Source organism: Natronoarchaeum philippinense, assembly GCF_900215575.1.
Taxonomy (GTDB): Archaea; Halobacteriota; Halobacteria; order Halobacteriales; family Natronoarchaeaceae; genus Natronoarchaeum; species Natronoarchaeum philippinense.
Genome location: NZ_OBEJ01000003.1, coordinates 338,502 through 453,297, shown reverse-complemented (window position 1 = coordinate 453,297; position 114,796 = coordinate 338,502). Strand labels below are relative to the sequence as shown.

104 protein-coding genes and 1 tRNA gene (2 of these 105 only partly in view) are annotated in these 114,796 nt (G+C 66.1%); 71 read left to right on the top strand and 34 right to left on the bottom strand.

Translation table 11 applies throughout. The annotated features are described in order from the left end of the window. Nucleotides 1-1,242, top strand: the 3' portion of a protein-coding gene (locus CRO01_RS12970; RefSeq protein ID WP_097009565.1) for a methyl-accepting chemotaxis protein. The gene continues 276 nt to the left of window position 1, outside the view; 1,242 of the gene's 1,518 nt are visible here — the last part of the coding sequence; its start codon lies beyond the left edge, outside the window; its stop codon occupies nt 1,240-1,242. A gap of 404 nt (nt 1,243-1,646) precedes the next feature. Here the strand turns inward: CRO01_RS12970 and CRO01_RS12965 are convergent, their stop codons facing one another. Next, complete coding sequence (locus CRO01_RS12965) at nt 1,647-2,735, bottom strand: aminopeptidase (protein ID WP_097009564.1); 1,089 nt, start codon at nt 2,733-2,735, stop codon at nt 1,647-1,649. Nucleotides 2,736-2,856: 121 nt separating this feature from the next. Here CRO01_RS12965 and CRO01_RS12960 point away from each other — a divergent pair, with 121 nt between their 5' ends. Continuing rightward, nucleotides 2,857-3,201, top strand: a complete 345-nt coding sequence (locus tag CRO01_RS12960; protein ID WP_375097343.1) for a CHY zinc finger protein — start codon at nt 2,857-2,859, stop codon at nt 3,199-3,201. Here CRO01_RS12960 and CRO01_RS17035 read toward each other — a convergent pair whose 3' ends face one another. Beyond that, a complete protein-coding gene (locus tag CRO01_RS17035; protein ID WP_259370018.1) occupies nt 3,202-3,324 on the bottom strand; it encodes a DUF7859 family protein in 123 nt (40 codons plus the stop codon). A 123-nt stretch (nt 3,325-3,447) separates the two neighbouring features. On the opposite strand from CRO01_RS17035, the gene CRO01_RS12955 reads away from it, so the two are divergent. After that, nucleotides 3,448-4,206: an ArsR/SmtB family transcription factor gene (locus CRO01_RS12955; protein ID WP_097009563.1), complete on the top strand. Its 759-nt coding sequence runs from the start codon at nt 3,448-3,450 to the stop codon at nt 4,204-4,206. Between the two features lie 273 nt (nt 4,207-4,479). Here CRO01_RS12955 and CRO01_RS12950 read toward each other — a convergent pair whose 3' ends face one another. Beyond that, nucleotides 4,480-4,989 (bottom strand): metallophosphoesterase, encoded by a 510-nt coding sequence (locus CRO01_RS12950; protein ID WP_097009562.1) that lies wholly within the window; start codon nt 4,987-4,989, stop codon nt 4,480-4,482. A gap of 134 nt (nt 4,990-5,123) precedes the next feature. On the opposite strand from CRO01_RS12950, the gene CRO01_RS12945 reads away from it, so the two are divergent. Together CRO01_RS12945 and alaS are read left to right on the top strand one after the other, a co-directional pair. Next, entirely contained in the window at nt 5,124-5,726 is a 603-nt protein-coding gene (locus tag CRO01_RS12945; protein ID WP_097009561.1) for a hypothetical protein, read from the top strand. Nucleotides 5,727-5,792: 66 nt separating this feature from the next. Continuing rightward, complete coding sequence (alaS, locus tag CRO01_RS12940; RefSeq protein ID WP_097009560.1) at nt 5,793-8,570, top strand: alanine--tRNA ligase; 2,778 nt, start codon at nt 5,793-5,795, stop codon at nt 8,568-8,570. Nucleotides 8,571-8,639: 69 nt separating this feature from the next. Here the strand turns inward: alaS and CRO01_RS12935 are convergent, their stop codons facing one another. From CRO01_RS12935 to CRO01_RS12925, 3 genes are all read right to left on the bottom strand, one after another. After that, a complete protein-coding gene (locus CRO01_RS12935) occupies nt 8,640-10,505 on the bottom strand; it encodes a S9 family peptidase (protein WP_097009559.1) in 1,866 nt (621 codons plus the stop codon). 156 nt (nt 10,506-10,661) lie between these two features. Continuing rightward, complete coding sequence (locus CRO01_RS12930) at nt 10,662-12,176, bottom strand: carboxypeptidase M32 (protein WP_097009558.1); 1,515 nt, start codon at nt 12,174-12,176, stop codon at nt 10,662-10,664. Nucleotides 12,177-12,261: 85 nt separating this feature from the next. After that, the gene (locus CRO01_RS12925; protein ID WP_097009557.1) at nt 12,262-13,359 is read right to left on the bottom strand and encodes a M20 family metallopeptidase; all 1,098 of its coding nucleotides are present in this window, start codon (nt 13,357-13,359) and stop codon (nt 12,262-12,264) included. A gap of 203 nt (nt 13,360-13,562) precedes the next feature. On the opposite strand from CRO01_RS12925, the gene CRO01_RS12920 reads away from it, so the two are divergent. The 4 genes from CRO01_RS12920 to CRO01_RS12905 all read left to right on the top strand — a co-directional run bounded on the left by CRO01_RS12920 (nt 13,563) and on the right by CRO01_RS12905 (nt 18,403). Then, entirely contained in the window at nt 13,563-14,678 is a 1,116-nt protein-coding gene (locus CRO01_RS12920) for a GNAT family N-acetyltransferase (RefSeq protein ID WP_097009556.1), read from the top strand. Nucleotides 14,679-14,802: 124 nt separating this feature from the next. Next, nucleotides 14,803-15,858 (top strand): class I SAM-dependent methyltransferase, encoded by a 1,056-nt coding sequence (locus CRO01_RS12915; RefSeq protein ID WP_097009555.1) that lies wholly within the window; start codon nt 14,803-14,805, stop codon nt 15,856-15,858. A 120-nt stretch (nt 15,859-15,978) separates the two neighbouring features. Continuing rightward, a complete protein-coding gene (locus CRO01_RS12910; protein ID WP_097009554.1) occupies nt 15,979-16,347 on the top strand; it encodes a hypothetical protein in 369 nt (122 codons plus the stop codon). Between the two features lie 181 nt (nt 16,348-16,528). Further along, complete coding sequence (locus CRO01_RS12905) at nt 16,529-18,403, top strand: PINc/VapC family ATPase (RefSeq protein WP_097009553.1); 1,875 nt, start codon at nt 16,529-16,531, stop codon at nt 18,401-18,403. Between the two features lie 21 nt (nt 18,404-18,424). Here the strand turns inward: CRO01_RS12905 and CRO01_RS12900 are convergent, their stop codons facing one another. Further along, the gene (locus CRO01_RS12900; protein WP_097009552.1) at nt 18,425-18,742 is read right to left on the bottom strand and encodes a hypothetical protein; all 318 of its coding nucleotides are present in this window, start codon (nt 18,740-18,742) and stop codon (nt 18,425-18,427) included. Between the two features lie 105 nt (nt 18,743-18,847). Between CRO01_RS12900 and CRO01_RS12895 the strand changes: the two genes are divergently transcribed. After that, entirely contained in the window at nt 18,848-19,771 is a 924-nt protein-coding gene (locus tag CRO01_RS12895; protein ID WP_097009551.1) for a cobalamin-binding protein, read from the top strand. Nucleotides 19,772-19,780: 9 nt separating this feature from the next. On the opposite strand, the gene CRO01_RS16700 is transcribed toward CRO01_RS12895, so the two are convergent. Continuing rightward, on the bottom strand, nt 19,781-19,939 hold the full coding sequence (locus tag CRO01_RS16700; protein WP_179747484.1) for an HVO_A0556 family zinc finger protein: 159 nt from the start codon (nt 19,937-19,939) through the stop codon (nt 19,781-19,783). Between the two features lie 368 nt (nt 19,940-20,307). Here CRO01_RS16700 and CRO01_RS12890 point away from each other — a divergent pair, with 368 nt between their 5' ends. Continuing rightward, complete coding sequence (locus CRO01_RS12890; protein WP_097009550.1) at nt 20,308-20,856, top strand: peptidylprolyl isomerase; 549 nt, start codon at nt 20,308-20,310, stop codon at nt 20,854-20,856. 66 nt (nt 20,857-20,922) lie between these two features. On the opposite strand, the gene CRO01_RS12885 is transcribed toward CRO01_RS12890, so the two are convergent. Beyond that, entirely contained in the window at nt 20,923-22,065 is a 1,143-nt protein-coding gene (locus CRO01_RS12885; RefSeq protein WP_097009549.1) for an ABC transporter substrate-binding protein, read from the bottom strand. 364 nt (nt 22,066-22,429) lie between these two features. On the opposite strand from CRO01_RS12885, the gene CRO01_RS12880 reads away from it, so the two are divergent. The 4 genes from CRO01_RS12880 to CRO01_RS12865 all read left to right on the top strand — a co-directional run bounded on the left by CRO01_RS12880 (nt 22,430) and on the right by CRO01_RS12865 (nt 29,508). Then, the gene (locus CRO01_RS12880) at nt 22,430-24,241 is read left to right on the top strand and encodes a nitrite/sulfite reductase (protein ID WP_097009548.1); all 1,812 of its coding nucleotides are present in this window, start codon (nt 22,430-22,432) and stop codon (nt 24,239-24,241) included. Nucleotides 24,242-24,436: 195 nt separating this feature from the next. Then, nucleotides 24,437-27,022, top strand: a complete 2,586-nt coding sequence (locus CRO01_RS12875; RefSeq protein WP_245838549.1) for a DUF2309 domain-containing protein — start codon at nt 24,437-24,439, stop codon at nt 27,020-27,022. Nucleotides 27,023-27,223: 201 nt separating this feature from the next. Then, on the top strand, nt 27,224-28,624 hold the full coding sequence (locus CRO01_RS12870) for a proton-conducting transporter transmembrane domain-containing protein (protein ID WP_245838548.1): 1,401 nt from the start codon (nt 27,224-27,226) through the stop codon (nt 28,622-28,624). A gap of 167 nt (nt 28,625-28,791) precedes the next feature. Next, nucleotides 28,792-29,508, top strand: coding sequence for a hypothetical protein (locus CRO01_RS12865; protein ID WP_097009546.1), 717 nt, complete (start codon nt 28,792-28,794; stop codon nt 29,506-29,508). Nucleotides 29,509-29,760: 252 nt separating this feature from the next. On the opposite strand, the gene cynS is transcribed toward CRO01_RS12865, so the two are convergent. Continuing rightward, complete coding sequence (gene cynS / locus CRO01_RS12860) at nt 29,761-30,225, bottom strand: cyanase (RefSeq protein ID WP_097009545.1); 465 nt, start codon at nt 30,223-30,225, stop codon at nt 29,761-29,763. 424 nt (nt 30,226-30,649) lie between these two features. Between cynS and CRO01_RS12855 the strand changes: the two genes are divergently transcribed. From CRO01_RS12855 to CRO01_RS12845, 3 genes are all read left to right on the top strand, one after another. Beyond that, nucleotides 30,650-31,489 carry a formate/nitrite transporter family protein gene (locus CRO01_RS12855; RefSeq protein ID WP_143824959.1) on the top strand — a complete coding sequence of 280 codons (840 nt, stop codon included), beginning with the start codon at nt 30,650-30,652 and terminating at the stop codon, nt 31,487-31,489. Nucleotides 31,490-31,547: 58 nt separating this feature from the next. Beyond that, complete coding sequence (locus CRO01_RS12850) at nt 31,548-31,892, top strand: ferredoxin (RefSeq protein ID WP_097009543.1); 345 nt, start codon at nt 31,548-31,550, stop codon at nt 31,890-31,892. A 47-nt stretch (nt 31,893-31,939) separates the two neighbouring features. Then, nucleotides 31,940-32,024 (top strand) — tRNA-Leu (locus CRO01_RS12845). A gap of 319 nt (nt 32,025-32,343) precedes the next feature. On the opposite strand, the gene CRO01_RS12840 is transcribed toward CRO01_RS12845, so the two are convergent. After that, complete coding sequence (locus CRO01_RS12840; protein WP_097009542.1) at nt 32,344-33,054, bottom strand: phosphoribosyltransferase family protein; 711 nt, start codon at nt 33,052-33,054, stop codon at nt 32,344-32,346. A 247-nt stretch (nt 33,055-33,301) separates the two neighbouring features. On the opposite strand from CRO01_RS12840, the gene CRO01_RS12835 reads away from it, so the two are divergent. Then, nucleotides 33,302-33,838: a YqaA family protein gene (locus tag CRO01_RS12835; RefSeq protein ID WP_245838552.1), complete on the top strand. Its 537-nt coding sequence runs from the start codon at nt 33,302-33,304 to the stop codon at nt 33,836-33,838. Nucleotides 33,839-33,943: 105 nt separating this feature from the next. Here CRO01_RS12835 and thrS read toward each other — a convergent pair whose 3' ends face one another. Together thrS and pyrE are read right to left on the bottom strand one after the other, a co-directional pair. After that, a complete protein-coding gene (gene thrS, locus CRO01_RS12830; protein WP_097009540.1) occupies nt 33,944-35,893 on the bottom strand; it encodes a threonine--tRNA ligase in 1,950 nt (649 codons plus the stop codon). Between the two features lie 315 nt (nt 35,894-36,208). Next, nucleotides 36,209-36,733, bottom strand: a complete 525-nt coding sequence (pyrE, locus tag CRO01_RS12825; RefSeq protein ID WP_097009539.1) for an orotate phosphoribosyltransferase — start codon at nt 36,731-36,733, stop codon at nt 36,209-36,211. Between the two features lie 410 nt (nt 36,734-37,143). Here pyrE and CRO01_RS12820 point away from each other — a divergent pair, with 410 nt between their 5' ends. The 4 genes from CRO01_RS12820 (at nt 37,144) to CRO01_RS12805 (ending at nt 39,029) form a co-directional block, all read left to right on the top strand. After that, nucleotides 37,144-37,602, top strand: a complete 459-nt coding sequence (locus CRO01_RS12820) for a DUF5810 domain-containing protein (protein WP_097009538.1) — start codon at nt 37,144-37,146, stop codon at nt 37,600-37,602. A 25-nt stretch (nt 37,603-37,627) separates the two neighbouring features. Further along, complete coding sequence (locus tag CRO01_RS12815) at nt 37,628-38,044, top strand: DUF5809 family protein (RefSeq protein WP_097009537.1); 417 nt, start codon at nt 37,628-37,630, stop codon at nt 38,042-38,044. Nucleotides 38,045-38,060: 16 nt separating this feature from the next. Then, on the top strand, nt 38,061-38,339 hold the full coding sequence (locus tag CRO01_RS12810) for a hypothetical protein (protein WP_097009536.1): 279 nt from the start codon (nt 38,061-38,063) through the stop codon (nt 38,337-38,339). A 129-nt stretch (nt 38,340-38,468) separates the two neighbouring features. Further along, on the top strand, nt 38,469-39,029 hold the full coding sequence (locus tag CRO01_RS12805; protein ID WP_097009535.1) for an NUDIX hydrolase: 561 nt from the start codon (nt 38,469-38,471) through the stop codon (nt 39,027-39,029). 7 nt (nt 39,030-39,036) lie between these two features. Here CRO01_RS12805 and CRO01_RS12800 read toward each other — a convergent pair whose 3' ends face one another. Then, nucleotides 39,037-41,088 (bottom strand): DEAD/DEAH box helicase, encoded by a 2,052-nt coding sequence (locus CRO01_RS12800; RefSeq protein ID WP_097009534.1) that lies wholly within the window; start codon nt 41,086-41,088, stop codon nt 39,037-39,039. A 195-nt stretch (nt 41,089-41,283) separates the two neighbouring features. Here CRO01_RS12800 and CRO01_RS12795 point away from each other — a divergent pair, with 195 nt between their 5' ends. The 3 genes from CRO01_RS12795 (at nt 41,284) to CRO01_RS12785 (ending at nt 43,704) form a co-directional block, all read left to right on the top strand. Beyond that, nucleotides 41,284-41,505, top strand: coding sequence for a hypothetical protein (locus CRO01_RS12795; protein WP_143824958.1), 222 nt, complete (start codon nt 41,284-41,286; stop codon nt 41,503-41,505). Between the two features lie 89 nt (nt 41,506-41,594). Then, entirely contained in the window at nt 41,595-43,121 is a 1,527-nt protein-coding gene (locus CRO01_RS12790) for an MATE family efflux transporter (RefSeq protein ID WP_245838547.1), read from the top strand. A 67-nt stretch (nt 43,122-43,188) separates the two neighbouring features. Then, nucleotides 43,189-43,704 (top strand): GNAT family N-acetyltransferase, encoded by a 516-nt coding sequence (locus CRO01_RS12785; protein WP_097009676.1) that lies wholly within the window; start codon nt 43,189-43,191, stop codon nt 43,702-43,704. Between the two features lie 118 nt (nt 43,705-43,822). On the opposite strand, the gene CRO01_RS12780 is transcribed toward CRO01_RS12785, so the two are convergent. After that, nucleotides 43,823-44,194, bottom strand: coding sequence for a rhodanese-like domain-containing protein (locus tag CRO01_RS12780; RefSeq protein ID WP_097009532.1), 372 nt, complete (start codon nt 44,192-44,194; stop codon nt 43,823-43,825). A gap of 153 nt (nt 44,195-44,347) precedes the next feature. Here CRO01_RS12780 and folP point away from each other — a divergent pair, with 153 nt between their 5' ends. After that, the gene (gene folP, locus CRO01_RS12775; RefSeq protein ID WP_097009531.1) at nt 44,348-46,792 is read left to right on the top strand and encodes a dihydropteroate synthase; all 2,445 of its coding nucleotides are present in this window, start codon (nt 44,348-44,350) and stop codon (nt 46,790-46,792) included. A 15-nt stretch (nt 46,793-46,807) separates the two neighbouring features. Here folP and CRO01_RS12770 read toward each other — a convergent pair whose 3' ends face one another. Continuing rightward, nucleotides 46,808-46,996: a DUF7511 domain-containing protein gene (locus CRO01_RS12770; RefSeq protein WP_097009530.1), complete on the bottom strand. Its 189-nt coding sequence runs from the start codon at nt 46,994-46,996 to the stop codon at nt 46,808-46,810. Nucleotides 46,997-47,371: 375 nt separating this feature from the next. Then, nucleotides 47,372-48,433 (bottom strand): glycosyltransferase family 4 protein, encoded by a 1,062-nt coding sequence (locus CRO01_RS12765; protein ID WP_097009529.1) that lies wholly within the window; start codon nt 48,431-48,433, stop codon nt 47,372-47,374. Between the two features lie 146 nt (nt 48,434-48,579). On the opposite strand from CRO01_RS12765, the gene CRO01_RS12760 reads away from it, so the two are divergent. Next, nucleotides 48,580-49,941, top strand: coding sequence for an APC family permease (locus tag CRO01_RS12760; protein ID WP_097009528.1), 1,362 nt, complete (start codon nt 48,580-48,582; stop codon nt 49,939-49,941). 45 nt (nt 49,942-49,986) lie between these two features. Beyond that, nucleotides 49,987-51,840 carry a S9 family peptidase gene (locus CRO01_RS12755; RefSeq protein ID WP_097009527.1) on the top strand — a complete coding sequence of 618 codons (1,854 nt, stop codon included), beginning with the start codon at nt 49,987-49,989 and terminating at the stop codon, nt 51,838-51,840. Nucleotides 51,841-51,920: 80 nt separating this feature from the next. Here CRO01_RS12755 and dgoD read toward each other — a convergent pair whose 3' ends face one another. Further along, the gene (dgoD, locus tag CRO01_RS12750; protein ID WP_097009526.1) at nt 51,921-53,072 is read right to left on the bottom strand and encodes a galactonate dehydratase; all 1,152 of its coding nucleotides are present in this window, start codon (nt 53,070-53,072) and stop codon (nt 51,921-51,923) included. Between the two features lie 102 nt (nt 53,073-53,174). Between dgoD and gfo6 the strand changes: the two genes are divergently transcribed. The 3 genes from gfo6 (at nt 53,175) to pepF (ending at nt 56,939) form a co-directional block, all read left to right on the top strand. Continuing rightward, complete coding sequence (gene gfo6 / locus CRO01_RS12745) at nt 53,175-54,248, top strand: D-xylose 1-dehydrogenase Gfo6 (RefSeq protein WP_097009525.1); 1,074 nt, start codon at nt 53,175-53,177, stop codon at nt 54,246-54,248. Then, complete coding sequence (gene truA, locus CRO01_RS12740; RefSeq protein ID WP_097009524.1) at nt 54,249-55,070, top strand: tRNA pseudouridine(38-40) synthase TruA; 822 nt, start codon at nt 54,249-54,251, stop codon at nt 55,068-55,070. A gap of 78 nt (nt 55,071-55,148) precedes the next feature. Next, a complete protein-coding gene (gene pepF, locus CRO01_RS12735; protein ID WP_097009523.1) occupies nt 55,149-56,939 on the top strand; it encodes an oligoendopeptidase F in 1,791 nt (596 codons plus the stop codon). Between the two features lie 15 nt (nt 56,940-56,954). Here the strand turns inward: pepF and CRO01_RS12730 are convergent, their stop codons facing one another. After that, the gene (locus CRO01_RS12730) at nt 56,955-58,022 is read right to left on the bottom strand and encodes a TrmB family transcriptional regulator (protein WP_097009522.1); all 1,068 of its coding nucleotides are present in this window, start codon (nt 58,020-58,022) and stop codon (nt 56,955-56,957) included. A gap of 176 nt (nt 58,023-58,198) precedes the next feature. Between CRO01_RS12730 and CRO01_RS12725 the strand changes: the two genes are divergently transcribed. Next, nucleotides 58,199-60,235 carry a glucan 1,4-alpha-glucosidase gene (locus CRO01_RS12725; protein ID WP_097009521.1) on the top strand — a complete coding sequence of 679 codons (2,037 nt, stop codon included), beginning with the start codon at nt 58,199-58,201 and terminating at the stop codon, nt 60,233-60,235. A 133-nt stretch (nt 60,236-60,368) separates the two neighbouring features. Here the strand turns inward: CRO01_RS12725 and CRO01_RS12720 are convergent, their stop codons facing one another. Then, nucleotides 60,369-61,511, bottom strand: a complete 1,143-nt coding sequence (locus tag CRO01_RS12720; protein WP_097009520.1) for an ABC transporter ATP-binding protein — start codon at nt 61,509-61,511, stop codon at nt 60,369-60,371. A 414-nt stretch (nt 61,512-61,925) separates the two neighbouring features. Between CRO01_RS12720 and CRO01_RS12715 the strand changes: the two genes are divergently transcribed. From CRO01_RS12715 to CRO01_RS12680, 8 genes are all read left to right on the top strand, one after another. Beyond that, nucleotides 61,926-63,155 (top strand): extracellular solute-binding protein, encoded by a 1,230-nt coding sequence (locus tag CRO01_RS12715; RefSeq protein ID WP_179747483.1) that lies wholly within the window; start codon nt 61,926-61,928, stop codon nt 63,153-63,155. A gap of 21 nt (nt 63,156-63,176) precedes the next feature. Then, nucleotides 63,177-64,142: a carbohydrate ABC transporter permease gene (locus CRO01_RS12710; protein WP_097009518.1), complete on the top strand. Its 966-nt coding sequence runs from the start codon at nt 63,177-63,179 to the stop codon at nt 64,140-64,142. Continuing rightward, nucleotides 64,139-65,041, top strand: a complete 903-nt coding sequence (locus CRO01_RS12705) for a sugar ABC transporter permease (protein ID WP_218839192.1) — start codon at nt 64,139-64,141, stop codon at nt 65,039-65,041. The genes CRO01_RS12710 and CRO01_RS12705 overlap by 4 nt, the downstream gene beginning before the upstream one ends. A 96-nt stretch (nt 65,042-65,137) precedes the next feature. Next, nucleotides 65,138-66,376 carry a proteasome-activating nucleotidase Pan2 gene (pan2, locus tag CRO01_RS12700; RefSeq protein ID WP_097009517.1) on the top strand — a complete coding sequence of 413 codons (1,239 nt, stop codon included), beginning with the start codon at nt 65,138-65,140 and terminating at the stop codon, nt 66,374-66,376. 111 nt (nt 66,377-66,487) lie between these two features. Further along, nucleotides 66,488-66,976, top strand: a complete 489-nt coding sequence (locus CRO01_RS12695; RefSeq protein WP_097009516.1) for a pyruvoyl-dependent arginine decarboxylase — start codon at nt 66,488-66,490, stop codon at nt 66,974-66,976. A gap of 68 nt (nt 66,977-67,044) precedes the next feature. Further along, nucleotides 67,045-68,460: a hypothetical protein gene (locus CRO01_RS12690; RefSeq protein WP_097009515.1), complete on the top strand. Its 1,416-nt coding sequence runs from the start codon at nt 67,045-67,047 to the stop codon at nt 68,458-68,460. Nucleotides 68,461-68,547: 87 nt separating this feature from the next. Further along, entirely contained in the window at nt 68,548-69,435 is an 888-nt protein-coding gene (secF, locus tag CRO01_RS12685) for a protein translocase subunit SecF (RefSeq protein WP_097009514.1), read from the top strand. Further along, complete coding sequence (locus CRO01_RS12680) at nt 69,432-71,012, top strand: preprotein translocase subunit SecD (protein WP_097009513.1); 1,581 nt, start codon at nt 69,432-69,434, stop codon at nt 71,010-71,012. Before secF ends, CRO01_RS12680 begins: the two co-directional genes overlap by 4 nt. 36 nt (nt 71,013-71,048) lie before the next feature. Here the strand turns inward: CRO01_RS12680 and rnhB are convergent, their stop codons facing one another. Then, nucleotides 71,049-71,696: a ribonuclease HII gene (gene rnhB, locus CRO01_RS12675; RefSeq protein WP_097009512.1), complete on the bottom strand. Its 648-nt coding sequence runs from the start codon at nt 71,694-71,696 to the stop codon at nt 71,049-71,051. 313 nt (nt 71,697-72,009) lie between these two features. Here rnhB and CRO01_RS12670 point away from each other — a divergent pair, with 313 nt between their 5' ends. The 9 genes from CRO01_RS12670 (at nt 72,010) to CRO01_RS12630 (ending at nt 80,357) form a co-directional block, all read left to right on the top strand. Next, nucleotides 72,010-72,702 (top strand): V-type ATP synthase subunit D, encoded by a 693-nt coding sequence (locus CRO01_RS12670; RefSeq protein ID WP_097009511.1) that lies wholly within the window; start codon nt 72,010-72,012, stop codon nt 72,700-72,702. Nucleotides 72,703-72,771: 69 nt separating this feature from the next. Further along, a complete protein-coding gene (locus CRO01_RS12665; protein ID WP_097009510.1) occupies nt 72,772-73,179 on the top strand; it encodes a DUF6276 family protein in 408 nt (135 codons plus the stop codon). A gap of 150 nt (nt 73,180-73,329) precedes the next feature. Then, entirely contained in the window at nt 73,330-75,375 is a 2,046-nt protein-coding gene (locus CRO01_RS12660; protein WP_097009509.1) for a bacterio-opsin activator domain-containing protein, read from the top strand. 75 nt (nt 75,376-75,450) lie between these two features. After that, complete coding sequence (locus tag CRO01_RS12655; RefSeq protein ID WP_097009508.1) at nt 75,451-76,194, top strand: bacteriorhodopsin; 744 nt, start codon at nt 75,451-75,453, stop codon at nt 76,192-76,194. 100 nt (nt 76,195-76,294) lie between these two features. Next, nucleotides 76,295-77,014: a lycopene cyclase domain-containing protein gene (locus CRO01_RS12650; RefSeq protein ID WP_097009507.1), complete on the top strand. Its 720-nt coding sequence runs from the start codon at nt 76,295-76,297 to the stop codon at nt 77,012-77,014. After that, entirely contained in the window at nt 77,011-78,111 is a 1,101-nt protein-coding gene (locus tag CRO01_RS12645) for a Brp/Blh family beta-carotene 15,15'-dioxygenase (protein WP_245838546.1), read from the top strand. The genes CRO01_RS12650 and CRO01_RS12645 overlap by 4 nt, the downstream gene beginning before the upstream one ends. 92 nt (nt 78,112-78,203) lie before the next feature. Continuing rightward, the gene (locus tag CRO01_RS12640; protein WP_097009506.1) at nt 78,204-78,521 is read left to right on the top strand and encodes a hypothetical protein; all 318 of its coding nucleotides are present in this window, start codon (nt 78,204-78,206) and stop codon (nt 78,519-78,521) included. A gap of 90 nt (nt 78,522-78,611) precedes the next feature. Beyond that, nucleotides 78,612-79,592: a transcriptional regulator gene (locus CRO01_RS12635; RefSeq protein WP_097009505.1), complete on the top strand. Its 981-nt coding sequence runs from the start codon at nt 78,612-78,614 to the stop codon at nt 79,590-79,592. A gap of 108 nt (nt 79,593-79,700) precedes the next feature. Continuing rightward, the gene (locus CRO01_RS12630) at nt 79,701-80,357 is read left to right on the top strand and encodes an HAD family hydrolase (protein ID WP_179747482.1); all 657 of its coding nucleotides are present in this window, start codon (nt 79,701-79,703) and stop codon (nt 80,355-80,357) included. Here the strand turns inward: CRO01_RS12630 and CRO01_RS12625 are convergent, their stop codons facing one another. Continuing rightward, a complete protein-coding gene (locus CRO01_RS12625) occupies nt 80,358-82,724 on the bottom strand; it encodes a DEAD/DEAH box helicase (RefSeq protein ID WP_097009504.1) in 2,367 nt (788 codons plus the stop codon). It lies immediately after the preceding gene. A gap of 210 nt (nt 82,725-82,934) precedes the next feature. On the opposite strand from CRO01_RS12625, the gene CRO01_RS12620 reads away from it, so the two are divergent. From CRO01_RS12620 to CRO01_RS12565, 12 genes are all read left to right on the top strand, one after another. Beyond that, nucleotides 82,935-83,492, top strand: coding sequence for a DoxX family protein (locus CRO01_RS12620; protein WP_097009503.1), 558 nt, complete (start codon nt 82,935-82,937; stop codon nt 83,490-83,492). Nucleotides 83,493-83,649: 157 nt separating this feature from the next. Continuing rightward, nucleotides 83,650-84,315, top strand: coding sequence for a helix-turn-helix domain-containing protein (locus CRO01_RS12615; protein ID WP_097009502.1), 666 nt, complete (start codon nt 83,650-83,652; stop codon nt 84,313-84,315). A gap of 119 nt (nt 84,316-84,434) precedes the next feature. After that, a complete protein-coding gene (locus CRO01_RS12610; RefSeq protein ID WP_097009501.1) occupies nt 84,435-84,785 on the top strand; it encodes a DUF7344 domain-containing protein in 351 nt (116 codons plus the stop codon). Between the two features lie 63 nt (nt 84,786-84,848). Next, nucleotides 84,849-85,799, top strand: a complete 951-nt coding sequence (lipA, locus tag CRO01_RS12605; RefSeq protein WP_097009500.1) for a lipoyl synthase — start codon at nt 84,849-84,851, stop codon at nt 85,797-85,799. A gap of 232 nt (nt 85,800-86,031) precedes the next feature. Beyond that, nucleotides 86,032-87,141 (top strand): pyruvate dehydrogenase (acetyl-transferring) E1 component subunit alpha, encoded by a 1,110-nt coding sequence (gene pdhA / locus CRO01_RS12600; RefSeq protein WP_097009499.1) that lies wholly within the window; start codon nt 86,032-86,034, stop codon nt 87,139-87,141. Nucleotides 87,142-87,143: 2 nt separating this feature from the next. Then, on the top strand, nt 87,144-88,169 hold the full coding sequence (locus tag CRO01_RS12595; RefSeq protein WP_097009498.1) for an alpha-ketoacid dehydrogenase subunit beta: 1,026 nt from the start codon (nt 87,144-87,146) through the stop codon (nt 88,167-88,169). Between the two features lies 1 nt (nt 88,170). Further along, nucleotides 88,171-89,769: a dihydrolipoamide acetyltransferase family protein gene (locus tag CRO01_RS12590; protein ID WP_097009497.1), complete on the top strand. Its 1,599-nt coding sequence runs from the start codon at nt 88,171-88,173 to the stop codon at nt 89,767-89,769. Nucleotides 89,770-89,809: 40 nt separating this feature from the next. Further along, nucleotides 89,810-91,243 carry a dihydrolipoyl dehydrogenase gene (lpdA, locus tag CRO01_RS12585; RefSeq protein ID WP_097009496.1) on the top strand — a complete coding sequence of 478 codons (1,434 nt, stop codon included), beginning with the start codon at nt 89,810-89,812 and terminating at the stop codon, nt 91,241-91,243. Between the two features lie 112 nt (nt 91,244-91,355). Then, nucleotides 91,356-91,535, top strand: coding sequence for a hypothetical protein (locus CRO01_RS12580; protein ID WP_097009495.1), 180 nt, complete (start codon nt 91,356-91,358; stop codon nt 91,533-91,535). Nucleotides 91,536-91,602: 67 nt separating this feature from the next. Continuing rightward, complete coding sequence (locus CRO01_RS12575) at nt 91,603-91,854, top strand: hypothetical protein (protein ID WP_143824957.1); 252 nt, start codon at nt 91,603-91,605, stop codon at nt 91,852-91,854. 59 nt (nt 91,855-91,913) lie between these two features. Then, entirely contained in the window at nt 91,914-92,717 is an 804-nt protein-coding gene (pheA, locus tag CRO01_RS12570; RefSeq protein ID WP_097009493.1) for a prephenate dehydratase, read from the top strand. A 102-nt stretch (nt 92,718-92,819) separates the two neighbouring features. After that, nucleotides 92,820-93,248 (top strand): Hsp20/alpha crystallin family protein, encoded by a 429-nt coding sequence (locus CRO01_RS12565; protein ID WP_097009492.1) that lies wholly within the window; start codon nt 92,820-92,822, stop codon nt 93,246-93,248. Between the two features lie 32 nt (nt 93,249-93,280). Here CRO01_RS12565 and CRO01_RS12560 read toward each other — a convergent pair whose 3' ends face one another. Next, on the bottom strand, nt 93,281-93,781 hold the full coding sequence (locus tag CRO01_RS12560; RefSeq protein ID WP_097009491.1) for a hypothetical protein: 501 nt from the start codon (nt 93,779-93,781) through the stop codon (nt 93,281-93,283). Nucleotides 93,782-93,871: 90 nt separating this feature from the next. Continuing rightward, nucleotides 93,872-96,520, bottom strand: a complete 2,649-nt coding sequence (leuS, locus tag CRO01_RS12555; protein ID WP_097009490.1) for a leucine--tRNA ligase — start codon at nt 96,518-96,520, stop codon at nt 93,872-93,874. A gap of 225 nt (nt 96,521-96,745) precedes the next feature. Between leuS and CRO01_RS12550 the strand changes: the two genes are divergently transcribed. Further along, nucleotides 96,746-98,227 (top strand): sugar porter family MFS transporter, encoded by a 1,482-nt coding sequence (locus tag CRO01_RS12550; RefSeq protein WP_097009489.1) that lies wholly within the window; start codon nt 96,746-96,748, stop codon nt 98,225-98,227. Between the two features lie 53 nt (nt 98,228-98,280). Then, nucleotides 98,281-98,493, top strand: coding sequence for a DUF7535 family protein (locus CRO01_RS12545; RefSeq protein ID WP_097009488.1), 213 nt, complete (start codon nt 98,281-98,283; stop codon nt 98,491-98,493). A 26-nt stretch (nt 98,494-98,519) separates the two neighbouring features. Here CRO01_RS12545 and CRO01_RS12540 read toward each other — a convergent pair whose 3' ends face one another. The 4 genes from CRO01_RS12540 to CRO01_RS12525 all read right to left on the bottom strand — a co-directional run bounded on the left by CRO01_RS12540 (nt 98,520) and on the right by CRO01_RS12525 (nt 102,692). Beyond that, nucleotides 98,520-99,509: an ornithine cyclodeaminase family protein gene (locus CRO01_RS12540; RefSeq protein ID WP_097009487.1), complete on the bottom strand. Its 990-nt coding sequence runs from the start codon at nt 99,507-99,509 to the stop codon at nt 98,520-98,522. Between the two features lie 255 nt (nt 99,510-99,764). After that, on the bottom strand, nt 99,765-101,444 hold the full coding sequence (thsA, locus tag CRO01_RS12535; protein ID WP_097009672.1) for a thermosome subunit alpha: 1,680 nt from the start codon (nt 101,442-101,444) through the stop codon (nt 99,765-99,767). Nucleotides 101,445-101,613: 169 nt separating this feature from the next. Beyond that, on the bottom strand, nt 101,614-102,087 hold the full coding sequence (locus CRO01_RS12530; protein WP_097009486.1) for a hypothetical protein: 474 nt from the start codon (nt 102,085-102,087) through the stop codon (nt 101,614-101,616). Nucleotides 102,088-102,143: 56 nt separating this feature from the next. Next, entirely contained in the window at nt 102,144-102,692 is a 549-nt protein-coding gene (locus CRO01_RS12525; RefSeq protein WP_097009485.1) for a KH domain-containing protein, read from the bottom strand. A 160-nt stretch (nt 102,693-102,852) separates the two neighbouring features. Between CRO01_RS12525 and CRO01_RS12520 the strand changes: the two genes are divergently transcribed. After that, complete coding sequence (locus CRO01_RS12520; protein ID WP_097009484.1) at nt 102,853-103,248, top strand: GNAT family N-acetyltransferase; 396 nt, start codon at nt 102,853-102,855, stop codon at nt 103,246-103,248. A 12-nt stretch (nt 103,249-103,260) separates the two neighbouring features. Here CRO01_RS12520 and CRO01_RS12515 read toward each other — a convergent pair whose 3' ends face one another. The 4 genes from CRO01_RS12515 to larB form a co-directional block, all read right to left on the bottom strand. Further along, entirely contained in the window at nt 103,261-104,640 is a 1,380-nt protein-coding gene (locus CRO01_RS12515; RefSeq protein WP_097009483.1) for a phosphoglucomutase/phosphomannomutase family protein, read from the bottom strand. A gap of 48 nt (nt 104,641-104,688) precedes the next feature. Next, the gene (locus CRO01_RS12510; protein ID WP_097009482.1) at nt 104,689-104,937 is read right to left on the bottom strand and encodes a GIY-YIG nuclease family protein; all 249 of its coding nucleotides are present in this window, start codon (nt 104,935-104,937) and stop codon (nt 104,689-104,691) included. 78 nt (nt 104,938-105,015) lie between these two features. After that, nucleotides 105,016-105,159, bottom strand: a complete 144-nt coding sequence (locus CRO01_RS17175; protein WP_449289590.1) for a DUF7563 family protein — start codon at nt 105,157-105,159, stop codon at nt 105,016-105,018. Between the two features lie 164 nt (nt 105,160-105,323). Then, the gene (gene larB / locus CRO01_RS12505) at nt 105,324-106,082 is read right to left on the bottom strand and encodes a nickel pincer cofactor biosynthesis protein LarB (protein WP_097009481.1); all 759 of its coding nucleotides are present in this window, start codon (nt 106,080-106,082) and stop codon (nt 105,324-105,326) included. Nucleotides 106,083-106,283: 201 nt separating this feature from the next. On the opposite strand from larB, the gene CRO01_RS12500 reads away from it, so the two are divergent. Next, the gene (locus CRO01_RS12500) at nt 106,284-106,451 is read left to right on the top strand and encodes a DUF1931 family protein (RefSeq protein ID WP_004267503.1); all 168 of its coding nucleotides are present in this window, start codon (nt 106,284-106,286) and stop codon (nt 106,449-106,451) included. A 126-nt stretch (nt 106,452-106,577) separates the two neighbouring features. Here CRO01_RS12500 and rpiA read toward each other — a convergent pair whose 3' ends face one another. After that, complete coding sequence (gene rpiA / locus CRO01_RS12495) at nt 106,578-107,264, bottom strand: ribose-5-phosphate isomerase RpiA (RefSeq protein WP_097009480.1); 687 nt, start codon at nt 107,262-107,264, stop codon at nt 106,578-106,580. A gap of 96 nt (nt 107,265-107,360) precedes the next feature. Here rpiA and glmM point away from each other — a divergent pair, with 96 nt between their 5' ends. Further along, nucleotides 107,361-108,674 (top strand): phosphoglucosamine mutase, encoded by a 1,314-nt coding sequence (gene glmM, locus CRO01_RS12490; RefSeq protein WP_097009479.1) that lies wholly within the window; start codon nt 107,361-107,363, stop codon nt 108,672-108,674. A 156-nt stretch (nt 108,675-108,830) separates the two neighbouring features. Here glmM and CRO01_RS12485 read toward each other — a convergent pair whose 3' ends face one another. After that, complete coding sequence (locus tag CRO01_RS12485) at nt 108,831-109,112, bottom strand: hypothetical protein (RefSeq protein WP_097009671.1); 282 nt, start codon at nt 109,110-109,112, stop codon at nt 108,831-108,833. Nucleotides 109,113-109,193: 81 nt separating this feature from the next. On the opposite strand from CRO01_RS12485, the gene CRO01_RS12480 reads away from it, so the two are divergent. From CRO01_RS12480 to CRO01_RS12465, 4 genes are all read left to right on the top strand, one after another. Further along, nucleotides 109,194-110,033: an HVO_0234 family beta-propeller protein gene (locus CRO01_RS12480; protein WP_097009478.1), complete on the top strand. Its 840-nt coding sequence runs from the start codon at nt 109,194-109,196 to the stop codon at nt 110,031-110,033. 53 nt (nt 110,034-110,086) lie between these two features. Further along, the gene (locus CRO01_RS12475; protein ID WP_097009477.1) at nt 110,087-110,941 is read left to right on the top strand and encodes a ribose-phosphate diphosphokinase; all 855 of its coding nucleotides are present in this window, start codon (nt 110,087-110,089) and stop codon (nt 110,939-110,941) included. Nucleotides 110,942-111,035: 94 nt separating this feature from the next. Then, nucleotides 111,036-111,566, top strand: a complete 531-nt coding sequence (locus tag CRO01_RS12470) for a heme NO-binding domain-containing protein (RefSeq protein WP_097009476.1) — start codon at nt 111,036-111,038, stop codon at nt 111,564-111,566. 376 nt (nt 111,567-111,942) lie between these two features. Beyond that, nucleotides 111,943-114,796: the 5' portion of a glucodextranase DOMON-like domain-containing protein gene (locus CRO01_RS12465; protein ID WP_097009475.1), read on the top strand. Its footprint extends 1,097 nt past the window's final position; 2,854 of the gene's 3,951 nt are visible here — the first part of the coding sequence; it begins with the start codon at nt 111,943-111,945; its stop codon lies off the right edge, out of view.

Genomic DNA, 114,796 nt, shown 5'->3' with positions numbered 1-114,796 from the left:
GAGAGTTGGAGCAATCCTGCCCTCGAATTGGCGGCGAGCGAGCTCAACGACAGCGTCCGCGAGTCGTCGACGCTGCGAGAGCAGGTCAGCGAACTCGAAGACGACCGTGCGACGCTGCGACGCCACGCACAGGAGCGCGACGCTCTTGCCGCGGACATTGAGCGGTGTGCCGAGCGCGTCGCTGCCGAGGACGATTTCACCGTTCGCGTCGACGAAGAGTGGTCCGACGATACGGCCCAGACGACCGCCGCGTCGGTGAACACCCTACTCGACGAGACCGCGACCACGCTGGCCGACATTCGCGGCTTCGCCGACGAGGTCGCCGCCTACAGCCACGAGGTGACCCTTTCGACCCAAGAAATCAGTGAGGGTGCCGACCGAGTTCAGGAGATGCTCGACGAGATCGCCGAGGAGTCGACCACTCAGGCCGCCGAACTCGAACGTGCCACCGACGAGGTCGGCGACCTCTCGGCGACCGTCAAGGAGATGTCCGTTTCGACGGCCGAGGTCGCCGACATCGCCGAGCGGACCGCGGAAGTCGGTCGCGAGGGCCGCGACGCCGCGACCGACGCGATCGAAGGCATGAGCCAGATCCAGTCCGAATCCGCCCAAACCGTCGAGGCGCTCGAACAACTCGAAGCCGAGGTTACCCAGATCGACGAGCTTATCGAGTCGATCCGAGAGGTCGCCGAGGAGACGAACCTGCTCGCACTGAACGCCAACATCGAAGCGTCACGCACCGGCGAGGAGGAGGGCTTCGCGGTCGTCGCTACCGAGATCAAGGAGCTGGCCGAGCGCTCCAAGGAAGCGGCCGACGAGGTCGAGGAACGCCTCGACAACATCCGGTCCCAGACCGAACAGACCGTCGGCGAGGCCGAGCAGACGAGCGAGTTGATCGCCCAGCAGACCGCCTCCGTCGAGGACGCGATCGACTCGCTGGAAGAGATCGCCCGGGTGGCAGCCCAGACCAACGCGGGCGTGCAGGCCATCAACGAGACGACCGAACAGCAGGCCGACTCGGTCGGCGAGGTACTCGAGACGGTCGCGGACGCGACCGAGGTCTCCTCGACGACGGCCGACGAAGCCGAGCGCGCGGCGACCACCGCCGAATCACAGTCTACCGCGCTCTCCCGAGTCAACGAGAGTATCGACCGACTCTCCGATCAGGCCGACGAACTCAGCGAGACGTTGGAGTCGGTCGACGTAGACGCCGAGCAGGCGACGCCGACAGACGCCGCCTGAGCAGCAGCCGTCTCGGCGTCGTCGAAAATCGTTACAATCGCTGGAATTGAATATCGGCGAGCGTCGGCGTCAGACCATAAGACTCCCTACATCTTCGATATTTCCCCGGCAGAACGGACAGCGATAGTTGGTCGAAAATCCGTCGCCCTGCGTGACCGTGCGCGCTTCGAGTTCGTGCATCGCAATGTGTCGCTCGCAGTCAGGACAGTCGACTTTGGGCATAGATACGGATTCACACAGACAATTAATAAATTGAATTGAAGTTTTCGGATAGAGTTGAGAGAAAATTATGATAGGGTGATCCGGGCACCGGGGCGCGGTTTCGATGGCACACGCCGTTCGTCTGCTCCGGGGTTCTGATTACCTGTTGCGGTTCGGAGCTAACGGAGTGATCGAGAATCGCGCTATTCCTCGAACCCGTCCTCGAACCGGAACGTCCCGTTACGCTGGACGACCTCGCCATCGACTTCGATCCGCGAATCCTCGCTCATATCCACGATCATGTCGACGTGGACGGCGCTCTCGTTCTGTTCGTTGCCCTCGCCGACGGTGTCCTCGTAGGCTCGGCCGACCGCCATGTGGACGGTGTCGCCCATCTTCTCGTCGAACAGCATGTTGTAGGTGAACTGGTCGATATCGCGGTTCATCCCGATGCCGAGCTCGCCGAGGCGTCGGGCGCCGTCGTCGGTGTCGAGAATCTCCGTAAGTACGTCCTCGTTCTTGCTCGCGGAGTGCTCGACGACCTCGCCGTTCTCGAAGTGCAGGTGGGCGTCGAGGACTTCGCGGCCCTGCTGGTAGACGGGCTTGTCGAACAGCACTTCGCCCTCGACGCTGTCGGGTTGGGGCGCGGTGAACACCTCGCCGCCGGGGACGTTGTGCTTGCAGGTGTCGTTGATCGTCGGGTTGTCGGCGACGCGCATCCGAACGTCGGTGGTGTCGCCGCTGACGATTCGGACTTCCTCGGCGCCGTCGAGGATTTCGACCATCTGAGCCTGGAACTCCTCCTGTGCGTCCCAGTCTTTGTTGACGGCGTCCCAAACGAAATTCTCGTACCCCTCGGTGCTCATCTCGGCGAGTTGGGCGTTCGCCGGCGCGGGATACTGGGTGAGCGTCCAGTTGTCGGTGAGTCGCTCGTCGAGGATGGGTCGGCGCGCCTGCTGGTAGGCTGCGTTTCGTTCCGGCGCCACGTCGCTGGTCTCGGTGACGTTCTCGTCGGCACGGACGTGGATGTGGGCGTCGGCTGCCTCGACGAGCGCCATCTCGTGGTCCGGTAGCTCGAACTCGCCGTCGTGAGAGCGCATGTAGGCGCGGTGTGCGCGGGCGCTTCCCGAGACAGAGACCGGGTTGGCGCCGACATCGCCCAGCGCCTCGTAGATGGCGACCAGCAGGTCCTCGGCGACGTCCGGTACTCTGACGATCACGTCGTCGCCCTCCTCCAGTTCGAGCGCTTCGTGGACGAGCAACGACGCGTGTTCGCGGATTCGTGGGTCCATACCACCTTGTGAATCCGGGCCGTGCAAAACCGTTTGGTTTTCCGAAGGTAGCGGGCCAGTCGTCCTCACGTCCGGCGTCCACGGCACAGCGGTTATGATGATCGCACGCGCAATGCTCGGTGTGCAGGTCCACGGTCACGAGGTCCGCGGCGAGGGCGTCGACGCCGAAACGCGGTGTGCCCACTACGACAGCGCGCTCGATGTCGTCGCAATCAAGTTCGACTGCTGTGGGACGTACTACCCCTGCTTTCGGTGTCACGACGCCGTCACCGAGCACGATGCCGACCGCTGGCCGGCAGCGCGCCGGGACGAGCCGGCCGTGCTCTGTGGGGCCTGCGGGGCCGAACTCACCGTCGAGACGTACGTCGGCGTCGACGCGTGTCCCGAGTGCGACGCGGCGTTCAATCCGGGCTGTGCCGACCACTATCAGCGCTACTTCGAGGCCGCCGAAGCGGACAGCCGGTGACTACCGACCGTTGTCCATTCCTTCTTTGAACGACAGCATCGTCCGACGCACGAGCAAGAACAGGAAGAAAAACAGGCCGACGAAGGCCGCGACGAGGACGACGAAGAACGGGTCGAGGTTCATGAGTCGAGATTCAGGCGGGTCGCTGAAATGCGTTTCGGCGGAGCGTCCGACGGGGGGCGATCGATGAGAGAACGCCGGTTCCAGCCCGGAAAGTTCATGCCCGACGATTGAGACGTGTATGGCATGGCCGACCTCCTGCCCTCCTCCCCCGACACCTCGGCCGCGGACGACGGCGATCCGAGAGTGGTCGGACTCGACAGCGACGAGGCCGACGACGTGCTGGCCGCCCTTTCCTCGGGCACCGCCCGCGAACTGCTCGGCGCGCTCCACGACGACCCCGGGACGCCCTCGGAACTCGCGGATCGGGTCGACACCTCGCTACAGAACACCCAGTACCACCTCGAAAAGCTCGAAGACGCCGACGTGATCCGCGTCATCGACACGGTCTACTCCGAGAAAGGCCGCGAGATGCGAGTGTACGCCCCGACCGACCAGCCGCTGGTCGTGTTCGCGGGCGACGAGGACAAAGAAACGGGGCTCCGAGCCGCGCTCTCCCGGCTGATCGGGGCGCTCGGCGCGGTTGCCGGTGCGAGCCTGCTCGTCCAGCACCTCGTCGCTAGCCCCGAGACCGGCAGCACCACCGACGGTGGAACCGGCGGCTCGACGGACGGGGGCGGCGACTTTACAACCAGCGGCAGCTCGACAGGTGGCGACGGCAGCGGCGACATCACAACTAGCGACGTGCAAGGCGACAGCGCCAGCGGGGCCGGCGCGGACGACGGCGGCGCCAGCGGCGGCATCGACGTGCCGCTGCTGGGTGACGGTCCGCTCGCTGATATCGTCGGCGCCGGGCTCCCACCGGGGGCGCTGTTTTTCGCCGGGGGTGCAGTTGTCGTGCTGGCGTGGTACACTGTCTGGTACGCCCGAATCTATCGGACCTGATCAGACGCCGTGCCCGCCGGCAGGTAACTAAAATCGCCGTTTGAGTCTACGGTGGCTCTTTTGATACGGGGACACGAGTCGTTGTTGCGTCCCTCACAGGACGCGGTCAGCGGCCGATGGCCCTCCATGCTGCCCGGCCCCCGACCGAATCCCACCTACTGTCCGGTTGCCCTCCGACGCCGGGCTCGCGCCGGCTCCTGACCCCGGCGCGACCCGAACGCTCGCGGCCGGTTCCTGCCGGCCGCGCTACGGCGTCCCGCTGACGACTCCCTCCTACGGCCGTATCGTGAACTCCTCGATGACGGTACCGTCCGGCTGCAGCAGCGTTCCGTCGAGCCCGTCGTCGACCGGCACCAGTTCCGCGTAGCCGGGTCGATTGCCCCGGGGCTGGGCGTGACTGCCGGGGTTGAGCAGCGTTAGCTCCTCGGCTTCGACGACGCCGGGGTCGTGCGTGTGGCCCGAGACGACCAGATCGGCGCCGTTCTGCCGGCCGAACAGCGAGAGCGCGGTCGGCCCGCCGTCCTGTCGGTGGGTGACCGCGATGCGAACGCTCTCGTACTCGACGGTGCGGGCGGTCGGCAACCGGTCCCGGACCGCCATGCTGTCGGCGTTGCCGTGGACCGGATACAGCCGGTCGGCGACCTCGTGAAAGGCATCGAGCGCGCTCGGCGACGTGAAATCGCCCGCGTGGATCACCGCGTCGGCCTCGCGGACGGCGTCGAGCGTCCGGCCGTCGAGGGCGTGGCCCTCGCGGCTGTGCGTATCGGAACAAACTACGAGCATAGCAGAGCCGAGGGGCGCCGCCCGGACCTGTCTTTCGGCTCTGTGTGGCAAGGACACTTGACGGGGCGTGCCAACTGGACAGGACGGCGAAGGGAAGGGGAAGGCCCATCACGAATGCTCTCGAACGTGCGCGCATGGCAGCGGACGGCGACGGGGAAAGCGGGCCCGGCGACGGGGAGAGCGGACCGCCTTCGGCCGACGAGACGGCGGTACTTGCGGCCTTCGTCGACGCCGCACCGATGACCGTCGGAGAGGTTGCCACGACGACGGGGCTCGACGCCGACGCCGCACGGAACGCGCTCGCCGCCCTCGTCGAGCGCGGCGCGCTCCATCGAAAGACCGTCAGCGGCGTCGATGTCGGCGAGCGCGACCGTCCGATGGACGACGAGCGCGAGGAGTACGACGTGGAACTGTGGTACCTGCCCGCCGACCGGCTGGCCGACGGTGATGTCGTCGTCACGCTGGACGACGACCGAGCGGTCGAGGACGCGCTGGACGAGTTGGACTTTCCCGGCGCCAGCGAGTTGATGCGCGACTGGCGTCGGGACGCCGTTCGGGCGGCCTTCGAGTATCTTCGAGAACGCGGGCCAGCCGACGCCGACGCGCTAGCTGAGGCGGTGTATCCTGCCCATTCAGCAGGCTACGCCGACGCCGACGCGTGGCTCGACTGCGTCGCCCCGCGACTGGCCGAACTACCGGGCGTCGAGCGCGACGGAGACGAGTTCCGGACGGCATAGCGCGCCCGCGCCGGCCGTTTCGCGGTTGCGGAACTGTTTTACTTGCTGCGCGACCACCAGATGGTAATGAGCGAACTCGAGGAGGAGTACCGCCTCGACTATTTCGAGGACAACGACTTCGTCCGAAAGCAGTGTTCGGAGTGTGGCGATCACTTCTGGACACGCGATCACGACCGGGAGACCTGCGGCGAGCCGCCCTGCGCGGAGTACTCGTTCATCGACGACCCCGGCTTCGACGAGGAGTACAGCTTAGAGGAGATGCGCGAAGCGTTCCTCTCTTTCTTCGAGGAGCACGATCACGAGCGCGTCGAGCCTTACCCAGTCGCCGCCAATCGCTGGCGCGACGACGTGTTGCTCACGCAGGCGTCGATCTACGACTTCCAGCCGCTGGTCACGTCGGGCGAGACGCCGCCGCCCGCCAACCCGCTGACGATCAGCCAGCCCTGCATCCGGATGCAGGACATCGACAACGTGGGCAAGACCGGCCGGCACACGATGGCCTTCGAGATGATGGCCCACCACGCCTTCAACGCCCGCGAGGATATCGAAGACCCCGAGCAGTACGCCTACGAGGGCGAAGTGTACTGGAAAGACCAAACGGTCCAGTACTGCGACGAGCTGTTCGAGTCGCTGGGCGCCGATCTAGAAGAGATCACCTACATCGAGGACCCGTGGGTCGGCGGCGGCAACGCCGGACCTGCGATCGAGGTTATCTACAAGGGCGCCGAACTCGCCACGCTCGTCTTCATGTCGATGGAACAGGACCCCGACGGCGAGTACGAGATGAAAGACGGGAACCGCTACTCGCCGATGGACACCTACATCGTCGACACCGGCTACGGGCTCGAACGCTGGACGTGGATGAGCCAAGGGACGCCGACGGTGTACGAGGCGGTCTACCCCGAAACGATCGAGTTCCTCAAGGACAACGCCGGAATCGAACTCACCGACGGTGAACAGGCGGTCGTCCATCAGGCCTCGAAACTCTCGGGCAAGATGGACATCGACGAGGCCGAAGACGTCGAGGCCGCCCGCGACGAGATCGCCGCCGAGGTCGGCGTCACGACCGAGGAGCTAGAGGAACTGGTCGAGCCCCTCGAAGACATCTACGCGATCGCTGACCACTGCCGGACGCTGGCGTACATGCTCGGCGACGGCATCGTCCCCTCGAACGTCGGGACGGGCTATCTCGCCCGGATGGTGCTTCGGCGCACCAAGCGGCTGGTCGACAACGTCGGCGTCGACGCACCGCTGGACGAACTCGTCGACATGCAGGCCGAGCGCTTGGAGTACGAGAACCGCGACACGATCCGCGATGTCGTCCGCACCGAGGTCGAGAAGTACCGCGAGACGCTCGATCGGGGCTCCCGCCGGGTCGAGCAGTTGGCCGAGGAGTACAGCGAGAAGGGCGAGCCGGTGCCCACCGACGAACTGATCGAACTGTACGACTCCCACGGCATCCAGCCCGACATGGTCGAGGAGATCGCCGCCGAACGGGGCGCCGACGTGGACGTACCCGACGACTTCTACAGTCTCGTCGCCCAGCGCCACGATCAGGAGACCGCCGGCGTCGCGGCCGACGAGATCGACGACCGGTTCGAAGATCTCCCCGAAACGGAGAAGCTCTACTACGACGACCAGCAGGGCGCGCAGTTCGAGGCCGTGGTGCTGGACGTGTTCGAGCGCGAGGAGGGCTACGACGTGGTGCTCGACCAGACGATGTTCTACCCCGAAGGCGGCGGCCAGCCCGCCGACCACGGGACGCTGTCGACCGAGGACGCCACCGTCGACGTCACCGACACGCAGATCGAGAACGGCGTCGTCCGCCACCGCACCGACGAGCCGCTCGACAAGGGTTCGATGGTCCGGGGGCAACTCGACGTGCAGCGACGCCGTCAACTAATGCGCAACCACACCGCGACGCACATCATCATCCACAGCGCCAAGCAGGTGCTCGGCGAGCACGTCCGACAGGCCGGCGCCCAAAAGGGCGTCGACAGTTCGAGAATCGACCTGCGCCACTACCGGCGCATCACCCGCGAGGACGTCAAGGAGATCGAGCGCGTCGCCAACGAGCTGGTGATGGAAAACGTCACCGTCACCCAAGAGTGGCCCCACCGCAACGAGGCCGAGGCCGAGCACGGCTTCGGCCTCTATCAGGGTGGCATCCCGCCGGGTGAACAGATCCGGCTGATCCACGTCGCCGACGACGTACAGGCCTGCGGTGGCACCCACGTCGACCGCACCGGCGACATCGGCGCCATCAAAGTCCAGACGACCGAGCGCGTCCAAGACGGCGTCGAGCGCATCGTGTTCTCGGCGGGCAACGCCGCCATCGAGGGGACCCAGCGCACCGAGGACGCGCTGTACGACGCCGCCGACGTGCTCGACGTGACGCCCCAAGAGGTCCCCGAAACCGCCGAGCGCTTCTTCGAGGAGTGGAAAGCGCGCGGCAAGCAGATCGAGGAGTTGCAGGAGGAACTGGCCGAAGTGCGCGCGGGTGGCGCCGGCGACGCCGAGGAGGTCGACCTCGACGGCGCGACCGCGGTGATTCAACGGCTCGACGGCGAGATGGACGAGCTCCGGGCGACGGCCAACGCCATCGTCGAGGAGGGCAACGTCGCGGTGATCGGCAGCGGGGCCGACTCCGCGCAGTTTGTCGTCGGTGTCCCCGAGGACGTCGGCGTCAACGCCGGACAGGTCGTCGGCGAACTCGCCGGCCGCGTCGGCGGCGGCGGCGGCGGTCCGCCGGACTTCGCGCAGGGCGGCGGTCCCGACGTGGACGCGCTGGACGACGCCCTCGACGCGGCGCCCGACGTGCTCCGGCAGGTCAAAAACGCCTGAGGATCGGCTTTTCGTTCCGGCGACGGGAGCTAGAAACGCGTTCGCGGACGCGAACCGCCCGTGTGACTCCTACAGTCGGCGATCGAGGAAGTCGGCCAAGATCTCGAACAGCCGGATCTTCTGGTCGATGTCCGAGGAGGCGTGGCCCTCCTCGCCGAGTTCGACGTACTCGAAGTCGGCGTCCTCGCCCTCGGTGTAGCCCGCGTCGACCAGCGCGTCCCGGAAGATCCGGGACTGCGATACCGGCACGCGTCGGTCGTTGACGCCGTGGAGCATCAGCAGCGGCGCCGAAACGTTCTCGACGTGGGTCACGGGGCTGCGCTCGCGGTACAGTTCGGGGTTGTCCTCGGGCGAGCCGATGTTCTTTTCCAAGAGTTCCGTCCGGAAGTGGGGCATCGTGTTCTCGTACATGTCCTGGAGGTCGGTCAGGCCGATCCAAGCGACGCCCGCGTCGTACAGCTCGGGGTACATCGTCATCTGGCAGTACGCCGAGTACCCGCCGTAGGAGCCGCCGAACACCGCGATGCGGTCCTCGTCGATCCATTCCTTCTCGCGCAGCAGCCGGGCACCCTCGGCGATGTCGGCCTGCTCGTCGCCGCCCCAGTCGTCGTACAGCAGTTCGACGAACTCCCGCCCGCGACCGGTCGATCCGCGATAGTTCACCTCCAGCACGCTGTACCCCTGACTGACGAGGAACTGGGTGTAAAGGTCGAAACTCCGGGTGTCTTGGCCGCGCGGGCCGCCGTGAGGCTTGACGATCGCCGGTGAGGGCCGCTCGCCAGAGTCGTACAGCAGCGCCTCGATCTCCAGCCCACCATCAGACTCAGTCTGACGAGCCGACGGCTGGAAGCCGTCGACGCCGTGCGACTCGAACGTGAAGAACTCGGCGTCGGCGAATGCGTCGGGATCGAGGTCGCCGTACTCCGCGTCCAGCAGTGTCTCGTACTCGTCGGTGTCGAGGTCGTAGGCCAGCAGTTCGGGCCGGCGGTCCGCGGTGGTGTGGGTCACGACGACGCGGTCGTCCGAGAGGGCGGCGTCGCCGCCCTGTCCGCCGGGAAACTGCGAGACTCCCTCTGGGAGGTCGAGTTCGCTGCTCGCACCGCTCTCGACGTCGTAGACGACCGGCGCGATCGCGGCGTCGCGCGTCCGGTGAGCCAAAAAGCGCTCCCCGTCGGGGAGGAAGGCGACCGGCTGTTCTTCGGCGTCGAGGTCGCCGTACCAAGTCACCTCGTCGGTCCGCAGGTCGTAGATGCCACACCGCGTGAGGTCCTCGGTGTTGTCTTGGACGAGCAGGCGGTCGCCCTCGGGGCCCCAGTCGGCCGGCGCCGACTCGGCGCCCGTCTCGCCGATCTCGAGGTTCCGGGGCTCGGAACCGTCCGCGTTCGCAACGTAGACGTCCATGTTCTCGTAGGCGTCGGTCTCGTTGGTGCCGTACGCGATCCGATCGCAGTCCGGCGAGAGGGTCCCGCCGTAGGCGGCGCGCTCGTAGTCGGTGAGCTTCGTGGTCTCGCCGGTCGGCAGGTCGTGCCGGTAGAGGTTCATCTGGCCGCCCGCCGAGGAACCGACCAGCAGCGTCTCGCCGTCCGCGCCGACGTCAGCGAGGCTCACTTGGCCGTCCATCTCGACGACGGCCTCGGCCGATCCGTCGCGGTCGATCGCGTGGACGTCGTTTTGCTCGTTGCCGTCGTCGTCGAGATGGAAGAACACGCGCTCGCCGTCGGCGCCCCACTCGACGTGCCAGCGGGCGTTCCGGGGTACTTCGCCGTCGCTGATCCGCGTTGACTCGCCGGTCTCGGCGTCGATCAGGTGGAGTTCGTTGCGCCCCGTGCCGTCGTAGTAGACCGCCACCTCGTCGCCGTCGGGGGACGCCGTCGGGTGGTGGAACGTGGGAAGGCTCGCGAGCTCTTCGAGCAGGTCGCCGTCGTCGTCGGCCATGGATGGCTCTGCACGCGGTCGGGAGATAAATGTAGGTGCGCCGGAAAGAATCGGTGCGATCCGGGTGCCGTTGTCCGGTTAGTTCGCGGCCCGGCGTCGGGCCGCCGCGGCGTTGTGCCGGCTAGCGTCGCACTGTCGCGGCGACGAGCGGCCGGCTCAGACGCCGTAGAGGTCGCCGTACTTCTCGGTGACGTAGTCGACGAAGTAGTCGGCGGTCAGCTCCTCGCCGGTCGCGCGCTCGATCAGGTCGTCGGTGGTGAACCGGCAGCCCTCGCTGTGGACCGTGTCGGTGAGCCACTCGTGGATCGGCTCGAACTCACCCGTTCGGACGAGTTCGTCGACATCGAGATCTTCTCGGATGGCGTCGTCGATCTGGGCGGCCAGCACGCTGCCGAGCGTGTACGTCGGGAAGTAGCCGAAGCTCCCGTGGCTCCAATGGATGTCCTGCAGACAGCCTTCTGCGTCGGTGTCGGGACGGATACCGAGATACTCCTCGTACTTGTCGTTCCAGACCTCGGGCACGTCCTCGACGTCGAGTTCGCCGCGGATCAGCGCCTGCTCGATCTCGAAGCGGACGATGATGTGCATGTGATAGGTCAGCTCGTCCGCTTCGACCCGGATCAGGTTGTCGTCGTACACCTGATTGGCGGCCTCGTAGGCTTGCTGGACGGAGACGCCCTCCAACTGCGGGAACCGCTCTTGCATCGCCGGCAGGAGGCGCTCCCAGAAGGCCCGAGTGCGGCCGACGTGGTTCTCCCAGAACCGCGACTGGGACTCGTGGACCGAGAGGTCACGCGACTCGCCCAGCGGCGTCCCGTAGTGGTCGTCGGGCAGGCCCTGGGTGTAGGTGGCGTGGCCGAACTCGTGGACCGTGCTGAGCAGCGCGCCCATCGGATCGGCTTCGTTGAACCGCGTCGTGACGCGGGCGTCGAACTGCGTCCCCGAGGAGAACGGATGAGGTGCGGTGTCGAGGCGGCCCCGATCCCAGTCGTAGCCCAGTTCGTCGAGCACGTCGCGGACGAACGCCTCTTGATCGCTTTCGGGGAACTCCCCGGAGAACGCGTCGGTCGCCAGTTCGGCGTCGGAGTCGGCGACGGCGTCGATCAGCGGGACCAGTTCGTTCTTGAGTTCGTCGAGCACTCGCTCGGCGGTGTCGAGATCGAGGTAGGGCTCGTACTCGGCGAACAGCACCGCGTAGGGATCGGCGTCGGGGTCGACGTGCTCGGCGTACTCGCGTTTCAGTTCGATCAGCTTCTCCAGCGTCGGCGCGAAGATCGAGAAGTCGTCTTCCTCGCGCGCTTGCTTCCACTTGGGGTGGGCCTCGGTGGTCGTCTTCGAGATCTCCTCGACGAGGTCGGTCGGGACGCTCGTCGCCCGGTCGTGCTCGCGGCGCACTTCGCGCACGACGGCCGCCCGATCGTCGTCGAGGTCGGCGTCCTCCAGTGCGTCGAGGTAGTCGCCGGTCTCGTCGTCAGTGAGCAGTTCGTGGCTCACCGCCGAGAGCGCCGAGAGCTGTTGGGAACGGGCGGGCGTGCCGCCTTCGGGCATCATCACTTCCTGATCCCAGTTGAGGACGCCGGCGGCGTTCTGGACGTTCGTCAGTCGCTGTACGGTGGCGAGAAACTCTTCGTAGGTCTCGTCGGCTGCTGCTTCGGTCGCGTCTGTCGCCATACGCCGGAGGTTGACGACGGTGACGTATCAATCCAACTGTAGCAGAAAATCATCGAGAATTGCCCGGCGAGCAGTTCGTCCGCAGTCATACCGCAGGCCACCGCTCGGCGACGCCGCGGTAGAGCTCGTAACACCGTTCCAAGACGGCCAGCGACACCGACTCGTCTTCGGTGTGCGCCTCGCCGGGTTCGGCGGGGCCACAGACCACGCAGGTCGTCCCAGCCTGTGAGAGCCAGCCGGCGTCAGTCGCGTGGGGCTTTGTCACCAGTTCGGGCGCGGCGTCCTGCGCTTCCGCGGCGGCGTCGAGCACGGTCTCGGCGAAGGCGTCGTCGCCACAGCGCATCGGCGGGAGGTCCTGCTCGATCTCGACGCCGACGCCGGAGATCGACTCGACGCGTTCGATCGGGGCGCGCTCGCCGGGGACGGTGCGCTCGTCGACGGTCACCTCGCAGGCGTCGGGGACGACGTTCCACGCGGTTCCGCCCTCGACCTCGGTGGCGACGAGGCTTCCAGATAGCTCCTCGCCGGCCACCTCGACGGTCGGCACGTCGAGCGCGCGCAGTTCGTCGACGGCGTCGCAGGCGCGATAGATCGCGTTCTCGCCCTCGCTCGGGTTGCTCGCGTGCGCGCTCTGTCCGCTCGCGCGGACCGTGCTTGCCCGGCGGCCCTTGTGTGCGACGGCGACATCGGTCACGCCCGGTGCGGAGTAGCCCGTCGATCCCTCGCCGACGACGGCGTACTCCGGACAGAATCCGGACTCGATTGCCGCCTGCGCGCCGACGCCGCCCTGTTCCTCGCCGGCGAAACTGGCGAAGACGAGTTCGCCCGACGGGTCGGCATCCCGAAACGCCAGCATGGCGGCGGCGACCGCGCCCTTCATGTCGGCGCTCCCGCGACCGTGCAGTCGGCCGTCCCGGCGTTCGACGACGTACTCGTCGGCGCCATCTAGGGTCTCGCTGGCGACCTGCGACTCGTCCGGTGGCACCACGTCGTGATGGCCGACGAGCGCCAGCGATCGGTCGCCCGATCCCCGTCGGGCGATCACGTTGCCGGCCTCGTCGATCCGGACCGACGCCGCCGTCTCCGCGTCGAGCCAGTCGGCGATCCGCTCGCCGGCCGCGGTCTCGTCGTCGTGGCTCGGGATCGAGACCAGTTCGGCCGCGAGCTCGTCGAGTTCGTTCACGGCCGGCCTTCGTCTTCCAGATGAAAAAGGCGCCGGGCGGCCGGCTCGAAGCCGCTTGGTCACCGATGGCTACGGATCGCTCGGGTAAGCTCGTGTTGCTTGCGAGACCATTATACGTACGTTCGGCTCGGCGCCGTGGTTACTACACCGACTTCTCGCTACTCCGGCCATTACTTTAGCGGGAACTGGGGTCAGGTGACACGATGAGTAGCGACTCGCTCGAGGCCACCTACGAGATACGCAGGTATCGCCCCGAGGATCGCGCCGGCGTGATCGCCCTCGACGACGCGGTGTGGGACCGCAACCGCGGGGGGCGCTGGTTCGACTGGAAATACGGGGCGAACCCCTACGTCGATCACGTCCCGCTGTTCGTCGCCGTCGAGGACGGGACCGTCGTCGGAGCGCGGCCGTTCATGGCGTTTCGGCTGCGAGCGGGCGAGACGACCGCGCTGGCCCTCCAGCCGGCCGACACCATGGTCCATCCGGATCACCGCCGCAAGGGGATCTTCACGCGCATGAACGAGCGAGCGATCGAGTTCTATCAGGACAACGACGCCGACCTCTTCTTTAATTTCCCCAACGAGGCGTCGCTTCCGGGCTATCTGAACCTCGGCTGGCGGCGAGTCGACGACAAGCGCACGTTCTATCGGGTTCAAAGCCCCGACACGTTCGTCCCGCAGTACGCCGAGGGGCGAGCGGCGACCCTGCTCGGCCAACTGGCAGCCCCGATCGTTCGGGGGTATCACGAGGTCAGGACGGAACTGGCACAGCCGCCGCCGGAGTTGGCCGTCGACCTGCGCCCGGGCGTCGACGCCGCCGCGCTGACCGATCTCTACCGGGCGAATCCGCCGACGAAGTTCCACGCCCGACGTGACGAGGAGTTCTACGAGTGGCGCTTTGGCAGCCCCGTCTGGTCACGGTCGACGTACGTCGCCGCGGAAAACGGCGAACCGGTCGTCGGAGCGGTCGCGCGGACGCGACAGACCAACGGCGGCGTCGAGATCGCTCAGATCGCCGAAATCGTTCCGATGGACGGCGGGCGGCGCTGGCGCGAGGCGCTAGCGGAGCTGCTCGGAGACGTGCTCGGCGACCACGCCGACGCCGATCTGGTCGCAGTCACCGGTTCGATCGTCCCCGACGACGTGCTGGCGGCCTACGGCTTCTCGCCGGACGATCGGCTGCCGCTCTCGAAGTTCAGCGACCACCGCTGTGCGCTGGTTACCCGACCGGTCGACGGCGAGTCGTGGTCGCTCGACGGACGCGAACTGACGCGAACTGTCAACTGGCTGTTGAGCTACGGCGAGCGCGACACGACCTGATCCTCGAAGGCACGAATTACTTGGCGATAGCGCCTCTGTGAGCGAATTCTTTGCCGAAGTAAGCACTCCACAGTCCGAAAATGGCTGACAATAACAAACACAGATAGCCCGGAGAATCGAACCGATGGAATCCCGACCGTCACAGACAGACCAGTCAACAGATCACGACGCCGTCGCCACCGAGCGACCAGCCGAGCCCGACCAACCGATCGGACCGACCGGAGACGGGACGGCAGACGCCGCGGCGGCGTCGACGCCGGCACAACCAGAGACGACGGCCGAAGTGAGCGACGGCTCCCTCTACGACACCGCACGTCGGTGCTATCGGCTCGCACTGCTGGCGGCGAGTCTTCCGATCGTTCTCGGGGAGTATTTCCGCCCGCAGACCGGCTCCGAGTACGGTGTCGGCCTCGGCGCGAAGTTCGTCCTCGCCGGTAAGATGCTGCGGAACAACCGTGCGATCCCGACCGGTTCGTCGTTCGTCGAGCATCTCGTGATGGCGACGAAAGTGCTCTCGACGCCCGCCGACGCCGAGGGTACGATCGTCGAATGCGGCTGTTACAAGGGCGGGAGCACCGCCAACCTCTCGTTGGTCGCCGGACTCGCCGACCGCCAGCTCGTCGCGTTCGACTGCTTCGAGGGGATGCCAGAGCCCGGCGACACCGACAGCGAGCACCTGCTGGTCGCCTCCGAGCGCGTTCACACCTACGAGGAGAACTCGTGGTCGGCGCCGCTGGAGGAAGCAGTCGAGAACATCGAAACGTACGGCGATCCGTCCGCAGTGACGATCCACGCGGGCTACTTCGGCGAGACGATGCCGGAGTTCGACCAGCCGGTCGCGCTTGCGTTCCTCGACGTTGGCCTGCGCTCCTCGGCCGAGACGGCGGTCGAGGAGCTGTGGCCGCTGCTGGACGACGACTGCTATCTCTTCACGCACGAGGCAAAGCACATGGAGATCGCGTCGCTCTTTTTCGAGAGCGAGTGGTGGAGCGAGCACCTCGATACCGAACCGCCGGGACTGGTCGGCGCGGGTAGCGGCCTCGGCCTCCACCCGGCGCCGAACGGCTTTTCGAGCCTGCTGGCCTACACGATCAAGAACCCCGACACCGGCGCGTTCGAGACCGTCGCCGAAACCGGCGAGGACAACACCGTCGACGCGTCGATCAGCAAGGACGCCTGACGGCGGCCCCAGTCGTTCGGAGGGCTGTACAGAGTGACCTCACAAACTCGCCCCGGGCTATTTGTAGCGTAGAAGACCATTGAAGGAAGTTTTTTGAGGGTATCTGAAGACAACCCGCATATGAACGTTCGAACGCCGCTGGTCGCGCTGGGCGACGGCGCCGCCGCGTTTCTGGCCATCGGAACAGCGGTGACTGTCGCCCTCGCCACCGACACCGGGTTCTCGGCAATCGTCGGCCTCCCCGCGGGACTGCTCGTCGGCATCGGCACGGGACTGTTCGCGTACGTCGCGCTCTCGCGCGGCGTCACGGCCCGGTTCCGGCGTCTGCTCGGGTCGATGGCGATCACGGGCTACGTCGTCGTCGGACTGCTGGCCGCGTGGAACCTCTCGGCGACGGTGCAGGCAGCGATCACCGTCCAAGAGGTCGGGCTGGTCGCCGCGGTGACCGTCGTCGTGGCCTACCTTACGCTGTTGGTGCCCGAGCGCTGAGCCCCCGACGGCCTCCGACGCGGCGGCTGGGCGCCGAGGCTGAGACCGACCGGACGCCGACGCTGCCGAACCCAAGCGGACGCCGACACCGTCGAAACCGAACGGACGCTGCCGTGGCATCCCGATCCCGACGGTCGAATCGTTGGACACCCTTTTCAACGTACGGTCCCCTACTGAGCGTATGAAGGTTGTTCCGGACACGAGCGTAGTAATCGACGGTCGCGTGTCCGACCGCGTCGAGAGCGGCGACTTCGCCGACGCGACGATCTCGGTCCCCGAGGCCGTCGTCGCCGAGCTAGAGGCCCAAGCCAACGACGGCCACGACAGCGGCTGGGACGGACTCGAAGAGCTCCAGCGGCTGGCCGGCCACGCCGACGACGGCGAGATCGATCTGGAGTACGTCGGCGAGCGCCCGGACGCGATCGAGCGCGGCCACGCCAGCGAGGGCGAGATCGACGCGCTGATCCGCGATCTGGCCGCCGACCTCGACGCCACGTTCGTCACTAGCGACATCGTCCAGAGCGAGGTCGCGGAAGCGAAAGGACTGGCAGTCGAGTACATCTCCCCCGAGACCGAGGAGGTCGGGACGCTGTCGGTCGAGGAGTATTTCGACGACCAGACGATGAGCGTCCACCTCAAGACCGAGGTCGCACCGAAGGCAAAGCGGGGCGCCATCGGCGACATGCACTACGAGACGATCGCCGAGGACGCCCTCGCCGAGAGCGAGATGAAAGAACTCGCCCAAGAGATCACAAACGCCGCCAAGGAGTCCCACGAGGGCTTTATCGAACTCTCCGAGCCGGGCATGACGATCGTGCAGTTCCGCGACTACCGGATCGCCATCGCCCAGCCGCCGTTTTCCGACGGCGTCGAGATCACCGCCGTCCGGCCGATCGTCCAGACCGATCTGGACGACTACGAGTTCGCCGACGAGCTCCGCGACCGGATGAAAGAGCGCCAGCGCGGCATCCTCATCTCGGGATCCCCCGGCGCCGGGAAGTCGACGTTCGCCCAAGCTGTCGCGCACTTCCTCGTCGACAGCGACTACTCCGTCAAGACGATGGAGAAGCCGCGTGACCTGCAGGTCGGGCCTGAAATTACTCAGTACACAGAGCTGGGCGGCGAGATGGCGATGACGGCCGACTCGCTGCTGATGGTCCGGCCCGACTACACCATCTACGACGAGGTGCGAAAGACCGACGACTTCGAGGTGTTCGCGGACATGCGGCTGGCCGGCGTCGGCATGATCGGCGTCGTCCACGCGACGCGCGCGATCGACGCCCTCCAGCGGCTGGTCGGCCGGGTCGAGCTCGGCATGATCCCACAGGTCGTCGACACCGTCGTCTACATCGAGGCCGGCGAGGTCCACACCGTCTACGACGTGGCGACCGAGGTGAAGGTCCCCCACGGCCTGATGGAAGAGGACCTCGCCCGCCCGGTAATCGTCATCAAGGACTTCGAGACGGGCGAACCCGCCTACGAGATCTACACGTTCAACCGGCAGGTCGTCACCGTCCCGCTGAACGACGAGGACGACGGCGACGAGGCCGGCGTCGACCGGATCGCCCGTCAAGAGATCGAACGCGAAATTCGGTCGATCGCTCGGGGCCACGTCGACGTGGAACTCAAGAGTCAAAACAGCGCCGTGGTGTACGTCGAGGACGACGACATCTCGACGGTCATCGGCAAAGGCGGCGGACGCATTCAGGACGTGGAGAACAGACTTGGGATCGACATCGACGTTCGCACCCACGACGAGAAGCCGCCGGGCGCCGGTTCGGGTAGCGGCGGTGCGGGCGGACAGTCCGGCGGCGGCGACGCCTCGGGCGGCCAGCCCGGCCAGATCGTCCAGCCCGAGATCACCTCCCAGCACGTGATCGTGCCCGTCGAGGGCCACGCCGGCGAGACCGTCGAAGTGCAGGCCGACGAGGAGTATCTCTTCACCGCGACGGTGAGCCGCGGCGGCGAGGTGCAGGTCTCGCGCGGCAGCGCCATCGCCGAGGAGTTAGAGCGTGCGATCGACCGCCGGCGACAGATCACCGTCGTCCCGTCCTGAAGCAGCCGACAGCGGCCGCGATTAGTTCTCTTCCGTGTCGGCGTCGCTGAGGCGCAGTTCCACGTCCTGCAGGAGCACCGTCACGGCCTCGGCGCGCTGATGCTCGGCGGCGTCGGAGTCCCGAGCGTCGGTGACGTGCTCGACGAGTTCCGCGTCCGGATCGCTATCGGACAGTTCGAGGACGCGGGCACAGACCGGCCCACTCAACTCGGGCACGAACGCGGCGACGCTGTCCCAGCAGTCGTCGGTGGTCGGCTCGCCGGGCGAGCGCTCGCGGGCGTCGGCCGCGAGGTCGTCGATCAGCGCCTCGTACTGCTCGCGGGTCTCCAGATCGGTCATACCGAGAGGTGGCGAGCACGTCGGATAAATGCCCGCGTCCACCGGTCGGCGTCCTGACGCCGCCGCGTGCGCGGATTTAACACCGCGCCGGCCCAGAGTCGAGGCATGAACGTCGTCACCCTGCTGCCCTCGGCGACCGAGATCGCCTACGCGCTGGGGATCGGGCCCGTCGGCGTCTCACACGAGTGTGACGTGCCGCCCGCGGCCGCGGCGAAGCCGTCGATCAACCGCTCGCGGATCGACGCCGGCGCGAGCAGCGCCGAGATCGACGCGCAGGTGCTCGACGCCGAGCGCGCCGGCGGCGTCTACGAGATCGACATCGCGGCGCTCGATCGGGTCGACCCCGACCTGATCGTCACGCAGGGGATCTGTGACGTCTGTGCGGTCGACTCGGTGCTCGTCGAGGACGCAGTCGATCGGATCGACGCCGACCCAGAGATCCTGACCACCGATCCCCACAGCGTCGGCGACGTGCTCGACGATATCGAACGGATCGGGCGAGCGACCGGCCGCGCGGAGCGAGCAGCCGACGTTGTCGCCGACCTCGAAGCCCGGATCGACGCCGTGCGCGAGCGAACCGCCGAGATTCCCGACGCCGAGCGGCCCGAAGTGGCGATCCTCGACTGGCTCGATCCGGTGATGGTCGCGGGCCACTGGATACCCGAACTCGTCGAGTGGGCCGGCGGCGAGTACGGCCTCGCAGAGCACGGCGCGCGCTCGCGGCCCCGCGAGTGGGCCGAGATCCGCGAGCACGACCCGGACGTGCTGGTCGCGGCACCCTGTGGCTTCGATCTGGACCAGACCCGCGAAAATCTCGACGACCTCACCGACCGTGCTGGCTGGTCGGACCTCCGAGCCGTCGAGACCGGCCGAGCGTTCGCGCTGGACGGCCACGAGTACGCCAACCGACCGGGGCCGCGGCTGGTCGAGACGTTGGAGTATCTGGCGGGGCTGTTCCACCCCGATCGGTTCGCGGCGCCGCCGGACGACGCCGCGGCGCCGCTACCGGAACTAGCCGAGATCCGGTAGGCGGCGTCGCTACCAGATCCGGACGATCGGCGTGTCGCAGTCGGGACAGACGAGCGCTTCGTCGCCCTTGTATCGGCCGCGTTCGAGCGTGCCCGTGCAGTCTTCGGTCCACGGGCACTCCTTGCCTTCGAGTTTCTGGAGGACGCTTCTGCGGTCGACGGTTGCCACGCTCAGTCACCCCCGGAGACGGCGGTCGGTTGCGGCGTCGGTACAGTGGTCGAGTCGCAGTGAGATCGTATCGACATGGTGCTGGCGGCGTCCGAGGAAACGGCGTGCCCCGGCGCAGTCGGTGAGACTACGGCCGGGAGTCGGATTGTTATACGGAGGGTGTTGCGCGAACGGTCCCGAACGGACAGGCTAGCGTCGGCTTTCAGGTCGACGCTACGTGCTGCCGGCGTCGGGCGACGGGGCGGCCTACGAGCGCAGTGGCCGCTGGCGGAGAGCGTAAGTCGGCCTTTCGGACCGAGAGCGGCCCCGCCCGCGGCGTCGCGGCGATACTGCAAGCCTTTTTCAGTACGACGGCCGTCGGTCGAGTTATGAGCGATCTGACTGCCACGCTGCACACGACCCACGGCGACATCGACGTCGAACTGTACGACGAGAAGGTGCCCACGACCGTCGAGAACTTCGTCAACCTCGCGGAGCACGACCCCGCCGCGAACGACGAGCCCGCGCCCGAGACGACGACGTGGGAAGACCCCCAGAGCGGCGAGGTCCGGGGCGACGCGCTGTACAACGACGTTCCGTTCCACCGCGTCATCGCCGACTTCATGATTCAGGGCGGCGATCCGACCGGCACCGGACGGGGCGGCCCCGGCTACGAGTTCGAAGACGAGTTCCACGACGACCTCTCTCACGACGGCCCCGGCGTGCTCTCGATGGCCAACAGCGGCCCGAACACGAACGGCTCGCAGTTTTTCATCACGCTGGACGCCCAGCCCCACCTCGACGGCCGCCACGCCGTCTTCGGCAAGGTCGTAGATGGGATGGACGTGGTCGAGGAGATCGGCGCGCTGCCGACCGACGCGCAGGACAACCCCAACGAGGAAGTCCTGCTGGAGTCCGTGACGGTCCACGACGAGTAAGCGTCGCTGCTCGATAACACACCGAGCGTTTCTTTAGAACTCGATACCCAGAGCGGCGCCGCTGCGCTAGAACTCGCCGTTCACAACATCAGCGACCGCTTGCCGGTCGAACAGCGGGTTCGAGGAGAATGAATCCAGCCCGTTCCACTCGCCGAACGTGTCTGGGTAGAACTGTTTGGCGGCTGCCTCTGTCTGGAACAGGTTGATGATCGGCCCTTGGTAGGAAGTACCGCCGCGGTAGAGGCGATCGTTCTGGACGGCCGAGAGTTTGCTGCCGGCGGGGTCGTTGTGCATCTGCTGGATACGCTGCTCGAACTCCTCGGTCGAGACGTGCGAGAAGCCGTAGGAAAACACGATGATGTCCGGATCGACATCGAGCAGTTGCTCGTAGTCCCACTTGGCGTAGCCGCCGTCGATGTGTTTGGCGAAGGCGTCGCGGATACCCAGCTCGTGGTACTGCTTCTTGCCGTTGCCCTCGGTGATCGGATAGGTGTAGAACGACCCGCCCTCGAAGTCGGAGTTGACCGAAACGAGACCGATCTCCGGGCGCTCCGATTCCGGCGGTAGCTCATCCTGAAGACCCGAGATGAACTCGTCATGGACGCTGGCGAGTTCGTCGTAGCGCTCGCGCTCGTCGAAGACGGTAGCGATCTTCTCGAATGCCTCGTACAGCGAGTAGTACTCGTAGTCGTGCCAGTCCTCGCCGCGGCGCCGAATCGAGTTACCGACGATGGGGCCGACTTGGGTCGCGATCTCCTCGAAGTCCTCGTCGGTCCACGTGTCGTCGAGAAGCTGGATGAAGTTGGGATCGAACAGGTGGACATCGCTGTCCATCTCGTAGAACAGCTCCTTGTCGATGCCGTTCTCGCCCATCAGTTGCGGGATGTCGTCGAACGACATGTCGAAGTCGGGGAGGTAGTCGTAGAACGCCAGCGGCCAGTTATCGGTGAAGATCAGCCCCTCCAGCCCGTCCAGTTGCCCCAGCGCGATCGCCATGTCGCCGTAGGTGCTGAAGTACGCCATCCAGGACTCGGGCACCGACTCGAACTCGACCTCGCCCATCGGCGCCATCATCACGGAGTACGATCCATCGCTCGACGAGCTATCGGTCTCGCCGATGCAACCAGCGGCCCCGGTCGCGAGGGCGGTTCCCGCCCCGATTTTTACGAACTGTCGTCGCGTCGTTGCTTCATACGATCGTCGAGTCATGTTTTTTAGGCCCTCCTAAACATATATAGGAGCAGCGATTTAGGCCGGCCGAAAAGGGAGCCAACTCACTCATCGATGGCACGCGGAGGAGATAGACCCGATTCGCACACCTCGTTCATGTCAATCGCGACCGGGTCGACGTTCGGTCACTACGACGCCGTCGACCCGCCGAGAGATTCCGCGGAGAAGTGCTCGAAGATCACTTAGGTCCTAGAACATTCGACGTTCCCTCGACGAACGCCGACATAACCAAATTTGTTAAAGAGCCACGCATATAAGTTGACAAGCAATACTATTTCTCGTGAAAATGCGGACGTTTGGTTGATCCATCCGCAGGACTCAATACAGACGACATACCCCAACCATGGCAAACAAAAAAGAGACGTGGAAAGACGGGATGTACGGCGACGAAGTACGCGAGAAGCTGCTGGAGTTCGCGGAGGAGGGCTGGGAGTCGATCCCCGAGGACGAGCGGGACATGTGGTTCTCCCGGTTCAAGTTCTGGGGCGTGTTCCACCAGCGCTCGGGCCAAGAGAGCTACTTCATGATGCGGCTGACGAACTGCGACGGCATACTCGAACCCGGCCAGCTCCGGGCGATCGGGGAGGTCGCCCGCGAGTACGCTGTCGGCCCGGCCGAAAACCCCGAGTTCGGCGACGCGTGGATCGACCTGACGACGCGCCAGTCGGTCCAGCTCCACTGGCTCAAGCTCGAAGACATCCCCGAGATTTGGGAAAAGCTGGAGTCGGTCGGCGTCACCACGCGGTCTGCGGGCGGGGATACGATGCGCAACATCTCTGGCTGTCCGGTCGCCGGCAAAGACGAGAACGAACTCGTCGAGACGCGGGCGCTGCTCGATCGGCTCCAAGAGGATCTGCGCGGCGACGACGCGCTGGCGAACATGCCTAGGAAGTTCAACATCAGCGTCACGGGCTGCTGTGAGGGCTGCGCGCAGGACTCGATCAACGACGTGGGACTCGAACCGGCCGAAAAGGAGATCGACGTCTCCGGCGGAGCCGGAGGCCCGTCAGACGAGTCTGACGGCGGCGACGCAGTGCGCGGGTTCAACGTCCGCGTCGGCGGCGGACTGGGCGGGCGCGAGCCGCGCGAGGCCCGCGAACTCGACATCTTCGTCACCCCGGACAACGCCTACGAGCTGGTGCGTGGCTTCGTCGAGCTGTACCACGCGCTCGGGAACCGCCAGAACCGCAACAAAAACCGGGCGCGCTTTTTCGTCGACGACTGGGGCACGACCAAGATCCGGAAAGTTCTCCAAGAGCACTACGTCGACTTCGAACTCCGGGAGGCCGGCGAGGACGTCCGCGAGGAGTACACCTACAACGCGGGGCGGCCGATTCAAGCGGGTAAGTCCGATCACGTCGGCGTCCACGATCAGCCCGACGGGCGCAACTACGTCGGCCTGAGCGTGCCGGTCGGCCGGATCACCGCCGACGAGGCGATCGAACTGGCCGACCTCGCCGACGAGTACGGCAGCGGCGAGGTCCGACTCACCCGCCGGCAGAACCCGATCGTCGTCGACGTTCCCGACGAGGCCCTCGACGACCTGCTCGCCGAGCCGCTGCTCGAAACCCACGCTCCCGAGCCGAGCCCGTTCCAGCGCGGCGGCGTCGCCTGCACGGGCACCGAGTTCTGCTCGCTCGCGCTGACCGAAACCAAGGCGCGGATGGCCCGGATGCTGCGCTGGCTCCGCGAGAACGTCGACCTGCAAGACGACGTTCGGACGATCAAGATCCACTACTCCGGCTGTACGGCCGACTGCGGGCAGGCGATGACCGCCGACATCGGCCTGCAGGGAATGCGCGCTCGGAAAGACGGCGAGATGGTCGAGGCGATGGACGTCGGCGTCGGCGGCGGCATCGGCGAGGAACCGACGTTTATCGACTGGGTCCGCCAGCGCGTCCCTGCCGACGAGGTGCCGGGACTGATCAAGAACCTCTCCGAAGCGTTCGCTGCCCACCGACAGGAGGGCCAGACGTTCCGTCAGTGGGTCGAAGCGACCGGCGAGGAAGCGCTGATCGAACTGGCCGAACCCGAGGAGGTCGACGGCTACGAAGACCCATGCCTGAACGACGCCAAACAGTCGTGGTACCCCTTCGCCGACGGCGAGAGCCCGGCGCCGACCGGCCCCGAGGGCGAGCCGTTGAACGCCGACTGACGCCGATCGCGGGGCGGCGTCCCGGAGCGACGCCGTTGCGGAGACTAGTTTTGGCATCCTGTCGTGTTCGTGTCGGCCAGCGGTGGCTGGCGTATGATCTCGCCCCAACAATTCACCAGTATTTTAGGTTCTGTGCCATATATTACTATGAATATACAGAGATTTTAACTGATACGAAAGATTCGTCCAGAGTGGATGGAAGACACTGACCGCTCAGAGTTCATGGATCCGAACTCGGTACGCGCGCGAGTCGACAACGCCGCCGAGAGCATCGGCCGGGTCTGGCCGCTGTACGCGGACGTGGCGGCCAATCCACTGGCCGGTTTCGAGGACCTCCCCTTCGAGGACGCCGTCGCCCAAGGCGAGGAGCTCTACGGCGGCCAAGGGTACCCGAGCGCCGAGTACTTTCGTCGCGCTTGGGAGCGCGGCGAGATCGATCCCACCGTACTGACCGAGCGACTGGACGACGCCGGTATCGACGCCGACCCCGAAACCGTGCTCGATCGGATGGACGAGGAGACGCCCGACGAGGGGCACAACTCGTCCGACGACCTGCTCGATCGACTGCTTTCGAAGTGGCTCGCCGCCTTCCTCGATCAAGGCGAGACGGCGTGGGCCATGCCGAATCGGGAACGGGGGTTCTACGAGGCCTGGCGCGAGTTGGCGCCGTACGACGACGAGATTCCGGCCGCGACCACGCCGGTCGGGGAGTTCTATCGCGATCGACTGACCGACCTACCCGACACCGCGATGGAGGCGCTGTACGTCGCCCTCGCGGACGTTCCCGAAGAGCGGTGGGAAGCCACATTCGAGCACCATCTGGCGGCGCTGCCGGGCTGGACCGGCCTGATCAAACAGCGCGAGGGCGACGACAACAACCCGTGGCAGGACGCCTACCCGATCACGCTGATCGACTACCTCGCCGCCCGCCTGATCCTCGCCAAACATCTCGGCGAGCCGATCGCGCCGCAGGGCGAGCGCCGTTCGGACGCCGTCGAGGACCGGCCCCCGGCCGCGGTGTGGCTGGACGCGTGGGAGGAGAGCTACCGGCAGGAACTCGTCGACGCCGTCAGGGCATCCGAAGACGCGGAAGCACAGCACCCGGACAACGTCGAGGCGGAGGCAAACACCGCTGGCGACGCCGACGCGGGGACCGGAGCAACGAGCGACGGCCCCGCCGCCCAGTTCGTGTTCTGCATCGACACCCGTTCGGAGATCATCCGCCGGCATCTCGAAGCCACCGGCCCCTACGAGACCCACGGATACGCCGGCTTCTTCGGCGTGCCGATCCGTCACGAGGGGTACGGCGAGCACGTCTCGACCGACTCCTGTCCGGTGATCGCGGAACCGAAACACCGGATCGACGAGCGCGCGACGGCCGACGGCGAGGCCGAGCGCCACGACCGATGGCACGACTTGTCCCACGCGGGTCACAAGCTGATGAAGTCGCTCAAGAACGACGTTGCCGGCGCGTTCGGCTTCGTCGAGGGCGCCGGTGGTTTCTTCGGCGCAGCGCTGGCCGCGCGGACCCTGCTTCCCTCGTCGATGTACGACCTGCGCGACGGCGCGGGATCGCCGGACGAGCCGGAGTTTTGCGAGCCCGCCGTCGACCCGCCGGACGCCGACGACGCCGACGCAGAGGTCGGACCGGCCGGAGGGGACGCCCCCGATGAGACCGTCCGAGGGGACGCCGGCGAGCACTTACAGGTCGAAGCCGACGGGCTCCCCCGTGGCATCTCGACCGAGCAGCAGGCGTTCTACGCCGAGGCGGCGTTCGACCTGATGGGGTGGGACGAGTTCGCCCCGCTGGTCGTCTTCGCGGGCCACGCCAGCCAGACCGTCAACAACCCCTACAAATCGAGCATCGACTGTGGCGCCTGCGCGGGTAGCTCCGGCGTCCCGAACGCCCGGACGCTGGCGTCGATCTGCAACGAGCCGGCGGTGCGGTCGCAACTCGCCGAACGCGGGATCGAGATTCCCGACGAGACGGTCTTCGTCGCCGCCGAGCACGACACCACCACCGACGAGATTACGCTCTTTGCGGACGATGACCTTCGGGCCGAGCGTGCCGAGACGTTCGAACGATTGGAGCGCGATCTCGAAACTGCTCGGGGCGGCGCCGCCGCCGAGCGCATCGAAACGATCGACGGCGCCGAGCCGAGCGATCCCGTCCGGGAGACCGAGCGCCGGGCGGCCGACTGGGCCGAGCCACGCCCGGAGATCGGACTCTCTGGCAACGCCGGGTTCGTCGTCGGACGGCGCGAACTGACCAGCGGCGTCGACCTCGACGGCCGCGCGTTCCTCCACACCTACGACTGGGCGACCGATCCCGATGGAGAGGCCCTAGAGAACATCCTCGTCGGCCCGCTGGTCGTCGTCCAGATGATCAGCGCGCAGTACTACTTCTCGACGGTCGACAACGACGTGTACGGCAGCGGCACGAAAGTCACGCACAACCCCGTCGGGAAGATCGGCGTCTACCAAGGCAACGGCGGCGACCTGCGGATGGGGCTGCCCTTCCAGTCGCTCCACGACGACGACGGGGCGGCCTACCACTCCCCGCTGCGTCCGACGACGCTGCTGCAGGCGCCGGTCGAGCGCGTCGAGGCCATTCTGGAGCGCAACGACGGGCTCCGGGAGCTGTTCGACAACGAGTGGCTGAAGCTGAGCGTACTGGATCCCGAGCGGGGGGACGCCGTGTTCCACTACCGGGGCGAGCTGGAGTGGGAATCCGAACAGACCGAATCGTCGACGCCTACGCAGCCGGTTTCGGCCGACTGAAGCGGGTCGAAGAGTTCGCCGCCGCGTCGTCCCTGTCTCCCAACACAGAGGCACATTTGTACACTAGATCCCCAATCTTTGCTTTGTTTTAGGAATTATACCACCAAGAGTTGAGTTATACAGAGGTTTTAACCCGCTAGTTGGACACACACCGAACAGAAACTGATGTCCGAAAACGGAAGGAGCGGCGTCCGGTTGCCGATGGTACTGAGTCGTCTCGTCTGGTTGCTGTTCGTCGTCAACCTGGGGTTGGCCATCTGGACGACGCGATCCGGTGGCTGGGAGATCGACGGCGTTGTCCGCGCCGACGGCTTGACGGCGGTGATGTGGGTCGCCGTCGCCTTCTTCAGCGGGATCGTTCACAGCTTCTCGCGCCGGTACATGGCGGCCGACGAACGCGTCGATCGCTTTTTCGGCCTCGTGTTCGCGCTGACGCTCGTCGTTATGGTGGTGACCGTCGCCGACCACGTCGCCCTGTTCGTGCTGGCGTGGCTGTCGATGGGACTGATCATGGCGGACCTGATCGGCCATCTCCGCGGGTGGCCGGAAGCCCACGCCGCCGGCCGTCTCGCACGCCGGTACTTCCTCGCCGGAAGCGGTCTGCTCGCGGCCGGACTGGCGGTGCTGGCGTTGGCCACCGGCGAGACCGCAATCTCGGAGATTCTGGCGAGCGTCGACGCGCTCTCGACCGAGACGACGACGGTCGCCGCGGGGCTGGTGCTGGGTGCCGCGATGATCCAGTCAGCGCTGGTGCCGTTTCACGGCTGGTTGTTGTCCTCGATGACGGCGCCGACGCCCGCTTCGGCGATGATGCACGCCGGGTTCGTCAACGCCGGCGGCGTCTTGTTGAGTCGGCTGGCGCCCGTGTTCGCCGGCGACGCCGCGATCATGCTGGTGATCGTCGTCGCCGGCGCGAGCAGTGCGCTGATCGCGCAGGCGTGGATGCTGGTCAAGCCCTCCGCCAAGGGTCGACTCGGGTGCTCGACGGTCGCCCAGATGGGATTCATGATCCTCCAGTGCGGGCTGGGATTTTTCGCCGCGGCCGTCACGCACCTGATCGTCCACGGGTTCTACAAGGCGTACATGTTCCTCTCGGTCGGCTCGCGCGTCGAGAAAGTCCCGCCGAAGACGACGAAATCGGGAGCCGGGTCGACGGCGATTCGACTCGCCGTCGGCGTCGTGGCGGCGATCGCAGCGGGCGTGCTGTTCGCCAGCCTCACCGGCAAGAGCCTGACCGGGCCGGGAACGGGCGTGTTCCTGACGGCGATCGTCGTGCTGTCGGCGTTGCGCGGGACTCGTTCGGTGCTCGACCAGACCGCACTGTCGCCGCTCGCCCGAGCTGTCGGTATCCCGCTGGCCCTACTGCCAACCATCGCGGTGTACGCCGGTATTTACAACGGCATCTCGGCGATGATGGCCGGGCTGCCGATGATCCACCCCCATCTGGAGATGACGCCGATCCACTGGCTCGTGTTGGGGCTGTTCGTGCTCGGACACGTCGCGCTCGAAGCGGGCTGGCACCGCGAGAGCGGACGGCTCTACGTCGCGCTGTTGAACTCCTCGCAGCCGGATCCGGCGACGGTTCCGACGAGAGATAAGTAGGGCTATCTGGGGTATGAACCTCTTATCTTGTGTGCTGAGTTCGGCGTGAAACAGGCAGTCAGTAGATGTGCGCATCTACCGTTCCGCTGGACCAGATCGATAGAACTCACGACCGACCGCAGAAATATAGACTAGATTTTTACCAAAGTTCCCCGAATCGATCAACGATGAGGTTCTCCGGGTGGCTCTCTGCCCACGATCGCATCCTGTTGGTTATCGCCCTCGGGGGCGCCTTGGTGGCTGCCGCCGCGTTTGCGCCGATAGGGACCAGTGACCGGACGTACTCCTACGAGGTAGCGGAGGTCTCCCCAGATTCAGACTGGCCGCTCGAACTCGTCGCTTCTGACGAGGTGCTAGCCTGCTGGGACGCCTCGACCGATTCGGCTGATGGATGGACGGAGGCGCAGTGTCAGTTCGCCGTAGGAGTGCACGAGGATGGACCAGTCGTCATCGGGGGCAACAATACGAGTCCACAGACCCGCGCTTGGAACAATCAGCTCGTATATTTCGAGGCGACCAATCAGTTCTACGCTCCCCAGAGCGACTACCTCGACAACGGATCTAACCGGTTGCATCTTGATCCCGTCTCGAATCAGACTGCAATGGGCATGACTGCGATCGACGCCGAGTCCTTCCCACCCGAGTCCCAACGCCTATTCGAACGTGGAACCCTTCGGACGGAGGATCCGATTGCTGGCTGGCGCTACTGGACCAACCACTACGGATTCGTCGAACACGAGGACACGTTCTACCGGCAGGTACGCGCCGGTGTCCAGGGCCACGATAATGACAAGGCCGAACTGGTTCGCCGTGTACTGACAGCCCTCGTCGGAGTCGGCCTACTACTGTACAGCCGACAGAAGTATGTCAAGGGAGCGGAGTGACCACTACCGATTGAGGAAGATCGTCTCCACCGATCAGCCTGCAACGCCGCTTCAGCGCCAGTTAACCGTCACCGATATCAGTAAGGAAGGGTCCAAAGATACATCTGAGTAGTTGACACCGATAACGGGTGAATTATCTGCCCCCCCACTCTGATAGATATTCGCCCTCTATTGACCAGATAGAACCAATCTCGGTAACGGGCCGTCAGCGATAGAATCCGAAAGAAGAAGTCGGCTACGGTACGGCGGCGTCTACCAGCGCTTGTACGGCAGGAATTTCCCGTCGTACGTGATGACGACGTGGTCGCCCTCCGGGTGGGGCTCCTTGTCGACGCTAACCTCGAAGTCGATCGCGCTCATGATCCCGTCGCCGAACTCCTCGTGGATGAGCGCCTTGATCGCGGGCCCGTACACTTGGGGGACCTCGTAGAGTCTGTAGAGACAGGGGTCAGACGGAATCGTCGGCTCGCCTTGGCCCTTCATCGGCGGCTTCTGGAGGTCCGAGATGACATCGCTGCCGAGGTCGAGTACCTCGGCGAACGCCATCGCGTCGTCTTTGGTCATGCTCGCGGCGTCGTAGGTCGCCGACGCGAGGAACGTCTTGTCGCCGCCGACTTGGTCGGCGATGTCGGCGAAGGTCAGTCCTTTCTCCTCTTTGGCCGCGAGGATCTTGCTGCGCGTCTCGGTCTTGTCGTTCAGCTCGTCGCGTGGGATCATCGCATCAGGACGGTTGGGAGAGTCGTATTAAACCGTTTTGCTGGTATAAGTGAATGCTCTGGTAATAAATTTCAAAATATTAGGAGTATTTTGGTGTTCTCTCGTGTTTAGGCTACGAACATCAACTAAAGAGAGAGTGGCGTCGGGACACGATATCGAAAACCGGCCGGTCGAGCCGCACAGGCCGTGGTTCGGTAATCGTGTCGATGTCGACGAACGGTAGATACGTCGATGAAACGGATAATACGACCTATGTGTCATAATAGACACCAAGGGGGAAAGAAGCATCCAAGGAGTAGTCCTTTATGTGTTCGTTTGTTCAGCCAAATCGAGTTCAAATGATCGAAATTAGCGCAGATCGTGTAAAAACGATGCAAACGTCGAAGTGTTCGCATCCGTCGTGGATCGCGGGGAGGAGATAACGATGTACCGGGAAACTATCGAGGATGTCGCCGACGCCGCCGCCGCTCAGATGGAACTGATCGGCAACAGCCTCCCAGCGTACTTGGCGCATTCGGCGCTTGCGGGGGCGTACCTCGGCTTCGGTGTGGCGATCGCGTTCATCTTCGCGGGCGATCTCATGGGAACGCAGTTCGCGCCGTTCCAAGGCATAGTAATGGGCGCCAGCTTCGGGATCGCGCTGTCGCTGGTCATCATGGCCGGTTCCGAGTTGTTCACCGGCAACGCGATGATCATGACGATCGGGCAGCTCACCGGGCGCGTGAACTCGGGGGCGACGCTGAAAGTGTGGGCGTTCTCGTGGCTCGGCAACCTCATCGGCTCGGTGATCATCGCGGCGATGCTGGTCGGCTCGGGCACGCTTCCGACCGAACCGTTCGCGGCGATCGGCGCCGCCAAGATGACGATGGCGCCCACCGAGTTGTTCCTGCGTGCGATGCTGTGTAACTGGCTGATCGTGCTGGCGGTCTGGTGCAACTTCCGCCTCGAGAACCCGGTCGCCAAGCTCATCATGATCTTCTGGTGCCTGCTGGTGTTCATCGGCGCCGGCTTCGAGCACAGCATCGCCAACATGGCGATCCTGACCTCCGCGAACCTCCTGCCGATCGCCGACCCCGCTGTCTCGTGGTCGGGGATGGCCTACAACATCGCGGTCGTCACCGCGGGCAACGTCGCCAGCGGCGTGCTCTGTCTGGGCGCCGTCTACTACTACATCTCGACGTCGTACGGCGTCGAGTACAAGTGGAGCATGGAGGACAACGTCGTGACCAACGCCGCCCGCGGCGCGGCATCGAACGACGACTGACGTCCGGTCGTCGGCCGAACCGTAACGCGAAAGGCGGCCCCCTCCTTTCATACGAGTAATGAGCGACCTCGACGCGGAGATCCAAGAGCCAAGCGACGTGGGCGGCGACGATGCACCCTCGATCGAGGACAAGCCCTACAAGATCATCTTCGAGGCGAACAAGTGCTTCGGCGCGGGCAAGTGCGCCGAGGTCTCGAAAAACTGGGAGATGGACCTCAAAAGCGGGATGGCAAAGCCCGGCTCGTACTACGTCTCCGAGGACGACCTCGACCACAACATCCGCGCCGCCGAAGTCTGTCCCGCGAAGAAAGGCGACGGCTGTATCCACGTCATCGACCGTCGGACGGACGAGGAGATCTCACCCGACCCCGACGGCGACGGCACGCTGTCGGTCGACTGGTAAGCGAAACCCACTTGCCGGCCCGGGGACAATCCGCATCTGCCTTCTGCGCGAGGGTGGCTGAGCTAGGCCAAACGCGGCGGACTTAAGATCCGCTCCCGTAGGGGTCCATGGGTTCGAATCCCATCCCTCGCACTCCTCTCGGCGCGAACGGACGTGAGCGCCGTGTGCGGCAGACGTTGGGATTCGAACGAGAGGAGTCGCAGCGCGCGAACGGATGTGAGCGCGACCGTCTCCGCGTAGTTCGAATCCCATCCCTCGCACTCCTCTCGACGCGAACGGACGTGAGCGCCGTGTGCGGCAGACGTTGGGATTCGAAGTAGGCCGAGGTTCTGCGCCGACGCGCAGGTCCTCGGACGTAGTTCGAATCCCATCCCTTGCACGGCTGTGAGAAAACACCGTGAGCAAGAGTACGGAAGCGGCGCGAAATGCCGCAGGCTGACGCCGCAGTCGCTTAGAACTCCACCAGCGCGCCGACCGGCGCGTCGGTCCGCTCGCGCGCGCGTTCGACGCCGTCGGTTCCCACGGCGATCAGGGTGAAGACGCCGCCGACATCGGCACCGGCTCGTTCGGTGATATCAAGCAGTAGCTCCTGAGTTTCGCCCGACCGGATCAGATCGTCGACGACCAGCACCGTCTCGCCGGCGTCGATCGACGCGGCGGGCAGGTAGTACGTGAGTTCGATGCCGGACTGAAGACGCTGGCGTGACTCGATGAACTCCTCGACGGCGGTCTCTTTGGACTGCTTGGCGTAGGCACAGCGCACGCCGTAGTAGCTCGCCATCGCGGCCGCGAGCGTGATGCCGTCGGTCGCCGCCGTCAGCACGACATCGGGGCGATCGAACTCGAACGTCTCGGCGGCGATCGGCGCGACCAGATCCAGAAACGACTGGTCGAACACCGCGCCGGAGTTGTCGACGTAGCCTTCCTCGTCGGTGGTGACACGGCGTTCGAGTTCGTCGGCCAGCGCGTCGCGACCGACGCCGGAGACGACCTCCCGAGCGCGGTCGTCGCTCGGAAGGACGTGTCCGTTGACGTAGCGGTTGAGATCGCCGGCAGGCAACTCCGTCAGCGCCGCGAGTTCGTCGTACGTGCGGGTCTCCTTGAGCATCCGAAGCACGGAGACGGCCCGCAACTGGAGGGCGGCCTTCTCTGCGCGATTCATACGTATAGGCATGATTCCACAACTATGGTGGTTTCGGTGCGAAACGAGCGCGACTCTGTGCAAGACCGTGACAGTCCCGACGGTTACGGGGCGGCTGGACGCCGACGTGGACGACATCACCGCCGCGACGGCGGCGCGCCAAGGGATGGCTGCGGCATCGCGCCGACGCTCGTCGAAATACGAAGATTTACGAGCGGCCTGAACGTGAATGTATCACGTGTTCGCACTGGCGATCGAGGCCCCCGTCGTGCTCACCGACCTTTTCGAGACAATCGTCGATGGGACGCTGGCAGCCGTCGAAACCGCGACCGGCTGGCCCGGCATGGGGATCATCTTCGCGTACTCGTTTCTCATCGCCTTCGCGCTGCCCGGCCCCAGCGAAGTCGTGCTCGCGGCGCCGCTCGATCTCGGGATTCCCGCGTGGGCGAGTCTAGGATCGATCATGCTGGTCAGCGCCTCGGGCAAGGCGGTCGGGAGCCTCTTTGCCTTTCACATCGGGCAGGAAGCCAAAGAGTCCGGGCCGATCATCCGACGGTTGCGCCGCTCCCGGTTCGATATCGTCGAATGGTCGGAGAATCGGACCGTCGAACTGGCCCGGCAGTACGGCTACGCCGGGATGGCGCTGGCGCTTTGTGTTCCCTTTTTCCCGGACACGATCTCGATCTACGCCTTCGCCATCCTCGAAGAGGACTACGGCAAGTTCGCACTCGCGACGTTTCTCGGAAGCCTCGGCCGGTTGCTCGTGACGGTCGTCATTCTCGGCGGTGCGATTACGCTGTTCTGACGCCCACGTCTAGCACGACGGCACGGTTTCTGACGCCGACGCTCGACCGACGAAGACGACGGTCGTCGTGGGCGTCCGCGAAGACAGTCTGCTGGACGCCGGCGCTCAATCCTGCAGGAAGTCCGGTTCGGTCCGTTTCTCCGAGCGCTCGCTCCGGAGGTGGTCGCGGAACGCGTCGATCTCGACGTCGTACTCCTGGTCCTCGAAGCGGTCGCGCACGGAGATGTTGCCGTCTTCCTCTTCGTCGTCGCCGACGACGATCATGTACGGCACGCGGTCCTCGTGGGCCGCCCGGATCTTGCGCTCGATCGTCGAGTCGCGGCCGTCGACCTCGACGCGGAACTCGTCGAACTCGTTTTTGACGCGGTGGGCGTAGCCGAGGTTGTCGTCGCTGATCGGCAGCACGCGGACCTGCTCGGGGGCGAGCCAGAGCGGGAAGTTGCCGGCGTAGTGCTCGATCAACACCATAAAGAAGCGCTCGTAGCTGCCGTACAGCGCGCGGTGGATCATCACCGGCTTGTGGGACTCGTTGTCCTCGCCGACGTAGCTCAGGTCGAAGCGCTCGGGCATGTTGAAGTCCAGTTGGACCGTGGGGCCGTCCCAGTGGCGTCCGATGGCGTCCTCGAAGCCGAAGTCGATCTTCGGGCCGTAGAAGGCGCCGTCGCCCTCCTCGACCTCGTAGTCGAGGTTCCGGCGGTCGAGCACGTCACGGAGCTGAGACTCGGCGCGCTCCCAGATCTCGTCGGAGCCGACGCTCTTCTCGGGGCGGGTCGCCAGCGCAACGTCGTAGTCCAGATCGAACGTCGAGAGCACCTCGTCGATCATGTCCATCGTCTGTTCGACCTCGCGCTCGATCTGGTCCGGGCGGACGAACAGGTGACCGTCGTCGATCGTAAAGGCCCAAACGCGTGAGAGGCCCGAGAGCTCGCCGCGCTGTTCCTTTCGGTAGACCTTCCCGTTCTCGGCGTAGCGCATCGGCAGGTCACGATACGACCACGAGCTGTCGTCGAAGATCGTCGCGTGGCCCGGGCAGTTCATCGGCTTGAGCCCGTACTCGTCGTCGTCGACGTCGAAGACGAACATGTCGTCCTGATAGTTCTCGTAGTGACCGCTCTCCTTCCAGAGGTCGGTCTTGAACACGTGGGGCGTCTCGACGTACTCGTAGCCGGCGTCGAGGTTGAGCGACTCGACGAACGACTCCAGCTCGCGGAGGATAGTCTTGCCCGCGGGGTGATACAGAGGGAGACCGGGACCGGTGACATCCTGGATCGAGAACAGGTCCATCTCGGAACCGATCTTCCGGTGGTCGCGGCGCTCGGCCTCGCGGCGTCGCTCCTTGAACGCCTCCAGATCCTCTTGGGACTCGAAGGCGGTGCCGTAGATCCGGGTCTGCATCGGGTTCTCCTCGTCGCCGCGCCAGTACGCGGCGGCGATCTCCAGCAGGTCGACGGCGCCGATCTCGCCCGTCGAGTCGACGTGGGGGCCCTTACAGAGGTCCTCCCACTCGCCCTGACTGTAGAAGGAGACGGTCTCGCCCTCCTCGGCGAGTTCCTCCAAGAGTTCGAGCTTGTAGGGCTGGCCCTGCAGGCGCTCGCGGGCTTCCTCGATCGAGACCTGTTCGTACTCGACCTCGTAGTCGGCGTCGATGATCTCCTCCATCTCCGCGAGGATGTCTTCCAGATCGTCTTCGTCGATGTCGAGATCGTCGAAGTCGTAGTAGAAGCCGTCGTCGGTCGGCGGCCCGATAGCGAGTTCCACATCGTCGTAGAGCCGCTGGACAGCCTGCGCGAGACAGTGCGAAGCGGTGTGGCGCAGCACGCGGACGTACTCGTCGCTGTCTTCCGTGACGAGTTCGATCTCGGCGCCGTCCTCGGTGACGGGGACTTCCTTGCCGACGAGTTCGCCGTCGATCCGGCCGCCGGCGGTGTCCCGACCGAGGCCGGGGCCGATCTCGAAGGCGACATCTTCGAGCGTCGCCCCGCGCGGAACGTCGAGCTCGGAGCCGTCGGGGAGCACTACTACGATCTGATCCTGGGAATCTGCGTCCTGTGACATTGATATACCTCCGGCTGGCCAGGGGTTGCCAGCGGGAAAACGGGCAGGCGTCTACACACGGGAGTAGGAAGGGGCAGCACCCGATGTAAAGCAGACACCTGCCATCTGTACCTGCCCGTACTGGAGGCGACAGCAAAAGCGTTGCGAACCGGTACCCGGCACGGTCCGCGGGAGAGCGATGCGATGGGCAGGACTCGCACCTGCGTTCCGGTCCTGGAGGGACCGTGTGTTCGCTGCTACACCACCATCGCGCAAACCGAGCTACGGCGACGTGGCGTGTAGTAATCCGGCCGCTACTCGGTAGGTATGGGTCGTTTACTGGTCGTCCGCGAGCAGGTCCTCGGCGGTGACCAGCGACTCCAGTTCCACGTCGACCTCGGCGAGGTTCTCCGCGCCGCCCTCCTGTCGGTCGACGACGACGAGCGCGCGATTGACCTCCGCGCCGGCCTCGCGCAGCGCCTCGACGGCGTCGACGGCGCTCTGGCCGGTGGTGGCGATGTCTTCGAGGACGACGACCTCCTCGCCCTCTTCGAGTTCGCCCTCGATCAGGTTCGCGGTGCCGTACTCCTTCTTTTGCTTGCGCGCGATGACGTAGGGCAGTTCCGTCTCGACGCTGGTGACCGCGACCAGCGGGACGGCGCCGAGCGCGACGCCCGCCAGCTTGTCGTCGTCGAGGCGCTCGGCGAACGCCTCGGCGATCAGGCCGAGACAGTGGGGGTCGGTCTCGAAGAGGTACTTGTCCACGTAGTACTCGCTGGTGCCGCCGTGGGAGAGCTCGAACTCTCCGTACTGGACGGCGTCGGCGTCTCGCAGGGCCGCGATGAGCTCGTCGTTTGCCATGCGAGACTCTCGTCGTGGGGGGAGTATAAGCGACGTGGAACGGATTCAGAGAATTGGAGGTGGATTTCGGGCGAAATGGCTGTGAACGCCTTCGGACTACTTTTAGCAGTTTTAGCTACCGGGTGTATCCAGAACATTCCGAAAGCCCTCGGCCCGCTGTCCGGTTTTCACGCGGATATCCTCGCTACACTCGGATAGAGCCGCGTGAAAACCGGACACCGGCCCTCGCCCTTTCAGTCCTCCAAGGGACCGCGACCGCAGGCCTGCCCTTCCCCGTGGGCGCGGCATGAACGCCGCGCCCGGCCGCTGCGGATACACTGTATCACAGAGAATCCGCGGTCGAGGCCACCGGTCCAGCGAGTACACGTCCAGTCTGAACCCTTTTCACGCCGCGAACCCACCCACCGGATATGGGATACGCCTGTCCGGTCTGCGAGGCGCCGCAAGCCGACGGGGAGCACTTGGCGAACCACCTCGCGTTCACCGCGATGCTCGGGCGCGAGGACCACGAGGCGTGGCTCGACGAGCACGCGCCGGGCTGGGAGGAGTCCAACCCCGACGACCTCGCCCCGGAAGTCGTCGACGCCGTCCCCGAAACGGAGTTTCCACAGATTTTCGACGACACGTCCGACAACCAGCACGATCACGGCGACCACCAACACGGCGCCGCCGCGCCCGATGAAACGCCGTTCGAGCAGGAACTCGCCCGCCAATCCGGCGGCGCGGGGCGGGGGAACCTCACCGGCGAGGCCCAAGAGGTGATGGCCGAGGCCCGGGAGATGACCGAGCAGATGCTGGCCGACGACGGAGAGACGGCGGACGCCGACGAGGGCGACGCCGAAGCCGACGACGCGAACGACAACGGGTAACTGTCCGGCGCGCGAGTAATCGCGTATGCACGCAGACGGCTTTCTCGCACCCGAGAGCGCGGCCGACGTACACGAGGCCTACGAGTCCGTCGGGCCGGGCGCGCAGGTGCTGGTCAAGGAAGTAGCGAAGGCGATGGAGCTCGGCGCCGAGGAGTACGACGAGCGCGTCGACGCCGACGTGGTCGAGACCGCGCGGGACGCCATGTTCGCCTCGCTGCTGAAAGTACGAATCGGCACGAGCGAGGAGTTCGAGGAGTGGGACGAATCCTACGACGGCGAGGTGACGGTACTGGGGAGCGAAAACGTCGACAACGTCGTCTGGCACGCCGGCCCCGACGACGAGGCCGTCGCCGCGACGTTCCAAGACGAGGAGACCGCGGCCGTCGGAACGCTGCGCCGGCAGGCCTACGGCCGCATCTACCGGGAGATCATCGCGGAGTGACGCCGACGAGTAACTAATGAGTCTCGACGACGACCGCCTCGACGCGCGCCTCGAAACCGCCTTCGGCGGCACCGCCGCCGAGCGTCGGGTAGTGGTCCGACAGGCCCGCGACCTCGCCGATTCGGGGCGGTTCGCCGAGACCGCCGACCACGAACTCACCGTCGAGGTCGTCGTCGACAATCTGTCCGACGCCCCACGGGGTACCCCGAGCGAGCGCTGGAATTGGTGGATGGGCGCGCTCGGGTTGGCCTTCGGCGGGTTCGAGCAGTTCACCGTTCGGGAGCGCGAGGAGTAGCCCAGTCGCCGGTGCGTTCGGACGCCGACGCTCGGCGTCGATCCGATCCCAAACTGAGACGCAGTCCGACACCGACGCTCGGCGTCGAACCGACAGGCCCGAGTCGATCGCCTGCGAGGATCCGAGTAGATGACCGACAACGAAGCCGGTCCTGCGGCGTCGGACCACGAGTGGCCGATCGTCGACTCGGCGACCGAGTACGAGACGGGCTGGTACACGGGCGGGTACGACCGCGTCGAACAGCCAGACGGCACCGAGAAAGACTATTACTGGGCGGAGCTTCCGCCGGCGGTCGTCATCGTCGCCTCGACCGGCGAGGAGGTCGTCTTCGTCGAGCAGTACCGGCCGACGATCCGCGAGTCTCAACTGGAACTTCCGGCCGGCATCGTCGAGGACGGCGAGTCCTACACGACTGCCGGCGCTCGGGAACTCCGCGAGGAGACCGGGTTCGACCCCGCCGGCGTCTCGCTGCTCCAAGAGTACAAGGTCGCCACCGGCGTGTTGCGTCACGACCGTGGCATCGTCTTCGCAGAGGGGTTAGAGCCCGTCGAGCCCGACCTCGACGACAACGAATTTCTGGAAGTCCGGTCCGTCCCGGTCGAAGACGCCCTGTCGGTCGCCCGCGAGAATCCGACGAACGACGCGACGCTGAACGCGATTTTGCTGGCGCGGGAAGACGGGCTGTTGTAGGAGAGCGTCAGAACTCGTCTTTCAGTTCGATGTCGGCGACGATGTCGTAGGGGTGTTTGTCCTTCCGGATGCCGTCGATCATCGTGAACGCGTCGCCCGGCGAGAGGAAGTGGGTTGTGACGGCCCGCCCGAGGTCGGTGGGCTCGAAGCCGTCGATAAACTCGTACTCCAACAGTTTGCCCAGCGCGTGCTTAGTCGGAACGTCGCCGAGCATCCGGTCGTTGAGCCGCTTTGCGCCCTTACCGGCGACGGTGACGTTGGCCAGCGTCTCCTCGACGGCGGCGCGCTCGTCGTACACCGTTTGCACGTCTTCCATCTCGCCTTTGAGGAGCTTGAACGCCACCTCGTCCTCGGACATCTCCATGCTGGAGTGATAGGATGTGTCGGGTTCGACGAGCACGTACACCGTCCCTTTGTCGTGGTAGTCGGGACGCCCCGCCCGCCCGAGCATCTGGTGGAACTCTTGGACCGAGAGCCACTCGATGCCCATAGCGAGCGTGTCGAAGATCACCTGCGAGGCCGGGAAGTCGACCCCCGCAGCCAGTGCGGCCGTCGTGACGACCGCCGCGAGATCCTGATTGCCGAACTTTCGCTCGACGGACTTTCGCTGGCCGTAGTCGAGTCCGGCGTGGTACGGCGCCGACTCGTACTCCAGTTTGCGGCTGATCTCGTGACAGCGCCGCCGCGAGTTAGTGAAGATGATCGTCTGGCCGCGATACCCCTTCGAGGACTTGCTGTCGAACTCCCGCCGGACGAGTTTGTTCTCCAGTCGGGTCTTCTCTTGCTGGTCGGCGAAGGTGACGTGGCGCTCGATCGGCACCGGGCGCTCCTCGAACTCGACGAGGTTGGCTCGCAGCCCTTGGGCGAGTTCGTGGGGGTTCCCGACCGTCGCCGAGAGGTAGATGTACTGGGCGCCGTGGTAGTCTTGGCGCCGTTGCTCGCGCTGCTCGGTGTAGTGTTTGAGCCGCGAGATCAGCCCGTCGAGGCGGTGGCCCCGCTCGTCCTCTTTGAGCGTGTGGACCTCGTCGATGACGACCGTCCCGATGTCGCCGAGATCGCGCCCAGTCCTGAGCGCGTGGTCGATCCCCTCGTAGGTGCCGACGATCACGTCGGCGTTGGGGTCGAACCGCTCGCCGTTGTCCTTGACGCGGCTCGCGCCGACGCGGATCGACACGTCGACCATGTCGCCGTACTCCTCTTCGAAGTCCTCGTGCTTCTGGTTGGCCAGCGCGACGAGGGGGACGAGAAACAGCATCGTCCCCTTGCCGTTGAGCACGCGGTCGATCCCGGTCATCTCGCCGACGAGCGTCTTGCCCGTCGCCGTCGCGCTCACGACGAGTTGGTCGTCGCCGTCCAGAAGGCCGTTCTCGACCGCGAGGCTCTGGACCGGTAGGAGCGTGTCGAACCGGCCTTCGAGCATGTTCTGGATGCCGGGGTGGAGGTTCAGCGAGTCGACCGGGACCGGGTCGATCTCGTCGGTCGTCGCCGAGATCTCGTCGAACTTCGTCAGGTCGGGATCGAGTTCGCCCTGCAGGAGATTCGTGATGCGTTCTAAGTCTTGGACCTCCAGCAGGAGCTCTTCGAGCCGGTCCCGGGCCGAGCTCGTCAGCCCGCCCTGATAGGAGAGTTCGCGTTCGAGTTCCTTCTTCGCGCAGTCGGGACAGACGTGCTCGTCGTCTTTCTTGATCGCTGTCTCGCTGGTCAGCGGGGAGTATCGCCCCGCCGAGGCGCAGATCCGGCAGGTCCGGACGACTTTCGCCGAGAGCTGGTAGCCGTCGAGCATCTCGCGGAGTCGGTCGCGGTGCTCGGGGGCGGTCTGCTCGGAGATACGGATGCGGTCGGCCATCCGCGCGATGTCGACGAACTCATCGGGGTTGCGCGGCTCCTCGCTGGAGCCGTCCTTGATCCGGAATCGGCCGGGGCGTGGCCCCGCCGAGGTCTCCTTGAGGTCGAGGCGCGCGCGGAACAGCCGCTTGTCGTCCCGTCGGACGACGACGTAGTAATCCCCCTGCGACTCGTGGAGGAACAGCGTGTCGACCTGTTGGACCTGCCGTGACACGCACGTCTGTACTCGCGGGGGATATTTGAGCCGTTCGGAACGGGAGACGCCGATCTCGACCGCCTCGACGCGGTGCCGCCAGCGCCGCGGCGAGAGCTGTCGCCGGCCGGTCGTGTTTTTTCTCCGGTCCGTTCGACGCCGACGCCGAGCGGCTAGTTCATCTCGTCCGCTCGCCTACCGGCACTCGTGACCGCGATGAAATCCGTTCGACCAGCCAGCACCGAGGAGATCGACGAACAGCTCCGAGAGTTAGCGGAGCAGCTCACTCGAATGGACCAGCGGCTGCGGCGACTCGAACGGCAGGTGGCCGCGACCACGCCGCGGGGATGGGAGTGCACCGTCTGTGAACGTGGCTGGGTCAGCGCCCGCGGCGGCGTGCTTTCGTGCAACCGCTGTTCGTTCCGTCGGCACCTCTGATCGCTGCGCCGCGCCGGCCGCCCCGAGCCGGCAATCCCGCCGCCGAGGACGGCGCTTAAGCGCCGTGGCCCCGTCAGTCGGACTGACTCGTGGCAGAGACCGACCGCAAACGCGTCGACATGACGACGGGGGCGATCCCGCCCAAGCTCGGCCAGATGGCGTGGCCGCTGGTGCTGGGGAATCTGCTCCAGACGGTCTACAACGTCGCGGACATGTTCTGGGTGGGGCGCGTGGGCCGCGACGCCGTCGCGGCGGTGTCGCTGATGTTCCCGCTGTCGTGGATGTTCGTCTCGACGGCGATGGGGATCACCGCCGCGACGATCGCGCTGGTCTCACAGCACGTCGGCGGGGGCAACGACCGGCAGGCCGACCGCGTCGTCGCCCAGACAATCTTGCTGACGCTTGCTGTGTCGCTCACGCTCGCGGCCGTCGGCCTCGCATTCCGGGGCCCGCTGCTCACGCTGCTTGGTGCGCGCGGCGACGTGTTCGTCGAAGCGCTGGCGTACATCGAGGTGATCTTCCTCACGTTGCCGTTTACGTTCCTCTTTTTCGCGTTTCGGGCGTCGCTGCAGGGGGCCGGCGACACCAAGACCGCGATGTGGCTCGTCCTGCTGTCGGCGGGGCTGAACGTCGTGATCGATCCGTTCTTCGTGCTCGGGTGGGGGCCGTTCCCGGCGTGGGGCACCTTCGGCGCCGCCGTCGCAACGTTCATCTCGCGGGGCGCGGCGACGGTCGCGGGCATCTACGTGCTGTTGCGGGGCGGCTTCGGCGTCCGACTCCGGCCGGGCGATCTGCGGCCCGATGTCGGCATCCTCCGGAAACTGGTCGATATCGGCTATCCGGCGACGTTAGACGGCTGGGCGCGCAGTTTCGCGTCGGTCGTGATGGCCGGGTTCGTCGCCCGCTTTGGCACGACGCCGACCGCGGCCTACGGCATCGGCATCCGGCTGATGTCGATCACGTGGAGCGTGGCGGGCGCGGTCGGGCAGGCCACCGCGACCGGCGTCGGCCAGAACCTCGGCGCGAAGACGCCCGACCGGGCCGCAAGAGTCACGTGGGTCGCCACCGCGGCGACGATGGCGCTGCTCGGGGCCGCCGCCGCGCTCGTGTTCGCGTTCCCAGCACAGGCGATCGGCGTGTTCATCGACGATCCCGCGGTGATCGCCGAGGGCGTCGTGTTCCTCCGGGTCATCGCGCCGTTCTGGGCATTCTTCGGCGGTGTGATGGTAATTCAGGGCGGCTTCCGCGGCGCGGGCGACACCAAGATCGCCATGGCGCTGTCGATCCTCTCGCGGTGGGCCTTCCGAGTGCCCGTCGCGCTCGTGCTGGCGTTCTCGTGGGCGGTGCCGATCCCAGGAACCGGGCTCGCGCTGGTGAGCTTCGGCATCGGCGTCGAGGGGATCTGGTGGGCGTTCTCGGTCGGCGCCGTCCTCTCCTTCGTGATCGCGGTGGCGTGGTTCCGACGGGGAACGTGGCGCGAGGGCGTCGTCGAAGAGCGCGAGCGGCCGGGGAGGAAGCCGGCCGGCGGCGACGCCGAAACCGCCGACGCGACGAGCGACTCGGGCCGTCGCCCGGCATCGCCCCGTGAAGATGACACCGAGTTCGTCGACGACTGAACTCGGCGGCGCGGCGCCGGCGGCGTCGAGCCGGGAGCTTTTCGTCATCGCGTCGCCGACCGGGGGCATGGTCAGGCGCTATGAACACCCCGACGACGCCGACGCGCTCTGGGAGCTCAAGCGAGCCTTCGAGCGCGAACTCGGCGCGAGCACCGGCGGCGACGACAAGGCGGCGGCCTACGAGGCGAAACTCGACGGCGAGTACCGGCAGCGCTACCGCGAGTGGGTCGGCGACTGCGTGGCGAACGACGCGGGCTGTATCCACGTCGCGGAGGGCGACGGCGACGCCGCTGCGTCCGCGGCGGCCGGCGACGCCCTCGCTGGCTACGTCTTCGTCCTCCCCGAGGAACTGACGATGATCTGGGACGCCGCGGTGCTCAACGAGATTTACGTCCGCGAACCCTACCGCGGCACCGGCGTCGCCGACGACCTGCTCGACGCCGCCGTCGAGACCGCCGAGCGACAGGACCTCCCGCTCGACCGACTGGTGCTCGATGTCGATCCGGGCAACGAGCGCGCGCGAGCGTTCTACCGACGGCACGGGTTCGAGACGTGGGGCGAGCTGGTCGCGCGATCGCTGTAGGGCGTCGGCACGTAGCCTGCGAATCGTACGCGGCGTCGACACGCAGCCGGTTGGCCCAACGGGGTCGACACTCTCCGTCGGCAGTGCGCCGAACTGCCTACCGACCGGTCCCCGGGGGCTACCGGATACTCCAGAGAAGCGATCGGAGCTTGTAGCCCAGCGAGCCGTTCTGATACCCCTTCCAACCGCTCATCCCGCCGAGCAGCGTCGACGCATCGTACCCCTCGTCTCTGAGGACGCTCGTCGCTCGCTTGGCGACGACGCCCATCTTACACACGACGACGATGTCCCGGTCGGTCGGCACGTCCCCGAGCCGGTCGCGCAGCGCCGACTCGTCGCCGCGGCGCAGTTCGTTGTACACGGGGACGTTCCGGCTCCGGTCGATCGCTCCGGACTCGAACGCCGACGCCGGGCGAATATCGAGGACAAACGGCTCGTCGCCCGACGAATCGAGGCGGTCGTCGAGTTCCTTCGGACGAATGCTGCTCATCGGCTCAATATTGTATTTTGAGGACAAAACTGTGGCGTTCGCGGCCGTCGAGAGTGGGGCGTCACAGCAAAACGACATCGGATATCTACCGCGGCGCGACGCGCCGACAGTCCCTTCCGACACGCTAAAGCGCGCGGCACCAGACGTGCGAGTATGAAGTTCCACGACGCGGCGAACTTCCTCTACGATCTGCGGCGGTTCGGCCCGCGTCCGGGCATCGAGTCGACCGCCGATCTCCTCTCGCATCTCGACGACCCCCACGAGGGACTGGCCTGCGTGCAGATCGCGGGCTCGAACGGGAAGGGCTCGACCGCCAAGATGGTCGAGTCGATCCTGCGCGAGACCGGACTGACGGTCGGCCTCTTTACCTCGCCGCATCTGGAGGACCTGCGCGAGCGGATCCGCGTCGACGGGCGGAAGATCCAGCGGGCCGCCGTCGCGGAGTTCGCCGACGACATCGAGGACTACGTCCGCGAGAAGGGCGCCGACGGCGCCTCGCCGACTTTCTTCGAGGCGACGACCGCGATGGCGCTGTGGCAGTTCGCGCGCCGAGACGTGGACGTGGCCGTGCTCGAAGTGGGCATCGGCGGCAAGCTGGACGCGACCAGCGTCGTCGATCCCGTCGCCAGCGCGGTGACGACCGTGACGCTCGAACACACCGACGTACTGGGCGATACGATTCCCGAGATCGCCCGCGACAAGGCTCACGTGGCGCCGGCCGACGCGCCGCTCGTCACCGGCGCCGAGGGCGACGCCGTCGCGGCGATCCGCGAGGTCGCCGACGATGTCGTCACGGTCGGTCCGGACGGCGACGTGGTGCCGACCTACGGCGGCCGGACGAACCACGCCGAGGCGGCCGTCTCGATCGAGGGGCCGGACTGGGCGGTCGATGCGCGCGTTCCGACGGTCGGCGCCCATCAGGCCGACAACGCCGGCATCGCCGCGACGCTGGCCAGACAGATCGGCGAGCGACTCGGCGACGGTCCGGTCGCCGACGCGGCGATCGAGCGGGGGCTCCGACAGGCCCACTGGCCCGGCCGGTTCGAGGTGCTCGAACGGGAGCCGCTGGTCGTGCTCGACGGCGCGCACAATCCCGGCGCCTGCGAGAAGCTCGCCGACGCCCTCGGCGAGTTCGAGTACGACGACCTCCACGTCGTCTTCGGCGCGATGCACGACAAGGACCACGCCGAGATGGCCGCCGCGCTGCCGACGCCCGATCGCGTTGTGACCTGTGAGCCAGACCTCGATCGCGCGGAAGACCCCGCGGTGCTGGCGGACGTGTTCGAGCACGCCGGCGCGGAGACAGTCAAGACGGGCGGTGCGGTCGAGGACGCCGTCGCCGAGACGCTCGATGCGGCCGGCGAGAACGACTGCGTGCTGGTGACGGGGTCGCTCTTTGCCGTCGCCGAGGCCAGAACGCGCTGGTCGCGCCTGCAGATTCCAAAGCGCGTGCGGACGCGTGAGGGCGCCCGGGACATGCTCGACGGCGCCAGCGTTCGGGAGGGCGAGATCGAGCGCGTCGCCGGCGAGGGCGTCCACCGAGTGCTGAAGACGCGCGTCCGGACGGCACAGGCCCGCCAGCTCAAAGAAGAGCTGCTCAGGGTCGGCGGCGAGTGCGCGGTCTCGGAACTAAGCGAACAGGACACCGTCGTCGACGCCGTGTTGCTGGGGACGCTCGACCAGTTCGAGGCTCTCACAGATGTGCTCGACGACCGCTCGGACGGGCTCGAAACGCTCGCCGAGGAGGTCCGAACGGCGCTCGATCTCGACGACGAGTCGGCAGGTCGGGGCTACCCGTGGGAGGACGGCACCGCGGTGATGGGCATCCTGAACGTCACGCCCGATAGCTTCCACGACGGCGGCGAGTACGACGCCGTCGAGGACGCCGTCGCGCGGGCCGAGCAGATCGTCGCCGAAGGCGCCGACATCATCGACGTGGGCGGCGAGAGCACCCGGCCGGGCGCCGAGCCGGTGCCCGTCGACGCCGAGATCGAACGGGTCGTCCCGGTCGTCGAGCGCATCGCCGATCTGGACGCCATGGTGTCGGTCGACACCCGTCGGGCAGAAGTGGCTCGCGCGGCGCTGGAAGCCGGCGCGGATATCCTCAACGACGTATCGGGGCTCGAAGACCCCGAGATGCGATTCGTCGCCGCCGAGTACGACGCCCCGATCGTGGTGATGCACAGCGTGAACGCGCCCGTCGATCCCGACACGGATGTCGAGTACGACGACGTCGTCGAGGACGTGATCGATCAGTTGCGAGAGCGCGTCCTGCTGGCCGAGAAGGCCGGCCTCGACCGCGAGCAGATCATCGTCGATCCGGGGCTTGGCTTTGCGAAATCGCCCGCCGAAGCGTTCGAGTTGCTGGATCGGGCCGACGAGTTCGACGCTTTCGGCTGTCCGGTGTTGATCGGCCACTCGCACAAGTCGATGTTCGCGCTGAGCGGGCAGTCGGCCGGCGAGCGCGGCCCGCCGACGGTCGCGGCCTCGGCGCTGGCAGCGGATCGGGGTGCCGACATCCTGCGCGTCCACGACGTGAGAGAAAACGTCGCCGCGGTCAACGTCGCCGCGGCGGCGTCGCGCGACGCCGACGAGTAGGCCGGCGTCCGGCAGTCACTGATGCTTGTCGAGCGGGACGAACGCCGACTGGTCGGCCGTGATCCAGTGGGTGACGAGCTTCTCCTCGGAGCACTCTCGTGGGAAGATCGTACACGTAGTGGGCTCGCCGTCGTTTGCGACGGTGACGTGTTCGAGTTCGCCAAACTGGACGGGATCGGTGGGACCGGACTGCGCGTTCGACATAATTTGTTACCGTATGTGCCTTAGACTGCGACAGTACTTATTGTTTGTCTAAATACGCAAATTAATACACAGTGTTCGTCAATCCTCTTTGGATCAGAATAAGGTGTATTAAGAAAGTTACTTGTGCTCAGTCGTGTTAAGAGATAACAACCAACATGGAGGTGAGCCCGATCCGGAACAGGATACCAGAGATCGCGTCCGAGTTGTACAGTCCCGATCCGTAGGCCGCCAGCCGACCGCCGGGTGCTCCACTCGCTTGGTGGTCGCCAGCAGCCTGCGACCACTTCTATCCTGCTCGTTTGTGCCTGCCCCCAGCGACCGCTAGCGGGGAGAAACCGCGACAGGCAACGGAAAGGGAGCGACGCCGGTACCGCGCTACAGCAGGCCGTACTGCGCTCTGAGATCGCGGTACAGGTCGAGGTACTGATCGAGCACGGCGTCGGTGCCGAATCCAGCAAACTCCTCGTCGACGGTCAGCGACTCCATCTCGCCGGCCTCGCGGATGGCGTCGGCCAGTTCCTGCTCGCTGGTCGTCCGGAACCCGCGTTCGCGCCCTTCGACGAGTTCGTGGGCGCTCGAATCGGCGTGGTACTCGACGATGCCGACGCAGCCACACGCGAGCGCCCACGCCAGTTCCGTGGCGAAGCGACACTGGTGGGCCGTCTGGACGAACACGTGGGCGTTTCGATAGATCGACACCCGCTCCTCGCGGGAGAGTTCGCCGACGAAGTCGATCCGGTCGTCGATGCGCAGGTCGCGGGCCTGCTGTTCGTAGGACTCGCGGGCCGGACCGTCGCCGATCACAGTCGCCGACCACTCGAAGTCCCGCAGTTCGGCCAGTCCGAGTAGTAGGCTCTCGACGTTGGCCCCCTCGTCGAGACGGCGGGCGTAGACGACGTGGCGCTCGTCGGCCGGGTCGGTCGATCGGATCAGGTCGAAGTCGACGGCGTTGGGCACGACCTGCAGGCGCTCCATGTCGGCGCCGTGCTCGCGCAACCGCGTCCGGACGAGCCGCGAGGGCGTCACGATGCGGTCGGGGGCAGACAGCGCGCGGCGAGTGAGAAAGCCGCCGTCGGCGCCGTCGGGGTCGTACCAGTCAGCCAAAAGCGGCGTCCGGGCGAGCGTCGCACCGATGCTCGCGGCGGTGATCGCGGGCGGGTACCGAGCGCCGGCGTGGACGATATCGGGGTCAGCGCGAGCGAGCATGACCGGCACCCGGAGCAAGAACGACTGGCGCGCCGTTCGATCGAGCGTCACCGCGTGATAGGTCAGTTCATCGTCCTCGACGGTGTTGTCGGTGCCGTCCCACCACTTCGCACAGAAGACGTGCACGTCGTGACCGCGCCCCGCCAGCGTCATCGCCACCTGTCGAAGCCGCCGTTCCGGGGCGGCGTCACGGTGGTGCGTAGTCGTCAACGAAACCAGCGCGACGCGCATACCACGCCTGATGAAACGATCTATTAAAAATCCCGGTATTTTCGGGCGCCGACGCGGGGGTTCCAGAGTGCGGCGCGTCTACGCTGGGGGAGACGATTGCCCGGTACGCAAGATATAGAAGGCTTCTCTGGCACGCTTTGACGCGTATGGGCGAGCAAGCCGACGGCAAGCTCGGGTTCTGGGGCGCTGTATCGATCTCGGTCGGAGGGATGATCGGCGGCGGCGTCTTCGCGGTGCTTGGCGTCGTTGCGACGATCGCCGGGGCCGCCTCGTGGCTCGCGTTCACGCTTGCGAGTCTGGTGTCGATGTGCGCGGCCTACTCTTACGTCAAGCTCAACGCAATCGGCGAGCGCCGGGGCGGCTCGGTCTCGCAACTCGAAGAGTACGTCGACAACGACGACGTGGCCGGGATCGTCGGCTGGACGCTCCTGTTCGGCTACGTCGGGGCGATGGCGATGTACGCCTACGCCTTCGGGAGCTTCGCGGTCGCCCTGACGCCGCCGTTCGTGCTCGACGCCGTGCCGCTAGGTGAACAACTCGTTCGGCCGGCGTACTCGGTGGCGGCCGTCGGGCTGTTCGTCGCGCTCAACCTCGTCGGCGCGCAGGCGACCGGGACGACCGAGGTCGCGCTCGTCGGCATCAAAGTCGCCGTCCTGCTGGCGTTCGGCGCGCTGGGCGTGTGGTACGGGGCGACCAACGCCGCGCTGACGTTCGGCACCTCAACCATCGCGGAGGTGTCGCCGGTGATCATGGCGACGGCAGTTTCTTTCGTCTCGTTCCAAGGCTGGCAGTTGATCATCTACGACCAAGAGAGCATTAAGAATCCGGAGGAAAACGTCCCGAAAGCGATCTACTACTCGATCGTCGCCACCATCGTCATCGACGGACTGATCGCCATCATCGTCACCAGTCTGGCCTCTCGAGAGGTGATTCAGGCCCATCCCGAACGGGCGCTGGCCAACGCCGTCAACCCTATCCTGCCGGGCGAAATCGGCTTCGTGATCGTCGCGATCGCAGCCATCTTCTCGACCGGCAGCGCGATCAACGGGACGCTGTTTTCCTCGGCCCACTTCGCCAAGGGGATGATCAGCGACGGGCTCTTGCCCGACGAAACCGGTCGGGCCGGCGCCGACGGCGCGCCCTCCCGAACCATCCTGATCTTCGGCGCGCTCGCGGCCGCGTTCACCGCCTACGGCAGCCTCAACGGCATCACCTCGTTCGGCTCGCTGGCGTTTCTGGCGGTGTTCGGGGCGATGAGCTATCTGGCGTTCCAACAGCGGGACCACGAGTCGATCACGCCGGTGATTCCGGCGGCGGGGATCGGCGGCACCGCGGTGTTTTTCGTCCTGCTGTTGTGGCATCTCTGGTCGGCCGAACGGGGCACGTTCTTCGTCGTCGTCGCGGTCGCGGCGGTGGTCGTAGCCATCGAGCTGCTGTACTTCGAGCGCGACAGCATCGTCGACGGCATCGACACGATCGAGGACGAGGTCGCCGACGGCCTCGACTGACGCGACCACCCGAATCCATATCTGCCAGTGCGGGCAAGGTCGCCCATGGCTTACTCGATCGACCGGTATCTCAACGTCCGCAGCGCATACGGCTCCTCGTTCGGCCCCGAGGGCGAGCGTCTCGCCTTCCTGATGGACACCACCGGCGTCCCGCAGGTGTGGACGCTCGACGGCGCCCGACAGTGGCCGACCCAGCGCACCTTCTCCGAGGAGCGCGTCACCTTCGTCGACTGGTCGCCCGAGCGCGCCGAGTTGGCGTTCGGGATGGACGAGGGCGGCAACGAGCGCCAGCAGTTGTTCCTGTTGGATGCCGACGACGGGACTATCGAGAACGTGACCGCGACGCCCGACGTGAAACACCGTGGCGGCGCTCGTGCGAAACACCGCTGGGGCGGCTGGTCCAGCGACGGCGAGCGCTTCGCATTCGCCTCGAACCGGCGCGACGAAGCCGTCTTCGACGTGTACGTGCAGGGCCGTGACGAGCGCGGCCCGGACGCCGAACTCGTCCACGAGGGCTCGGGCTGGCTCTCTGTCGCCGGCTGGAGCCCCGACGACGAGCGCCTGCTCGTTCACGAAGCGCGATCGAGTTTCGACCACGACCTGCACGTGCTCGACATCGAGTCGGGAGAGATCGAGCACGTCACGACCCACGACGGCGACGTGCGCTACCAGAGCGTCGAGTGGGGGCCGGAAGGCGACGCAGTCTATCTGGTGACTGACGAGGGGGCGGACACCCTCTATCTCGCCCGGCTCGATCTCGGCTCGGGCGACCTCGGCGTCGTCCGGTCGGGCGGCGACTGGAACGTCGACGGCATCGCGCTCGACGCCGACACCGGGCGCCTCGTCTACTCGCGCAACGTCGACGGCTACACCGAACTCACGGCGGGCGAACTCGTCGGACCGACCGAGATCGAGGAGGTTCCGGCGCCGGACCTGCCCGGTGGCACCGCCGGCGGCGTCGACTTCGGGCCGGCGGGCGACCGATACGCCGTCACGGCCAGCGGGCGAGGAACCAACACGAACGCCTACGTCGTCGACTTCGAGACGGGCGACGCCGAGCGCTGGACCGACGCGCCGACTGCGGGGATCCCCCGCGAGACGTTCCGTGAGCCCGAACTGGTGCGCTTCGAGAGCTTCGACCGACTCGACATCCCCGCGTATCTCACGCTGCCGGAGGATGCCGAAAGCGGGGTTGACGCCACCGGCGAATCGGCCGACGGCGTCCCCGTCATCGTCGACATCCACGGCGGTCCCGAGAGCCAGCGCCGGCCCTCGTTTAGCTCGGTCAAGCAGTACTTCCTCGATCGGGGGTACGCGATCTTCGAGCCCAACGTCCGCGGCTCCTCGGGCTACGGCCGGGAGTACACCCACCTCGACGACGTTCGAAATCGGATGGACTCGGTGAGAGACGTGCGGGCCGGCGTGGAGTGGCTCCACGATCATCCGGCGGTCGATCCCGACCGAATCGCCGTCATGGGCGGGTCCTACGGCGGGTTCATGGTCTTGGCGTGCATGACCGAGTACCCCGACCTCTGGGCGGCCGGCGTCGATGTTGTCGGCATCGCCAACTTCGTCACCTTCCTCGAAAACACCGGCGAGTGGCGCCGCGAGCTGCGGGAAGCCGAGTACGGATCGCTCGACGACGACCGGGAGTTCTTGGAGTCGATCAGTCCGATCAACACCGTCGAGCAGATCGCAGCGCCGTTGTTCGTTCTCCACGGCGCGAACGATCCCAGAGTGCCAGTCGGCGAGGCCGAGCAGATCGTCGAGGAGGCCAAATCGCAGGGCGTCCCGACGCGCAAGCTCATTTTCGACGACGAGGGCCACGGGTTCACGAAGTTGGAGAACAAGATCGAGGCGTACTCGGCGATCGCGGCGTTCTTCGACGAGCACGTCTGAGTCGGTCGGCGTCTCGACGCCGACGTGAGTTCACGCCGCGGCGTCTCGACGCCGCAGCGCGGTTCGCACTACGCGACCGCTTACCACTCGGCGACGCTGCCGTCGTCGTGGGTCCAGACCGGGTTGTGCCAGTCGACCTCCTGCTCGGCGCGCTCGCGGACGACCGCCTCGTCGATCTCGACGCCGAGACCGGGCTCGGTCGGGAGATCGACGTAGCCGTCGTCGTACTCGAACACGCCGGGATCGGCGAGATAGTCGAGCACGTCGCTGGTCTCGTTGTAGTGGATGTCCAGACTCTGTTCTTGAATCAGGACGTTGGGCGTACACGCGTCGACCTGAATGCACGACGCCAGCGCGAGCGGCCCGAGCGGGCAGTGGGGCGCCATCGCCACGTCGTAGGCCTCGGCTATCGACGCGATCTTCTTGACCTCGGTGATGCCGCCGGCGTGGGAGAGATCCGGTTGGATCAGGTCGACGACGCCCTGCTCGAAGACCTCCTTGAAGTCCCAGCGCGAGTACATCCGCTCGCCCGTTGCGATCGGCGTCGTCGTGTGCTGGGCGATCTCGGGTAAGGCGTCGTTGTGCTCGGGGAGAACCGGCTCCTCGATGAACATCGGCTCGTAGGGTTCCAGCGCCTCGACGAGTCGCTTTGCCATCGACTTGGCGACGCGGCCGTGGAAGTCGACGCCGATGTCGACCTCGTCCCCGACGGCCTCCCGGACCTCGGCGATGCGGTTCCTAGCGGCGTCGACGGCGGCGGGGTTGTCGATGCGCCGGAGTTCGGGCGTCCCGTTCATCTTCAGTGCGTCGAAGCCGGCGTCGACTTTCTCGGCGGCGGCGTCGCCGACATCGGCCGGCCGGTCGCCGCCGATCCACTGGTAGACGCGCACGCGGTCGCGGGCGGCGCCGCCCAGCAGGTCGTAGACCGGCGCGCCGTAGTGCTTGCCCTTGATGTCCCACAGGGCTTGGTCGATGCCGGCGATCGCAGACATGAGCACGGGGCCGCCGCGATAGAACCCGCCCCGATAGAGCCGCTGCCAGTGGTGTTCGATCCGGAGCGGGTCCTCGCCGAGCAGGTAGTCGTCCAGCAGCTCCTCGACAGCGCCACGGACCGTCTTCGCGCGCCCCTCGACGACGGGCTCGCCCCAGCCGACGGTGCCGTCGCTGGTCGTGATCTTCAAGAAGAGCCAGCGCGGGGGCACCTCGAACAGTTCGTAATCGGTGATCTCCATTATCAATCGGGCGGGTGTTCGCTGCGCCCCGAGAAAAACCCACCGTCAGCGGGGCGTCGCCGTGCGTCAACGTTTATCCCGGCCGCGGCCGCACGTCGAGTCATGCAACAGTGGCTCGACGGGTACGACGATCGGGATTGGCAGACGATCGAAGACGGAACCGTTCGGTACGCGCTCGTCGGAATCGGCTGGTGGACCAGAGACGTCGCCATCCCGGCGATCGAGCGCTCGGAGTTCGGCGAGGTGGCCGTGCTCGTGAGCAGTTCGACCGAGAAGGCAGAACGCATCGCCGACGAGGAAAACGTCGAGCGGGGGATCAGCTACGAGCAGTACCACGAGGGCGCGGCCGCCGACGACTACGACGCAGTGTACGTCGGGACGCCGAACGCCTACCACCGGGAGTACGTCGAGACGGCCGCGGACCTCGGGAAGGCGGTGCTGTGCGAGAAGCCGATGGAGGCGACCGTCGAGCGCGCCGAAGCCATGGTCGAGCACTGCGAGGACGCCGACGTGCCGCTGATGATCGCCTACCGAATGCACACGGAGCCGGCGGTGCGGCGAGCCCGCGAGCTGATCGAGAACGGCTTCATCGGCGAGCCGGCGACCGTACAGGGCCACAACAGCCAGCGGCTCTTGGAGATGATCCCCGACCCCGATCAGTGGCGGCTCGATCCCGACGTGTCGGGCTACGGCACGTCGGTGATGGATCTCGGCATCTACTCGATCAACACGACCAGGTACCTGCTCGGCCGCGAGCCGGTCGCCGTCGAGTCCCGGATGTCCTCGCTCCACGACGCCTTCGAGGACGTTCCCGACGAGCGCTCCTCGTCGCTGCTGGCGTTCGAGGACGACGTGCGGATGGTCACCACGACGAGTCAGAACGCGCAGGTCGACACCCAGCTCAAGATCACGGGCACCGAGGGGCAGATCGAACTCGATCCGGCGTTCCACGGCGAATGTTCGCTCCGACTCACCCGGGGCGACCTCGTCGTCGACATCGACCACCGGGAGTTCGACGCCGAGCGCGAGGTGCTGGAGCTGTTCGATTACTTCTCGGATCGGGTGCTCGGGGACGCCGAGATTGGGCCGGACGGACGCCACGGCCTCGCGGACATGCGCATCATCCGGGCGATCCACGAGTCCGCCGAGACGGGCGAGCCGGTCGAGTTGCGGTAGATGCGGGCCTACCGGATCGCCTACGACGGCCGGCCGTACTACGGCTTCCAGCGCCAGCCGGACGTGCCGACCGTCGAGGGCGAACTCCTCGACGCGCTGTCGGGGCTCGGCGTCGTCGACGCGGAAGACGGGAGCGAGCGCGACGTTCCACCCGGCTACGCGGCGGCCGGTCGAACCGACGCCGGCGTCTCAGCGCTGGCACAGACGATCGCGTTCGAGGCGCCCGAGTGGCTGACGCCCGCCGCGTTCAACAGCGAGCTTCCGGCCAGCGTCCGAGCGTGGGCCAGCGCCGAGGTCGACGAGGCGTTTCACGCGACCCACCACGCCGAGCGCCGAACGTACACCTACTGGCTCCACGCGGCTGACGCCGACACCGAGCGAGCGCGGACGGCCATAGAGGAGCTGACGGGCCGCCACGACTTCCACAACCTGACGAACGACGACGAGAACACGGTTCGGGAGCTGTCGGCGTCGTTGCGCGTCGACTCGCCGTTTTTCGTCCTCACGCTGCGCGCCGGCGGCTTCTGTCGGCAGCTCGTTCGGCGGGTCGTCGCGCTGGTCCGCGAGGTCGCCAGCGGCGAGGCTGGTCGGGAGAAGATCGAGCGCGTGCTCGGCGCCGACCCGATCGACGGGCCCGAGGGCGTCGGCCCGGCGCCGCCGTACCCGCTCGTGCTCACCGACGTGTCCTATCCGGGCGTGGCATTCGATGTCGACGCCGAGGCGGCGGCGAGCGCCCGCGAAGTGTTTCGAGAAAAGCGGCTCGACCGGGCGGCCGGCGCGCGCGTCGCGGGCCAGATCGAAGCCGGGATCGGCGAGGGCTGATCTCCCAACAAAGGCGGGACGCGACCGTACGTCGCCGGAGAGGCAAGACTTACCACAGCGACAGACAACCGTTCGCACATGAGTTCGGTACCCGAACGCTCCGAGATCGACGCCGAGTACAAGTGGGATCTCGAGAGCATCTACGCGAGCGACGACGACTGGGAAGCCGCCTACGAGGAGACACAGTCCGAGATCGAGGAACTGGCCAGCTACGAGGGCGAGGCGGCCGCCGACGGCGAGACGCTGCTGGAACTGTTCGAGCGCTACGAGTCGGTGATGCGCTCGGTCCAGCAGATTTCGGCGTACGCGCGGATGCGACGCGACGAGGACACGCGCGACCAAGAGTATCAGGCGATGACCACGCGCGCCCAGTCGCTCGGCGCCGAGGCCGCCAGCGCGGCGAGTTTCGTCGAGCCGGAACTGCAGGCGATGGACCGCGAGGAACTCGACGCGATGATCGAGTCGACAGAAGGGCTGGACGTGTACGAGCACTACGTCGACGACGTCATGCGGATGAAGCCCCACACCCGATCGGCCGAAATCGAGGGGCTGCTGGCCGACCTCTCTGAGGTGACGGGCTCACCCGGCGAACTCTACAACATCCTGACCAACGCCGACGTGGAGTTCCCGACCGTCGAAGACCCCGACGGCGACGCCGTCGAGATCTCGCTGGCGAACTTCACGAACCTCCAGAAGCGCCCGAACCGCGAGTTCCGGCGAGAAGTCTACGAGCAGTTCTACGACGAGTGGGCCGAGATCCGCAACACGGTCGCAACCGCCTACTCCAAGAGCGTCACCGCGGACGTGAAGCTCGCGCAGGCGCGCAACTACGACACTGCCCGCGAGGCGGCGATGCACGGCCCGAACGTCCCCGTTGACGTCTACGACACGCTGCTGTCGACGGTCGACGACAACCTCGACAAGCTCCACCGCCACGCCGAACTCAAGCGGAAAGCTCTCGGCGTCGACGAACTTCGGATGTGGGACATCTACATGCCGATGACCGAGACCGAGAGCCCCGAAGTCCCCTACGAGGAAGCCCGCGAGCACGTCGTCGAGGCCGTCGGCGCGCTCGGCGAGGACTACCAGTCCCGCGTCGACGAGGGGCTGGATTCGCGGTGGGTCGACGTGTACGAGAACCGGGGCAAGCAGTCGGGCGCGTACTCGGGGGGGACCTACGACACCCAGCCGTTTATCCTGATGAACTATCAGGACGACGTGAGCTCGATGTACACGCTGGCCCACGAACTGGGCCACTCGCTGCACTCCCAGTACACCAGTGAGAACCAGCCCTACGTCTACAGCGACTACGAGATCTTCACCGCCGAGGTCGCAAGCACCGTCAACGAGGCGCTGCTGACCGAGCACCTCTTGGAAACCGTCGAGGACCCGACGTTCCGCCGACACGTCCTCAACGAGTACCTAGAGCGGTTCCGGTCGACGCTGTACCGCCAGACGATGTTCGCGGAGTTCGAGCACCGCGCCCACGAAATCGTCGAGGAAGGGGGCGCGCTCACGCCGGACCGGCTCGACGAGCTGTATCAGGATCTGAAAGGGCGATTCTACGAGCCGGCCGCGCTCGACGACCGGGCCGCTCGCGAGTGGATGCGGATCCCGCACTTCTACCGGGCGTACTACGTCTACCAGTACAGCACTGGCATCAGCGCCGCCGTCGCGCTGGCTAACGGCATTCTTTCGGACGGCGACGACGCCGCCGACCGGTATCTGGAGTTCCTCGAGCGAGGCTCCAGAGAGTATCCGCTGGAACTGCTCGCCGACGCCGGCGTCGATATGCGCTCGTCCGATCCGATCGAGTCGGCGCTGTCGACGTACGACGACCGACTCGACGAGATGGCCGAGTTGCTCTGAGGCGGCCGGGAGCAGCTACTCGGCGTCCTCGGACCGTTCCAGAATGACTTCGTGAGCCTCGTAGTCCTCGACGAACGCGCCCTCGCCGCCGACGGTAAAGCGCTGGTTACCGGTGTCGACGGTGAATGCATTCTCGACAGGGAAGGAGTTGGTCGCGGGTTTGACCAGCCCCTGCCGGACGCCGACGACTTCGCCCTCGATCGTGTCCTCGCCGTTTTCGGTTGCGACCGGACGGCCGCGAACGGTTGCGACGATGTCATCGCCTTGCTGCTTGCGAAGCGCGACCTGCAAGACGGCGTTGCGGAAGTCGCTGGTCGTCAGCGGCAACTCGCGCGCGCGATCGACGTACAGCTCCTCGGCGACCGGCCAGTAGTTGCCGAGGAACGAGCCGGTCAGCACGGGCACGAGCTGGCGTTGTGCTAGCGAGATGGCGTTGGACTCGCTGTTGGACTGGGTTAGCATATCGTTTGGTGCGATCAGACCCAGCGATCGGTCGACAGTGAGCATCAGCGGCGCGCGAGCGTGCCACACCCGGACGGCGCTGGCGACGCCATCGAGTTGCTCGATCGGGTAGTTCTCGGCTTCCGGACCGCTGAGCAACAGCAACACCAGCACGCCCCGGTCGACCGTCTCGCGCAGCGTCGGCTGGATCTGACTCAGAAGCGAGGCCGGAAGGGTCATCGTCACCTCCTCCTCGGCCGACTCCAGCAGCGTCTCGATGCGTTTTAACACCGTCGGTCGGGATTTGATCACCTCGAACTGCTCGATCTCCTCGTCGGTGCTGGTGTATCGCTGTTCGAGTTCGGGCTCGATCGTCTCGATCGTCCCACTGAGCCGATCGATCACCTCGGAGGGCGGCCGCGCCTTGATCATCGTCGGCACCGAGTGATCGTTGACTTCCACGAAGCCGCGCTCCTCTAGCTCCTCGCTGATGCTGTAGACGTATCGCTTGGAAACGTCCGCGTCGGCTGCGATGTCGCTCGCCTTCGCTTCACCTCTGTCCAGTATCGCCAGATACGTGTCGATCTCCTTCTCCGAGAGGCCGAACTGAGAGAGCAGATCGGTAAGCCCCCGTTCATCCATGAGTATTGACTACCTCACTCTTGCTCGCCGGAGTTAATAAAGGGCAAGGACCGACCGCTGGAGGCGGGACCGTCGGAAACCGGAGCCGAAGCCGCCACTCGGCAGGGTTCAGCCTAACAAACCGTGAATTAGTATTTCAACAATGTTTATAGTCGTCCGGACGCTGTGTCGGAACGATGAAACTGCGGACAGCGCTACGGGACTACAAAGAGCGGCGTGGCAGCGAGACCGCGTTCCCGGGGGAGCGTCGGTCGACTGCCGGCATCTTCTCTGGTCTCGACGATCGACTCGTCCACGTCGGTCCCGACGGATCGCTACGGGATTTCTCGTATCCTCTGACGGGGTTCGGCGGCATCGAGCACCTGCGCTTTGGCCTGCACACCGGCGACGATATCCGGTGGTTCGACGAGTACGACGCCGAGCGACAGGAGTACGTCGACGACACTGCGATCGTCGAGACGGAACGAACTATCGACGGCACGACCGTCGTCCAGCGTGATCTGACACTCGGTGACGGCCACGTTACGAACGTCGCCGTCGACGACGAGACAGTCGACGCCGTCTGCGTCTCTGCGACGTTCTCGCCCGACGACACGGGCGCACAGCTCGCACAGCTCGACCACGGCGATGCCGTCGAAGTGTTCCACCGAAAAGAACACGACTTTCTCTCGGCGTCGACCGGGTTCGACGAGATCATGGGACAGGTGCCCGAGCAGATCGACGAAGTCCTGTCCGAGGACGATCCTGTCACGTTCCCGCGCATCGTCGACGACGGGCGCTACGAGGAGAACAAACTCGGCGGGACGGTGTACGCCGTCGCACCGCTCGGCGACGACGGCGACGTGACGTTTGCCACGCTCCTGACCTCGGTCGACGAGGTCGACCGTCCCGAGGCGCTCGACCGGACGCGCTCGCTGGCGACCGACCACGACGCCGATGCGATCGAACGCGCCGGCGTCCGCCAGCGACCGAACTGGGACACCGGACTGTCGGGTGACTGCGGCGCGACCGACGACCTTCGCGTGCTCAGCTTGCTGTCGTGTGAGTCCGGCGCACGGATCGCCGGTCCCGACTTCGATCCGATGTACGCCTACTCCGGCGGGTACGGCTACACGTGGTTCCGCGACGACGGCGAAATCGCACGATTCCTGCTCGAAGCCGACGAGCGAACCGACCTCGACCTCGGCGGCTTCCACGAAGCGAGCGCGCAGTTCTACGCCGACACCCAGCGCCCGGACGGCACGTGGCCACATCGCGTCTGGCCCGACGACGGCGAGATCGCACCCGGGTGGGCCCACGGACGGCTCGAATCGACCGACGGCGCCGATTATCAGGCCGATCAGACCGGAAGCGTCGCCGCCTTCCTCGCGACGTATCTCCGACTCGGCGAGCCCGACGATCCTGCACAGGTCGAGGCGACGATCGAGCGCGCACTCGACGGCCTCGAAGCGACGACCGACGACGACGGACTGCCCCAGACCGCACAGAACGCGTGGGAAAACATGACCGGTCAGTTCGCCCACACCGCGGCGACGTTCCTGCACGCCTATGCGGCGATCGCTCGCGCGCCGGTCGACGACGCGCTCGCAGAACGCGCGCGCGAGGGCGCCAACGCCGTCTACGAGGCCGTCGACCAGCTCTGGATGGACGACCGCGGCGCGTACGCCCTGCGTCTCGACGACGACGAACTCGACGAGCGACTCGACTCCAGCGCGCTCGCGCTGGCCGACGCCCACCGCGAGTACGCGGCGGTCGACGACATCGACGACGAGCGGGTCGAGCGCCTGATCAGCCACGTCGAGACGACGATCGACGGACTGTATCGTGATCCCGACGACAGCGACGTTCGAGGTGTCGTCCGGTTCGAAGACGATCCGTGGCGCCGCCGCGAGCAGGCCGACGAGAAGATCTGGACAGTCTCGACGGCGTGGGCGGCCAACGCCGCGACCAAGCTCGGCGCGCTCCTGGAGGAGTACGACCACGACGCCGCGGGCGACGCGTTCGACCGCGCGGTCGATCTCCTCGACGTGATCGCGCCGGACGGCCCGCTGTGTCTCGACAGCGGCTACCTCCCCGAACAGCTGTTCGACGACGGGACGCCCGACAGCGCGACGCCGCTGGGCTGGCCCCACGCACTCCGTCTGGCGACCGACACCGAGCTTCGGGCCTGCGACTCGATCGCCGACGAGGAGCCGGTGCTCGCGGACGACTAAAACGGCAACACCGATTTTCGGCGCGCGTTCGCTACCGCACAGCGACGCGACTGCGACGCGATGGCGTCGCTGTGGACATCGTTCGGAAAATGAAAGAAAAACCGCTGCAACAGGAGACGACGGGCGCGACGGCTTAGTCCGAAACCGTGGCGGCCGTCCGGGCTGCCTCGCCGGACAGCACGTCGACACCGGTATCGGGCGAGAACAGGTGGATGTGATGTTCGTCGAATGAAAGCTCGATCGAATCGCCGTCCTCGGGCTCGACGTCGGCGTCGACGCGCGCGATGAAGTCCTCGCCAACGTCGAGGTGGAGGTAGTTGTCGCTGCCGACGGGTTCGATGACTTCGACCGTCGTGGTGAACGACTTGTTGCTGGCGGCGTTGGTCGGGTAGACGTTCTCCGGACGGATGCCGAGCGTAAAGCGAGAGCCGCTGATGTCTTGGTCGAGCCCCTGTACGTACTCAGAGCTGAGGTGGTACTGGAAGTTGCCGTTGACACCCGTCAGGTCGATGCCGCCGCCGGACGCGGTGGCTTCGACTTCGAGGAAGTTCATGCTCGGCGAGCCGATGAAGCCGCCGACGAACTCGTTGACGGGGTTCTCGTAGACCTCTTTGGGCGCGCCGGTCTGCTGGAGCTTGCCGTCGTTGAGGATGACGATCCGATCGCCCATCGTCATCGCTTCCTCCTGGTCGTGGGTGACGTAGATGGAGGTGACGCCGAACTGGTTTTGCAGACGCTGGATCTCGGTCCGCATCGTCGTCCGAAGCTTGGCGTCGAGATTGCTGAGCGGCTCGTCGAACAGGAACACTTCGGGTTCGCGGACGATCGCACGGCCAAGTGCGACGCGCTGTTTCTGTCCGCCCGAAAGCTCGTCGGGCTTGTCGGACAGCAGCTCCTCGATGCCCATCATCTCGGCTGCGTCGCGGACGCGCTCGCGGCGCTCGTCGGGACCCATGTCGGTGCTCATCCGGAGGCCGAACTCCATGTTCTCGAACACCGTTTTGTGGGGGTACAGCGCGTAGTTCTGGAACACCATCGCCACGTCGCGGTTCTTGGCGTGGATGTCGGTGACGTCCTCGTCGCCGATGTAGATCTTTCCGTCAGTCGCGCGTTCGAGCCCGGCGAGCATCCGCAGTGTCGTCGTCTTCCCACAGCCCGAGGGACCGACGACAGTGACAAACTCACCGTCGGGGATCTCGAGGGACAGGTCGTCGACTGCCACGATACTGCCGGCGTCGTACTCCTTGCGAAGGTTCTCAACCGTGATGCTTGCCATTATTATTTTTGGTGGTATCGAGGCGTATAACTCTTGCCCAAACGAGCTAAGCCGAGAGGAACAAGTTCCTCGCAGTTCTCAGCACACCGGAGTCACCCCAGACAGTAAATGTAGACGAGGCTACCGCTGCGCGCTCATACGTGAGAAGTAAATGAACACAAAACAACGTCACGAGCCGCACACGCAAACGCTAAGTCCCGTCAGTCGCACCGTACTGGTCACGTGCGGACAACTGTCATCCCCGATCGGACGACAGAATCTAGCATTATAGATAGTGTTATATGCGGCCAGCCGTTAGGAACCGGACACCTCTGAACAATTGATAGATCGGTTCCAGCGGCAAACGAAGGTGGATGGATAATCCAAACAATTAAATACGCGAAGACATTATTCATCAACAATTCATCCATGCCAATGGATAGACGCAGCGTACTGAAAGGCGCGAGTGGTATTGCGGCGGCAAGCACCCTGTCGGGCTGTCTCGGCTTCCTAGGCGGCGGTGGCGGCGGAAGCCAAGGCGACGCGATGCTCTGGCACTCGATGACAGAGTCCGAAATCGAGACGTTCAGCGAGAGTCTCGACACCTACAACAGCAACGAGGACGCCGACGTCCGAGCCGAGAAGACCGGCGACCTCCGGAACCGCGTCGAGACGACGCTGGCCTCGGGCGACGGCCCCGAGATGTACCGCTGGGCACAGGACTGGGCCGGCGGCCACTGGGAGCGGGACTTCCTGTACGACGCCAGCGACGACCTGAGCATCAACCCCTCCGAGCAGTTCAGCGAGGCCGCCGTGCAGGCCATCAACGTCAACGGTGGCAGCGCGACCATCGGCCTGCCGGTCTCCGGTGAGACGGTGACGCTGCTGTACAACAAGGACATGATCGACTCCCCGCCCGAGACGTTCTCGGAGATGGAGTCGATCATGCAGGAGTACAACGACCCGAACAACGGCAAGTACGGTCTCTCGCACCCGATCAACGCATACTTCGCCAGCGCTTGGATGCACGCCTTCGGCGGCTACTACTTCCAAGTTAACGACGACGGCGAGGGCGTCACCGGCCTCGACCTCGACGAGACCAAAGACGGGATGGAGTTCGTCCGCGATCGCATCTGGCCGTACATCCCGCAGGACGTCAACCCCGGCCCGCAACAGCAGGTCTTCCAGAGCGGGAACGCTCCGTTCGCCGTTAACGGACCGTGGATCATCGGCACCTTCGAGGAGAGCGGCATCGACGTCGGTGTCACCTCCTTCCCCACCGTCGACGGCAACACGCCGAGCCCCTACACGGGTACCTCGATGTGGTACTTCTCGGCCCGCATGGGCGACGACGAAGACCGTCGTGACTCCGCGCTCAGCTACGCCGAGTGGATCTCGACCAGCGCAGAGCGACAGAAGGCCTACGCCGAGGCACACAGCAGCGTTCCGGTGCTCAGCTCGATCGACACCAGCGAACTCGGCGAGCAGGTGTCCGGATTCAAGGGCTCGTACGAGGGCGGCATCGCCATGCCGAACCACCCCAAGATGAGCGCCGTCTGGACGCCGACCGAGGACGCAATGAACGCAGTGCTGCTCGACGGCGCCAACATCGACTCCCGGTTCGACGAGGCCGCCGAGACCGTTCGTAGCAACTGGGAAGAATAACCCAGTATCTATTAATTTTTTATGAGCCTGTCTAGCGATACCGCCGACAGTTCCTGGTTAAAGAGCCGGTTACCGTCGAAAGACGACAAAGCCGGACTGCTTGCACTGCCAGGTCTCCTCGCGTACACCGGGTTCATGCTGTTCCCGCTGTTTTACCTGGTGTTCCTGTCGTTTACTAACGCACAGGGGCCCGAGGACCTGATTCGAAGCGAGTGGACGTTCGTCGCACTCGACAACTACCTCACGCTGATACAGGACTCGCAGTTCTGGCAGTCGATGGGAATCACGTGGCTGTTCGTGTTCTCGTCGGTGTCGATGAAGATCGGGTTCAGTATCTTCGTCGCGCTCGTCCTGACGCACGACCGCGTCAAGGGCAAGCGGTACATGCGCGCCATCGTGATCATTCCGCTTGGCCTCCCGGGGATCTTCAAGGTCACCGTGTGGCGCAGCGTGTTCAGTAACGCCCGGTTCGGGCTGGCGAACACGCTCTATATAAACATCATGGAGATATTCGGACGGAGTCCGGATCCAATCCTCTGGTTGGCCAATCGCTGGATGGCCTTTGCCAGCTACGTCCTCGCCGAGTTGTGGTTGGCGTACCCGTTCATGGTGATCATCATCGTGAGCGCGCTGCAGGACGTTTCCGGCGAGCTCCACGACGCCGCGAAGGTCGACGGGGCTGGCTATCTCCACCGGTTCGTCCACGTGACGCTGCCGGCGATCAAGCGCCCGGTCTGGTTCGCGTCGATCCTGACCGCCGCCGCGTCGTTCCAGCAGTTCCTAGTCCCGTTCGTGTTCAACGAGGGGGGCCCCGCACGAAAGAACGAGTTGATCCTCGTGTACGGCTATCGCGAAGCGTTCCAACGAGTCCCGTCGAACATGGGCCTCGGTTCAGCGATCATGGTTAGCGCCCTGATCTTCATCGCGATGTTCATGTGGATCAACGTGAAGAAAGGCCGCCTCGCAGACGGGGTGCAAAACGCATGAGCATGCGAGAATCCATCTTCGAGAGTATGCGCGACGACATCGTCCACACGCTGCGGTGGCCGATCCGTGTCGTCGAAGACGTACAGGAGACGATCGCCGGCGGGACGGCCGCCGCGAACCTCTACAGTCAGGGCATCTTCGCGTCGCCCGATCAGTGGAACTTGAGCGCCTACAGGTGGCTCTGGACGGAGTCGAATTTCTTCTTCGAGAGCTATCCGGGCCCGAATGCCGGCCTCGGCGAGTACTGGCGTCAGTTCACTAACTCCTATCTCGCCAACAGCCTCCGGCTGTCGATCCCGACAGTGCTGTTCTCGATGGCGCTGATCATCCCCGGCGCGTACACACTCTCGCGGAACGACTTCAAGGGCCGCAAGGGCCTGCTGTACGGCTACGTAATGCTGACGCAGGTCGGCGGCGGTCTGGGCATCGCGGCGCTGGTCGCGCTGTACGTGGTCTTTAACGCAGCCGGCATCACGAACAGCCACCTCGCGCTTGCGATGTTCTACTCGGCCGGTGCGGTGCCGTTCAACACGTGGTTGCTCAAGACGTTCATGGACAACATCCCCGAGTCCTACACCGAAGCGGCCATCATGGACGGCGCGTCGCGCGGACGGATCGTCTGGGAGATCATCCTCCCCCTCACCAAGCCCGGTCTGGCAGTGGTGCTGATCTTCACGTTCCTCGCCGGTTGGAACGAGTTCATCGTCGCGCAGGTGATGTTGGGCGCCGACGGCTACCCGCTGTCCGTCGGACTCTACGCGCTGACCGACGAGTTCGCGACGCCGTGGGCGCAGTTCGCGGCCTACGCGCTCGTCTACGCGACACCAGTGGCGCTGATCTACTTCTTCTCCCAGCGCTACGTCGAGAGCGGACTGTCGTTCGGCGGGATGGAAGGCTAACGCCTTTCTGACCGACGCTTTTCTGCCTTCGGTGCGGGAGAGACCTACCGGACCCAAAAGGCACTTCTAACGTGGGGACCCAACCAAAGATAACCAATGGCGCACAGTCCCTCGCTTCCCGACCGCCCCCGGCTCGAACTCGATCCCGAGATGTCCGACGAGGAACGGCTGGCGGCGCTCGAAGAGCACTACGCGGACATTTTAACGGTCAACGAGGAGCTCACAGAGCAACTGGACGCCGCCGACAGCCGGCGCGAAGAACTTCGCGAGAAGGCAGAAACCCTCGAACGGGAGAACGAGGCGCTCAAAACGTCCTCGCTGTACATCGCGACCGTCGAAGAGGTCACCGACGGCGAGGTCGTCGTCAAGCAGCACGGCAACAACCAAGAGGTGCTCACCGAAGTGTCTCCCTCGCTGTCCGAGGAGCTCTCGGCCGGCGACCGGGTCGCGGTCAACGACTCGTTTAGCATCCAGACCGTCCTCGATCAGGAGACCGACGCCCGCGCACAGGCGATGGAGGTCGACGAGTCGCCCGAGGTCGCCTACGACGACATCGGCGGTATCGACGAGCAGATCCGCGAGGTGCGCGAAGCCGTCGAGCAGCCGCTGGTCGAACCGGAACGGTTCGAGGAAGCGGGCATCGACCCGCCCAGCGGCGTCCTGCTACACGGCCCGCCGGGCACCGGGAAGACGATGCTGGCCAAGGCCGTCGCCAACGAGACCGATGCGACGTTTATCAAGATGGCCGGCTCGGAACTCGTGCGCAAGTTCATCGGCGAGGGGTCGCGGCTGGTCCGGGACCTGTTCGAGCTGGCGACCGAGCGCGAGCCATCGATCATCTTCATCGACGAGATCGACGCCATCGCCGCCAAGCGCACCGAGTCCAAGACCTCCGGCGACGCCGAGGTCCAGCGCACGATGATGCAGCTGCTCTCGGAGATGGACGGCTTCGAGACCCGCGGCGAGGTCCGCATCATCGCGGCGACGAACCGCTTCGACATGCTCGACCGGGCGATTCTCCGCCCCGGCCGGTTCGATCGGCTCATCGAGGTGCCAGAGCCGAACTTCGACGGCCGCGAGCAGATCCTCCAGATCCACACCCGCGACATGAACCTCTCGGACGATCTCGACTTCACCGCGCTTGCCAGCCAGACCGACGGCAAAAGCGGCGCCGAGCTGGAGAGCCTCGCCACCGAAGCGGGGATGTTTGCGATCCGGGACGGCCGCACCGAGGTCCGGATGGAAGACTTCGAAGAAGCCATGGAGAAGCTCGAAGAGGACGGCGACGCCGGCGACACGATCACCTCGACGGGCTACGTCGACTACGCGTACTGACGCCGCGGCGTCGCACTGTTTTTGTGAAGGTCTCGACAGCACTTCGATGGCCGACCAGCCCCGTCAGCGTCGATCCGTAACGCATTATCCGCCGCGGGGCTTCGTACAAGCATGGAAACGATTCGGATCGTCTGGGGCACCGGCGAGGGCCCCACCGAAATGGCGTCGTACGACGCCGCGCTGGCCGATGCCGGCGTCGAAAACTACAACCTCGTCTCCGTCTCCTCGATGGTTCCCGCCGGCGCGGAGATCGACCCGGTCGGGACGGCGCCGGAACTCGGTCCCGCGGGGAATCGACTAACAGTCGTCGAAGGGCGCGCCACCGTGGCACCGACGAGCGCAGACGATCCCACCGTCAGCGCCGGACTTGGATGGGTCCGATCCGAGGACGGACCCGGGCTGTTTTACGAGGCAGCAGGTCGAGCGTCACCCGACAGCATCAGTCGGCGCGTCGTCGACGGGCTCGAAGCGGGCCAAGAGCTTCGCAGCTGGGCATTTGGCGAGCCGGAGTACCAGATCGTCAGCGCGGACGCCGATCCCGACGCCTACGTCACCGTCGTCGTGCTGGCGACGTACGGCCAGAGCGAGCCGCTGCTCTGAGCAACCTGAGCCGGCAGCACCGCAAGACGACAGGATCATGATGCTCGCAGGGCTTCGTGTAGACGAACATGCCAGCCGGTCGATCGAGCGGACGGCGGCGTGCACTGACAGGCGCCGTGGTACTGGCGGTCGCCATCGCGGTGGTCGCGGACTCGGCGGCGGCCAGTAACGTCGTCAGCGGGCTGCAGGGTGGAAGCAGCGAGGTCTCGGTGCCGACGTGGCTATTTTTGGTGACCGGCGGCGCGGCGATCGCGGCCTCGGGGATGCTCTCGATGCTGGTGACCGACCGGGCGCTGCTGGCGACGTTTCACTCGTGGGCGCTGTCGCTGCCGTCCTCGCGGACGGCACGCGAGTGGCTCGGCCGCGCCGGCACGACGCTCACTGTGCTGGTGCTCGCGCTCGTCGTCTACACCGGATTGGCCGGACCACAGATCGGAAGCGCCAGCTTCGCCGTGCTCGTCGTGTTCGTCGGCGGGCGGGCCGGTCTAACGATCGTCGCGTACGCCGTCGGGAACCCGTGGCCGGCGATGGATCCGTGGCGTCGCGCCGCCGAAGCGCTGCCAAGCGGCGTCGTCGAGTACCCCGAGTCGCTGCAGCGCTGGCCCGCGGTCGGGGCGCTGCTCGCGCTGATCTGGCTCGAAGTCGTGACGCCGCTGACCCAATCGCCGTCGACGCTCGCGTGGGCGGTGCTTTGCTACTCGACGCTTGCGCTCGGCGCCGCGGTCGCGGTCGGCCCGGAGGCGTGGACCCGAAACGTCGACCCGCTCTCGGCGTGGTTTCGCTTCTACGGCGCCGTCGGCCCGCTCCAGCGCACCGACGACGGCTGGTCGCTGCGCCCGCCGGGCGCTCGACTGCGCGAGACTGATCTCGTTACGGACGCCTCCGACGTTGCCTTCGTCGTGTTGCTCGTCTGGGAGCTGACGCTGAGCGGCTTCGTCGTGACGCCGCCGGGCGAGACGACGGTGCGGGCGCTGGTCGGCGTCGGCCTCCCGCCAGCGGCGGCGTATCTCCTGCTCGTGCTCGTCGGGTTCGCCCTCTTTGTCGGCGCCTTCCGGCTGGCCGCGCGGCGCTCGCGCGACCGCGCGAAGACGTATCTTCCGGCCCGGCGGCTCGCGGTGGTGTTCGCACCCTCGCTGCTGGCGATCGCGGGCGGCTACCACCTCGCGCACTACTTCGCCTTCTTCGTCTCGCAGACGCCGTCGCTGTGGACCGCGATCACGAGTCCGCTCTCGCCGCCGCCACCGCCGGCGTTCACCCGCTTTGTCCTGCCGGACTGGTTCGGCCTGCTCGATATCGGCTTCGTGCTTGCGGGCCACGTGCTCGCGGTCTGGGCGGCCCACGCCGCGTCGTTCGATCTGTTCCCCGGCCGCCTGCAGGCGATCCGAAGCCAGATCCCCTTCGTCGCGGTGATGGTCGGCTACACGATGCTGTCGCTGTGGCTGCTGTCGATGCCGACCGGCGCGACGCCGTTCGTGCAGGGGTGACCGGCGGACGCGTCCGAACGGTGGCGAGGGGTTCTCCTCCGGAGAGATAAGAAGGCTTATTCGGAATCCCGACCGACGTGGCGCCATATGATTCAGTTCGATGTACCGGAAATCGACTACGACCGGTACACGAACCGCCAGCTCGCGGCGGTGCCGCTGGCGGTGCTGGCGGTGGCGCTGGTGGTGATCGCGGGGTGGTGGATCGTCACCGGCGCCCCGGCCACCCTCGGCATCGACTTCGCCGGGGGGACGGAACTTCGGCTACAGACCGCAGACAGCCCCGAGGAGATCAGAGGGGCCTTCGATCAGGAGGTCGAGTCGATCTCGACGATCGGGGGCGAGGACAACACGTATCTCGTCCAGTTCCAGTCGAGCGACTCCGAGGCGCTGGCCCAGCAGGCAAACGAGAACTTAGAGCCAGCACCCGGCGATAGCGACGGCGAGGTCGTCTCACAGGAGAGTTCGATCCCGCCGACGTTCGGCAACGAAAACCAGACGCTCGCGCTGTACGGTCTCGTGATCGCGTTCCTCGGGATGAGCGCGATCGCATTCATCCTGTTTCGGTCGTTCGTCCCGAGCATCGCCATCGTCATCTCGGCGTTTAGCGACGTGATGATCCCGCTGGCGGCGATGAACCTCGCCGGCATCCCGCTGTCGCTCGGTACCGTCGCCGCCCTACTGATGCTGATCGGTTACAGCGTCGACTCGGACATCCTGCTCAACAACCACATCCTCCGTCGGCGCGGCGGGTTCTACGAGAGCACCCGCCGGGCGATGGAGACCGGCGTGACGATGACCGTCACTTCGATCGCCGCGATGACCGTGATGACGATCGTGGCGACGTTCTTCGGCATCGGCCTGCTCGCCGACATCGGCCTCGTGCTCGTGATCGGGCTGAGCGCCGACCTGATGAACACCTACATGCTCAATCTCAGCCTGCTTCGCTGGTACAAGTTCGAGGGGGTGGCGCGATGAAGCCGATCGAGCTCGTCCGGAACAACCTCCGGATCTCGATCCTCGTCGCGCTGATCGCGCTGGCGTGTTTCTTCCTCTTTGTCCCCGGCGCCGGGCTGGGCGACGACATCGGCGGCAACGAGACCGCGGTCGACACGCCGACGAACCTCAAGTACGGCATCGAACTCGGCGGCGGCGCGCGGCTGCGAGCGCCGGTCGACGGCGTCACCGCCGAGAACGTCGACGTGCAAAACGACGAAGCCCAAGCCATCGCGGACCAACTCGGGGTCGATCTGGGCAGAGTGCAAGTCCAATCACAGGACGGGACCGTCGAGGTGTTCAGCGGCAACGTCACCACGGCCGAGCTAGAGTCCGCGCTGGAAGCCACCGGGCACTCGTCGGACTCGTTCTCGGTGCGGACCGGCGTCACCGCCGAGACCCGCGACGATATGATCGAGGTGCTGGAGACCCGGGTCCAATCGACCGGGTTCACCGGCGCCACGGTCAACGAGGTCCAAGTCGGCGACGACTGGTACCTCGTCATCGAAGCCCCCGGACGGAACGTCGACATCGCCGAGTTGCGCGACGTGCTCCAGAACCGCGGGGTCGTCCAAGTCGTCGCCCACTACCCGACCGACAACGCCTCGGGCAACGGTAGCGGCTACGAGCAGCAGATCGCGCTCCGACAGGACGAGATCAAAGACGTCGGGCAGGTCGAGAATCTCGACGATCAGGATGGGTTCGGCTTCTCGGTCACGCTCAAGCAGTCGGCCGCAGCCGACTACTCCGATCTCATGGTCGAGACGGGGATCGCAAGCAGCGTCGAGCGGGGATCGGGCTGTAATTACAACGAAAACACGGATCCCAGCCAGTGGGGCTACTGTCAGCTGATCGTCTACGACGACGAGACGGTGACTGGCCTGACGATGAACCCCAACCTCGGCACCCTGATGGAAAGCGACCAGTTCGCCAGCCAGCCCACCTTCCAAGTCACGACGCCGGACCGCCAGAGCGCACAGGAAGTCCAGACAAGCATCCAGACCGGGAGCCTCCCGGCCCAGCTCGATCTGGGCGAAAACTCCAGTAGCTACGAGATCCAGCCCGAACAGGCCCAGCAGTTCCGGACCAGTTCGGCGATCACCGGCCTCATCGCGGTGCTGACGGTCGTGCTCGTGGTGTTCCTGCGCTACGGCAACCCGCGCGTCGCGGCGCCGATGTCGCTGACGGCGCTGTCGGAAGTCGTCATCCTGCTCGGCTTCGCGGCGGCGATCAAGATGCCGATCGACCTCTCCCACGTCGCCGGGTTCATCGCGGTCGTCGGGACCGGGGTCGACGACCTGATCATCATCGCCGACGAGGTGCTGTCCGAAGACGGCGTCAGCTCCGGGCGCGTGTTCGACAGCCGGTTCAAGAAGGCGTTCTGGGTGATCGGCGCCGCCGCCGCGACGACGATCATCGCCATGAGCCCGCTCGCTGTGCTCTCGCTCGGCGATCTGCGCGGCTTTGCGATCATCACGATCCTCGGCGTGCTGATCGGCGTGTTCATCACCCGACCGGCCTACGGGAACATCCTGCGCCGGATCAAGACCGAGAACTGAGCGCTTTTTTCGCCGTCGTTCGGTTTCGCCGCGGCGTCAGAACTGATCGAGCGCCGACTGTTCGGCCGCCGCCAGCGCGTCCTGACAGGTGCCCCAGCTCTCGCGGGCGCAGTCGGGCAAGTCGCCGTGTGTCTCGACGTACTCGCTGAGAAACGTCCGCGTGGTCGGATCGCTCGGATAGCCGCTGCCGACCTCACCGTAGGTCGCCGCGAGCGCGTCGACGTGGTCGTCGCGGGCGGCTTTGGCCAGCACGCTGGCTGCGCTGACGACGGGGTAGGTCTCGTCGGCGCCGTGTTCGGCGCGGAGTGCAACGTCGGCGTCGACGCCGTCGGCGACGCGGCTGGCGAATCGCTCGGCGTCAGTATCGCAGGCGTCGACGACACCGCTCTGGCCGGCCTCGACGACGGCGTCGAGCGCGGTCGACTGGGCGTCGACGGTCAGCGCGTTCATGTCGGTCGCCGGATCGTCGATGCGCTCGGTGGGAACCTCGACGACCGACGCCCGAACGCGGTCGTCGTCGCGGAGGGCGGCAGCGAGGTCGTCACGGCGGGCTCGCGAGAGCTTCTTCGAGTCGTCGACACCCGCTGGAATGGCGTCTCGATCGTCGACGGCGACCGCCGCGACGAACATCGACCCGAGCGCGGGACCGCGACCGGCCTCGTCGGCACCGAAGGCGTACTCCATCGGGGAATAGCAACCGCCGGCGTCGCAAAGTCGTTTCGCAAAAAGAGCCGGTCAGTCGTCGGCCGGCGCTTCGGCGGCCTCGCGGTCGACGTGCTCGTCTGCCTCGGCATCTTCGAGTAGCTCCTCGATGTCGGCCCGTTCGTCTATTTGGTGATGGCACATGCTGTCTCCCCCCGCGCTAGGGTGGCGACAGACCAGCCCAAAAGTCCCCCGCACGCACGGGCAAGGTCGGCGACACCGGGCGTAGCGACAGGTCGGTTCGCCCGCCACGTCTGTAAACAGTTATCCGACTCGGCCCACAAAGACCCGGTAAATGGCCAAAGACGTCAAACCCACTCGGAAGAACCTGATGGCGATCGAGGATCGCATCGAGCTCTCCGAGCGAGGCCACGACACGCTCGAGAAGAAGCGCGACGGCCTGATCATGGAGTTCATGGACATTCTGGACCAGGCCCAAGACGTTCGTTCGAACCTCGAAAGCGACTACCAGCACGCCCAGAAGACCATCGACATGGCCCGCGCGATGGAGGGCGACGTTGCGGTGCGGGGCGCCGCCGCCGCGCTCAAAGAACACCCCGAGATCACGACCGAGTCCAAGAACATCATGGGCGTCGTCGTGCCTCAGATCGAGTCCACGCGCGTCAAAAAGAGCCTCGATCAGCGCGGCTACGGCGTGCTCGGCACCTCCGCGCGCATCGACGAGGCCGCGGAAGCCTACGAGGACCTGCTGGAGTCGATCATCCTCGCCGCCGAAGTCGAGACGGCGATGAAGAAGATGCTCGAAGAGATCGAGACCACCAAGCGCCGCGTCAACGCTCTGGAGTTCAAGCTCCTGCCCGACCTCAAGGAGAACCAAGAGTACATCGAGCAGAAACTCGAAGAGCAAGAGCGCGAGGAGATCTTCCGTATGAAGAAGATCAAGGAGAAAAAGGAACAGGCCGAAGAGGAAGAAGAGGAACTCGCTGCGGCCGAGACCGAACCCGAGCGCGTGCAGGCCGACGACTGAGCGGATCACCGCGTTCTCGATCGCCGTCTTCTCCGGGCGCTTTTCTTCCTTCGATCCCTCGTGTCGAGCATGCGCTGTGACGCCTGCGGCGGCGACGCCGTCGTCTTCGAGGTCCCCGACGAGTTACGCGAGTGCGCACCAGAGGAGGCACCGACGGTAGCGATCTGTCCGGCGTGTCTCACTGTCGCGCCCGCTCGCGACGCCGTCGTGCAGGATGCCGACGCCGCGGACGGTTCGGCGTCGATCCACGACGCGTTCCCGGCCGATCCGGACGCCGCCACAGGGGTCGCGTTGTTGCTCGGGCTGCTGGAATCGCTGGTCCTCAACAAAGCCGAGATCCAGTTTCTGGTCGACCGGCTCGAAGCCGGCGGCACCGACGTATTTCTCGTGCTGGATCGGTTGGCGTCCGATCCAGCGGTCGACGCGCAGGTCGATCTACAGCGGCGACGTGCGCAGTTACAGCAGTTGGTGGATTGATATTCATCCCCGTCAGAAACCGGATGTTCGCCTCGAGCTCGCTATAACGGCGAGTTACGGTCACAGGCTGTGGGGGAAACGGAGTCTTACCCCTGCGATGGCATACTTACGGAAACAAGGCACTTGGCCGCCTATGCCGCCAGCACGCCTATGGTCAGCCCAGACGGCAGAACCGACCATCTGCTGTACGTCGATCCCGACGACGCAGCTGTAGAGGCCGTTTCTACCGCGTTCGGGGACGCCGTCGTCGAGACCGCACGGACCGCCGAGAGCGCGCGCGAACTGGTGCTTAGAAAGCCGATCGACTGTGTAATCTGCGAGCACGACCTTCCGGACGATGGCGGGCTCGAACTGCTGTCGTCGGTACGTGAGGGGTTTCCGACGATGCCTGTCATCCTGTTCGTCGAGGACGGTGACGAAACACTCGCCAGTGCAGCACTCTCAGCGGGAGTCACCGAGTACGTCATCAAGCCGCCGCTGGCAGCCGGTGTCGAACGGCTCGCCGAGACGGTGACGGAGCTTCTGGAACGGCGACCCGACAATCGAGGCACCATCGATGTTCCGGGATCGGCGGACGAGGAGGTTCCGATGGCGCTCAAAGAGCGAGCGATGGACGAAGCACCGGTCGGCATTACCATCGCCGATGCCCAGCGTGAGGACGAACCACTGATTTACGTCAACGAGGCGTTCGAACGGCTGACAGGCTACGATCGGGCAACAGTACTCGGGAAAAACTGTCGGTTCCTTCAAGGCCCGGCGACGGCGTCCGAGCCGGTCGACCGACTTCGAGACGCGATCGATGCCGGCGTGCCAGCCAGCGAGGAGTTGATCAACTATCGAAAAGACGGACGGATGTTCTGGAACCGGGTCGACCTCGCGCCGATCTACGGCGACGAACTGGCCTACTTCGTCGGGTTCCAGACGGATATCACGGACCGAAAGCGGGCCCAGTTCGCGGCTCGGCAGCGGGCCGAATCGCTCGACAACGAGCGCCAGACGCTAGAACGGTTGCTCGATCGGATCGACGGGCTCGTCCTCGATGTGACCCAAACGCTCGTGGAGGCGTCCTGCCGAGAAGAGATGATAGGCGACATCTGCGAGCGGATCGGTGACGCCGAGCCCTACGACTTCGCTTGGATCGGCGACTACGACGTTGTGAACGATCAGGTACACCCGGCGGCTGATACGAGCCAAAACGCGCAGTTTGTCGACGAACTCGACGTGGAGTTCGGCCCCGAGACGGTGATCGGAACGGCGATCGACGACCGCGAACTCGCGGTCGTGCAAGACAGCGCGAACAGCCCCGGCGGTCGACTGCACGGCGGCGACTGGCCGGATCGCTTCCAGTCGATGGCAGCCGTACCGCTGGCGTATCGGGATACCGTCCACGGCGTCCTCTGTGTCTACGCGGCCGAACGAGGAGTGTTCGCAGAGCACGAGCGTGCGATCTTAACCGCACTCGGGCGAGCAATCGCCACCGCGATCAACGCACGAGAAAGCGAAGAGCGACTAACGACTGACACGGTTGCGGAACTGGAGTTCGGCGTTCTCGGGAGCGACCTATTTGTCGTCTCGCTCGCAGACGACCTCGACTGTCACGTCGAGTACGTTGGGTCGGTCCGCGCCGCCGACGGGCAGTTGGTGACGTTCGTTGATGTGACCGGAGCAGATCCCCAACGGCTGGAGGCGACTGCTACAGCGCTCCCGCAGATCGCGGCGGCGAATATCACGACGATCACCGATGACGGCTGCCTCGCGGAGATCAAGTTCGGCGAGCCATTCGTCGTGGAGGTGCTCGCCGAGTGGGGCGTCGAAACGCGATCGATCGTGGCCGATCCGAGCCGGGCGAGACTGACGGCCAGCGTCTCTCAAACCGACGATGCACGAGAGGTCGCCGATCGGATCACGGAACGGTTTCCGGGCGTCGACCTGCTTGCGTATCGCGAGCGCGACCGACCCGCGGAGACCCAACGCGAGTTCGCAGCGAGACTGGAAGGACGCCTCACCGACCGTCAGCAGAGTGCGCTCCGGCGTGCGTACGCAAGCGACTATTTCGAGTGGCCGAGACCGATCTCCGGCGACGAGCTAGCGGAGTCGATGGATATCACGCGTTCGACGTTCCACCAACACTTGCGTGCCGCCGAGCGAAAACTCGTCGCCGCATTCTACGAAGAACGCGACGAGCTGTCCGGCTAATAAAATCCTACATGGATTGCCCGACCAGTGTGGTAGTACCGATTTACAGGTTTGAGACGAAGTTACGGGTGTACCATGCTCGAACCAGGCTCCGAGGCCATCTGGCTGTGGCTCGGCACGGCAGGGATGTTCCTCGCGACGATCTACTTCGTCGCTCGCGGCTGGGGCGTCGAGGAGGACCGACGAAAGAAATTCTACATCGTGACGACGTTTATCACCGCCATCGCGTTCGTAAACTACCTTGCGATGGCACTGGGATTCGGACTAGTCGAAGTCACGGTCGGCGGCGAGACGATCGTCGTCTACTGGGCGCGATACACCGACTGGATATTCACCACGCCGCTGTTGCTGATCGACCTCGGACTGCTCGCCGGAGCCGATCGCAACACGATCGGGACGCTGGTCGGGCTCGACGTTTTGATGATCGGCACCGGAGCGATCGCCACCCTGACCGGCGACGGCGGCGCGTTCGCCGCCGGCGCACAACGGCTGATCTGGTGGGGCGTCAGCACGGCGTTCTTGGTGGTGTTGCTCTACTTCCTGTTCGGAGCGCTCTCCGAGCAGGCCGATGCCCTCTCGGCGGAAGCTCAGAGCAAGTTCGTCCAGTTGCGGAATCTACTGACGGTGCTCTGGGCGGCGTACCCAGTCTGGTGGATCGTCGGTACCGAGGGGCTCGGTCTCATCGGGCTGCCCGCCGAGACGGCAGGGTTTGCGCTTCTGGACCTAACTGCAAAGGCCGGCTTCGGGTACATCCTGCTCCGCAGCCACGCCGTCCTCGACGAAGCGGGGACGATCCAGCGCGCGACGCCGACGGCCTGACTGGTGACCGGCGTCGCGTCCGTCGTCTCGGATTCACACTCGCGGTACGGGATCGCCCCGTCCGACGCACACAGCCACGACACTGCGACGAGAGAGACCTGTGACAGCAATCACGTACATCGAATTCCACGTGTTGTTTTTGCTGCCGGCGCTGCTCGTGCTCGGACTCACGACGGTCGTGCGACAGGAATCAGCGTGGTCGTCGGGCAACTGGGTCGGCACGGCGCTCATCGTCGGGATCGCGTTGGCGTACACGACGCCGTGGGACAACTACCTCATCGCCAGAGGCGTGTGGTGGTACGGCGACGGCGCCGTCGCCGCGAGAGTCTGGCACGCCCCCGTCGAGGAGTACCTGTTCATTTTCGTTCAGCCGGTGCTGGCCGCGCTGTGGCTCCGGCGGTTGCCCGCCCCGACGGCCGACCGACTATCGATATCGAGTGCCGACCGAGTCGTCGGCGTTCTTGCGGGCGTCGGCGTCGGCGTCGGCGGTGCGCTGCTCGCACTCCGTGGCGGCACGACGTTGTATCTCGGGGCGATTCTCGCGTGGGCCGGGCCGGTGCTGGCGGTGCAGTGGGGCTTTGGTTGGCCGGTGCTCTGGCGGGCCCGCCGTACCGTCGGTGTCGCCGTCGCAGTGCCGACGCTGTATCTCTGTGTCGCGGACAGGGTCGCTCTGTGGTCCGGCACGTGGACGCTTTCCGACCAGCACACGATCGGAGCGGCGGTGTTCGGATTACCGGTCGAAGAGGGCCTGTTTTTTCTGGTGACTACGTTGTTTGTCGTTCAGGGGTTGGTACTGTTCGAGTGGGTGGTCAGAACGTGACGGAGGCCGGCTGTCGGCGGCCGACACTCGCAGACGACGCCGTCCGCCGATCCTTGGTCCGCACGGTCGTCGTTCCGTCGTGGGTGGCCGTCGCACTGGTACTGGGCGCGGACATCGTCGCGCCGCTGGGATCACTGTCGCTCGCACTGCAGCTCGTTCCGCTCGCCGCGAGCCTCGTCGTGTTGGGGGTTCCCCACGGTGCTGTCGACCACTTAGCGTTGCCGCGCGCGGCCGGCAGACGGCCCGGTTGGAGATCGCTCGCCCGCGTCGGCGGGCTCTATCTCCTCGTCGGCAGTGCCTACGCCGCCGTTTGGGTGGTCACACCGATCTTCGCTGCGGTATCGTTTCTGGTGCTGACGTGGGTCCACTGGGGACAGGGAGATCTGTACTCGCTCGTCGCGCTGGTCGACGCTGAACACCTCCGGTCACGACGCCAACGCGCACTCGCTGTGACGGTTCGGGGCGGCGTTCCGATGGTGGTGCCGTTGCTCGCGTTTCCGGGGTGGTACCGACGAGTCGTTGCCGCGATGGCCGCCCCGTTCGGTGCGGTGGAAATTCCCGCATGGCCGTTCTCGCCGGCGTTCCGATCCGCGCTTGGAATCGCACTGGCCGTGGTCACGATAGCTGCGCTAGCCGACGGCTACCGGCGAACCGGTGCCACGACCGGATGGCGGATCGACGCGGGGGAAACGGCGCTGCTGTGGGCGTACTTCTGGACGGTGCCGCCGCTGTTGTCGATCGGCGTGTACTTCTGTCTGTGGCATTCGCTGCGCCACGTCGGGAGGCTAGCGGCGCTCGATCCTGCGGGCGCGGCGGCGCTCTCGTCGGGGGCATCCGTGCGGGCGCTCGGTCGCGTCGGACGCGACGCCGCGCCGTTGACGGTAGTTTCACTCGCAGTGCTCGCGGCGAGTTACGTCGTGGTCGCACCGGGGAGCGAACCACTGTCCTCGCTGGGGCTCTATCTCGCGTTTATTGCAGCGTTGACGCTTCCACACACCATCGTGGTCTTCGCACTGGATCGTCGGCAGGGGCTCTGGAACCCCACAAGTGTCGGCGGCGGTGGAGCATCTCCGACATACGAGGTGGGGGACTCGTAGCACGGTCACCGTCATTGGCGGTCGACAGGTGTCACCGATGCCCACGCGTCGCCTTCCGACAGCGAAAAGGTCGGCGACGCCGAAGGTGGGGTATGGCCACCATCGGTGCGGTGTTGGGACTGCTGTTCGTCGTCGCCCTCCATACGCTGATTACCGCGGTCGTGACACGCTTTTTCCGGCTTCGGCTGGATACGGACTGGGGGTCGGCGGTGTACACCGTCGTGTTCATTCCGATGTTGCTGGTCGCCAGCACGCTCGTCCTGAGCGGCCCACTGGGGATCGGCGGCGACCTCGGCGGCAGGACGGTAGCGATCGTGCTCGTCATCGTGACGCCGCTGACGCTCGGCGTCGCCATCGACCTGCTGTGGATGCCCGATCCCGAAACCGTCGAGTTGCCCGACCGAGCGTGAGCTATCTGCCACGAACGGGAGTAATCACCGGACGTGCGGGCGATAGAGACGGCACAATTCCTAAATAGGGCCAATTACTTACGTACGGGTATGTCCCGGTCTGCGCTGGTGGGTAACGTCGTCGCCATGCTCGAGGATGCGGGCTTTATGGTGAGCGACCGCTGTGCGATCCGCCCGCGGAGCTTCGATATCGCGGCCCGCCGAGGAGAGGATCTGGTGTTGCTCAAGATCCTCCGCAACGTCGACGCCTTCGACGCCGAGACGGGCCAAGAGATGCGTCGCATCGGCGCGTACCTCGACGCGACGCCGCTGGTGCTCGGCCTGCGGACCCGCGACGAGGAACTCAAACCCGAGGTCGTCTACTTCCGCCACGGCGTCCCGGCGCTGAGCCCGGATACCGCGATGGACCTGTTCGTCGAGGGCATCCCGCCGCTGATCTACGCGGCCCCCGGCGGCCTGTACGTCAGCATCGACAGCGAAATTCTCGAAGACAAGCGCGAGGAGCGCGGCTGGAGCCTCGGCCAACTTGCCTCCGAGCTGGGCGTCTCGCGGCGCACCGTCTCGAAGTACGAGGACGGCATGAACGCCTCGATCGAGGTGGCGATGCAGCTCGAAGAGATGTTCGGCTCCGGGCTGACCAGCCCGGTCGACGTGCTCGAAGGCGCCGACGAGGTCCGCGACGAGGACCCGACGCCGAACGAGCCCGACGCCAACCCCGACGACGAGCGCATGGTGACGGTCATGACCCGTGCGGGCTACGACGTGCATCCGACGCTTCGAGCGCCGTTCAAGGCCGTCAGCGAGGACGCCGAAGACACCCAGCCGGTCGAGGGCACCGTCCTGACGGGCCACTCGAAGTTCACGCGCGCCGCCGAGAAACGCGCCCGGATCATGGGCTCGCTCGGGGAGGTCGTCGGCACCCGCTCGGTCTACTTCGTCGACAGCGCCAAGCGCGACTCGGTCGACGGCACCGCACTCATCGAGCGCGAGGAGGCCGAGTCGATCGACAACCCCGACGAGTTCCGCGACCTGCTCAAAGAGCGCACCGAGTACGAAGAAGAGCCGGCCTGACGGCCATTCGGGGGCTACCCGTTCTGCGGCGTCGTAGCGGTGCCAGAAACCCCGCCTAGCCTGCCGATTCTCAGGCGTATTTCTCGCCCGGTCACGAACTGCCCGACAATGGACGCAGTGTTGTTCGACATGGACGGCGTGCTGGTCGACTCCGAAGAGTACTGGGTCGAACTCGAAGAGGAGCAGGTCCTGCCCGAGGCCGTCGGCGAGGGCGTCGTCGACGACGAGGAGATCACGGGGATGAACTACCGCGAGATCCACGGCTACCTCGAGGAACACTACGGCGAACACCTCGATATGGGTCGCGAGGAGTTCGAGGCCTACTACGAGGACGCCGCCGAGGAGCTGTACCACGAGCACGCCGAGTTGCTGGAGGGGTTCGAGGCGCTGGCCGACGACCTGCGCGACCGCGGCGTCCGAACGGCCGTCGTCTCCTCGTCGCCGCTGGACTGGATCGGCATCGTCGTCGACCGGTTCGGCATCGACGAGCACTTCGACGCCGTCGTCAGCGGCAACGAGATCGACGGGCCGAGCAAGCCCGAACCCGAAGTGTACGAGATCGGAGCCGCGGAGGTCGGCGTCGACCCGAGCGAGTGCATCGCCGTCGAAGATTCCGAAAACGGCGTCGAAGCCGCGAACCGCGCGGGAATGACCAGCGTCGGTTACCGGACCGAGATCAATCAGGGGATGGATCTCTCGACGGCCGATCACGTCGCAGACGGCCCACAGGAGTTGCGCGGCCTGTTGTTGGAGCTGACGAGCTGACTACTCCACCCGCACCGTCCGCGAGTCCCGCACCGGCAACAGCGGCAGATCCGGGAAACAGACCTCGACCGTGAACTCCATCGGGCTTTCCGACCCGCCGAAGACGCCGACCGGCACCTCGACGGGCTGGGAGAGATACGCTTCGGTGGCGGTCATTTCGACGCCGTTGACCGTCACGCGCACGCCCGCCTGCGCGCCCTCGCCGGCGTTGGTCACAGTGACTTCACACATCTCGTTGTCGCCCTGCGCGATCGAGTCGGGGAAGGCGCCCCAGTCGATGCCGACCACGGGAAGCTCGCCGGCGGCGTCGACGACGCGCTCGGCGACGCCGTCCGAGAGGCCCGCGGCCACTAACCCATCCACGCCGGCCGACTGAACGTCCGCCGGCGTCGTCAGTCCCTCGGAGGCCAGTTTGCTCGCCCGGCCCGAGCCGATGCCATCGACCGCGGTCAGCCCGACGGCGTCGTCGCTGACGCCGTTTTCGAGGCGCGCCTCGACGCGCCGGGCGAGGTTGGCTGCCCGTGGCTCTGCGAAGCGCTCGAAGAAGGCCTGTAGCGAAGAGAGCAGCCGAACCGCGTTCTGGCGGATCACCCACGCGTCGCTGGAGAGGTCGGCCGGCGTCGAGCCGGTCATCGAGGAGTGCAAGATCGCCAGCACCTTGCGCTGGCCGGCGTCGACATCGCCGACCGTCTGGCCCGACAGCACCGCCGAGATGGCGTCGCGCTCGGCGGAACGGGCGTTGACCGAGTCGAACTCGCTGGCGGTCGCCACCGCTTCGAGGACGGCGTCGACATCGATTTCCTCGCCGGTGGCAACGTCGTGAAATCGTTTGGCAGTGTCGAGGCGAAGGTAGTACTTCGAGGCCAGCGTTCCGAGTGCGGTGGAGTCGACGCGCAACCCCTCGGTCTCGACGAAGCCGCGCGCTTCGAGGCCCGCGAGGGCGTCGCTGACCTGCTCGCGGAGGGCGTCGTCGAACGCCGCGTCGTCGAGGTCGCCGAAGCCGTACTGGTCGGGAACCGACTGGGCACGCCGGTAGTAAAACGTCGTCTCGATCCACTCGACCACGTCGTCGAGGTGCTCGACGGTGCCCATTGCGATTTCGGCGTTGAGGTGGGACTCTACGTCCTCGGCGAGGCGGGACTCGATCTCTTTGCCCTCCGTCAGGAGTCGGCGGTACTTGTCGGCGTCCGAGCGATCGCAGACGATCCAGCCGTAGCCCACGTCGTCGTAGCCGGGCCGTCCAGCGCGCCCGAGCATCTGGAGCACGTCCAGCGGGCTCATGTCGACCTCGCCCTCCAGCGGGTCGTGATACTTCGTGTCCCGGATCACGACACAGCGCGCCGGGAGATTGACCCCCCACGCGAGCGTCGACGTGGAGAACAGGAGTTGGATCTGGCCCTCCTTGAACCACTGCTCGATCAGGTCCCGGTCGTTCTTCGAGAGCCCGGCGTGGTGGAAGGCGACGCCGTCGAGCGCCGACTTCCGGAGCGTGTCGTTTTCGAGTTGCTGAGTCTCGGTGTGGTAGTCGTAGTCCCCACGGGCGCCCATCGAGAGGTCGCGCTCTGCAATCTCGTCGCGGGCCTTCTTCGCCGCTTGAACGGTGTCTTGGCGCGAGGAGACGAACACGAGCGCCTGTCCGCCGTCGTCGATGTGGGGTTCGGCGAGGTCGAGCGCCCGATAGAGGCGCCGATACTTGTCGGCAAAGGAGTTCTCGCCGTGGGTGTAGGTGCGCACGTCGGCGTGTAAGTCGACCGGGCGGTACTCGTCGCCGAACTGGAACGTCGTCTCCTCGGGGGCGTCGAGCCACGCCGCCACGTCGTCGACGTTCGGCATCGTCGCTGAGAGCGCGACGACGCGAGGATCACAGAGCCGCCGAAGCCGCGAAATCGTTACTTCGAGGACGCTGCCGCGCTTTTCGGAGTCCAGCAGGTGGACCTCGTCGATCACGCAAACGTCGATGTCGGTGATAAACGAGTACCGCCGCGTGTCGTGCTTGCGGGTCGCCGAGTCGGCCTTCTCGGGCGTCATCACGAGGATGTCGGCACGTTCGGCGCGGCGGGGGTTCAGGTCGCGCTCGCCGGTGACGACGTACACCGAAAAATCCAGTTGCTCGAAGCGCTCCCAGTCGGACTCCTTCTCGTTGGTCAGCGCGCGCAGGGGAGCGATAAACAGCGCGGTGCCGCCGTCGGACAGCGCCTTGCAGATCGCAAGCTCGGCCAGTGCGGTCTTGCCGCTGCCCGTCGGTGCGCTGGCGACGACGTTCTCGTCGGTGTCGAGAATCGGACGGTACGCCTCGCGCTGCATCTCGTTGAACTCCTCGAAGGCGAATGCGTCCGCGAAATCGGGGAGAACCTCGGCGACCTCCATCGTCCAAATGGGTGGGGCCGGGCGTCATATGCGTTTCCGTTGGCGAGTCCAGCCGCGATGGGAGCCAAGCGGTCGGCGGGAAAGCGGAGAGACGCCGCCGTGAGATAACCAAACATGCGTTTGCGTGACACTATTCTCTATATTTGGAAATCAAGTCTTCCAGTTAATACGTGAACGTGTGTAGTAAGAACTGTAAGAGGGAGAACAACGATGTCCACCAAGACCGAAAACAGACTCGAAAGCCAGTACGGCGGAATCGCACTCGAAGGCCGGCCCCACGCGCTGTCAGCGTGGTTCGTCGTCGCCCTACGTGTCGTCATCGGCGGAATGATCCTCTTTGCCGGCCTCGGCAAAGTCTCCGAATGGCCGTTCGACGCCGCCGGCTACCTCGCCTACGGCGTCGACCCGGCCAGCCCGGTGAGCGGCCTGTACGCGGCCATGGCCGGCAACGCGGCGCTGATGGAGGTCGTCAACGTCGTCGTCCCGGTGACCCAACTCCTGATCGGCGTCGCGCTGATCGCCGGCGCGTTCGTCCGACTGGCCGCGCTGGGCGGTGCCATGCAGATGGCGCTGTTCTACCTCGGCGGGTGGACCGGCGACTGGCTCGCCCTGTTCGACTCGACGCTGATCTACGGCGTCGTGTTCCTCGCCGTCGCCGCCTTCGGCGCGGGCCGAATCCTCGGTGTCGACCGTCGGCTCGAACAGGTCGAGGTCGGCGGCGAGGCGCTGATCGAGCGCTACCCCGCGCTTCGATACGTGCTGGGCTGAGTGAGTCGATAGGTATCTCTTTTCATGCCAATATCTATCATACACAACCTAAACCCATCGTTCATTACTAAGAGCGATGGGTATAAGATATGTATACCATGATATACCAAGCCGTCCCGATAAACGACTAGTCAATAATAATATCAAAGTAACTAGCATGAGTGTCATCGCAGAGCTCAGAATTCCCGCCACCGACTTCGAGCTTGGGCGTATTCTCAATCTGTCAAATGGTGCCAGTGTCGAGTTGGAAACACTCGTGCCTGCCGGCGAGCGTGCGGTGCCGTTTTTGTGGGTGTACGGCGTCGACACCGAGGCGTTCGCGGCGCGACTGGATGCAGAGCCCAGCGTCGAGGAGATCGAGATCGTCGAGGCGTTCGACTCACAGGCGCTGTACGGACTCGACTGGAACGCCGCCGACGATCTGCTCCTCACGACGATTCGGGACCAGTGCGGCCAGATCGTCCGTGCGACCGGCAGCGGCGAGGAGTGGCGGTTCGAGCTCAGATTTCCGGACCACGACGCGATGTCGACGTTTCGACGCCGCTGCGAGGACGCCGGGGCGACGATCACGGTCGCGCGCGTGTACCATCCGACCGGACCGGACGCCAGAGCGCGGTTCGGGCTGACCGAGCACCAGCACGAGGCGCTGACGCTGGCCGTCGAGATGGGGTACTACGACGTGCCGCGGCGCTGTACGACCGTCGAAGTAGCCTCGGAACTGGGCATCTCCGATCAGGCGCTGACCGAGCGACTGCGGCGTGGCATCTCGGCGCTCGCGGAAAACACCGTGTTCGCCCAGACCAACGCGACCGCCGCGGACTGACGTGGTAGGGCGCCCGCGTGGAATCGCCGGCCGGCATTACAGTCCATGGTGAACGGTTATACCCGAATCTACCGAACCTGCGCACACCGTGTCTTGCCGAGCAACCACTGGCTCAAACAATGACTAAGACAGCCGACGATCTGATTCTCGAAGCCTTGGCGAACGAACGGCGGCGGCGAATATGCAAAGTGCTCGCAAACACTGATCGCACGGCGCTGGGCGTCGACCGGATCGCACACCGGCTAGCAACCCGCGAGGAGGACAGCACGACGAGGTCCATCTCGAAGCACGCAGAAACGCTCGTCGTCGAGTTGCATCACGTACATCTCCCGAAACTCGACGGGGCAGGGATCGTCGAGTTCGATAGTGACGGCGGGACCGTGTACTGTCGGGACGAGCGGGTCGTCGGGTCGGTCGCAGCGGGGCGGGTGCCCCCCGAAGTCGGTCGAACAGATCCGGATGAGAGCTGAGCGCGTCGGGGGACAGAACGGTGATCCCGCAACCTTTTGCTGGGGGAGCCCGGAACGTCAGGCATGAGTCGCTCGCGCAAGCCCGACTGGCTGGCCGTGCAACCGCCGTCCGGGCGCGAGTTCACCGAGATCAAGCAGACGCTCCGCGAGCACGACCTCAACACCGTCTGCGAGGAGGCCAACTGCCCGAATCTGGGCGAGTGCTGGAGCGGTCGAACTGACGGATCGGCGGGCGGCGACGCCGGCGGGACGGCGACGTTCATGCTGATGGGCCACAAATGTACGCGCTCGTGTGGCTTCTGTGATGTCGAGACCGGCGGCGGCGAACCGCTCGATCCCGACGAGCCCGAAAACGTCGCCAGCGCCGTCGCCGAGATCGGGCTGGACTACGTCGTCCTGACCTCGGTCGACCGGGACGACCTTCCCGAGCAGGGCGCGGCCCACTTCGCCGAGACGATCCGCGAGATCAAGCGTCGGCATCCCGGTGTCCTCGTCGAGGTGCTGATTCCCGATTTCCAAGGCGAGCCCGAACTCGTCCGGAAGATCATCGACGCCGAGCCGGACGTGCTGGCACACAACGTCGAAACCGTCGAGCGCCTGCAGGGCAAAGTCAGAGACCCCCGCGCTGGCTACGAACAGAGCCTCTCGGTACTCGAACAGGCCAGCCGCGAGTCGGACATCTACACCAAGACCTCGATCATGCTCGGCCACGGCGAGTACGACCACGAGGTCTACCAGACGCTCGCGGACCTGCGGGAAGCCGAGGTCGACGTGGTGACGCTGGGCCAGTATCTTCGTCCCTCCCGAGAACACCTCCCGGTCGAATCCTACGATCACCCCGATAAGTACGAGACGTGGCGTCGCGTCGCCGAGGAGGAACTCGACTTCCTGTACTGCGCGTCGGGCCCGATGGTGCGATCGTCCTACAAAGCGGGCGAGCTGTTCGTCGACGCCGTGCTCCGGGAAGGCAAGAGCGTCGAGGACGCCAGAGCCGAAGCGCGGGCGAGCGACTAAGCGTATCAGCACGCCGTAATTGGGCGTTCGTGCAGAAGATCGTCGCAGATAGCACCCCGACCGACGAGACAGATATTTTGCCCGCAAGAATACAGATTTCGTTTTGATTCACGGCTCGTAACTGGACGTGTTTGCGAGTAACTAGCAGTGAGCGACCCGATAGTAAAACTATCTACGAAAATCCTATAACCCGAGCGAACGATCATGTAGGTATGCGCCGGAGGATTCTCTCATGAGTACGATACAGCGCGACCCTGACGAGCGGGTACAGGTGCTCGACGACGCGGGACGGATACGAGAGTGCGCCGAAGTGCCCGACATCGACGACGAGACGCTGGTCGAGATGTACCGGGACATGCGACTGGCCCGGCACCTCGACCAGCGGGCGGTGAGCCTGCAGCGACAGGGCAGGCTGGGTACCTACCCCCCGATGTCGGGGCAGGAGGGCGCGCAGGTCGGTAGCGCCCACGCGCTCGCCGAGGAAGACTGGCTGTTCCCGAGCTATCGGGAGCACGCCGCGGTGACAGTACGGGGAATGCCCATCGAGCAGACGGTGTTGTACTGGATGGGCAGCGAGGCAGGGGCCAAGCCGCCCGAGGGCGTGAACGTGTTCACACCGGCCGTGCCGATCGCCACCCAGATTCCCCACGCGACCGGCGCGGCGTGGGCATCGAAGCTCAAGGGCGAAGATCGGGCGTTCCTGTGTTACTTCGGCGACGGCGCGACCAGCGAGGGCGACTTCCACGAGGGGCTGAACTTCGCCGGCGTGTTCGACGTGCCTGCGGTCTTTCTGTGTAACAACAACCAGTGGGCGATCTCGGTGCCCCGTGAGCGCCAGACCGCAAGCGAGACGCTGGCTCAGAAGGCCGAAGCCTACGGCTTCGAGGGCGTGCAAGTCGACGGGATGGATCCACTCGCAGTGTACAAAGTCACGCGCGAGGCCGTCGAGAAGGCCAAAGACCCCGACGACGGCGAGTTGCGCCCGACGTTGATCGAGGCCGTCCAGTATCGCTTCGGCGCCCACACGACCGCCGACGATCCCAGCGTCTATCGGGAGGAAGCCGAAGTCGAGCGCTGGAAGCAAAAAGACCCGATCCCGCGACTGGAGACGTTCCTGCGCTCGACGGGGCGACTCGACGACGAGCAGGTCGGCGCCATCGAGACGGAGGTCGAGGAACGCGTCGCCGACGCCGTCGAGACGGCCGAATCCACCGAGCGTCCCGACCCCGAGGAAATGTTCCGACACGTCTATCAGAACATGCCCGACCGGCTCGAACAGCAACTGGAGTACCTCCGCCGGCTCCGCGAAACGCACGGCGACGACGCCCTACTGGAGGACTGACCATGGCGAGCAAACAACACCCCACCGAGACGCCGGACCCGAGCGCGGTCGAGACTGACTCGTTGACGCTGGTCGAGGCGGTTCGAGAGGCAATGGCGACGGAACTGGCCCGCGACGACGACGTGCTGGTGATGGGTGAGGACGTAGGAGCGAACGGCGGCGTGTTCCGCGCCACCGACGGGCTGTACGAGGAGTTCGGGGAAGACCGCGTGATCGACACCCCGTTGGCGGAATCGGGCATCGTCGGCACGGCCGTCGGGATGGCCGCCTACGGCCTCAAGCCGGTCGCCGAAGTCCAGTTTATGGGCTTTATTTACCCCGCGTTCGACCAACTCGTCTCCCACGCCGCGCGCCTGCGAACGCGCTCGCGCGGCCGGTTCACCGCCCCGATGGTCGTCCGGGCGCCCTACGGCGGCGGCATCCGCGCGCCCGAGCACCACTCCGAGTCGACGGAGGCCTTCTTCGCCCACCAGCCCGGCCTCAAGGTCGCGGTCCCCTCGACGCCCTACGACGCCAAGGGGATGTTACTCAGCGCGATCCGCGATCCAGATCCCGTCCTCTTTCTCGAACCGAAGCTGATCTACCGGGCGTTCCGGGGCGACGTGCCCCGAGAGGACTACGAGGTGCCGCTGGGCGAGGCCACCGTCCGACGCGAGGGATCGGACGTGACGGCCTACGCGTGGGGCGCGATGGCCCACCGGACGACCGAAGCCGCCGAGAACCTCGACAGCGAGATCGACGTGGAGGTGGTCGACCTGCGCTCGCTGTCGCCGCTGGACCGCGAGACGATCGTCGACTCCTTCGAGAAGACCGGCCGCGCCGTCGTCGTTCACGAGGCGCCCCGCACCGGCGGGCTGGCCGGCGAGATCACGTCGATCCTCCAAGAGGAGGCCCTGCTGTATCAGGAGGCGCCGGTCGAGCGCGTCACCGGCTTCGACACGCCGTTCCCGCTGTACGCCACCGAGGACTTCTACCTGCCCGAACCGACGCGCATCGAGGACGGAATCAGGGAGGCGGTGGAGTTCTGAGATGGTCCGAGAGTTCAAACTGCCCGACGTGGGCGAAGGCGTCGCCGAGGGCGAGATCGTGCGCTGGGCCGTCGAACCCGGCGACGCCGTCACCGAGGACCAGCCCGTCGCCGAAGTCGAGACCGACAAGGCCGTCGTCGACGTGCCCGCGCCGGTCGACGGCACAGTCAAAGAACTGCTCGCCGAGGAGGGCGAGATCGTCCCCGTCGGCGACGTGATCGTCACGTTCGACACCGACGAGGAGGGCGAACCCGAATCCGATGCCCAGATGGAGACGGACGCCGACGCTGAGACAGCGGCGGACGCCGAAGCAGAGACAGCCTCCGACGCGGACACGGCGGCATCTGGCCGCGTGTTCGCGCCGCCGAGCGTCCGGCGGTTGGCACGCGAGGAGGGCGTCGATCTCGGAGCGATCGAGGGCACCGGGCCGGGCGGACGCATCACGGCCGGCGACGTGGACGCTGCCGCGAGCGGGGATGCCGGAGCAGCCGCAAGCGGCGGCGCAGATGCTCGGGCGGACGCCGCGGCGTCGTCGACCGCCCCCGACGCCGAGGCGGCGGTCGATGCCGAAATGCAATCGCAGGAATCGACGGGCGGCGCCGAAGCGCCGTCGCAGGAAGCGACACCGGTTGCGGAGACTGGCAGAGAGACGGCGCGGACCGACGCCGCGGACGCCGCCGACCGCGACCGGACGCTGGCCGCGCCGGCGACGCGGCGGGTCGCCCGCGAGGAAGGCGTCGATCTCGACGCGGTCCCGGCGACAGAGGAGCGCGACGGCGAGGCGTTCGTCACCGAGCAGGCGGTCCGGGAGTACGCCGCCACCCAGCGCGAGGCACAGACGGCCGAGACAGCGTCCCTGCAGGCCGACACCGGAGCGGCGGCCGACACCGCAGTTGCGGGAGAGCGCGAGCGACGCCGCCCCTACCGCGGCGTCCGGCGGACGATCGGCGAGCGCATGAGCGACGCGAAGTTCAGCGCGCCCCACGTCACCCACCACGACACGGCCGACGCGACCGAACTGGTCGAGTTGCGCGAGCGACTCGCCCCCGAAGCCGACGAGCGCGGCATCCGGCTGACCTACACGCCGCTCGTGATGAAAGCCGTCGTCGCCGCGTTGAAACAGCACCCGATCGTGAACGCACAACTCGACGAGGACGCCGAGGAGATCGTCGAGAAGCGCTACTACAACGTCGGCGTCGCCGCCGACACCGAGGCGGGGCTGATGGTGCCGGTCGTCGATGACGTCGACGGGAAGGGACTCCTGCAGGTCGCCTCCGAGACGAACGAACTCGTCCAGAAGGCCCGCGAGCGCTCGATCGAGCCGAGCGAGCTGCGCGGCGGCACGTTCACGATCACGAACGTCGGCGCGATCGGCGGCGAGTACGCCACGCCGATCATCAACCGGCCGCAGGTCGCCATCCTCGCGCTCGGGGCGATCGAGCAGCGGCCGGTGGTCGAAGACGGCGAGGTCGTCGCCCGCCACACGCTGCCGCTGTCGCTGTCGATCGACCACCGGGTCGTCGACGGCGCCGATGCCGCCCGATTTACGAACACCCTGATGGAGTATCTCGAAGAACCGTCGCTGTTGCTGCTGGAATAGACCCTACCAACTACTTACCTCCCGATACAAGCACTCATCAATGGTCGTCGGAGACATCGCAACAGGAACGGACGTACTGGTGATCGGCGGCGGACCGGGCGGCTACGTCGCCGCGATCCGGGCCGGACAGCTCGATCTGGACGTGACGCTCGTCGAGGACGACGCCGTCGGGGGCACCTGCCTCAACCACGGCTGTATCCCCTCGAAGGCGCTCATCTCGGCGACCGACGTGGCCCACGACGCCGCCCACGCCGAGGAGATGGGGATCGAGGCCGACCCCGAGATCGACCTCGGCGGGATGCAAGACTGGAAAGGCGGCGTCGTCGACCAACTCACCGGCGGCGTCGAGAAGCTCTGCAAAGCCAATCAAGTCAATCTGGTCGAGGGGCGCGCGGAGTTCGCCGGCGAGCACGAGGCCCGCGTCGTCCACGGCGGTGATGGCCAAGGCGCCGAGACGATCGAGTTCGAGCACGCGGTCGTGGCGACGGGCTCGCGCCCGATCGAGATCCCCGGCTTCGCCTACGACGACGAGCCCATTCTCGACTCCCGGCAGGCGCTCGCGCTGGAGTCGGTGCCGGACTCGCTGGTTGTCGTCGGCGCGGGCTACATCGGCATGGAACTGGCGGGCGTGTTCGCCAAACTCGGCACCGACGTTACCGTCATCGAGATGCTCGACCGAGCGCTGCCGACCTACGAGGACGACCTCGCTCGCCCCGTCAAGAAACGCGCCGAGGAGTTGGGCGTCGAGTTCCACTTCGGCCAGAGCGCGAGCGACTGGCGCCGCGGCGACGACGGCGTCGTGACGGTCGAAACCGAGCCGGCTGACGACGCCGACGACGGGCTCGAACTCACCGCCGAGAAGGTGCTCGTCGCGGTGGGACGCCAGCCCGTCACCGACACGGTGAACCTCGACGCCGCGGGGCTCGAACCGAACGACGGCGGCTTCTTGGAGACCGACGAGGAAGCCCGGACCGACGTAGAGCACATCTTCGCCGTCGGCGACGTGGCCGGCGAACCGATGCTGGCTCACAAGGGCAGTAAGGAGGGGCAGGTCGCCGCCGAGGTGATCGCCGGCGAGCCCGCAGCGCTGGATTATCAGTCGATCCCCGCGGCGGTCTTCACCGACCCCGAGATCGGCACCGTCGGGCTCACAGCGGAGGACGCCGAAGACGAGGGCTTCGAGCCGATGGTCGGGGAGTTCCCGTTCCGTGCCAGCGGCCGAGCGCTCACGACCGGCGACTCCGACGGGTTCGTCAGGCTCGTCGCCGACGAGGAATCGGGGCTCGTCCTCGGCGGGCAGGTCGTCGGCCCGGAGGCCTCCGAGTTGATCGCCGAGATCGGACTGGCCGTCGAGATGGGCGCCACGGTCGAAGACATCGCCGCGACGGTCCACACCCACCCAACGCTATCCGAAGCCGTGATGGAGGCCGCCGAAAACGCGCTGGGCCACGCCATCCACACGCTGAATCGGTAGGCGGAGCCCGCTGGCCAACAGCCCGACTCCGTAGCGACGCGACGCCCCGCGACGGCGGTCGCGGGAGTATCTGGAACGTACGTCTTTGAGCAGTCCAGTCGTACTAGCGCCCATGAGAACAGTCGAGTTTCCTCACGAAGAGGTGGAACAGAAAGAGGTCTGCCCGGCGTGTGGATCTGTGGGGCTCTGGGACGGCGAGAAAACGGATCTCGACGGCCGCGTGCTCGCGGAGTTCTACGAGTGCGAAAACCCGGATTGTGACTGCATCTGGTGGGTCGGTATCGAGGACTGACGCCGACGCCGCGTGAAGCTATCGAGCGAAAATATTTTCTCCCCGTGTTGAGTGCAAAGAGGTGCTGATGAGCGAGACCGGGGAAGTTGTAAGCGCGTTCATAGCGCTGTCGGTGCTCACAAGCTTGCTCCTTGGGACCGTTACCGACCCGTTCTCCGCTGGAGGCGGTCTGCTGGCAGTCGGAGCGTACGTGGCCACGTTTATGCTTGCGAGCGGGTTTATCCGAATGAATCCGAGTCGATCAGCGAGTAGCGTGTGGAAAGCGGTCATCGCTGTGGTAGCGGCGTCACTCGTACTCGACGTACTGCTCGTGGCGTAGCCAGTCCGAACCCGCGACGACCGCGGCGTTTTTCACCCCGAAACCAGTAGCTTCTGTCAATGAACGTAGTCACGCTGGGGCCCGAAGGAACCTACTCACACCGCGCGGCCCAGTCGATTTCCGATACGGTCGACTTCCGCGAATCGGTGACGGCGATCGTCAACGCCGTCGCCGACGGCGAGTACGACCGCGGCGTCGTCGCCATCGAGAACAGTATCGAGGGCAGCGTCACCGAGAGCTTAGACGCACTGGCGGAGTACGAGGTCGCCGTCGTCAAGGAAGTCGTGACGCCGATCCGTCACGCACTGCTCGCCCAAAACGAGGAGTTCGACCGCATCGCCAGCCACACGCAGGCGCTCGCGCAGTGTCGGGGCTACCTCGACGAACGGTACCCAGACGCCGATCTCGAAGCCGTCGCCAGCACGGCTCGCGGCGTCGAACTCGCCCGCGAGGACCCCGCCGTCGCCGGCATCGCCCACCCCGACAACGGCGGGGGCGACCTCGAGGTGCTCGCCGAGGACATTCAGGACCGGACCTCGAACGCGACGCGCTTTTTCGTGCTGGCGCCGACCGAGGACCGCTCGCCCGCCGGCGGCAAGTCGACCTTCGTCGTCTACCCGAACGCCGACTACCCCGGCCTGCTGCTCGACCTGCTCGAACCCTTCGCCGACCGGGACATCAACCTCACGCGCGTCGAGTCCCGTCCCAGCGGGGAGCGACTGGGCGACTACGTGTTCCACATCGACGTGGCGGCGGGTCTGTACGAAGACCGGACCGCACAGGCGCTGACCGAGATCGAGCACATCGCCGAAGACGGCTGGGTGCGACGCCTCGGCTCCTACGACTCCGAACACGTCGTGTGAGCGCCGGCAATCGTTCCGTCAGCAGTCTCGATCTTTTCGGAGGCCCGATTTTATGAGCGATAGCGTCGAAGTTTTCCACGGGCACTCCACCCCAGATCCAGTATGCGAGGGAACCCGTTCGAGGAGTTCGAGAGGATGCTAGAGCGGATGAACCGGCAACTCGGCCAGTTCGAGGGCGACCTCGAAATGCGGACGGGCGTCTCCTCGGCGTCGGTCGACGTGGCCGACCACGACGAGGAGTTCGTCGTCACGGTCGACCTGCCGGGCTACGAAACCGACGACATCGACCTGACGCTGACCAACGACACGGTCCGAATCGAGGCCGAGCGCGAGGAATCGACAGAAGAGGACGACGAGGACGAGCAGTACATCCGCCGGGAGCGGCGCCGACAGACAGTCAGCCGATCGGTGACGCTGCCCGACCCCGTCGACGAGACCGACGTGTCGGCGTCGTACAACAACGGCGTCCTGACGGTGACGCTGCCGAAGCAACACGTCGACGGCGACGGCCACGAGATCGACATCGAGTGAGGTGCCGACACCGAGCGTGGCGCGGGCGCGACCTACTCGTCGAGCGCGGCGTCGATCCGCCGAGCGCACTCGTCGGCGCGCCGTTTCCAGTCGTCGGGCCATTCACCGCCCCGTTTCGGCGGGTCGAGGTCGAAGTCGACCGGAGAGTAAGACACTCTATCGAACGCGTCGGCGGCGACCCGGCCGACGAACTCGGCGTTCTCCCGCTTCGAGGAGACGCCGCCGCGAGCGAGGTCGTAGTAGCCGGTGAACACCTGACAGACGACGATCCGATCGTGCTCGTCGAGCGCGCCGTCGGCGAGATGTCTGAACAGTTTCGCGGAGTTGTCGGCGGGATCGGCGCGACGCCACTCCAGTTCGATCAGCGCGAGCGTGCCAGAGGTTCCTGATTCCGCAGTGACGCCGTTGTCGACCCCCGCAACGTCGACCGGCGTCGGACCGACGCGATACTCCGTCTGCCAGTCGAAGAATGGCCGGCGCTCTGCGAGGGTCTCGCGGAACCGGTCCTGGACGGCCTCGGCGAACTCGCCCACGAGCTCGACGTGGGCAGCTCGGGAGTGTCAGGCTGCGGATAGCAGCCGCTTTTTCCGGTTTTGGGCGCCGAGAAAAACGCGGTGAAGTCCTTACTCCTCGATATCGATCGCGGGCCGGCCGGGCTCGGCCTTGTTCGCCACGCTGTCGTCGGCCGCCTCGGCGCGGACGACATCGACAGGAGCCTCGAACTCGCGCTCGACCAGCCACGCAGCGGCTTCCAGCGCCTCGTATTCGGCGTCGGGATCGAGCGTCATCGTGAGCGCCTCGCGCTCTTGTTGGAGGTCCTGCCCGTAGCTCGCGGCGGCGTCGCCCTGTTCGCGGATGTCGCCGTTCTGCATCAGTTCCGAGATCAGGTTGTCGGCGTCGGACTCGATGGCGATGCCGAGCGCGTCGTATTTCCACTCGGGCGTCACGACGACATCGATACGCTCGGGGTCCTCGATCCCGGCGACATCGATGATCTGTCGAACGTCCTCGCGGGTGTTCTCGACGAGGTTGCGACGGCGTTCGACGGTCTGGCGGTCGGCGTCGGCCGCGGGCCACTGGGCCTCGGCGACGAAGCCGTCGTTGCCTAGTTCCGACCAGAGTTCCTCAGCGAGGTGGGGCGCGACCGGCGCCAGCAGACGAACGGCAACCGAGAGGCCGCGTTCGAACGTCTCGGCGTGGACGGCGCCGCGCTCGCGGTACTGGCGGAGCGTCCGAACGAGCGACTGGGCCTCTCGCAGCGCCTCGTTGAAGGTCAACTCGTCGTACTCGTCGGACGCCACGGCGACCGCGGCGTCGATCTCGTCGGCGACGTAGCTGGCGACCGCGTCGTGGTCGCCGTCCGCGGCCTCGGCGTCGAACGTCTCGACGGTGTCTTTCAGGCGCGTCAGGAACCGGTAGGTCGACTTGACGCCCTCCTCGCTCCAGTCGAAGTCACGCTCGGGCTGGGCGGCCTGCATCATGAACAGGCGGGCGGTGTCGGCGCCGTACTCCTCGACGATGCGCTGGGGCGAGACGACGTTGCCCTTGGACTTGGACATCTTCTCGCCCTCCAACTGGACCATCCCCTGCGCGAGCAGGTTGCTGAACGGCTCGCGGTGCTCTAGGCCCTCGTTGTCGGCCAGCACCTTCGTGAAAAAGCGGGAGTACAGCAGATGCATCACGGCGTGCTCGATGCCGCCGACGTACTGGTCGACGGGCATCCAGTCGTTGGCCCGCTCCAGATCGAAGGGTGCGTCCGACAGGTCGGGCGAGACGTACCGCAGGAAGTACCACGAGGAGTCGAAGAACGTGTCCATCGTGTCCGTCTCGCGGGTGGCGTCGGCGCCGCAGTCGGGACACGTGGTCTGTTTCCACTCCTCCGCGGCGTCGAGCGGATTCCCGGTGGTGTTGACGAACTCGGGCAGTTCGACCGGCAGGTCCTCCTCGGGAACCAAGACAGGGCCACAGTCGTCGCAGTGGACGACCGGAATCGGCGTCCCCCAGTAGCGCTGGCGGGAGATGCCCCAGTCGCGCAGGCGGTACTGGGTGGCGTGCTCGGCGCCCTCGGTGTCGTCGGTGATCTGCTGTCGGGCGGTCTCACTATCGAGTCCGGAGTAGTCGCCGGAGTTGACGAGGACGCCGTCGTCGGTGTAGGCCTCCTCGGAGACGTCGGGCGCTTCCGGCTCCTCGCCCTCGTCCGGTTCGGGTGCGATGACAGGCTGGATGTCGATGCCCATCTTCTCGGCGAAGGCGTGGTCGCGCTCGTCGTGGGCGGGGACGGCCATCAGCGCGCCGGTCCCCACGTCCGAGAGGACGAAGTCGGCGACGTAGACGGGGATCTCGTCGCCGGTGACGGGGTTGGTCGCCACGAGGTCGGTCTCGACGCCGTTTGGCTCGTCGCCGTCGGGGTCGGCCTCGTGCTCGACGAACTCGTGGACCGCGTCGTCCTGCTCGGCCAGTTCCTCGGCGATCGGGTGATCCGGCGCCAGCGCGAAGAACGTCGCGCCGTGAATCGTGTCCGCGCGGGTGGTGAAGGCGGTGACAGAGCCGTGGCCCTCGACCTCGAAGTCGAGTTCCGTCCCGTGCTGGCGGCCGATCCAGTTGCGCTGCATCTGGCGGACCGAGTCCGGCCAGCCCTCCAGATCGTCGATATCCTCGAGCAACTCGTCGGCGTACTCGGTGATCTGCAGGAACCACTGTTCGAGTTCGCGCTCCTCGACGGGGTGGCCACAGCGCCAGCAGAGTTCGTCGTCGCCCTCGACCTGCTCGTCGGCGAGCACCGTCTCACAGTCGGGACACCAGTTCACGTCGGCGTCCCGGCGCTCGGCCAGCCCCTCCTCGACGAACCGGCGGAACAGCCACTGGTTCCACCGGTAGTACTCGGGCTTGCAGGTGGTGATCTCGCGCTCCCAGTCGTAGCCAAAGCCCATCGACTCCATCTGGTCGCGCATCGTGTCGATGCAGTCGAACGTCCAGTCCCGCGGGTTGGTGTCCCGTTCCTTGGCGGCGTTCTCGGCGGGCAGGCCGAAGGAGTCCCAGCCCATCGGGTGGAGGACATCGTCCCCGAGCATCCGACGGTAGCGGGCGTATGCGTCCGTAATCGTGTAGTTTCGGACGTGGCCCATGTGGAGTTTGCCGGAGGGGTAGGGGTACATTCCGAGGACGTACGTCGGGTCCTCGACCTCGTCGGGCGTCCGATGCACGTCCGCGTCGTCCCACGCCTCCTGCCAGCGGGCCTCGACGGCGGCGTGGTCGTAGCTCTCCTTGCTCATCAGCTTACACGTGAATCGACGGGTGGGCGCCCTATACCTTTCCATCCGACTTCCGAGCCTGTTCGGTGGGCCACTAGAGGTGGCTGAACGATTCCTCCAGATCATCCCTAGTCGCGTTCAAAAACAAACAATGAGATGAATATCCGTTTTAACGGTCTTTACTTTTAGAAAAATCGACGTATTTGTTAATGAGCGTTTGGAACTGACGGGCTGTAACCGATACTTATGTCAACGACACTCACAGGACCGTCGACGAACGAACGAAATCCGTTCGTCTACGTCATCGGAGCGCTGGCGGCGCTGACCGGGCTTCTCTTTGGCTTCGACACCGGCGTCATCTCAGGGGCGCTGCTTTTCATCCCCGACACCTTCGCCATGACGTCGTTGTTCGGCATCTCGATGGACGAGTCGCTCGTCGAGGGCTTCGTCGTGAGCGGCGCGCTGGTCGGGGCGATCGTCGGCGCCGCCGTCGGCGGACGCCTCGCCGACCGGATCGGACGCCGAAACGTGATCCTCGTCGCCGCAGTCGTGTTCTTCGTCGGCTCGGCGATCATGGCCGTCGCGCCGACGATCGAGTGGCTGTTCGTCGGCCGCGTCGTCGACGGCGTCGCCGTCGGGCTGGCGTCGATGATCGGCCCCCTGTACATCTCCGAGATCTCGCCGGCCGACATCCGCGGCGGCATGGTGACGCTGTTCCAGTTCGCCGTCACGTTCGGCCTGCTGACCTCGTATCTGGTGAACTACGCGTTCGCCGAGGACCTGCTCGTGACGGCGGTGACGAACCTCGCGTTCGAGGGCGCCGCCGTCTGGCGCTGGATGCTCGGTGCGGGGACGGTTCCCGCCGCCGCCCTGTTCGTCGGCATGCTGTTCATGCCCGAAAGTCCGCGCTGGCTGTTCGAGCAGGGGAGAGTCGAGGAGGCACGGGACGTGCTCGCGTCGGTCCGGACGGGCGATCAGGTCGACTCGGAACTCCGCGAAATCAAAGAAAAAGCCGAGGTCGAGGACGCGAGCCTGCGTGACCTGCTCGCTCCGTGGGTCCGGCCGATGCTGGTCGTCGGCGTCGGGCTGGCGGCGTTCCAGCAGTTGACCGGCATCAACACCGTGATGTACTATGGTCCGTCGATTCTCGAATCGACCGGCTTCGGCGCCAGCGGCTCGCTGCTGGCGACGGTGGTCATCGGCGTCGTCAACGTGACGATGACGCTGGTCGCCCTACTGTTGATCGACCGTGTCGGCCGTCGGCCGCTGTTGCTGGTCGGACTCGTCGGGATGACCGTGACGCTGACCGGGCTCGGCGCCGCGTACTTCCTGCCCGGCCTCTCGGGCGCGGTCGGTCTGATCGCGGTGGCCAGCCTGATGCTGTACGTCGCGTTCTTCGCCATCGGCCTCGGACCGGTGTTCTGGCTGCTCAACTCCGAGATATATCCGCTGAAGGTTCGTGGCACCGCGGTCGGCGTCACGACGGTCGTCAACTGGGCTGCGAACCTCGCGGTCGCCCAGTCGTTCCCCGTCCTCGTCGCCCGGATCGGCGAGGCCGGCACGTTCTGGACGTTCGCGGCGCTGAGCGTCGCCGCATTCGCCTTCGCCTACGCCTTCGTCCCCGAGACGACGGGCCGGTCGCTCGAAGAGATCGAAGATGACCTGCGCGAAACCGCGCTCGGCGGCGAGTCGCGGATCGACGGCGCCGTCGGCGCCGACGACGACTGAGAGCGGCTGCACTCGCGCCCGCCATTTATGCGTCAGTTCGTTGGATCTAGCCCATGAGCGACGCGGACGAGGAGCCGTCGTTGCCCGAGAAGGCGTATCGAACGGTGACGCCGGGGACGCACGGGCGCAAGGACGCCGAGATGGACGTGATCGGCTGGGGGCTGTTGCTCGGACTGCTGATCTTGCTGATACCGCTGTTGCCCTTTATCCTGATCGTCTGGCTGATCACGAAACTCCTCGATGCGGTCAGCAGCGGCGAGGAGTAGCACGATATCGACAAGCAGCGGCCCGCTCAGTCGAGATTGACCATCTCGAAGGGGTAGCCGTCGCCGTTCTCGCGGGCGTTCTCGTAGACGACGTGGGCCGCAGCAACGTCCTGAATTGCCAGCCCCGTCGAGTCGAAGACAGTGCGGCCGTCCACAGCGGTACGCCCCTCCGCGTTCCCGGCGACGATCGCGCCGAGTTCGGCGTGGATGTCGCCCTCGCCCAGCACGCCCTCGCTCCAGGGCACGTTGATCTCGCCGGAGTGGGTACACTGCTCGTGGTCGTCGATGACGAGTTTCGCCCCGGTCAGCACCGCGTCCTCGATCTCGTGTTTGCCGGCGGCGTCGGCGCCGATGGCGTTGACGTGCGTGCGCTCGCCGAGGTCGTCGACACCGACGATCGGCTCGCGCACCGGCGTCACCGTCGAGAGCACGTCGCAGTGACCGGCTTCCGAGATCGACCCGCCCCGTACGTCGAAGCGGTCCTCGAAAGCGTCGACGAAGTCGGCGACGCGTTCGGCGTCCTGATCCGCGACGACGACCTCCTCGATCGGGCGCACCTCCGCGATGGCGTTCAGCTGGGTGTACGACTGGACGCCGGCGCCGACGAGGCCGAGACTCGTCGCATCCTCGACGGCGAGCTGGTCGGTCGCCACGGCCGCCGCGGCGCCCGTTCGCTTCATCGTCAGTTCCGTCCCGTCCATGACCGAGCGGGGGTAGGCCGTCTCGGGATCGGAGTAGATCAGCGTCCCCATCACGGTCGGCAGGTCGTACTCCTCGGGGTTGTCTGGGTGGACGTTGACCCACTTGACGCCGGCAGCGTCCCACGCGTCGGTCTCGACGTACGCCGGCATCGACCGGAAATCGCCGTTGTACTGTGGCAACTCGATGTAGGACTTGGCGGGCATCTGTACGTCGCCGCGTTCGTAGGCTGTGAACGCCCGTTCGACGGCGTCGATCACGGCACCGATCTCGGCGTTTGCGTCGACGTCCTCCCCGTTTAGCAACAGCGTCTCCATGCGTGGCAAATTTTGCGGGATCGTACTTAATATGTGCTGCCGAACGGCGTCGTGGTACCGGAATGTGATATTGCATCGCCGATCGGCGGCGTCGTGACGCTGCCGGGCGATGGCGTCGTGACGCCGCTGTGCGGTCCGAACGCCGCTCCAACGCCAGCGCCGCCGCTAACCGGGCGAGCGCGAAAGAAAGGCGCGAGTCGTTCGACGGGCGGTGCGGTCGGCGTGTCGATGAAGCTACTGGCAGATGGGCCGAGCTTACATCATGCCGCCCATGCCGCCGCCCATACCGCCGCCCATGCCGCCGGGCGCGCCGCCGGGGCCGCCCGCGGGCGGGCCGCCAGCGTCGTCGTCGTCGTTGCCGACTTCGCCGCCCTTCAGGTCGCCTGCGGCGATGACGTCGTCGATGCGCAGGATCATCACGGCCGCCTCGGTGGCGGACTCGATGGCCTGCGTCTTGACGCGGAGCGGCTCGACGACGCCTTCCTCTTCCATGTCGATGACGTCGCCCGTGTAGGCGTCGAGGCCGGCGGCCTCGTTGCCGCTGTCGTGCTCGCTACGGAGCTCGACGAGCGAGTCGATCGAGTCCAGCCCGGCGTTCTCGGCGAGGGTGCGCGGGCCGACTTCGAGCGCGTCGGCGAAGGCCTCGACGGCGAGCTGCTCGCGGCCGCCGACGGAGTCGGCGAACTGGCGCAGTTCGAGGGCGAGTTCGGTCTCGGGGGCGCCGCCGCCGGGCAGGACCTTGCCGTCCTCCAGCGTGACGCTGACGACGCCGAGGCTGTCCTCGATGGCGCGCTCGAGCTCGTCGACGACGTGCTCGGTGCCGCCGCGGAGCAGGAGCGTGACGGACTTTGCGTTCTCGACGTCCTCGACGAGGATCTGCTGGCTGCCACCCACGTCCTGCTGGGAGACGGAGCCGGCGAAGCCGAGGTCGTCGGACTCGATGTCGTTGACGTTGCTCACGACGCGAGCGCCCGTCGCGCGGGCGAGCTTCGTGGCGTCGTCGGATTTGACGCGGCGGGCCGCGAGCACGCCCTCTTCGGCGAGGTAGTGCTGGGCCATGTCGTCGATGCCGTCCTGGGCGAACACGACGTCCGCGCCGGCGTCGACGATCTGGTCGACCATCTCCTTGAGCTGCTCTTCTTCCTGATCGAGGAAGTCCTGGAGCTGGTCGGGGTCGGTGACGTTGACCTCGGCGTCGATCTCGGTCTCTTGGACTTCGAGCGCGTCGTCGAGCACCGCAACGTCGGCGTCCTCGACGAGGTAGGGCATGTTCTCGTGGACGCGCTCCTTGTCGACGAGGACGCCCTCGACGAGCTCGGAGTTCTCGACGGTCGAGCCGACGATCTTCTCGACCTTGATGTTGTCAGTGTCGACGTCGCCGTCGTCGGCGACGCTCGTGACGGCGTTGACGACGAGCTCGGCGAGCAGGTCCTTGGCGTTCTCGGCGCCCTTGCCCGTCATCGCGGTGGCGGCGATCTCCTCGAGGATCTCGGTGTCGTCGGCGTCGACCTCGATGGCGATGTCCTCGAGAATGTCTTTGGCTTCTTCGGCTGCCTGTCGATACCCCTGCGCGAGGGTGGTGGCGTGGATGTCCTGATCGAGCAGGTCCTCGGCCTCGCCGAGGAGTTCGCCGGAGACGACGACGGCGGAGGTGGTACCGTCGCCGACCTCGTCCTCTTGGGTCTCGGCGACTTCGACGATCATGTTGGCCGCCGGGTGCTCGATCTCCATCTCCTTGAGGATGGTGACGCCGTCGTTCGTGACGACGACGTTGCCCGTCGAGTCGACGAGCATCTTGTCCATGCCTTTCGGACCGAGTGTGGTCCGAACGGCCTCGGCAACGGCCTTGCCGGCCGTGATGTTCATCGACTGTGCGTCCTTTCCGGAGGTGCGCTGACTGTCCTCGGAAAGTACGATCATCGGCTGATTGCCCATCTGCTGTGCCATGTCGGTAGACGATTGATTGCCATTCTATATAAATCCTTTGTTCCAAGCGGTGTGTAGACGAGTAACACGGTAGACGTAGCGGTCGACAGGCGCTGCCGAGACGCCCATTCATAAGGCAATATCCCAAGCCACCGCGAAAACCAGACTCCAGACCGCGCTACGAGGAGTTCGCCGAGGTCGATGACGACGCCGCGGCCTCGATCCGACTGGCGAGCACCAGCGACTGGGTGCTCTCGAGTTCGAGCGTATCGAGCAGGGCGTCTGCGGGCCCCGAGATGACGACGGCGCCGAGTTGCGAGTAGCGCTGTTCGACGGTGACCGAGGACGAAAGCGACTCGGTCAGCGACTCGATCGCCTGTTCGAGCAACTCACGCTGGCGCTGTCGATACTGTTCGGTGGCCTCCTGCTGGGTGAGGTTGCCCGACTGGACGCCCTGCTGGGCCTCGCTCTGGGCCTCCAAGAGCGCCTGCTGGTCGGCGGCGACGACGACGCCGACCTCGCGCTGGCCGTCGCCGTCGCTGTCGTTCTGTGCGAGTCCGAGCCGCTCGCTACAGCCGGCGAGCAGCGCCGTGCCGCCGGCGCCGGCGCTCTGGAGGAGTTTGCGTCGGCCGGTCGAGAAATCGTCGGTCATCGCCGGTGATAGGCGCCAGCGACGGAAAAGACCGTTGTGTCGGGGAGAAAGGCCTGTCAGCCGGTGAACTGGTGGTACTCCATCCCTTGGCGTTTCAGCTCGTTGTGCTTGCGTTCGAGGAACGAGTACACCGCGCCGTGGGGGGCGCCGTCGAGGATCATCTCAGCGGCTTCGCGGACGGCCTCGACCTGCTGAGGGCCGCCGATCGTCCCCAGCGTCGTGCCGTAGATGACGACCGACGCGCCGGTCAGTTCCTCCATCAGTTCGCGGGTGCGGCCGTTCTCGCCGATGAGCCGGCCCTTCTTGCGCTTGAGGTCGTTCTTGTTGCGCGCGGCGGCGTCGACGTCGATGAGATCGAACATCATCATCTCGTCGTCGAGTAGAGACATGGCGTCCTCGGGCGCGAACCCGCGGCCGATCGCGCGGACGATGTCGGGCCCTTTGAGCGCCGTGACGGGATCGCCCGTCTTCTCGATGCCGACCGAGCCGTTCTCGGAATCGACGTCGAGACGGACTTCGGCTCGCTGCTCGATCTCGCGCAGCGTCGCACCACCCTCACCGATCAACACCCCGATTCGGTCCTGCGGAATCTTCACGTGCTGCATACATCGCGGTAGTGGCTCAGACTGTAAAAGCCTTCCCGAGCGTTGCGGGTAGCTCCCGTGAGACGGCCTCTCGGACCGGTGTGCGGGTGAATTATCGGTCGCCCCGCGGCGTCAAGTCGCCGTCGTAACGACCAAGTTCGACGCCGCCGCCCGGACTGACGTGGACAGACACGGCCTCGACAGCGATGTCCGCCCGGCGACCGACGAGGATCGACTCGCCGTCCGGCGCCTGCTCGACGCCGCCGTGCTGGCTGTCGAACGTGTCGACGAACGGCTCGACGCCGGCGACGTGCTGGTCGCCGTCGTCGACGGACGCGTCGTCGGCGTCGCCGTGCTCGACCCACGGTCGGACGGCGCACACATCGACGCGATCGCAGTCCGGCGTCGACGCCGCGGCCGGGGCGTCGGGACGGCGCTGATCGAGTACGCCCGCACGAAGTACGGCCCGCTGACGGCCGCGTTCGACGCCGACGTTCGGTCGTTCTACGAGTCGCTGGGCTTTGCCATCGAGCCGATTGCGGAGGAAAGCGAGCGATTCGAAGGCGTTCTGGAGTGAGCGACAGACGGCTTAGACGGCCGATTCGACCAGTTCGCGCCCGTCTGCGAGCAGGGCGTCGACGGCGTCGACGCTCCCGGCCTCGGCGTACACCCGGAGCTTCGGCTCGGTGCCACTCGGTCGGACGAGCACCCACGAGCCGTCCTCCAGCAGGAGCTTGACGCCGTCGACGGTACTGGTGTCGGCGACGGCGCGGCCGGCGACCTCGTCGGGCAGATTATTCTCGACCGCCGCCATCGCGCCGGGTTTGCGGTCGTCGGGACAGTCGACGCTTACCTTCCCCGGGACGATGTCGCCGTGCTCGGCGAGCAGGCGGTCGACTCGCTCGTCGAGCGACTCCTCGGCCTCGGCGGCCGCGGCGAGCAGGGCCGCCAGCACACCGTCTTTCTCGCGCACGTGCCCGCGGACGGTGAAGCCGCCGCTCTCCTCGCCGCCGATCAGGGCGTCGTGCTCGGCCATCGCTCGGGCGACCCACTTGAAGCCGACGGGCGTCTCGACGACATCCTCGCCGTGGGACTGGGCCACCTCGTCGATCAGGAACGTCGTCGAGACCGACCGGACCGCCGGGCCGGACTGGGCTTCCAGTAAGTAGTCGTACAGCGCAGCAAAGAGCAGGTTCTCGTCGAGAAAGCCTCGCTCGGGCGTCACGACGGCGACGCGGTCGGAATCGCCGTCGTTGGCGATCCCGAGATCGGCGTCGCCCGACGCGACGGCGTCGACGAGTCCGTCGAGATGTTCGGCGCTCGGCTCGGGCGAGACGCCGCCGAAGTCGGGGTCGCGCTCGCAGCGACGCCGCTGGACGGTCGCACCGGCCCGTTCGAGCAGGGCGTCGGTCGTCCCGCGGCCGCTGCCGTGCATCGCGTCGTAGGCGACTGTCACCTCGGAGAGATCGGCGTCGACCAGATCGAGCACCTGTTCGGCGTGGGATTCGACCAGATCGACCCGGCGGACGCTCCCGTGATCGGACTCGGGTAACGGATCGGGTTCCCGGAGGTTGTCCATGATCCGGTCGGTGACCTCCGGCAGCGCCGGCGCGCCGTCCTCGGGGATGAACTTGACGCCGTTGTACTCCGGCGGGTTGTGCGAGGCCGTCACCATCAGCCCGCCCGCCAGATCGCGGTCGACGATCGCCCACGCGACCAGCGGCGTCGGCCGGTCGCGCTCGGGGACCAAGACGTCGTGGCCGCCGGCCGCGAGCACCCGAGCCAGTTCCTTGGCGAACCCCTCAGAGGTCTCGCGGGCGTCGTAGCCGACGACGATCGGTTCGTCGCCGCGCCCAACCGCGTCGAGGTAGTCGACGACCGCCTGTCCGACCATTCGGACGCGGGGCGCCGTGAACTCCTCTAGGGTCGCTCGCCAGCCGTCGGTCCCGAACGATATCGCCGTGTCCATACGCTCGCTTCGAGAGCCGGTGCGAAAAAGACGGTGGTGGCGCGCCGATCACTCGGCGTCGACGAGGCGCTCTTTGGCGGGACGGGAGAGCTGTTTGAGTTCGTACTCCCGGGACATCGCGGCCGACCGCGAGTCGAAGCGTTCGGTGTGGACGAGTTCGACCGGCGTGCGACCGCGCGTGTACTTGGCCCCCTCTCCGGCGTCGTGCTCGGCGACGCGGCGCTCGACATCGGTGGTGTAGCCGGTGTAGAAGGTCCCATCGGCACACTCCAGCACGTAGACGTAGTGGTCACTCACGGATTGTCGGTCGGGGCGGGGGCACAGAAAGGCTTCGCGTGGTGATCACTCAGCGGCGCAGGCCGAGCGGTCCGACACTCAGCGGGCTCGCTGTCGCGCTGCCTCGGCGATACCTGCGTTCGCCGAACAGCTCGGACACGCGAAGATGCGGCCGTGCTTGTCGGCGAACACTCGTTCGAACCGGTCGGAAACGTGCGCGTCGCAGTGGTCACACGTGGGCATTGGGTACATCCGGCACGGTACGCGCCGGCACGTACAGCTATGTGCTCATACAATAAATATCCTTCTGAAAACCCCCTCATATTTCCGCAGAGGGAAACTGGAGTTTGCGATTCAAAAAGACAAGTTTGGCGGAGAGCTGCTACCGGGACAGACGGGACTCGCCGTCACTCGTCGCCGATGGCCCGAGCGATCAGCCCCGCCTGTGCGCCGGCGACGAATCCTGCGTTGACGTTGACCGTCGAGAGGACGGTACAGGACTGTAGCATCCCAGCCAGCGCCGCCTCGCCGTCGCCGCCGTGGCCGTAGCCGTTCGCGGTCGGCAGGCCGATCACCGGTGTATCGACGAGGCCGGCGACGACGGTCGGGAGCGCGCCTTCCCGACCGGCCGCGACGACGAGCACGTCGGCCTCGCGCAGATCGTCGAGATGATCGAGCAGGCGGGCGATGCCAGCGACGCCGACATCTTCGACTAGATCGACCGTTGCACCCATCTCGGCGGCGATCGCACGCGCCTCGCCGGCCGGCCCGCGGTCGACGGTCCCGCCGGTGACGACTCGGACCGTGGCGTCGACATCCGGCGGCTCGTAGTCCGGTCCGTGGACGAGGAGCACGCCGGCCCGATCTCGCCACCGAACACTGGCGTCGAGGTCGGCGTCGTCGAGTGCGGCTCGCACGGCCTCGACCTGCTCGTCGCTCGCCCGCGTTGCGATGGCCCGCCCGGTCGTCTTGAGCGACGCCAGCAACAGATCTACGACCTCTCCAGCAGTCTTGCCCTCAGCGTACACTGCCTCGGGGACGCCGCGGCGCTGTTGGCGGGCCGCGTCGAACCGTCCCGCTTCGGTGGTCGTGTAGCCGGCGAGTTGCGCCTCCGCCTCTGCGGGGGTTAGCTCGCCGCTTGCGACCGCTTCCAGTAGTTCGCGCATACAGCCAGTCCTAGCTCGATCTACTCCTAGATGTCGTTTCGGGACGCAATCGAGCGGTCGACTAGTACTAAAGAACGCCGACCACCGGGTGTGTCGAATACTGTCATCCGTCCGGCAACGGGCGACAGGATGCCGGATACAGGCCCGCTCTCCGGACGATTTGGGAACGTTTATAAACGGTGGTTTTCAATGTCAGGTCGTATGGCAGACCTCATTGTCAAAGCCGCCGTGAAGGAAGCGCTCGACGACAAGAACGTCGCATCGGATTTCTACGACGCCCTCGACGAAGAGGTCGACGAGCTGCTCGAGGACGCCGCCCGCCGCGCCGAGGCCAACGACCGGAAGACGGTCCAGCCGCGCGACCTGTAAGCAGGTCCCTCTGCTACATTTTTTATCGACGCCGATCGACGAGCGGTAGCGCTATCCTGCGACACATCGACCGAACGGTCGACCGATCCACGCACGCGAGCCAAGCAGCGGCGTCAACGAGCCGCGCTACGGCGTCCTGATGTCGACGCCGTCCTCGCGGCCGACGTGGATCTCGTCGGCCAGATCGACGAACAGGCCGTGCTCGACAACGCCGGGGATGGCCGACAACTCAGCGGCCAGATTCGCGGGGTCCTCAACGACGCCAAATTCGCAGTCGAGCACGACGTTGCCGTTGTCGGTGACGACCGGGCCGTCCTTGCGCTCGGCCGACCGAAGCGCCGACTCGCCGTCCAGCGCGACGATCTGCTCGGTGGCGACCGGCCGCGCGGCCGGCAGTACCTCCACGGGAACGGGGTGGTCGAGTCGGTCGGCGAGCTTTCCGGGATCGACGACGATCAGCAGTTCGTCGGCCGCGGCGTCGACGATCTTTTCCCGGGCGTGGGCCGCGCCGCCGCCCTTGATCAACTGACCGCCGGCGACCTGATCGGCGCCGTCGATCGCTACGTCGACACCGTCGACTTCGTCAAGGTCAGCAAGGGGAATTCCTGCTTCGATCGCCAGTTGCCGTGACTGAAACGAGGTCGGGACGCCTCGGATGTCCAGCCCGTCGGCGACCATGTCGCCGATCGCTCGGATGGCGTGAGCTGCCGTGCTGCCGGTTCCGAGTCCGACGACCATCCCATCCTCGACCGCTTCGGCCGCGCTCTGGCCTGCACGGCGCTTCGCCGCCGTCGATCCGCCGCTCGATTTCATGCCTGTCAGTGGTCGGGGCGGCCCAAAAAGGTTGACGAGCGCGAACGGCGAGGGCGATACCCGCTCTTTTTGTCGCACCCCGCTCCCGTATAGGATATGTTCGGAACGAGCGGTATCCGCGGGCCGGTCGGCGAGACGGTCACCGCCGAACTCGCGCTGTCGGTGGGGCGAGCCGTCGGTATCGACGCCGATCGGATCGTGGTGGGACGGGACCCCCGCGAGAGCGGGCGCGTGCTGACCGACGCGCTCGCGGCGGGAGCGCGGGAGTGTGGCGCGGACGTGATCGACCTCGGGCTGGCCGCGACGCCGACGGTCGCGCGAGCGGTCGGCTGGCGCGACGCCGACGCCGGGGTATCGATCACCGCCTCGCACAATCCGGCGCCGGACAACGGCATCAAGCTCTGGACGCCGAGCGGACAGGCGTTCGACGAGGAGCGCCGGACAACGATCGAGCGCCGCGTCCGCGAGGAGGCGTGGGATTTGGCCGACTGGACCGGACAGGGCGAGCGCTCGCACTGGGACGGCGCCCGCGAGCGCCACGTCGAAGCGCTTACCGAGGCCGTCTCGATCGACGAGTCGCTGTCGGTCGTCGTCGACGTGGGCAACGGCGCCGGCGGCGTCACCGCCGACGCGCTGGCGGAACTGTGCTGTTCGGTCGAGACGCTCAACGCACAGCCCGACGGCAGTTTCCCGGGCCGGCCGAGCGAGCCGACCCCGGAGCACTGCGGGACCCTCGCGGCGACGGTCGCCGCGACGGACGCCGATCTGGGGATCGCCCACGACGGCGACGCCGACCGGATGCGAGCAGTGGCGGGCGACGGTACCTTTCTCTCGGGCGACGTGCTGCTCGCGCTGTTCGGCCGCGAAGCCGCGGCGTCGGGCGACCGCGTCGCGGTGCCGGTCGACACCAGCCTCGCGGTGGCCGACGCGCTGGCCTCGGTCGGCGCCGAGACGACGCGCACGCCGGTCGGGGACGTGTACGTCGCCGAACGAGCGAGCGAGTCGGGGGTCGCCTTCGGCGGCGAGCCGAGCGGGGCGTGGATCTGGCCAGAGGAGACGCTGTGTCCCGACGGCCCGCTGGCGGCGTGCCGGCTGGCCGCGCTGGTCGCCCGCCGCGGCCCGCTCGCGGAGTTGGCCGACGGCGTCGAAACGTATCCGATCCGACGGGAGAACGTCGAGACCGACGAGAAAGGGAGGGTTATGGAGCGTGTCGAGGGGCTCGTTGCGGACCGCTACGACGGCGTCGAGACGCTGGACGGCGTCCGCGTGGATATGGACGAGGGCTGGTTCCTCGTGCGCGCGAGCGGAACGCAGCCGCTCGTTCGGGTAACTGCCGAAGCCCGGGAGCCAGATGCGGCCGACGCAGTGCTGGAGGAAGCGATGGGTATCCTCGCGGACGCTCGCGCCTGAAGCGGGCGAGAGGGGCGTGCAGGCGGCACTGGGAACCGCATCGTCCGACGCGGCGGGCCGCACAACCGCTCGACCGCGCCGGGACCGTTCTCAGATCATGCCGGCGCTCGCCGCTCGATCGGATATAAACGTCCGGACGCCGACGACCGACCGGCGTCACATTTCCAGTCGGTCGAGGATCTCATCGGCTAGTTCGTCGGCTCGTTCGACGTGCGCTTTGGCCTGCTCGTCGCCGACGGTTTCGACCTCCGAGAGCAACCGATCGACGTGGCCGATTCGCTCGCGGACGACCGACTCGGGCGGATCGCCCTCGGCAACGTCGGCGGCGACGGCTTGGGCCTCCCCGATCCAGCGGCTGGCGGTCCGATCGACAGGGCGTTGCTCGGTCGCTCGCAACTGCTCGTGGAGGTCGGCGGCCAGTTCGGAAACGTCTGTCACGGGAGAACGTTCGCGGTCCTCCGGCGTCAAGCTTGGCGTCACGTCGGAACGCTTTCGGCCGCCGCTGCCCTCTCGGCGCACATGACGACGATCGAGGAAAAGCGTATCTTCGCCGAAAAGTCCGGTCGGACGCGCGTGTTCGTCGGGTCGGGCGTCGGCGTCGCCGCGGTGTCGGTATCGGCGGATCTGGTCGGCGAGTTCGGCGTCGAGTATCGGACCGAGACAGTCGACATTGCGGGACAGCCCGGCCAGATCGCCGTCGCCACCGACGAAGACATCGTCTTGTTGGGCGAGGAGCCGCTCGAACTGGGATTCGGCTCGGCGACCGCCGTCGGCTTTCGACGGGGCGCCGTCGTCGCGGGGGACGGGGAAGGAAGGGTAGCGACGGCGACCGATCCCGGTGAATGGGTCGACGCGGGAACGGTCGGGGGGTCGGTGCAGGCGATCGACGGCGACCTCGTCGCGGCGAGCGACGGCGTCTACCGACTCGTCGAGGAAGACGGTGACGGGGCAGCCACCACCCTCGAACGAACCGGCCTCGGCGCCGCGGCCGACGTGGCATCCGGCGATGTCGAACTCGCTGCGACCGACGACGGTGTCTACCGGTATGAAGCTGGCTGGAAGCAAGTTGTCGAGGGCGAGGCGACGATGGTCGCGGCCGGAGGCGACGGACGAGCGCACGCTGTCGTCGCCAGTGATTTCTACGCGCGTACGCGAGACGCCGAAGCGGCATCGGCACCGGGCGCGGACGCGTGGTCACGGATTTCGTTACCGATCGAGGGCGAACCGGTCGGAGTGAGCTACGGACCGGCGACGTACGTCGTGACCGCCGATGGGCACTTCCTCGTGGACGCCGGCGACGGCTGGCGACACCAGCACCTCGGCCTGCGTCCGGTCGTCGGCTGTGCGGTCGCCGAATGACGGCGTCGGTCCGAACGAAAACGGGTTTATCGCTCGCCGGAGTGGCCACGAGTATGATACTCAGCGGACGCCACTCGCAGTCGCTCGCCGCCGAGGTGGCCCGTGAACTGGACGAACCGCTCGCACCCGTGGAGTTCGACCGGTTTCCGGACGGGGAAGTGATGGCCCAGATCGGGGCGGTCGAGGGGGATCGTGCCGTCGTGGTCGCGTCGACGCCGACCGGCGACGCCCACCTGGAACTGCTCCAGTTGCAAGACGCCGCCCGCGAGGCCGGCTTCGAGGAGGTCGTGACGGTGCTGCCGTACATGGGCTACGCTCGACAGGACCGAGCCTTCGAGGACGGTGAGCCGGTTTCGGCACGGGCCGTCGCACGAGCGATCAGTACCGGCGCCGATCGGGTCGTCACCGTCGATCCCCACGAGGGGGCGGTCTGTGACTTTTTCGAGCCCTCGGCGACCGCCGTCACCGCGGCCGACCGGCTTGCTGAACCGCTTCCGGATGACTTGACCGATCCGCTCTTTCTCTCGCCCGACGCGGGCGCGATCGAACTGGCCGAAACCGTCCGCTCGGCCGCGGGCGAGGGCGAGGTCGACTACTTCGAGAAGACGCGCCGCTCGGGCAGCGAGGTCGAAATCACACCGAGCGACGCCGATGTAGAGGGGCGAGACGTGGTCGTCGTCGACGACATCATCGCCACAGGATCGACGATGAGCGAGGCCGTCGGCGTGCTCGACGAACGGGGTGCCGACGGCGTCTACGTCACCTGCGTCCATCCGCTGCTGGCCAGCAACGCGGTCACGAAGCTCTCGCGGGCTGGCGTGGACGCGATCTACGGCACCGACACAATCGAACGACCGGTCAGCGAGGTCAGCGCTGCGCCGGCGATTGCGCGAGCCGTGGAGAACTGAAGCAGGCTCGCCGGAACGCCGGAATACTTACGCGATGGTTGCGTGAAGGTAACGTATGAGCAGCGACGCGCGATCGAACGAGAGACGGTAAAGCATGCACGGAATCGTTCACAAGACGCTCAAGGAGTACGTCGAGGGGATCGACGCCGCCGAGTGGGACGACGTTGCCGATCGAGCTGGGCTAGATCCGAAACTGTACCTGCCAGTGAGTCGGTATCCCGACGAGGAAGTCGATGCCGTCTTTGCTGCGCTGGCGGCGTCGACCGACGAGAACGAGGCTGCCCATCAGACGGCGTTCGGACGGACCCTCGCACCGGAACTGCTGAATACGTTCAAAGCACACGTCCGGGACGACTGGGGCACCCAAGAGTTGCTGTTGGCACTCGAGGTGGTCTACGAGCGGGTTGCGGCCCAAGACGAGGAGTCGACGCTCCCCGACGTGGCGACCGAAGCCGACGGCGGCGACATCGTCGTGACCTACCGGTCCGAGCGTGAACTCTGTGCGGTGGCCGAAGGGATCGTCCTCGGCGTAGCCGAGAAGTACGACGACGAGGTGACGATCAACGAGCGCACCTGCACGAAAGACGGCGACGATCACTGTACGCTTCGCGTCGAGTTCGCCTGAGCACCAGCGGGGCACGGATCGAGGTGCTCTATTGCGGTACGAACGGGCAAACACGAGTACGTAGTGGGGTTGTTCATTATGTACTTAATTACGTAATTCCATTACAACAGGCAAATGTTAATCACAGACGGAGTATTAAGCATGAAGAAACATTACATCGTCCCGTGTCGAGGAGGTGCTGGTACGATTTGCGACGACCCAACGTAGCGATCGGTCCGTCAAACGGCGATGTGGCGACGCGCCGTGCCCGTTTGGCGCCGTGTTCACGCCACGGTGAACGGTCGCTGGGGTCCCACGGAGTCGGATCGGCGTCCCGGCCGGCCCGACTGCGACGTTCCAGTTCTGTAACCGACTACGTCGGATTCCGAAGTAACTCATGAGCAACAACGACAATCTCACCCCCGAAATGGATCGACGAAGCGTGCTCGGCGGCATCGCCGGGCTCGGCGCACTCTCGCTGTCATCCGGTTATGGTAGCGCGGAGACGCAGCCGGCGCTTCAGCAGCAAACATCCGCGAGCGGAGCGAATTCCCACCACCCCGGCCACCCCCGGTTCGTGGCTGTCGGCGAGCAGTTGAGCAACCCGATCCACGTCGGGAACGGCTTCTACGACGCGCGCGACAACCTCGCACCTCGCGTCCCGGACTTCCAGGCCGATCCCGAGAACTACTCGGCCGACGACTTCACGTGGTCGATCGCCGAGCAGCCCGATGGCTCGAACGCCGAGCTGAAGTTCGAACAGACACACGACTCCGAAAAGCCTCGATGGTCGAACGGCAAGGAGAACGCCGCCGAGTTCACCGCCGACACCGCTGGTACGTACGTTCTAGAGCTGGAGGCGCCCGACGGAACCCACCAGCAGACGATCCACGCGTTCCCGGCGGCTCCCGGTGACGCCGGCGGCCCGCCGCGCATCTCGCTCGATGCATCGTTCGACGGCGGCGCCGGCGAGTTCGTCATCGAGTCCAATGCCAATCTCGCGCCCAACAGCAACGCGTCGCGCGACGACCTCGTCGTCGAGTTCCTCGCCGACGACCGCGACGCGCTGGCGACTGAGGACATCACGGTCGAGGGGACCACGGCGCGCGTCCCCCAGAGCGCGATCGACGGCGAAGCGGCACGCGTACACGCCGCGCCGTTCGACGGCGAGGTTCACGGCATCACCGACAGCGTCGTGCTCGATGCCGACGGCGAGACCCACCACCCGAACCGACCGCCAGAGTGGATGAAAGACGGCGTGATGTACGAAATCTTCACGCGGTCGTTTGCCGGCGAGCGCGGCGCGACCGACATGCAGTACCTCGCCGACAATGTCGATTATCTAGAAGAACTAGGTATCGACGCGGTCTGGCTGACGCCGGTCGTCCCCTCCGAGAGTTCCCGCAAGGAGATGGCGGGCGGCGGCCCCCACGGCTACGACGCCAACGACTACATGGCCATCGCGCCCGACCTTGGGACGATGGAAGACTATCAGGCGTTCGTCGACGCCTGTCACGAGCGCGACATCCACGTCGTGTTCGACCTCGTGATCAACCACGGCGGTCGCAACCACGAGTTCTTCACGAGCACGCACACCGGCACCACCGGCGAGGCAGCGCCCGAAGGATGGGAGTACCCGCCGCTCAAGAGCTGGAAGAAAGACTCCAAGCGCTTCGACTGGTTCGACCGGATGGACGCCCCGATCACCGGGCCTTCGGGCGACGTTGTCGACCCCCAGCCGGCCAACACCGGCTTCTGGGGACTGCGCGTGATGCCCAACTGGAACTTCGACAACATCGCGTTGCGCGAGCACATGCTCGCCGTCGCCGACTTCTGGTCTGGCCAGATCGGCGTCGACGGCTTCCGCTGCGACATCGCGTGGGGCGTTCCCCACAGCATGTGGAAGGAGGTGCGCGAAGTCGTCCGGGAGAACAACAGCGAGTTCATGATGCTGAACGAGACGATCCCGAACGATCCTCAGTTCAGCGAGAACGAGTTCGACATGCACTTCGACACGGCGGACTTCATGAACACCGCCCGCGGCGTCGGCCGCGACAACGCTCCCGCCGTCGAACTGATGAACGCCGTCCAGAAGCGGAAGACGGAGGGATTCCCGGAGCACAGCTTGGTCCTCAACACGACCGAGAACCACGACGAGGAACGCCTTCTCAACCAGATCATGGAGGGCGGCACCCGCGACAACCCCAAGAAGGCCCAGCGCGCCTGCTGGGCGGCCGGCGTCGCGCTGCCCGGCGTCCCCTTCGTCTACTACGGTCAGGAACGCGCTATCAGCCAGTACGGCGAGGGCCGCCACATGGGCGAGGACGACCCGCGGGACGGGGACGTCTTCCCCGGCGGCAAAAAGCGGGCGTTCATGAACTGGGACGAGTACGACGAGGACCACCTCCAGTTCTACAAGGACCTGATCAGCGCGTACCACGATCTGGACGTGCTCAAACCGGACGCAGATATGTCCGCCGAGTGGTTCACGACTGCGTTCAAGGCCGAACCCAACCTTCTCGTGTTCGGACGCGACGCGAGCCACCTCGACGATGTCAGCGGCCCCGAGAAGGCCGTCGTCGTCGTCAACTTCGAGGAGGAGCCGGCACAGGTCAACCTCCGACCGGACGTGAGCACGACCGACGTGATCAGCGGCGAGGATCTCTCGATCCCGAGCGGCGCGGCAGCGAGCGTCACCGAGGTCGACACGATCGCCGTCTACGAGACGCCGACGCTGCTGCCGGTCGGCGAGACCGTCTTCGAGACGGGCGACCAGACCGGCGACGACATCGGTCCGGGCCAGCCCGACACCGAGGACGGCACGACGCCGTACACCTACCCCACCGGCGACGGCTACGCCGACGGGACGTTCGACATCGACACGTTCCGCGTCCACGAGACCGACGACCACTACCAGTTCATCTACGGCGTCGACACGGAGGTCACCAACCCCGACGATCTGGAGCACGGGTTCTCCAACCAGCACCTCCAAGTCTACGTGCGCGACAGTAGCGGCGACGGCGGGTCGACGGCGGCCCGGACGGGCGTCAACGCCGAATTCTCCGAGCCGTACCACTACCGCGTGGTCACCGACGGCGAGAACGGCGCGCGCCTCGAAGACGCCGACGGCAACGAGGTCGCCACCGGCAACGTCAAGATCAACAACGCGGTGTACGAGATTATCACCGAGATCCCCAAGCGCCAGCTCGACGTCTCGCCCGAGACGATGCAGCTCGCGCCCCTGATGCTCG

Bases quoted from the DNA above. Each gene is read 5' to 3' on its own strand.
- CRO01_RS12965 (WP_097009564.1), bottom strand. From the start codon at position 2,735: ATGGACCCACGAATCCGCGAACACGCGTCGTTGCTCGTCCACGAAGCG.
- CRO01_RS17035 (WP_259370018.1), bottom strand. From the start codon at position 3,324: ATGAACCTCGACCCGTTCTTCGTCGTCCTCGTCGCGGCCTTCGTCGGC.
- CRO01_RS12955 (WP_097009563.1), top strand. From the start codon at position 3,448: ATGGCCGACCTCCTGCCCTCCTCCCCCGACACCTCGGCCGCGGACGAC.
- CRO01_RS12950 (WP_097009562.1), bottom strand. From the start codon at position 4,989: ATGCTCGTAGTTTGTTCCGATACGCACAGCCGCGAGGGCCACGCCCTC.
- CRO01_RS12945 (WP_097009561.1), top strand. From the start codon at position 5,124: ATGGCAGCGGACGGCGACGGGGAAAGCGGGCCCGGCGACGGGGAGAGC.
- alaS (WP_097009560.1), top strand. From the start codon at position 5,793: ATGAGCGAACTCGAGGAGGAGTACCGCCTCGACTATTTCGAGGACAAC.
- CRO01_RS12935 (WP_097009559.1), bottom strand. From the start codon at position 10,505: ATGGCCGACGACGACGGCGACCTGCTCGAAGAGCTCGCGAGCCTTCCC.
- CRO01_RS12930 (WP_097009558.1), bottom strand. From the start codon at position 12,176: ATGGCGACAGACGCGACCGAAGCAGCAGCCGACGAGACCTACGAAGAG.
- CRO01_RS12920 (WP_097009556.1), top strand. From the start codon at position 13,563: ATGAGTAGCGACTCGCTCGAGGCCACCTACGAGATACGCAGGTATCGC.
- CRO01_RS12915 (WP_097009555.1), top strand. From the start codon at position 14,803: ATGGAATCCCGACCGTCACAGACAGACCAGTCAACAGATCACGACGCC.
- CRO01_RS12910 (WP_097009554.1), top strand. From the start codon at position 15,979: ATGAACGTTCGAACGCCGCTGGTCGCGCTGGGCGACGGCGCCGCCGCG.
- CRO01_RS12905 (WP_097009553.1), top strand. From the start codon at position 16,529: ATGAAGGTTGTTCCGGACACGAGCGTAGTAATCGACGGTCGCGTGTCC.
- CRO01_RS12900 (WP_097009552.1), bottom strand. From the start codon at position 18,742: ATGACCGATCTGGAGACCCGCGAGCAGTACGAGGCGCTGATCGACGAC.
- CRO01_RS12895 (WP_097009551.1), top strand. From the start codon at position 18,848: ATGAACGTCGTCACCCTGCTGCCCTCGGCGACCGAGATCGCCTACGCG.
- CRO01_RS12890 (WP_097009550.1), top strand. From the start codon at position 20,308: ATGAGCGATCTGACTGCCACGCTGCACACGACCCACGGCGACATCGAC.
- CRO01_RS12885 (WP_097009549.1), bottom strand. From the start codon at position 22,065: ATGACTCGACGATCGTATGAAGCAACGACGCGACGACAGTTCGTAAAA.
- CRO01_RS12880 (WP_097009548.1), top strand. From the start codon at position 22,430: ATGGCAAACAAAAAAGAGACGTGGAAAGACGGGATGTACGGCGACGAA.
- CRO01_RS12875 (WP_245838549.1), top strand. From the start codon at position 24,437: ATGGAAGACACTGACCGCTCAGAGTTCATGGATCCGAACTCGGTACGC.
- CRO01_RS12870 (WP_245838548.1), top strand. From the start codon at position 27,224: ATGGTACTGAGTCGTCTCGTCTGGTTGCTGTTCGTCGTCAACCTGGGG.
- CRO01_RS12865 (WP_097009546.1), top strand. From the start codon at position 28,792: ATGAGGTTCTCCGGGTGGCTCTCTGCCCACGATCGCATCCTGTTGGTT.
- cynS (WP_097009545.1), bottom strand. From the start codon at position 30,225: ATGATCCCACGCGACGAGCTGAACGACAAGACCGAGACGCGCAGCAAG.
- CRO01_RS12855 (WP_143824959.1), top strand. From the start codon at position 30,650: ATGTACCGGGAAACTATCGAGGATGTCGCCGACGCCGCCGCCGCTCAG.
- CRO01_RS12850 (WP_097009543.1), top strand. From the start codon at position 31,548: ATGAGCGACCTCGACGCGGAGATCCAAGAGCCAAGCGACGTGGGCGGC.
- CRO01_RS12840 (WP_097009542.1), bottom strand. From the start codon at position 33,054: ATGAATCGCGCAGAGAAGGCCGCCCTCCAGTTGCGGGCCGTCTCCGTG.
- thrS (WP_097009540.1), bottom strand. From the start codon at position 35,893: ATGTCACAGGACGCAGATTCCCAGGATCAGATCGTAGTAGTGCTCCCC.
- pyrE (WP_097009539.1), bottom strand. From the start codon at position 36,733: ATGGCAAACGACGAGCTCATCGCGGCCCTGCGAGACGCCGACGCCGTC.
- CRO01_RS12820 (WP_097009538.1), top strand. From the start codon at position 37,144: ATGGGATACGCCTGTCCGGTCTGCGAGGCGCCGCAAGCCGACGGGGAG.
- CRO01_RS12815 (WP_097009537.1), top strand. From the start codon at position 37,628: ATGCACGCAGACGGCTTTCTCGCACCCGAGAGCGCGGCCGACGTACAC.
- CRO01_RS12810 (WP_097009536.1), top strand. From the start codon at position 38,061: ATGAGTCTCGACGACGACCGCCTCGACGCGCGCCTCGAAACCGCCTTC.
- CRO01_RS12805 (WP_097009535.1), top strand. From the start codon at position 38,469: ATGACCGACAACGAAGCCGGTCCTGCGGCGTCGGACCACGAGTGGCCG.
- CRO01_RS12795 (WP_143824958.1), top strand. From the start codon at position 41,284: ATGAAATCCGTTCGACCAGCCAGCACCGAGGAGATCGACGAACAGCTC.
- CRO01_RS12785 (WP_097009676.1), top strand. From the start codon at position 43,189: ATGGTCAGGCGCTATGAACACCCCGACGACGCCGACGCGCTCTGGGAG.
- CRO01_RS12780 (WP_097009532.1), bottom strand. From the start codon at position 44,194: ATGAGCAGCATTCGTCCGAAGGAACTCGACGACCGCCTCGATTCGTCG.
- folP (WP_097009531.1), top strand. From the start codon at position 44,348: ATGAAGTTCCACGACGCGGCGAACTTCCTCTACGATCTGCGGCGGTTC.
- CRO01_RS12770 (WP_097009530.1), bottom strand. From the start codon at position 46,996: ATGTCGAACGCGCAGTCCGGTCCCACCGATCCCGTCCAGTTTGGCGAA.
- CRO01_RS12765 (WP_097009529.1), bottom strand. From the start codon at position 48,433: ATGCGCGTCGCGCTGGTTTCGTTGACGACTACGCACCACCGTGACGCC.
- CRO01_RS12760 (WP_097009528.1), top strand. From the start codon at position 48,580: ATGGGCGAGCAAGCCGACGGCAAGCTCGGGTTCTGGGGCGCTGTATCG.
- CRO01_RS12755 (WP_097009527.1), top strand. From the start codon at position 49,987: ATGGCTTACTCGATCGACCGGTATCTCAACGTCCGCAGCGCATACGGC.
- dgoD (WP_097009526.1), bottom strand. From the start codon at position 53,072: ATGGAGATCACCGATTACGAACTGTTCGAGGTGCCCCCGCGCTGGCTC.
- gfo6 (WP_097009525.1), top strand. From the start codon at position 53,175: ATGCAACAGTGGCTCGACGGGTACGACGATCGGGATTGGCAGACGATC.
- truA (WP_097009524.1), top strand. From the start codon at position 54,249: ATGCGGGCCTACCGGATCGCCTACGACGGCCGGCCGTACTACGGCTTC.
- pepF (WP_097009523.1), top strand. From the start codon at position 55,149: ATGAGTTCGGTACCCGAACGCTCCGAGATCGACGCCGAGTACAAGTGG.
- CRO01_RS12730 (WP_097009522.1), bottom strand. From the start codon at position 58,022: ATGGATGAACGGGGGCTTACCGATCTGCTCTCTCAGTTCGGCCTCTCG.
- CRO01_RS12725 (WP_097009521.1), top strand. From the start codon at position 58,199: ATGAAACTGCGGACAGCGCTACGGGACTACAAAGAGCGGCGTGGCAGC.
- CRO01_RS12720 (WP_097009520.1), bottom strand. From the start codon at position 61,511: ATGGCAAGCATCACGGTTGAGAACCTTCGCAAGGAGTACGACGCCGGC.
- CRO01_RS12715 (WP_179747483.1), top strand. From the start codon at position 61,926: ATGGATAGACGCAGCGTACTGAAAGGCGCGAGTGGTATTGCGGCGGCA.
- CRO01_RS12710 (WP_097009518.1), top strand. From the start codon at position 63,177: ATGAGCCTGTCTAGCGATACCGCCGACAGTTCCTGGTTAAAGAGCCGG.
- CRO01_RS12705 (WP_218839192.1), top strand. From the start codon at position 64,139: ATGAGCATGCGAGAATCCATCTTCGAGAGTATGCGCGACGACATCGTC.
- pan2 (WP_097009517.1), top strand. From the start codon at position 65,138: ATGGCGCACAGTCCCTCGCTTCCCGACCGCCCCCGGCTCGAACTCGAT.
- CRO01_RS12695 (WP_097009516.1), top strand. From the start codon at position 66,488: ATGGAAACGATTCGGATCGTCTGGGGCACCGGCGAGGGCCCCACCGAA.
- CRO01_RS12690 (WP_097009515.1), top strand. From the start codon at position 67,045: ATGCCAGCCGGTCGATCGAGCGGACGGCGGCGTGCACTGACAGGCGCC.
- secF (WP_097009514.1), top strand. From the start codon at position 68,548: ATGATTCAGTTCGATGTACCGGAAATCGACTACGACCGGTACACGAAC.
- CRO01_RS12680 (WP_097009513.1), top strand. From the start codon at position 69,432: ATGAAGCCGATCGAGCTCGTCCGGAACAACCTCCGGATCTCGATCCTC.
- rnhB (WP_097009512.1), bottom strand. From the start codon at position 71,696: ATGGAGTACGCCTTCGGTGCCGACGAGGCCGGTCGCGGTCCCGCGCTC.
- CRO01_RS12670 (WP_097009511.1), top strand. From the start codon at position 72,010: ATGGCCAAAGACGTCAAACCCACTCGGAAGAACCTGATGGCGATCGAG.
- CRO01_RS12665 (WP_097009510.1), top strand. From the start codon at position 72,772: ATGCGCTGTGACGCCTGCGGCGGCGACGCCGTCGTCTTCGAGGTCCCC.
- CRO01_RS12660 (WP_097009509.1), top strand. From the start codon at position 73,330: ATGGTCAGCCCAGACGGCAGAACCGACCATCTGCTGTACGTCGATCCC.
- CRO01_RS12655 (WP_097009508.1), top strand. From the start codon at position 75,451: ATGCTCGAACCAGGCTCCGAGGCCATCTGGCTGTGGCTCGGCACGGCA.
- CRO01_RS12640 (WP_097009506.1), top strand. From the start codon at position 78,204: ATGGCCACCATCGGTGCGGTGTTGGGACTGCTGTTCGTCGTCGCCCTC.
- CRO01_RS12635 (WP_097009505.1), top strand. From the start codon at position 78,612: ATGTCCCGGTCTGCGCTGGTGGGTAACGTCGTCGCCATGCTCGAGGAT.
- CRO01_RS12630 (WP_179747482.1), top strand. From the start codon at position 79,701: ATGGACGCAGTGTTGTTCGACATGGACGGCGTGCTGGTCGACTCCGAA.
- CRO01_RS12625 (WP_097009504.1), bottom strand. From the start codon at position 82,724: ATGGAGGTCGCCGAGGTTCTCCCCGATTTCGCGGACGCATTCGCCTTC.
- CRO01_RS12620 (WP_097009503.1), top strand. From the start codon at position 82,935: ATGTCCACCAAGACCGAAAACAGACTCGAAAGCCAGTACGGCGGAATC.
- CRO01_RS12615 (WP_097009502.1), top strand. From the start codon at position 83,650: ATGAGTGTCATCGCAGAGCTCAGAATTCCCGCCACCGACTTCGAGCTT.
- CRO01_RS12610 (WP_097009501.1), top strand. From the start codon at position 84,435: ATGACTAAGACAGCCGACGATCTGATTCTCGAAGCCTTGGCGAACGAA.
- lipA (WP_097009500.1), top strand. From the start codon at position 84,849: ATGAGTCGCTCGCGCAAGCCCGACTGGCTGGCCGTGCAACCGCCGTCC.
- pdhA (WP_097009499.1), top strand. From the start codon at position 86,032: ATGAGTACGATACAGCGCGACCCTGACGAGCGGGTACAGGTGCTCGAC.
- CRO01_RS12595 (WP_097009498.1), top strand. From the start codon at position 87,144: ATGGCGAGCAAACAACACCCCACCGAGACGCCGGACCCGAGCGCGGTC.
- CRO01_RS12590 (WP_097009497.1), top strand. From the start codon at position 88,171: ATGGTCCGAGAGTTCAAACTGCCCGACGTGGGCGAAGGCGTCGCCGAG.
- lpdA (WP_097009496.1), top strand. From the start codon at position 89,810: ATGGTCGTCGGAGACATCGCAACAGGAACGGACGTACTGGTGATCGGC.
- CRO01_RS12580 (WP_097009495.1), top strand. From the start codon at position 91,356: ATGAGAACAGTCGAGTTTCCTCACGAAGAGGTGGAACAGAAAGAGGTC.
- CRO01_RS12575 (WP_143824957.1), top strand. From the start codon at position 91,603: ATGAGCGAGACCGGGGAAGTTGTAAGCGCGTTCATAGCGCTGTCGGTG.
- pheA (WP_097009493.1), top strand. From the start codon at position 91,914: ATGAACGTAGTCACGCTGGGGCCCGAAGGAACCTACTCACACCGCGCG.
- CRO01_RS12565 (WP_097009492.1), top strand. From the start codon at position 92,820: ATGCGAGGGAACCCGTTCGAGGAGTTCGAGAGGATGCTAGAGCGGATG.
- leuS (WP_097009490.1), bottom strand. From the start codon at position 96,520: ATGAGCAAGGAGAGCTACGACCACGCCGCCGTCGAGGCCCGCTGGCAG.
- CRO01_RS12550 (WP_097009489.1), top strand. From the start codon at position 96,746: ATGTCAACGACACTCACAGGACCGTCGACGAACGAACGAAATCCGTTC.
- CRO01_RS12545 (WP_097009488.1), top strand. From the start codon at position 98,281: ATGAGCGACGCGGACGAGGAGCCGTCGTTGCCCGAGAAGGCGTATCGA.
- CRO01_RS12540 (WP_097009487.1), bottom strand. From the start codon at position 99,509: ATGGAGACGCTGTTGCTAAACGGGGAGGACGTCGACGCAAACGCCGAG.
- thsA (WP_097009672.1), bottom strand. From the start codon at position 101,444: ATGGGCAATCAGCCGATGATCGTACTTTCCGAGGACAGTCAGCGCACC.
- CRO01_RS12530 (WP_097009486.1), bottom strand. From the start codon at position 102,087: ATGACCGACGATTTCTCGACCGGCCGACGCAAACTCCTCCAGAGCGCC.
- CRO01_RS12525 (WP_097009485.1), bottom strand. From the start codon at position 102,692: ATGCAGCACGTGAAGATTCCGCAGGACCGAATCGGGGTGTTGATCGGT.
- CRO01_RS12515 (WP_097009483.1), bottom strand. From the start codon at position 104,640: ATGGACACGGCGATATCGTTCGGGACCGACGGCTGGCGAGCGACCCTA.
- CRO01_RS17175 (WP_449289590.1), bottom strand. From the start codon at position 105,159: ATGCCCACGTGTGACCACTGCGACGCGCACGTTTCCGACCGGTTCGAA.
- larB (WP_097009481.1), bottom strand. From the start codon at position 106,082: ATGCGCGAACTACTGGAAGCGGTCGCAAGCGGCGAGCTAACCCCCGCA.
- CRO01_RS12500 (WP_004267503.1), top strand. From the start codon at position 106,284: ATGGCAGACCTCATTGTCAAAGCCGCCGTGAAGGAAGCGCTCGACGAC.
- rpiA (WP_097009480.1), bottom strand. From the start codon at position 107,264: ATGAAATCGAGCGGCGGATCGACGGCGGCGAAGCGCCGTGCAGGCCAG.
- glmM (WP_097009479.1), top strand. From the start codon at position 107,361: ATGTTCGGAACGAGCGGTATCCGCGGGCCGGTCGGCGAGACGGTCACC.
- CRO01_RS12480 (WP_097009478.1), top strand. From the start codon at position 109,194: ATGACGACGATCGAGGAAAAGCGTATCTTCGCCGAAAAGTCCGGTCGG.
- CRO01_RS12475 (WP_097009477.1), top strand. From the start codon at position 110,087: ATGATACTCAGCGGACGCCACTCGCAGTCGCTCGCCGCCGAGGTGGCC.
- CRO01_RS12470 (WP_097009476.1), top strand. From the start codon at position 111,036: ATGCACGGAATCGTTCACAAGACGCTCAAGGAGTACGTCGAGGGGATC.